Annotated in this window: 96 protein-coding genes, 1 tRNA gene and 2 pseudogenes (1 of these 99 running past the window's edge); 46 read left to right on the top strand and 53 right to left on the bottom strand. The window is 72.2% G+C overall.

Annotation, left to right across the window (positions count from 1 at the left end):
* Positions 1–370 precede the first annotated feature (370 nt).
* The 5 genes from DZA62_RS17125 to DZA62_RS17145 form a co-directional block, all read right to left on the bottom strand.
* Positions 371–2,341 carry a twin-arginine translocation signal domain-containing protein gene (locus DZA62_RS17125; protein ID WP_198663873.1) on the bottom strand — a complete coding sequence of 657 codons (1,971 nt, stop codon included), beginning with the start codon at positions 2,339–2,341 and terminating at the stop codon, positions 371–373.
* A gap of 84 nt (positions 2,342–2,425) precedes the next feature.
* The gene (locus DZA62_RS17130; RefSeq protein ID WP_116950143.1) at positions 2,426–3,289 is read right to left on the bottom strand and encodes a carbohydrate ABC transporter permease; all 864 of its coding nucleotides are present in this window, start codon (positions 3,287–3,289) and stop codon (positions 2,426–2,428) included.
* A complete protein-coding gene (locus DZA62_RS17135) occupies positions 3,279–4,208 on the bottom strand; it encodes a carbohydrate ABC transporter permease (protein ID WP_198663874.1) in 930 nt (309 codons plus the stop codon). The genes DZA62_RS17130 and DZA62_RS17135 overlap by 11 nt, the downstream gene beginning before the upstream one ends.
* 5 nt (positions 4,209–4,213) lie before the next feature.
* Positions 4,214–5,506 (bottom strand): ABC transporter substrate-binding protein, encoded by a 1,293-nt coding sequence (locus DZA62_RS17140; protein ID WP_157987728.1) that lies wholly within the window; start codon positions 5,504–5,506, stop codon positions 4,214–4,216.
* A gap of 76 nt (positions 5,507–5,582) precedes the next feature.
* Positions 5,583–6,617, bottom strand: coding sequence for a LacI family DNA-binding transcriptional regulator (locus DZA62_RS17145; protein ID WP_116950145.1), 1,035 nt, complete (start codon positions 6,615–6,617; stop codon positions 5,583–5,585).
* 124 nt (positions 6,618–6,741) lie between these two features.
* On the opposite strand from DZA62_RS17145, the gene DZA62_RS17150 reads away from it, so the two are divergent.
* Positions 6,742–8,352, top strand: a complete 1,611-nt coding sequence (locus DZA62_RS17150) for an FAD-dependent oxidoreductase (RefSeq protein ID WP_116950146.1) — start codon at positions 6,742–6,744, stop codon at positions 8,350–8,352.
* Positions 8,353–8,368: 16 nt separating this feature from the next.
* On the opposite strand, the gene DZA62_RS17155 is transcribed toward DZA62_RS17150, so the two are convergent.
* Positions 8,369–9,403, bottom strand: a complete 1,035-nt coding sequence (locus tag DZA62_RS17155) for a LacI family DNA-binding transcriptional regulator (RefSeq protein WP_116950147.1) — start codon at positions 9,401–9,403, stop codon at positions 8,369–8,371.
* A gap of 14 nt (positions 9,404–9,417) precedes the next feature.
* On the bottom strand, positions 9,418–11,886 hold the full coding sequence (locus DZA62_RS17160; protein WP_116950148.1) for a glycoside hydrolase family 2 protein: 2,469 nt from the start codon (positions 11,884–11,886) through the stop codon (positions 9,418–9,420).
* Positions 11,887–11,955: 69 nt separating this feature from the next.
* Between DZA62_RS17160 and DZA62_RS37615 the strand changes: the two are divergent.
* Positions 11,956–12,069, top strand: a pseudogene (locus DZA62_RS37615) (IS21-like element helper ATPase IstB); the annotation flags it as partial.
* On the opposite strand, the pseudogene DZA62_RS37620 reads toward DZA62_RS37615, so the two are convergent.
* Together DZA62_RS37620 and DZA62_RS17170 are read right to left on the bottom strand one after the other, a co-directional pair.
* Positions 12,059–12,212 (bottom strand): annotated as a pseudogene (locus DZA62_RS37620) (Gfo/Idh/MocA family oxidoreductase); the annotation flags it as partial. The pseudogenes DZA62_RS37615 and DZA62_RS37620 sit on opposite strands and share 11 nt — an antisense overlap.
* A gap of 605 nt (positions 12,213–12,817) precedes the next feature.
* Positions 12,818–13,243, bottom strand: coding sequence for a winged helix-turn-helix transcriptional regulator (locus tag DZA62_RS17170; RefSeq protein WP_116950331.1), 426 nt, complete (start codon positions 13,241–13,243; stop codon positions 12,818–12,820).
* A gap of 131 nt (positions 13,244–13,374) precedes the next feature.
* Here DZA62_RS17170 and DZA62_RS17175 point away from each other — a divergent pair, with 131 nt between their 5' ends.
* Positions 13,375–14,295 carry an aldo/keto reductase family oxidoreductase gene (locus tag DZA62_RS17175; RefSeq protein ID WP_116950149.1) on the top strand — a complete coding sequence of 307 codons (921 nt, stop codon included), beginning with the start codon at positions 13,375–13,377 and terminating at the stop codon, positions 14,293–14,295.
* A gap of 305 nt (positions 14,296–14,600) precedes the next feature.
* Here DZA62_RS17175 and DZA62_RS17185 read toward each other — a convergent pair.
* The 4 genes from DZA62_RS17185 to DZA62_RS17200 all read right to left on the bottom strand — a co-directional run bounded on the left by DZA62_RS17185 (position 14,601) and on the right by DZA62_RS17200 (position 16,141).
* Positions 14,601–14,672: transfer RNA gene (locus DZA62_RS17185), tRNA-Val, on the bottom strand.
* Positions 14,673–14,727: 55 nt separating this feature from the next.
* The gene (locus DZA62_RS17190; RefSeq protein ID WP_198663875.1) at positions 14,728–15,129 is read right to left on the bottom strand and encodes a hypothetical protein; all 402 of its coding nucleotides are present in this window, start codon (positions 15,127–15,129) and stop codon (positions 14,728–14,730) included.
* Positions 15,130–15,248: 119 nt separating this feature from the next.
* Positions 15,249–15,710, bottom strand: a complete 462-nt coding sequence (locus DZA62_RS17195) for a peroxiredoxin (protein ID WP_116950150.1) — start codon at positions 15,708–15,710, stop codon at positions 15,249–15,251.
* On the bottom strand, positions 15,707–16,141 hold the full coding sequence (locus tag DZA62_RS17200; RefSeq protein ID WP_198663876.1) for a DUF3052 domain-containing protein: 435 nt from the start codon (positions 16,139–16,141) through the stop codon (positions 15,707–15,709). Before DZA62_RS17200 ends, DZA62_RS17195 begins: the two co-directional genes overlap by 4 nt.
* A gap of 273 nt (positions 16,142–16,414) precedes the next feature.
* Here DZA62_RS17200 and aceE point away from each other — a divergent pair, with 273 nt between their 5' ends.
* Positions 16,415–19,162: a pyruvate dehydrogenase (acetyl-transferring), homodimeric type gene (gene aceE, locus DZA62_RS17205; protein WP_116950152.1), complete on the top strand. Its 2,748-nt coding sequence runs from the start codon at positions 16,415–16,417 to the stop codon at positions 19,160–19,162.
* A 10-nt stretch (positions 19,163–19,172) separates the two neighbouring features.
* Here the strand turns inward: aceE and DZA62_RS17210 are convergent, their stop codons facing one another.
* The 3 genes from DZA62_RS17210 to DZA62_RS17225 form a co-directional block, all read right to left on the bottom strand.
* On the bottom strand, positions 19,173–22,448 hold the full coding sequence (locus DZA62_RS17210; protein ID WP_116950153.1) for a family 78 glycoside hydrolase catalytic domain: 3,276 nt from the start codon (positions 22,446–22,448) through the stop codon (positions 19,173–19,175).
* A 508-nt stretch (positions 22,449–22,956) separates the two neighbouring features.
* Positions 22,957–23,679 (bottom strand): pirin family protein, encoded by a 723-nt coding sequence (locus DZA62_RS17220; RefSeq protein ID WP_116950155.1) that lies wholly within the window; start codon positions 23,677–23,679, stop codon positions 22,957–22,959.
* Positions 23,680–24,162 (bottom strand): hypothetical protein, encoded by a 483-nt coding sequence (locus DZA62_RS17225; protein ID WP_157987729.1) that lies wholly within the window; start codon positions 24,160–24,162, stop codon positions 23,680–23,682.
* Between the two features lie 135 nt (positions 24,163–24,297).
* Between DZA62_RS17225 and DZA62_RS17230 the strand changes: the two genes are divergently transcribed.
* The 6 genes from DZA62_RS17230 to DZA62_RS17255 all read left to right on the top strand — a co-directional run bounded on the left by DZA62_RS17230 (position 24,298) and on the right by DZA62_RS17255 (position 30,886).
* Positions 24,298–25,497 carry a PucR family transcriptional regulator gene (locus tag DZA62_RS17230; RefSeq protein ID WP_116950157.1) on the top strand — a complete coding sequence of 400 codons (1,200 nt, stop codon included), beginning with the start codon at positions 24,298–24,300 and terminating at the stop codon, positions 25,495–25,497.
* Between the two features lie 121 nt (positions 25,498–25,618).
* Entirely contained in the window at positions 25,619–26,800 is a 1,182-nt protein-coding gene (locus tag DZA62_RS17235; protein WP_116950158.1) for an acyltransferase domain-containing protein, read from the top strand.
* A gap of 2 nt (positions 26,801–26,802) precedes the next feature.
* Positions 26,803–27,822, top strand: coding sequence for a beta-ketoacyl-ACP synthase III (locus tag DZA62_RS17240; RefSeq protein WP_116950159.1), 1,020 nt, complete (start codon positions 26,803–26,805; stop codon positions 27,820–27,822).
* A 102-nt stretch (positions 27,823–27,924) separates the two neighbouring features.
* Complete coding sequence (locus tag DZA62_RS17245) at positions 27,925–28,170, top strand: acyl carrier protein (protein WP_116950160.1); 246 nt, start codon at positions 27,925–27,927, stop codon at positions 28,168–28,170.
* 5 nt (positions 28,171–28,175) lie between these two features.
* On the top strand, positions 28,176–29,435 hold the full coding sequence (gene fabF / locus DZA62_RS17250) for a beta-ketoacyl-ACP synthase II (RefSeq protein WP_116950161.1): 1,260 nt from the start codon (positions 28,176–28,178) through the stop codon (positions 29,433–29,435).
* Positions 29,435–30,886, top strand: a complete 1,452-nt coding sequence (locus DZA62_RS17255; RefSeq protein ID WP_116950162.1) for an acyl-CoA carboxylase subunit beta — start codon at positions 29,435–29,437, stop codon at positions 30,884–30,886. The genes fabF and DZA62_RS17255 overlap by 1 nt, the downstream gene beginning before the upstream one ends.
* A gap of 726 nt (positions 30,887–31,612) precedes the next feature.
* Here the strand turns inward: DZA62_RS17255 and DZA62_RS17260 are convergent.
* Positions 31,613–32,107, bottom strand: coding sequence for a DUF3145 domain-containing protein (locus tag DZA62_RS17260; RefSeq protein WP_198663877.1), 495 nt, complete (start codon positions 32,105–32,107; stop codon positions 31,613–31,615).
* 226 nt (positions 32,108–32,333) lie between these two features.
* Positions 32,334–32,528: a hypothetical protein gene (locus DZA62_RS17265; RefSeq protein WP_157987730.1), complete on the bottom strand. Its 195-nt coding sequence runs from the start codon at positions 32,526–32,528 to the stop codon at positions 32,334–32,336.
* Positions 32,529–32,616: 88 nt separating this feature from the next.
* Here DZA62_RS17265 and DZA62_RS17270 point away from each other — a divergent pair, with 88 nt between their 5' ends.
* The 4 genes from DZA62_RS17270 to DZA62_RS17285 all read left to right on the top strand — a co-directional run bounded on the left by DZA62_RS17270 (position 32,617) and on the right by DZA62_RS17285 (position 34,525).
* Positions 32,617–32,886 carry a helix-turn-helix domain-containing protein gene (locus DZA62_RS17270; protein WP_116950165.1) on the top strand — a complete coding sequence of 90 codons (270 nt, stop codon included), beginning with the start codon at positions 32,617–32,619 and terminating at the stop codon, positions 32,884–32,886.
* Positions 32,887–32,968: 82 nt separating this feature from the next.
* Positions 32,969–33,193: a helix-turn-helix domain-containing protein gene (locus DZA62_RS17275; protein ID WP_116950166.1), complete on the top strand. Its 225-nt coding sequence runs from the start codon at positions 32,969–32,971 to the stop codon at positions 33,191–33,193.
* Positions 33,194–33,253: 60 nt separating this feature from the next.
* Positions 33,254–33,496, top strand: a complete 243-nt coding sequence (locus DZA62_RS17280; RefSeq protein ID WP_198663878.1) for a helix-turn-helix domain-containing protein — start codon at positions 33,254–33,256, stop codon at positions 33,494–33,496.
* A gap of 54 nt (positions 33,497–33,550) precedes the next feature.
* A complete protein-coding gene (locus DZA62_RS17285) occupies positions 33,551–34,525 on the top strand; it encodes an SDR family NAD(P)-dependent oxidoreductase (protein WP_116950167.1) in 975 nt (324 codons plus the stop codon).
* A 5-nt stretch (positions 34,526–34,530) separates the two neighbouring features.
* Here DZA62_RS17285 and DZA62_RS17290 read toward each other — a convergent pair whose 3' ends face one another.
* The 3 genes from DZA62_RS17290 to DZA62_RS17300 form a co-directional block, all read right to left on the bottom strand.
* Positions 34,531–35,199 (bottom strand): hypothetical protein, encoded by a 669-nt coding sequence (locus tag DZA62_RS17290; RefSeq protein WP_116950168.1) that lies wholly within the window; start codon positions 35,197–35,199, stop codon positions 34,531–34,533.
* Positions 35,200–35,215: 16 nt separating this feature from the next.
* Positions 35,216–35,866: a hypothetical protein gene (locus DZA62_RS17295; RefSeq protein WP_116950169.1), complete on the bottom strand. Its 651-nt coding sequence runs from the start codon at positions 35,864–35,866 to the stop codon at positions 35,216–35,218.
* Positions 35,867–36,304: 438 nt separating this feature from the next.
* Complete coding sequence (locus DZA62_RS17300; RefSeq protein WP_116950170.1) at positions 36,305–36,532, bottom strand: hypothetical protein; 228 nt, start codon at positions 36,530–36,532, stop codon at positions 36,305–36,307.
* 330 nt (positions 36,533–36,862) lie between these two features.
* Here DZA62_RS17300 and DZA62_RS17305 point away from each other — a divergent pair, with 330 nt between their 5' ends.
* From DZA62_RS17305 to DZA62_RS36405, 3 genes are all read left to right on the top strand, one after another.
* A complete protein-coding gene (locus DZA62_RS17305; protein WP_116950171.1) occupies positions 36,863–37,744 on the top strand; it encodes an IclR family transcriptional regulator in 882 nt (293 codons plus the stop codon).
* 89 nt (positions 37,745–37,833) lie between these two features.
* Entirely contained in the window at positions 37,834–38,754 is a 921-nt protein-coding gene (locus DZA62_RS17310) for an SMP-30/gluconolactonase/LRE family protein (RefSeq protein WP_116950172.1), read from the top strand.
* A 375-nt stretch (positions 38,755–39,129) separates the two neighbouring features.
* Positions 39,130–40,590, top strand: a complete 1,461-nt coding sequence (locus tag DZA62_RS36405) for a transcriptional regulator (RefSeq protein WP_116950173.1) — start codon at positions 39,130–39,132, stop codon at positions 40,588–40,590.
* 24 nt (positions 40,591–40,614) lie between these two features.
* On the opposite strand, the gene DZA62_RS17320 is transcribed toward DZA62_RS36405, so the two are convergent.
* Together DZA62_RS17320 and DZA62_RS17325 are read right to left on the bottom strand one after the other, a co-directional pair.
* Complete coding sequence (locus tag DZA62_RS17320; RefSeq protein ID WP_116950174.1) at positions 40,615–41,250, bottom strand: cupin domain-containing protein; 636 nt, start codon at positions 41,248–41,250, stop codon at positions 40,615–40,617.
* A gap of 26 nt (positions 41,251–41,276) precedes the next feature.
* Complete coding sequence (locus DZA62_RS17325; RefSeq protein WP_116950175.1) at positions 41,277–42,257, bottom strand: AraC family transcriptional regulator; 981 nt, start codon at positions 42,255–42,257, stop codon at positions 41,277–41,279.
* Positions 42,258–42,494: 237 nt separating this feature from the next.
* On the opposite strand from DZA62_RS17325, the gene DZA62_RS17330 reads away from it, so the two are divergent.
* Positions 42,495–43,919 carry a tryptophanase gene (locus DZA62_RS17330; RefSeq protein ID WP_198663879.1) on the top strand — a complete coding sequence of 475 codons (1,425 nt, stop codon included), beginning with the start codon at positions 42,495–42,497 and terminating at the stop codon, positions 43,917–43,919.
* Here the strand turns inward: DZA62_RS17330 and DZA62_RS17335 are convergent.
* Positions 43,831–44,124: a helix-turn-helix domain-containing protein gene (locus DZA62_RS17335; RefSeq protein ID WP_116950334.1), complete on the bottom strand. Its 294-nt coding sequence runs from the start codon at positions 44,122–44,124 to the stop codon at positions 43,831–43,833. The two genes, DZA62_RS17330 and DZA62_RS17335, sit on opposite strands and share 89 nt — an antisense overlap.
* A gap of 186 nt (positions 44,125–44,310) precedes the next feature.
* On the opposite strand from DZA62_RS17335, the gene tsrT reads away from it, so the two are divergent.
* The gene (gene tsrT, locus DZA62_RS17340) at positions 44,311–45,969 is read left to right on the top strand and encodes a tryptophan 2-C-methyltransferase (RefSeq protein WP_116950335.1); all 1,659 of its coding nucleotides are present in this window, start codon (positions 44,311–44,313) and stop codon (positions 45,967–45,969) included.
* A gap of 33 nt (positions 45,970–46,002) precedes the next feature.
* Here the strand turns inward: tsrT and DZA62_RS17345 are convergent, their stop codons facing one another.
* From DZA62_RS17345 to DZA62_RS17355, 3 genes are all read right to left on the bottom strand, one after another.
* Positions 46,003–46,206, bottom strand: coding sequence for a cold-shock protein (locus tag DZA62_RS17345; protein WP_053205609.1), 204 nt, complete (start codon positions 46,204–46,206; stop codon positions 46,003–46,005).
* 68 nt (positions 46,207–46,274) lie between these two features.
* Positions 46,275–47,228 carry a DNA polymerase domain-containing protein gene (locus tag DZA62_RS17350; protein WP_116950176.1) on the bottom strand — a complete coding sequence of 318 codons (954 nt, stop codon included), beginning with the start codon at positions 47,226–47,228 and terminating at the stop codon, positions 46,275–46,277.
* Positions 47,229–47,277: 49 nt separating this feature from the next.
* On the bottom strand, positions 47,278–48,192 hold the full coding sequence (locus DZA62_RS17355) for an aldose 1-epimerase family protein (RefSeq protein ID WP_116950177.1): 915 nt from the start codon (positions 48,190–48,192) through the stop codon (positions 47,278–47,280).
* A 98-nt stretch (positions 48,193–48,290) separates the two neighbouring features.
* Between DZA62_RS17355 and DZA62_RS17360 the strand changes: the two genes are divergently transcribed.
* The 8 genes from DZA62_RS17360 to DZA62_RS17395 all read left to right on the top strand — a co-directional run bounded on the left by DZA62_RS17360 (position 48,291) and on the right by DZA62_RS17395 (position 59,175).
* Positions 48,291–49,121, top strand: a complete 831-nt coding sequence (locus tag DZA62_RS17360) for an amidohydrolase family protein (RefSeq protein ID WP_116950178.1) — start codon at positions 48,291–48,293, stop codon at positions 49,119–49,121.
* Positions 49,118–49,810, top strand: coding sequence for a ThuA domain-containing protein (locus DZA62_RS17365; RefSeq protein ID WP_116950179.1), 693 nt, complete (start codon positions 49,118–49,120; stop codon positions 49,808–49,810). Before DZA62_RS17360 ends, DZA62_RS17365 begins: the two co-directional genes overlap by 4 nt.
* Entirely contained in the window at positions 49,807–50,916 is a 1,110-nt protein-coding gene (locus DZA62_RS17370; protein WP_198663881.1) for a Gfo/Idh/MocA family protein, read from the top strand. Before DZA62_RS17365 ends, DZA62_RS17370 begins: the two co-directional genes overlap by 4 nt.
* Before the next feature lie 9 nt (positions 50,917–50,925).
* Positions 50,926–52,971, top strand: a complete 2,046-nt coding sequence (locus DZA62_RS17375) for a M3 family metallopeptidase (protein WP_116950181.1) — start codon at positions 50,926–50,928, stop codon at positions 52,969–52,971.
* Between the two features lie 311 nt (positions 52,972–53,282).
* Entirely contained in the window at positions 53,283–53,858 is a 576-nt protein-coding gene (locus DZA62_RS17380; RefSeq protein ID WP_116950182.1) for a TetR/AcrR family transcriptional regulator, read from the top strand.
* 13 nt (positions 53,859–53,871) lie between these two features.
* A complete protein-coding gene (locus DZA62_RS17385) occupies positions 53,872–55,080 on the top strand; it encodes a Cmx/CmrA family chloramphenicol efflux MFS transporter (protein ID WP_198663882.1) in 1,209 nt (402 codons plus the stop codon).
* Positions 55,081–55,089: 9 nt separating this feature from the next.
* Positions 55,090–55,905: a serine hydrolase domain-containing protein gene (locus tag DZA62_RS17390; RefSeq protein ID WP_116950183.1), complete on the top strand. Its 816-nt coding sequence runs from the start codon at positions 55,090–55,092 to the stop codon at positions 55,903–55,905.
* A 27-nt stretch (positions 55,906–55,932) separates the two neighbouring features.
* The gene (locus tag DZA62_RS17395) at positions 55,933–59,175 is read left to right on the top strand and encodes a BTAD domain-containing putative transcriptional regulator (RefSeq protein WP_408619016.1); all 3,243 of its coding nucleotides are present in this window, start codon (positions 55,933–55,935) and stop codon (positions 59,173–59,175) included.
* Here DZA62_RS17395 and DZA62_RS17400 read toward each other — a convergent pair.
* Together DZA62_RS17400 and DZA62_RS17405 are read right to left on the bottom strand one after the other, a co-directional pair.
* A complete protein-coding gene (locus DZA62_RS17400) occupies positions 59,144–59,935 on the bottom strand; it encodes an ABC transporter permease (protein WP_116950184.1) in 792 nt (263 codons plus the stop codon). The genes DZA62_RS17395 and DZA62_RS17400 overlap by 32 nt on opposite strands.
* A complete protein-coding gene (locus DZA62_RS17405; protein ID WP_116950185.1) occupies positions 59,932–60,900 on the bottom strand; it encodes an ATP-binding cassette domain-containing protein in 969 nt (322 codons plus the stop codon). Before DZA62_RS17405 ends, DZA62_RS17400 begins: the two co-directional genes overlap by 4 nt.
* A 137-nt stretch (positions 60,901–61,037) precedes the next feature.
* Between DZA62_RS17405 and DZA62_RS17410 the strand changes: the two genes are divergently transcribed.
* Genes DZA62_RS17410 through DZA62_RS17420 form a run of 3 tightly spaced genes read left to right on the top strand, consistent with a single transcriptional unit; the run spans position 61,038 to position 64,095 of the window.
* A complete protein-coding gene (locus tag DZA62_RS17410) occupies positions 61,038–62,315 on the top strand; it encodes a hypothetical protein (RefSeq protein WP_116950186.1) in 1,278 nt (425 codons plus the stop codon).
* Positions 62,312–62,959, top strand: coding sequence for a hypothetical protein (locus DZA62_RS17415; RefSeq protein WP_116950187.1), 648 nt, complete (start codon positions 62,312–62,314; stop codon positions 62,957–62,959). The genes DZA62_RS17410 and DZA62_RS17415 overlap by 4 nt, the downstream gene beginning before the upstream one ends.
* Positions 62,956–64,095 (top strand): hypothetical protein, encoded by a 1,140-nt coding sequence (locus DZA62_RS17420; protein WP_157987732.1) that lies wholly within the window; start codon positions 62,956–62,958, stop codon positions 64,093–64,095. Before DZA62_RS17415 ends, DZA62_RS17420 begins: the two co-directional genes overlap by 4 nt.
* A gap of 468 nt (positions 64,096–64,563) precedes the next feature.
* On the opposite strand, the gene DZA62_RS17425 is transcribed toward DZA62_RS17420, so the two are convergent.
* A complete protein-coding gene (locus tag DZA62_RS17425; protein WP_116950189.1) occupies positions 64,564–65,307 on the bottom strand; it encodes a GntR family transcriptional regulator in 744 nt (247 codons plus the stop codon).
* 180 nt (positions 65,308–65,487) lie between these two features.
* Between DZA62_RS17425 and DZA62_RS17430 the strand changes: the two genes are divergently transcribed.
* Genes DZA62_RS17430 through DZA62_RS17450 form a run of 5 tightly spaced genes read left to right on the top strand, consistent with a single transcriptional unit; the run spans position 65,488 to position 70,951 of the window.
* Positions 65,488–66,909 (top strand): extracellular solute-binding protein, encoded by a 1,422-nt coding sequence (locus DZA62_RS17430; protein WP_116950190.1) that lies wholly within the window; start codon positions 65,488–65,490, stop codon positions 66,907–66,909.
* Positions 66,884–67,840, top strand: a complete 957-nt coding sequence (locus tag DZA62_RS17435) for a carbohydrate ABC transporter permease (RefSeq protein WP_116950191.1) — start codon at positions 66,884–66,886, stop codon at positions 67,838–67,840. The genes DZA62_RS17430 and DZA62_RS17435 overlap by 26 nt, the downstream gene beginning before the upstream one ends.
* Positions 67,837–68,658 (top strand): carbohydrate ABC transporter permease, encoded by an 822-nt coding sequence (locus DZA62_RS17440; RefSeq protein ID WP_116950192.1) that lies wholly within the window; start codon positions 67,837–67,839, stop codon positions 68,656–68,658. Before DZA62_RS17435 ends, DZA62_RS17440 begins: the two co-directional genes overlap by 4 nt.
* Positions 68,658–69,746, top strand: a complete 1,089-nt coding sequence (locus tag DZA62_RS17445; protein WP_116950193.1) for an ABC transporter ATP-binding protein — start codon at positions 68,658–68,660, stop codon at positions 69,744–69,746. The genes DZA62_RS17440 and DZA62_RS17445 overlap by 1 nt, the downstream gene beginning before the upstream one ends.
* Positions 69,743–70,951 (top strand): CehA/McbA family metallohydrolase, encoded by a 1,209-nt coding sequence (locus DZA62_RS17450; RefSeq protein ID WP_116950194.1) that lies wholly within the window; start codon positions 69,743–69,745, stop codon positions 70,949–70,951. Before DZA62_RS17445 ends, DZA62_RS17450 begins: the two co-directional genes overlap by 4 nt.
* Before the next feature lie 108 nt (positions 70,952–71,059).
* On the opposite strand, the gene DZA62_RS17455 is transcribed toward DZA62_RS17450, so the two are convergent.
* Positions 71,060–71,926, bottom strand: coding sequence for a hypothetical protein (locus tag DZA62_RS17455; RefSeq protein ID WP_116950195.1), 867 nt, complete (start codon positions 71,924–71,926; stop codon positions 71,060–71,062).
* A gap of 53 nt (positions 71,927–71,979) precedes the next feature.
* On the bottom strand, positions 71,980–72,543 hold the full coding sequence (locus DZA62_RS17460; RefSeq protein ID WP_198663883.1) for a TetR/AcrR family transcriptional regulator: 564 nt from the start codon (positions 72,541–72,543) through the stop codon (positions 71,980–71,982).
* 79 nt (positions 72,544–72,622) lie between these two features.
* On the opposite strand from DZA62_RS17460, the gene DZA62_RS17465 reads away from it, so the two are divergent.
* Entirely contained in the window at positions 72,623–74,422 is a 1,800-nt protein-coding gene (locus DZA62_RS17465) for an ABC transporter ATP-binding protein (protein WP_116950196.1), read from the top strand.
* A gap of 153 nt (positions 74,423–74,575) precedes the next feature.
* Positions 74,576–75,829, top strand: coding sequence for a S1 family peptidase (locus DZA62_RS17470; protein ID WP_116950197.1), 1,254 nt, complete (start codon positions 74,576–74,578; stop codon positions 75,827–75,829).
* A 4-nt stretch (positions 75,830–75,833) separates the two neighbouring features.
* Here DZA62_RS17470 and DZA62_RS17475 read toward each other — a convergent pair whose 3' ends face one another.
* Genes DZA62_RS17475 through DZA62_RS17485 form a run of 3 tightly spaced genes read right to left on the bottom strand, consistent with a single transcriptional unit; the run spans position 75,834 to position 80,610 of the window.
* The gene (locus DZA62_RS17475) at positions 75,834–78,545 is read right to left on the bottom strand and encodes a glycoside hydrolase family 38 N-terminal domain-containing protein (protein ID WP_116950198.1); all 2,712 of its coding nucleotides are present in this window, start codon (positions 78,543–78,545) and stop codon (positions 75,834–75,836) included.
* Positions 78,542–79,702 carry a Gfo/Idh/MocA family protein gene (locus DZA62_RS17480; protein WP_198663884.1) on the bottom strand — a complete coding sequence of 387 codons (1,161 nt, stop codon included), beginning with the start codon at positions 79,700–79,702 and terminating at the stop codon, positions 78,542–78,544. Before DZA62_RS17480 ends, DZA62_RS17475 begins: the two co-directional genes overlap by 4 nt.
* Positions 79,699–80,610, bottom strand: a complete 912-nt coding sequence (locus tag DZA62_RS17485) for a sugar phosphate isomerase/epimerase family protein (RefSeq protein ID WP_198663885.1) — start codon at positions 80,608–80,610, stop codon at positions 79,699–79,701. Before DZA62_RS17485 ends, DZA62_RS17480 begins: the two co-directional genes overlap by 4 nt.
* Positions 80,611–80,854: 244 nt before the next feature.
* Between DZA62_RS17485 and DZA62_RS17490 the strand changes: the two genes are divergently transcribed.
* Positions 80,855–81,835, top strand: a complete 981-nt coding sequence (locus DZA62_RS17490) for a sigma-70 family RNA polymerase sigma factor (RefSeq protein WP_116950200.1) — start codon at positions 80,855–80,857, stop codon at positions 81,833–81,835.
* 175 nt (positions 81,836–82,010) lie between these two features.
* Here the strand turns inward: DZA62_RS17490 and DZA62_RS17495 are convergent, their stop codons facing one another.
* Positions 82,011–83,351 carry a Gfo/Idh/MocA family protein gene (locus tag DZA62_RS17495; RefSeq protein ID WP_116950201.1) on the bottom strand — a complete coding sequence of 447 codons (1,341 nt, stop codon included), beginning with the start codon at positions 83,349–83,351 and terminating at the stop codon, positions 82,011–82,013.
* Between the two features lie 107 nt (positions 83,352–83,458).
* Between DZA62_RS17495 and DZA62_RS17500 the strand changes: the two genes are divergently transcribed.
* Together DZA62_RS17500 and DZA62_RS17505 are read left to right on the top strand one after the other, a co-directional pair.
* Positions 83,459–85,549 carry an alpha/beta hydrolase family protein gene (locus DZA62_RS17500; RefSeq protein WP_157987733.1) on the top strand — a complete coding sequence of 697 codons (2,091 nt, stop codon included), beginning with the start codon at positions 83,459–83,461 and terminating at the stop codon, positions 85,547–85,549.
* Positions 85,546–86,172: an SGNH/GDSL hydrolase family protein gene (locus DZA62_RS17505; protein WP_116950203.1), complete on the top strand. Its 627-nt coding sequence runs from the start codon at positions 85,546–85,548 to the stop codon at positions 86,170–86,172. The genes DZA62_RS17500 and DZA62_RS17505 overlap by 4 nt, the downstream gene beginning before the upstream one ends.
* Positions 86,173–86,249: 77 nt before the next feature.
* Here DZA62_RS17505 and DZA62_RS17510 read toward each other — a convergent pair whose 3' ends face one another.
* From DZA62_RS17510 to DZA62_RS17540, 7 genes are all read right to left on the bottom strand, one after another.
* Positions 86,250–88,013 carry an ABC transporter ATP-binding protein gene (locus tag DZA62_RS17510; protein WP_116950340.1) on the bottom strand — a complete coding sequence of 588 codons (1,764 nt, stop codon included), beginning with the start codon at positions 88,011–88,013 and terminating at the stop codon, positions 86,250–86,252.
* 74 nt (positions 88,014–88,087) lie between these two features.
* A complete protein-coding gene (locus DZA62_RS17515; RefSeq protein ID WP_116950204.1) occupies positions 88,088–89,245 on the bottom strand; it encodes an ABC transporter permease in 1,158 nt (385 codons plus the stop codon).
* A gap of 4 nt (positions 89,246–89,249) precedes the next feature.
* Positions 89,250–90,242, bottom strand: a complete 993-nt coding sequence (locus DZA62_RS17520; RefSeq protein ID WP_116950205.1) for an ABC transporter permease — start codon at positions 90,240–90,242, stop codon at positions 89,250–89,252.
* Between the two features lie 58 nt (positions 90,243–90,300).
* Positions 90,301–92,268 carry an ABC transporter substrate-binding protein gene (locus DZA62_RS17525; protein WP_116950206.1) on the bottom strand — a complete coding sequence of 656 codons (1,968 nt, stop codon included), beginning with the start codon at positions 92,266–92,268 and terminating at the stop codon, positions 90,301–90,303.
* Positions 92,269–92,450: 182 nt separating this feature from the next.
* On the bottom strand, positions 92,451–93,581 hold the full coding sequence (locus DZA62_RS17530; protein ID WP_116950207.1) for a Gfo/Idh/MocA family protein: 1,131 nt from the start codon (positions 93,579–93,581) through the stop codon (positions 92,451–92,453).
* On the bottom strand, positions 93,578–94,327 hold the full coding sequence (locus DZA62_RS17535; RefSeq protein ID WP_116950208.1) for a sugar phosphate isomerase/epimerase family protein: 750 nt from the start codon (positions 94,325–94,327) through the stop codon (positions 93,578–93,580). The genes DZA62_RS17530 and DZA62_RS17535 overlap by 4 nt, the downstream gene beginning before the upstream one ends.
* Complete coding sequence (locus tag DZA62_RS17540; protein ID WP_116950209.1) at positions 94,324–95,544, bottom strand: Gfo/Idh/MocA family protein; 1,221 nt, start codon at positions 95,542–95,544, stop codon at positions 94,324–94,326. Before DZA62_RS17540 ends, DZA62_RS17535 begins: the two co-directional genes overlap by 4 nt.
* A gap of 156 nt (positions 95,545–95,700) precedes the next feature.
* Between DZA62_RS17540 and DZA62_RS17545 the strand changes: the two genes are divergently transcribed.
* Positions 95,701–96,693, top strand: a complete 993-nt coding sequence (locus DZA62_RS17545; protein WP_116950210.1) for a LacI family DNA-binding transcriptional regulator — start codon at positions 95,701–95,703, stop codon at positions 96,691–96,693.
* A 101-nt stretch (positions 96,694–96,794) separates the two neighbouring features.
* Here the strand turns inward: DZA62_RS17545 and DZA62_RS17550 are convergent, their stop codons facing one another.
* Genes DZA62_RS17550 through DZA62_RS17565 form a run of 4 tightly spaced genes read right to left on the bottom strand, consistent with a single transcriptional unit; the run spans position 96,795 to position 101,820 of the window.
* Entirely contained in the window at positions 96,795–98,297 is a 1,503-nt protein-coding gene (locus DZA62_RS17550) for a mannitol dehydrogenase family protein (RefSeq protein ID WP_198663886.1), read from the bottom strand.
* Positions 98,273–99,781: a UxaA family hydrolase gene (locus DZA62_RS17555; protein WP_116950212.1), complete on the bottom strand. Its 1,509-nt coding sequence runs from the start codon at positions 99,779–99,781 to the stop codon at positions 98,273–98,275. The genes DZA62_RS17550 and DZA62_RS17555 overlap by 25 nt, the downstream gene beginning before the upstream one ends.
* Entirely contained in the window at positions 99,778–100,989 is a 1,212-nt protein-coding gene (locus DZA62_RS17560; protein WP_116950213.1) for an N-acetylglucosamine-6-phosphate deacetylase, read from the bottom strand. The genes DZA62_RS17555 and DZA62_RS17560 overlap by 4 nt, the downstream gene beginning before the upstream one ends.
* Before the next feature lie 36 nt (positions 100,990–101,025).
* Entirely contained in the window at positions 101,026–101,820 is a 795-nt protein-coding gene (locus DZA62_RS17565; RefSeq protein ID WP_116950214.1) for a glucosamine-6-phosphate deaminase, read from the bottom strand.
* A 123-nt stretch (positions 101,821–101,943) separates the two neighbouring features.
* Here DZA62_RS17565 and DZA62_RS17570 point away from each other — a divergent pair, with 123 nt between their 5' ends.
* On the top strand, positions 101,944–104,235 hold the full coding sequence (locus DZA62_RS17570) for an Ig-like domain-containing protein (RefSeq protein WP_116950215.1): 2,292 nt from the start codon (positions 101,944–101,946) through the stop codon (positions 104,233–104,235).
* Positions 104,236–104,342: 107 nt separating this feature from the next.
* Here the strand turns inward: DZA62_RS17570 and DZA62_RS17575 are convergent, their stop codons facing one another.
* Genes DZA62_RS17575 through DZA62_RS17600 form a run of 6 tightly spaced genes read right to left on the bottom strand, consistent with a single transcriptional unit; the run spans position 104,343 to position 111,494 of the window.
* Positions 104,343–105,839: a CoA-acylating methylmalonate-semialdehyde dehydrogenase gene (locus tag DZA62_RS17575; protein ID WP_116950216.1), complete on the bottom strand. Its 1,497-nt coding sequence runs from the start codon at positions 105,837–105,839 to the stop codon at positions 104,343–104,345.
* The gene (gene iolD, locus DZA62_RS17580; RefSeq protein WP_116950217.1) at positions 105,836–107,752 is read right to left on the bottom strand and encodes a 3D-(3,5/4)-trihydroxycyclohexane-1,2-dione acylhydrolase (decyclizing); all 1,917 of its coding nucleotides are present in this window, start codon (positions 107,750–107,752) and stop codon (positions 105,836–105,838) included. Before iolD ends, DZA62_RS17575 begins: the two co-directional genes overlap by 4 nt.
* Positions 107,749–108,657, bottom strand: coding sequence for a 5-deoxy-glucuronate isomerase (iolB, locus tag DZA62_RS17585; RefSeq protein WP_116950218.1), 909 nt, complete (start codon positions 108,655–108,657; stop codon positions 107,749–107,751). Before iolB ends, iolD begins: the two co-directional genes overlap by 4 nt.
* Complete coding sequence (locus tag DZA62_RS17590; RefSeq protein WP_116950219.1) at positions 108,654–109,544, bottom strand: Cgl0159 family (beta/alpha)8-fold protein; 891 nt, start codon at positions 109,542–109,544, stop codon at positions 108,654–108,656. The genes iolB and DZA62_RS17590 overlap by 4 nt, the downstream gene beginning before the upstream one ends.
* Positions 109,534–110,499, bottom strand: a complete 966-nt coding sequence (gene iolC, locus DZA62_RS17595) for a 5-dehydro-2-deoxygluconokinase (RefSeq protein ID WP_116950220.1) — start codon at positions 110,497–110,499, stop codon at positions 109,534–109,536. The genes DZA62_RS17590 and iolC overlap by 11 nt, the downstream gene beginning before the upstream one ends.
* A complete protein-coding gene (locus DZA62_RS17600) occupies positions 110,496–111,494 on the bottom strand; it encodes a Gfo/Idh/MocA family protein (RefSeq protein ID WP_116950221.1) in 999 nt (332 codons plus the stop codon). Before DZA62_RS17600 ends, iolC begins: the two co-directional genes overlap by 4 nt.
* A 125-nt stretch (positions 111,495–111,619) precedes the next feature.
* Between DZA62_RS17600 and DZA62_RS17605 the strand changes: the two genes are divergently transcribed.
* The 4 genes from DZA62_RS17605 to DZA62_RS17620 all read left to right on the top strand — a co-directional run.
* The gene (locus DZA62_RS17605; protein WP_116950222.1) at positions 111,620–112,660 is read left to right on the top strand and encodes a LacI family DNA-binding transcriptional regulator; all 1,041 of its coding nucleotides are present in this window, start codon (positions 111,620–111,622) and stop codon (positions 112,658–112,660) included.
* 254 nt (positions 112,661–112,914) lie between these two features.
* Complete coding sequence (locus DZA62_RS17610; protein ID WP_116950223.1) at positions 112,915–114,066, top strand: Gfo/Idh/MocA family protein; 1,152 nt, start codon at positions 112,915–112,917, stop codon at positions 114,064–114,066.
* A gap of 53 nt (positions 114,067–114,119) precedes the next feature.
* Entirely contained in the window at positions 114,120–115,214 is a 1,095-nt protein-coding gene (locus tag DZA62_RS17615; RefSeq protein ID WP_408619076.1) for a dihydrodipicolinate synthase family protein, read from the top strand.
* Positions 115,214–115,343, top strand: partial view of a sugar phosphate isomerase/epimerase family protein gene (locus DZA62_RS17620; RefSeq protein WP_116950225.1) — the 5' end (the start) only. The gene runs 689 nt beyond the window's last position; 130 of the gene's 819 nt are visible here — the first part of the coding sequence; its start codon is at positions 115,214–115,216; its stop codon lies off the right edge, out of view. Before DZA62_RS17615 ends, DZA62_RS17620 begins: the two co-directional genes overlap by 1 nt.

The following is a 115,343-nucleotide window of genomic DNA, read 5'->3' on the forward strand; positions in this document are numbered from 1 at the left end:
TGTGCTCCCCGACCGCGCCTTCGACGCCTTCATCCGCCGCGCCACCCGAGTACCGTCATCCTGACCTCACCCGAGCCCGGCGCAGCGACCGACGCCGCCGCGGCGACGCACGCTGTTCGTCGCGGTCGTCGTGGTGCCGCTCGCCGGGCCGGCCATCCTCGGGGTGTCGTGCTGCTGGCCACGCGCTCGTGACGCGACGTCATCCCATCGAGGGCGCAGACGCTGACGTACTTCTTCTTGCGGCCCTTGCCAGTGCTCTCGTTGGTCGTGGTCTTGGGCTGCTGCTTCACGGTGGACTGCTTCACGACTCCTACTGCTCCGGTCGCTCCGGGCCGACGGCGAGCAGCCGTTCGCCGCCGGCCGAGCGGCCTCAGCTCACCGGCACGACGCGTAGATCGACAGTGAGCGTCCCGGAGAAACTGATCGTGAGGATTCGGTGGGTGCGATTGCCCAAGTACGACCTGTCCATCGGCGCGTACTTCGCTTCGCGATCCGCTCCCCAGTCGATGATGAACCGCATGCCCCCACGGGTGAGGGTGAGCCCGCGGGTGACGGTGATCGTCTCCTGCCCGTAGGGCGCCGGCGTGCCGTTCGCGAAGACCACCTGGTCTCCGGTCCCGATGATGAGGGGGATGCGTTCCCGGGAGGCGCCCGGGGTGGTCAGCACACGCCTGATGCCGTCCGGACGGTGCGTCACGTCCGTCGTCACCGCACCGTCTGCTGTCACGTACCTGGTGGTGAACACTCCCTTGTGCCCCGTCAGCGCATCCGGGGCGATGACGGCTCCGCGAGGTGTTGATCCGAAATGATGGGTCGCGGTCACCGGCCCGCGTGACGAGGCGGTTCCGACGGTGTCGGCGACGGTCGTCCAGTCGTCCGGACCCGTGCTGTTGACCGTCAGCGCGAGCATGCCGGCGACAGGGTGCCAGAACGCGTTCGTCCCCATCCGCTGGAGGGAGTTCGGCCGCACACCGTAGACGGCGGCGGTGTAGTACCCGGGCCGCCGGACGAAGACGTACTGCTGGTCGAGCGTGCCCTTCCGCAGTTCGGTGAACGTGCTCTCCTGCCGATAGCGCAGAGCAGCGGTTCGAGCGTCTCGCTGCGCACTGGTCACTCCGAGAGGGGACTGCGGGACGTGCATGTACAGCCGCGGAGAGGAGTCCTGCTTTCGCCGCGGGGCGACCGGTGCGATCGACGCCGCCCACGCGTTTCGTGCGTCGGTCTTCTCCTCCGAGCTCACGAAGAACGCGCCGAGCGCCGGCACGTGAGGCAGCAGGGTCCGCGCGAGCGCGCTGCGGTCCAGATCGTCCTCAGGGGTCGTGACGAAGGTCGGAACGATGTTGCGGGCGCTGGTCGCGGAGAGGATGAATCCCTCGTTGCGTCCAGGTTCCATGACCACGACGTAGCCGAACCACGCGGCGAACCGCTCCGCGAGCTGGATGATGGCCGGGTCGGGCAGTCGCTGGTACAGCGCGCCGAGGTCGGGCAGCATCACCTCGAAGTTGTACCCGGCGTCGGGGGCGAGCGGCTCGTGGAAGAACCCGGCAGGCGCCTGACCGTCCTGGAGGATGATCTGCAGGCGATTCGGCACCGATGCGCTGACGGCCGGTTCACCGAGGATGTGCGCGGCTTCGACCACACCGGAGAGTCCCGCGACGACCTGGTTGACGAACTGCACCGGTCGGTTCCAGTGCGGACGCGAGGTGTCGACGAGCCACGCGGAGCTCTTGCGAATGGCATCGCGGATCTGCAGACGGCGGTCGTGGAGCTCGCCCGCGGCGCGGAGGTCCCGGAGCGTCGCGGAGAGCGCGACGGTCCCGAAGCCGGTCGGCGACAGGTGGTGCTCGGTGGGTGAGTACTCCGGGTAGGACCCGTCAGCATGCTGCAGCGAGAGGTAGTAGCCGAGGGCTGCGTCCAGACGCCCCAGCAACGCGGGGTCACGGTAGTACGGATTCCAGGGCCGGTCGTTGGCGTAGAACCACGACAGCGTGGCGACATGCTCCATGATCCGCGCGTTGTACGGCTGATTCGGAGTGCGCTGCCAGCCGTCCTCCATCCACCCGTAGTTCGGAGCGACGTCTCGCACGCTGTTGGCCAACGGTGCGACGATCATCAGGTACGCCGCGAGGACCTGCTCGTTGGGGGCGAACCGGCTGCGTACGGGCTGCCCCGCCGGGAGCGGTGCGACCAGTGGCAGCACCGTGCCGTCCGAGGTCGCCATCGCCGGCGACGCCTCGGCGTTCGCGATGGCCATCAGCGCTGCCGCGGCGCCCGTCCCCACCAGGAAGTTTCGTCGGCTGAGCGCTGGCAGCATCGGCGGACGTGCCTCGTCGTCATGCATCATTCGACTCCTTCGTCTCGTGATTGGACTGGTTCGTTTCAGCGGTGGCGCCCGGCCCGCGCCGCCACTGAGGGCGTGCTCAGATCACCCCTTGATTCCTGTCTGCGCCAGGCCTTGCACGAACTGCTTCTGCGCGATGAGGAACACCACGAGGATCGGAACGACGGTCAGTGATGCGGCGCCCAGCTGCGTGTTCCACATCTGCTCTCCGTAGAAGTCCTGGTATCGGGTGATCGCGAGCCCGAGCGTGAAGTTCTCGGGAGTGCGCAGGAAGATGAGCGCTTCGAAGTACATGTTGAAGCTGCGCAGGAACGCCATGATCCCGACCGCGGCGATCGCCGGCTTCGCGAGCGGCAGGGCGATGCGGAAGAAGACGCCGGCTCGGCTCACCCCGTCGAGCCTGGCCGCTTCCTCGTACTCCTTCGGAAAGGAGAGGAAGTGCTGCCGGTAGATGAAGACGGACACCACCGACGTCGGCCCGAAGATCGGCAGGATGATCAGCGGCCAGTGGGTGTCGTTGAGACCCATGGCGTTGACCGCCGTGAAGATCGGGATGATCGTCACCTCGGTCGGCACCATCATCGCCGCCAGCATGAGCGTGAACGCCGCGTTGCGCAGCGGGAAGCGGATGCGCGCGAACGCGTAGCCCGCCATCGCGGACAGCAGGATCGACGACACCGTGACGATGGCCGCGATGTACATCGAGTTGCCGTACTGCTGGAGGAACGGCTGCGCCGTGAACACCTGCGCGAAACCGTCGAGCGTCCACTCCCGCGGGAGCAGGGCGGGCGGCTGGACGAAGATCTCGTTCGCGGGCTTGAACGACGAGAAGAACATCCACAACGTGGGGTACAGGAACGGCAGGGACAGCACCACGAGCAGCGCGTAGAGCGTGATCGTGGTGACTCTCGAACGATTGCGATCCGCTCGCGCCGCGTCAGACCTCATCGTGCACCCACCGTCGGCGCGTGGTCCACTGCAGCATCGTCAGGGCCAGGATGATGGCGAAGAGCACCACCCCGATCGCACTGGCGTACCCGAACTGCTGACTGATGAAGGCCGTGCGGTACAGGAAGAACGGCAGGACATTCGTCGTGTCCCCCGGTCCTCCCCCGGTCAGCAGTTGTACGGGCGCGAACACCTCGAGCGAGCCGATGGTCGTCAAGATCCCGGTGAGCAGGATCGTCGGCGCGATCATCGGCACCGTGATCGACCGGAACGATCTCCACGGGCCGGCGCCGTCCAGATGTGCGGCCTCCCGGATCTCTTCGGGAACGCTCTGCAGCGCGGCGAGGAACAGCACCATGTTCATCCCGACTCCCTTGAACACCTGCACCACGACAAGCGAGATCAGCGCGGTGGAGGGGTCAGCGAGCCAGTTGGGCCCGTCGATGCCGAGGATGGCCAGTGCGCCGTTGATTCCTCCGTCAGGCGCGAGAAGGAAGCCCCATGTCACGGACCAGGCGACGACGGACACCACGACGGGCGAGAAGAAGATGGTACGAAACCCCGTGATGCCTTTCATCCGCCTGTTGAGAAGGACGGCGAGGCTGATGGCGATCACGAGGTTCAGTACGAGGACACCCGCGCTGAAGAGCAGGCTCGCGATGATCGACGCGGAGAACGTCGGATCGGCGACGAGGCGGTAGTAGTTGTCGAGTCCGATGAACTCCATCTCGCCGGTGAGCGGGCGCCACTCGTTGAAGCTGTACCAGATGACGAAGATGAAAGGAACGACACCGAGGACGATGACGCCGAGGACCTGGGGCGCGACGAAGGCCACGCCGAGCCAGCCGTTCCCGCCTGGACGGGGCCGCCGGCTCGACACGGCTCTTCTGCCCTCCGCCCTGAAGGTGCGTGCGGTCACTCGGGTCAGCCCTCGAGCGTCGGCGAGATCTGCTCGCAGATGCCGGTGACGGCGGTCTCCACGTCGCCGCCGGCCCACACGGGGTCGAGTCCGGCGCGAACCTTGTCGGTGAACTGCGAGAGCACCGGGTGCTGCGGCTTCACCTGAGCCTCGGGGACCACGTCGATGATGGCCGTCTGGATCTCCTCGGGCGTGAGCTTCGGCGCGGCCTGGGAGAGCGTCTCCACGTTGAGCAGCGACGCGCGGGGCGGCGGGAAGAACTGCGAGAGGAGCTCGGCGTTCGCGGGGTTCGTCAGGTAGGCGAGGAACCCGGCCGCCTGCTCCTGGTGTTCGCTGCGCTCCAGCACGCTCACGCCTGCCTGCCCGACGATGGGGTGGTAGCCGTCCGGTCCCGCCGGGAGGGGGAGGAACGACCACTCGAAGCTGTCGTCGAGGCTGCCGGACTGGCTGAGCTGGGCGACGCTGAACGCGACGTCACCGCTCGCGAATGCCGCCGGCGCAGCGTTCCCGGACACGGCCGGGATGGCGCCTCGCGCGATCTGGTCCTGGTACCAGGTGAGGTAGTCGACCATCTCCGGCGACGCGAACTCGCACGTCGCGCCGTCCTCGGACCACGGGGCCGCGCCCCAGGCGTTCCCGAGCATGGTGACCGCGCTCCAGTTGGTGGTGGTGAAGGTCGGCACGTTCAGGCCGGCCGCCCCCGTCGCGCCGTTCGTCGCCGCCGCGACATCGGTGATCGTCGCCCACGTGTACTCCGGCGTGCCGACGAGGGTCGTCACATCGGGCTGGCCGGCGGCCGCCAGCAGGTCCTGGTTGACGTAGAGGGCGAACGGCGAGTTGGAGAACGGATATGCGTAGACGCCGCCGTCGTCGTCCTGCCAGGGCTCGAGCGCGGCGGGGAGGATGTCGTCGAGGTCGTACCCGTCGACGCCCTCCAGAGTGTCGCGCACGTCGTGCAGGATTCCGGCGTCGACGAACTCGGGGCCGCTCGCTTCGGGGATCCAGGCGAGATCGGGCACGTCGCCGCCGGCGATCTGCGTCGTCAGGCCGGCGATGTAGTCCGGGTTGGTGACCGGCTCGAACGTGATCGATGCGACTTCGTCGCCGTGCTCCGCCGTGTAGGCGTCGCCGATCTCCTGCAACAGCGCCAGGTGGTCCTCATTCGATGACCAGAGCGCCATCTTCAGATCGACCGGGCCCGACGCGCTGGAGTCGCCGCCGCCCCCGCATGCGCTGAGGGACACGGCAAGAACTCCGGTGAGCGCGATGGCGGCCCCTCGGGATCGGGTAGCTCGCATGAAGTACTCCTTCGGACTCATGACGCGCCTCATAGCACGCACGCTGAGCGAAAAAGTACCAGAGCTACCGAGAAAATCAAGGAGTATTTTCGAGATGTTGCGGCGGAGCTGTCGAGTCGCGGACGATGAGCTCGGTGGCGAGGTCGGTATGGAATGCGGGGGGCGCCGCGCCGAGCAGGAGCTTGTGGGCGACCTCGACCGCGTACGAGCCCATGGCCGCCGACGGCTGCCGGATGGTCGTCAGCTGCGGCGCCGTCATCCGCGCGACGAGCTGGTCATCGAAGCCGATGACGCTGAGATCCCGCGGGACCGACAACCCGGCGCGCCGAGCCGCCTCCAGCACACCGGCGGCCTGAGCGTCGCTCGCAGCGAAGATCGCCGTGACCCGATCCGACCGGCTCAGGAGTTCCTGGGCGGCCCGCAGTCCCGACTCGTAGGTGAAGTCGCCCTCGTCGACGACGTCGGCGCCGGCCTGGATCCCGGCAGAGGCCAGCGCGGCGAGGTGGCCGTGCTTGCGGGCGATCGACGCCTGCGTGTCCGCCACGCCCCCGAGGAAGCCGATGCGCCTGTGCCCGAGCGCCAGCAGGTGCTGCGTGGCGGCCATCCCGCCTGCGAAGTTCGTCGCCCCGACCGAGTACGAGTCGCTGTCCGGCAGCTGGTAGGTGTCCACTTCCACGAGCGGGACGCCGTTCTTCGCGAGCTGCGCCCGCTCCTCCGTCCGCAGCCGGGACTTCAACGCGATGACCGCCGTAGGGCCGTTGCGCTTCGTGCGCTCGACCCACCCCGTGGCAGGCAGGCCGTCGGGGAGGTCGAGGAGGACGAGCTCGACGCCGGCTTCGTGCGCCGCCTGCATGGTGCCGCGCAGGATCTCCACGGTCAGCGGCGACGACATGCTGGAGCTTGCGAGCACGACCAGCACCGTGGCCAGGTCGCTGCGGGAGCGCTGCTTGGGTGACAGGTACTGCTTGTCACGCAGGACGGACTCCACCCGCACCCGGGTGTCGGCGGCGACGTCCGGCGCCCCGTTCACGACCTTCGACACGGTCGAGATCGAGACACCCGCCGCGCCCGCCACCTCGGCAAGCGACGGTCGACGCTCCTTCGCGCCCATAGGCACCCCTTCGGTTCACTTCGAGTCCATCGATCCTACGGCGACCGCGTCGCCTCTAGGGATTTTACTTGCATCCCATCGGGAAAAGCTCCTAGAATTCTCGGGAAACGAAAGGTGCTCTCCCGTGACGCAGCAGCAGGCCGACCTTCTCATCATCGGCGGCGGAGTCGGCGGCGTCTCCGCCGCCCTCGCCGCATTGCGCCGAGGCACATCGGTGATCATGACCGAGCAGACACCTTGGCTGGGGGGACAGCTCACAGCGCAACTGGTGCCCAGCGACGAGCACCGGCGCATCGAGACGACGGGCCGCAACCGCAGCTACGCGCAGTTCCGCCACCTCATCCGCGAGCACTACCGGACCTACTACCCGCTGACCGCCGCGGCACGAGCCGACGAGCATCTGAACCCGGGTGCGGCGTGGGTCAGCCCGCTGAGTGTCGAGCCCAAGGTCATCCTCGCGGTGCTCCACAGCCTGCTGCGCCCGTACGAAGCGTCCGGGCAGCTGACGCTGATGCTCGACACCACGCCCGTCGCGGTGCACACCGACGGCGACCTCGTCAGCGCCGTCGTGGTTCGCGACCGCGACGGGAATGGTGTCGAGCTCACCGCACCGTTCGTTCTTGACGCGACCGAGCTCGGCGACCTGCTGGAACTGGGCGGCGTCGAGTTCGTCACCGGGCGTGAGAGTCACGCCGAGACCGGTGAGCCCGGAGCCCCGGAGACGGGTGACCCCCTCGACATGCAGAGCGTCACGTGGTGTTTCGCGGTCGAGCATCGTGACGGCGAAGACCACACCATCGACCGTCCGGACGACTATGGCGCCTTCCGTGACTGGCGCCCTCCACAGCTCGCGGGCGAGAAGATGCTGGGGTTCCGCCGAGCCGCCCACGACGGATCGATCGCCCGCGAGTACACGCTGAACGTGAACGCGGACGACGACCCGTTCGCCATCGACGTGGATCATCGCAACATGGGCGCGGCTCCCGAGCTGTGGAACTATCGCCGCGTCGCCGCGCGGCGTCAGTTCGAGGGCGGCGCGTACGAGAGCGACATCGTGATCGTGAACTGGCCCATGAATGACTACGCCGGTGGGCCTCTTTTCGGCATCGAGGACGCAGCAGCGCACTGGGACCGCTCCAAGGCGCTCAGCAGGTCGCTGCTCTACTGGCTGCAGACGGAGGCCCCGAGGCCGGACGGCGGCGCCGGGTGGCCGGGCCTTCGACTCACGCCGCGAGTGACGGGAACCGCGGACGGATTCGCGATGATGCCGTACTTCCGGGAGTCGCGTCGCATTCGGGCGCAGCGCACGATTCTCGAGCAGGACTTCGACCGGGACCTTCGCGACGGCCGGGGGGCGGAACGCTATCCGGACACGGTGGGCGTTGGACACTACTACTGGATCGACCGCCATGCCACGACCGGCGGCAGCGCCGGCGGCGGCGGGCTGCCGGAGCCGTTCGAGATACCGCTCGGCGCACTCCTGCCGCAGCGTGTGCGGAACCTGCTACCGGCCGCCAAGAACATCGGCACCACCCACATTTCGAACGGCAGCTACCGGCTGCAGCCCGTGGAGTGGTCCATCGGTGAAGCGGTAGGCGCACTCGCCGCATACTGTCTCGACCGCAAGATCGAGCCGGCCGCGGTGAGCGCCGACTCGCGCGAACTCAGGGACTTCCAGAACGACCTCGAACGAGGTGGCGTGCAGCTGCGATGGGACCCCGCCCTTCGGTGGTAGCCCAGCCACCCGAAGATCAGGTCTCGACCGGCGCCGGCCCGGTCGAGGCTCTGACCCGCAGAGTCGGCGTCGCATCCTGAAAGGCAGCCGGCTCGACACCGTCGATGACGTCCAAGAGCCGGCGTGCGGCGTGGGCCCCGAGGGCAAGGACATCGTGACCGAGGGCAGTCAACGACGGCGTCACCAGTTGGCAGAGCAATGAATCGTCCCAGGCGACGATGGAGACGTCGCCTGGAACAGAGAGCCCGAGATCGTGCGCGGCGGTGAGCGCTGCCACAGCCATGACGTCGTTGTCGAACAAGAGCCCAGATGGTGGGCGCGAAACAGACAGCACGGTCCGCGCCGCGTCTGCTCCGGAGTCCAGCGAGAGGTCAGTTCGTACGATGTCGTGTTCGATGCCGACAGCCTGCGAGGCACTCTCGAAGGCGGCATCTCGGATGACCGTATAGGCGTACCGACCGGGAGCGGCGAAGCGGGTGATCCTGCGATGACCGAGAGACACAAGGTGCTCGACGGCCTGCTGCGTCGCCGCCGCATCGTCGGTCCACAGCGACGTCAATCCAGCTGCCTCGCTCGGGTCGCCGACGACCACGGCCGGTGCGCCTATCTCTTTCACCAGTTCGACGCGGGGGTCGTCGGCGATCACGTCGGTGAGCAGCACGCCGTCGACGCGTCGCGACATGTGCCATCTCCGGATCGCTTCGACTTCCGCGACTGCGGTGGGTGCCACTTCGAGCAGAAGCCCCATCGAGCGTGGGGCGAGGGTAGCTTCCACACCGGCGATGAACTGCATGTAGAACGGCTCGACTGCCAGGTCGCGTGGATCTCGCGCGAGCACCAGCCCGATCGTCCCCGACCCCGCACCTGCCAGAGACCGCGCGGCGCTCGCGGGTGACCAGCCGAGCCGGGCCGCCACGGCGAGCACCCGTGCGCGAGTGTCCAAGGACACCCCGGGCCGGCCGTTGAGGGCGTAGGAGACGCTCGCCGTCGACGTCTGCGCCTCACGGGCGACATCGGCGATGGTGACCCGAGGCCGCGAAGTGCTCGTCATCGATGCTGGCTCCCTTACTCCGAATCGACGATATCCCTCAGCGACGCGACCACGAATGGCGCCCGCGCTGATAGAGCGTCGAGGGGCTCCGCCGCGCGAACTCGGAAGACCGCCGTCTCACCGGGCAGCACGGTGGTGAAGCCTCTGTCGACGGTCGCGTCTGGGTGGATCCGGTCCGGCTGGACGAGCACATCGCGCGCGAGATCAGTCGAGGAGACGGCGATGTCCAGCCCGTCTGCGACCGGACTGATCGTGATCCCCAGCGAGGTTTCAGTTCGTCGAACGTCCGCCGGCGATGCGAAATGCCAGATCGCTCGCCGATCGTCCGCTGTCGCCACGATGAACTCCGCGCCAGAGTCCGAGGTCTTGGAGACCGCCGGCGGCACCATGATGCGGGTCACCGACCGCGGAGGCACCGAGAGAGGTATCGATTCTTCCGAGACGGACTCACCGTTCACGCGATGCCGCGCAAAGTGCACCGTCGTGCACCACGAGGCGTCGTCGTCGTTGATGGCGCAGAAGTCCAGTCGCCCGCCGCAGGGCTCAATGGTCACCACTCGGGGTGCGTACATGTCGCGCAAGGCGAAGTAGAGCGGCTTGCACCGCCCGCCGCTGTCAATCGCCGACCACGACGTGACCGGCCACAGATCGTTGAGTTGCCACACGATGGTGCCAGCGGTTCGAGGCCAGTTGGCACGCCAGTGCAGCACGCCGGTGCGAACTGCTTCAACCTGCATCCACTGAGTCGCCAGATGCCACCGGTCGAAGTCCCGTGTCACTGGGAGGTGTCGAGCGAGGTTACGCGCGAGCTTGGCATGCCCGTCGATGGCTTTCTGGTGATGGCGCACGTTCTCGGAGTCGACCCGCAGCTCAGGATCGGTGACCGCATCACGGAGCGTCCGCCATGCGGCAGCACCCTGCCAGCCGAATTCAGACACGAAGCGCGGCGAGCTGTCGCGGTAGACCGCGTAGTCGTCCTCGTTCCACGCATCCCACGAATGGAAGGTCTGGTGGTCGGTATCGTTCGGATCGTGCGCCCAACTTCCCGACCACGGGCTTCCCTCCGTGTAGGGCCGCGTCGGGTCGAGATCGCGGAGAACACTCGGAAGCCACTCCAGGTAGTACCGCTCGCCCCATGTGAGCTCACCTCCGGGTTGCCCCGCCCAGTCCTTGTCCAGGCGCATCCAGAGGTTTTCGTTGTTGCCGTTCCAGATGGCCAAACTGGGGTGTGCGCTCAGCCGCACGATGTTCTCGTGGGCCTCAGCGAGCACCTCCGATCTCAGCGGTTCCTCTTCGGGGTACGCGGCGCATGCAAAAAGAAAGTCCTGCCACACAAGCAAGCCGAGCTCGTCGCACGCCGCATAGAACTCGTCACTTTCGTACACTCCCCCGCCCCACACCCGGACGAGGTTGACCTGAGCGTCGGCAGCCTGAACCAGGCGCGCGCGGACGCGTTCAGCGGGAACAGTGCCGGGAAACACGCTTTCGGGAATCCAGTTGACGCCCTTGATGAACAGGGAGCGTCCGTTCACTGTGACGACGAAGGGGGTGCCGTTCTCATCGGGCTCGCGGTCGATGGTGACCGTTCGAAAGCCGACACGAGTGTGATGGGCATCCAGCTGCTCTTTCTCGGACCAGAGCGAGATGTCGACCGGGTATAGCCGCGGCTCTCCGAGACCTCGCGGAAACCAGCGTTCCACGTTCGCGACCGCGACGACCACGGTCGCCGACGATGCGCCGGGCTCGACCTCCGCATGTACGGCTTGGCCGGCAATCTCTACCTCGAGGTGGAGCGTACGCGTCCTCCCCGAGTCGGCCCGCTCGACGTCGATGTGAGCGGTGAGAATCCCGGTGTCCTCAAAAACATCGACCAACGGGCGGACTGCTGCGATCCGTGCCGTGTTCCAGGCCTCTACTCGAACGCCTCGCCACAAGCCGCAGGATGGGAGCGTCGGCCCCCAGTCCCACCCGAAACTGCTCGCCATCTTCCGGATGAACGCGAACGGCTGCTGGTACGCGCTGGGACGGGCGCCCAGTGTTCGCTCCCAATGTTCTGCCTCGGTGTACGCAGACGTGAAGCGGACATCGACCATGTTCGCCTCGGTCACGACCGACGTGACGTCGAAACGGTAGGAGCGATGCATGTTCCGGACATTCCCGACCGTTCGCCCGTTCACCGAAACAGACGCGACGGTGTCCACGCCGTCAACGACGAAGTCGATCCGCTCGGCGTTCGCGACCGGCCCGAACGTGCGGTTGAGCCGCCAGTCGGCCCGTGACACCCATGCGACCGCTTCTTCATTCCGGTCAGCGAGCGGATCTGGGATGATGCCCGCCACCTGCAGATCCGCATGGACCGCTCCAGGCACCTTCGCATCGATGGTCTGGCCGATGAGTTGGCGACCTTCGATCGGCACAGGTGTGGGGCCATCCGTGTCGATTGTCCAGGACCAGCGTCCTGTCAGATCGAGAGTCGTGAGCATGGTGGTTCCTCCGGCAGGGAGCGTTCGGTGACGAGCCACGAACTTAAGCGCTTAAGCTTACGGGATTCTACGCTCGTCAACGAGCTCGTCGATGCCGCAGACGAGAACCATCTCGCCCGCACCAACGCCCGCTACGGCCGCGTCGACCTCCTCTGCATCGAGATCGGCTACATCCCGATGGACGCACCGTCGCCGACACGTCGTCGAGCCGCCAGTTGGCCAGGTCGAAATGGTGGGTGGCCTCGTGCACCAGCGGTCCGCCGGACATGTCCCTTCTCGCGATGCCAGCGCCGGAAGTAGCCCGCTCCGTGCCTGGTATCGAGCAGCCCTCGAAGTGCTCCGACTCTCGCCTGCATGGTGACGCAGCCCGACCTCCGACGCGATGGAAGGTGTTCGCCCAAGTGGTCGGGACACGAGGAAGCAGTTGTGGAGCTGGCGGGCATCGAACCCGGGTCCTCTGAGTCCGCCCACGGAGGCAGAGAGTTGACGGACGTGCGGAGGGCAGAGCGGGAAGATTCCGCCCTGTCCTCGGTGCCTCAGGTCGGATGGACGCCGATGCTGCGTGCTGCGCCGACGCGGCAGTGGCCGCGCGGCGCGGTAGTCCAGCCCGGCCTCGACGGCCGCTGCCACCAGCGGCCCGAGATCGGTGGATCCGTTGTCGATCGCCCGGTTGGCGGGAACGCCCGCCGTCTCGCTCCGACCTCCTGGTGTCAGACACCAGTAGCCAGAGAACCGACCCATCGAACCCGGGACACACCAAGGCCTCCGGACATCCGAGGCGTTCATGACGCCACCGGCACCCACCGAGGACCGATTCGCGCCCAGGATCAGACCGTTGAGCACCGGCATCGGCGGCATCGGCGGCCTCGACATCGCCGCACTCGCCGTTCTCGGTGGCCGGCTGGCCTCGGATCCGAGGTGTGCCGCGGTGTTAGTCGTCGGCGTCGTAGTGGTCGCGGCGGGCCTGGACGGCGTCCATGTGGTCTTGTGCCCAGGTTCTGAGCTGGCGGGTGGTCTGGTGCAGGGAGAGACCGAGGTCGGTGAGCGCGTAGTCGACGGTGACTGGAACGGTCGGAGTGACGGTGCGGGTGATGAGACCATCGCGCTCCAGCGAGCGGAGCGTCTGGGTGAGCATCTTCGGGCTGACGCCTGCTATGAGGCGCGAAAGCTCGGAGTACCGCATGGATGCCGGCGAGCCCGCGTTGCCCGCGCCGTCACCGCCGAGCGCGCACAAGACGAGCACGACCCATTTGTCGGAGAGTCGGTCCAGAAGCTGGCGGCTCGGGCACACGGCCAGGAACGCGTTGTAGGCGCTCTTGGCCTGGTCCCGCCTCTCGGCTGCAGTCGTTGTCGCCACGACGGTCACCTTTCAGACGAGGGCGTAACGCACTTCAAAGTGCGCACTTCCCAGTAGAGAGTTGCTCTCCAAGAATGATGCAGGAGGGATCGGAACGCCACCCTCCTGACTGCGCGATGAGAGGCAACGCGATGACCCCAGCACCTACCGCTCTTCCCGGCGGCACCTGGAACCTCGGCGACCACACCGTCACCCGGTTCGGATACGGTGCCATGCAACTCGCCGGACCCTCGGTCATCGGACCACCCGCCGACCACGACGCCGCGATCGCCGTGCTGCGCAACGCCGTCGCACAGGGCATCACGCACATCGACACCAGCGAGGCCTACGGCCCGCGCATCACCAACGAGCTGATCCGCGAAGCACTGCACCCCTACCCGGCCTCGCTGCTCATCGCCACCAAGGTCGGAGCGACCCGCGACACCGAGGGCGGCTGGCCCACCGCCCGACGACCCGACGACCTGCGGCAGCAGGTGCACGAGAACCTCGAGTCCCTCGGCGTCAAGAGCCTCGACCTGGTGAACATGCGCATGGGGGACGCCACCGGGCCATCACCCGGGTCGATCACCGAAGCGTTCGAGACCCTCGCCGAACTTCAGGAGCAAGGCGTGATCCGCCATCTCGGTGTCAGCAACGTCACCGCCGAACAGGTCGCTGACGCACGAGAGGTCGCCCCGGTCGTGTGCGTGCAGAACATGTACAACCTCGCCCATCGCCACGACGACCTGCTGATCGACGACCTCGCCGCAGACGGCATCGCCTACGTCCCGTTCTCTCCGCTCGGCGGATTCGCTCCCCTTCAAGCAGCAGCCCTCTCGGCGGTGGCCACCCGACTGAACGCGACGCCGATGGCCGTCGCACTCGCGTGGCTGCTGCAACGCTCGGCGAACATCCTGCTCATCCCCGGCACGTCCAAAGTCACGCACCTGCGGGAGAACATCACCGGAGCCTCGCTCACCCTCTCCGCCCAGGATGTCGCAGAGCTCGACAGAATCAGCGGCGGGATGTCCAGGTCAAGTTCTGCCGTCTTGAGGCGGCGTTCAACCAGCTGATCAGCGGTCGCGTTCGCCAGCCGCGTCCGGACCCGGTCAGCGTCAGCTTCGGTCCTCGGACCAGGCGGTATGGTCTCGCGGTTGTAGATGCGCCGCTTGGTGATGAAGTCGATGCCGACGTCGACGGACACACGGGCGGCGCCCGATGGAGCTTCTCGATCTGCCCCTTCGGTCGTCGCCCGGTGCGCCCGGTTGCGGCCACGACCTCAGGGCACCACGGCACTCGCACCACGCGCAACACCATGGCCCCGCGTCAGATTGCTCTCGGAGCGATGAGCCCGCACAATCGACGCAGGTCAATCGGGTGGGCGCAGTAGGGTTCGAACCTACGACCCCTGGTTTGTAAGACCAGTGCTCTACCGCTGAGCTATGCGCCCCGTCGACCTGCGAAGGCTCAGGGTATCGGGAGACCGCGGGACGCCGAAATCGGCGTCAGGCGGCGCCTTCGGGTGGCACCTTCCGTTGTTCCTGGGTGTTCGGGCCCTGTGCGGCCAGCGCGTCGGCGATGGCCGACTGCGTGGGCCGGGCCGGCGCTCTGCCGAGCACGCGGTCGATGGCGCTGGCGACGTCGGCGGAGAGGTCGCGGCTGTCGGTGCGGCGATGCCGGCCGGGGCCGGGCATCCGGATGGCGAAACCGCGGTCCATGGTGGTCTCGACGGCGAGGAACTCGGCCGTGGCTGACGCCTCGCAGGAGCGGCACACGGTGTGGCCGAGCCGGCGCACGAGCGTGGTGGCGCCGCAGACGGTGCAGTGGTCGAGGTCGGTCGACCAGCCCTTGTTCTGCTGGCAGTCGGGGCAGACCAGCACCTGCTCGTCGGCCCGGACCCCGCGCACCCACAGGTTCGTCCCCCGGGCAGGGTCAGACTGTCGGGCGCCACAGCGATAGCACGGCACGGGCGAGCTCCCTTCCTGCTCTGTACTGGAACCGGCGGACGACGAGGGTGCCCGGACCGTCAGGCCGCGCCGAGCGAACTCAGCACGCGCCGGTAGTCGTCGACGTCCCTGGCATCAGGAAGCGCGTTGACGACGTCCCAGCGGACGGTCCCCCCTGCGTCCACTACGAAGGTACCTCGTACGGCGCAGCCGCGGTCGTGATCGAACACACCGTACGCCGTGGCAACCGCCCCATGTGGCCAGAAGTCGGACAACAGCGGGAAATCCAGCCCGGCCGACTCGGCGAAGACCCGCAACGAGAACATCGAGTCGCACGAGACGGCCAGGACGTGAGCGGCCGCACCGACCGCGGGGACGAGGGAGTCGCGGATCGCGGTCAGCTCGCCCGTGCACACGCCGGTGAACGCGAACGGAAAGAACGCCAGGACGACCGGCCGGCCGCGCAGAGAGGAGAGCCGGACTGCCGAACCGTGCTGGTCCGGCAGTTCGAAGTCCGGTGCCGGAGCACCGACCAGGCTCACTTGCGGGCCGACCCCTTGGGGGCGACCAGCTTGGTGCCGGACCAGTCCTCGGCCGCCGACACGGTGGACGTGGTGGACAGGCCGGCGGTCAGTGCGGCGTCGGCGATGTCGCTGGCCTCGACGGCGCCGTCGCGACCCACCTTCGGTGTCAACAGCCACACGACGCCGCCGGGCGCGAGGTCGGTGGTCGCGCCGATGAGGGCGTCGGTGAGGTCACCGTCGTCCTCGCGCCACCACTGCAGCACCACGTCGGCGACCTCGCCGGACTCGCCGTCGAGCAGCTCGGTGCCGGTGACTTCCTCGATGTCGATACGCAGATCGTCATCGCAGTCGTCGTCCCAGCCGAGCTCCAGGACCACCTGGTTGGGACGGAAGCCGAGCTTGGCCGCCGGCCCGTCGTGCTGGTCCGAGTGGCCCGCGATCTGGCCCACCGATCGTCCTCCTCGCAGTCGTCGCGGCCCGCCCCCTGCGTACCGCATTGCTGTAGTCCACCCAAGGACGCGCGCTAGCGCAAGTGAACCCGCCAGACCAAGCCTGACACGTTCCCCCGAACGCGCCTATGGTGCCCCTGCTCAGCGCGCTTGGAAAGACGTCCGCGCATCCGAATGTGACGTACGGCCGCCGAGCGAGCAGGATAGGAACACAGAACCCGAACTCGCCCCGACGCTCACATCGGCGTCCTACGAGACCACGAAGGGACAGTCGTGGCTGCCGACCGCTCGCCGATCATCATCAACGGCCTTCCGAGCCAGCTCCCCGACATCGACGCCGACGAGACCAGGGAGTGGCTGGAGTCGCTCGATGCCGCCATCGACCAGCGCGGACGCCATCGCGCCCGCTACCTGATGCTGGCGTTGCTGCAGCGCGCCCAGGAACGACAGGTCGGCGTCCCGAGCCTGCGCAACACCGACTACATCAACACCATCCCGCCCGAGGCCGAGCCCTGGTTCCCGGGCGACGAGTACGTCGAACGGCGCATCCGGGCCTACATCCGGTGGAACGCGGCGATGATGGTGCAACGCGCCCAGCGGCCGGGCGTGGGCGTCGGCGGGCACATCTCCACCTACGCATCGTCGGCGAGTCTCTACGAAGTCGGGTTCAACCACTTCTTCCGCGGCAAGGACCACGCCGGCGGCGGCGACCAGATCTACTTCCAGGGGCACGCCTCCCCCGGCATGTACGCCCGTGCCTTTCTCGAGGGCCGGCTGGCGGAGACCCAGCTCGACGGTTTCCGCCAGGAGCTGTCGCACGCGGGCCCGGGCGGCGGGCTGCCGTCGTACCCGCACCCGCGGCTGATGCCCGACTTCTGGGAGTTCCCCACGGTGTCCATGGGCCTGGGCCCGCTGAACGCCATCTACCAGGCCCGTTTCAACCGCTACCTGCAGGATCGCGGCATCAAGGACACCAGCCAGCAGCACGTGTGGGCGTTCCTCGGCGACGGCGAGATGGACGAGCCCGAGACCATCGGCGCCATCGGCGTGGCCGCCCGCGAAGAGCTCGACAACCTCACGTTCGTCGTCAACTGCAACCTGCAGCGGCTCGACGGCCCGGTACGCGGCAACGGCAAGATCATCCAGGAGATGGAGGCGCTGTTCCGAGGCGCCGGCTGGAACGTCATCAAGGTCATCTGGGGCCGCGAGTGGGACCCGCTGCTGGCCGCCGACACCGACGGCGCGCTGGTCAACCTCATGAACGTCACGCCCGACGGCGACTACCAGACGTACAAGGCCGAGTCCGGCGCGTACGTCCGCGAGCAGTTCTTCGGCCGCGACCCTCGCACCCGCAAGATGGTCGAGGACATGTCCGACGACGAGATCTGGGGACTCAAGCGCGGCGGGCACGACTACCGCAAGCTCTACGCGGCCTACAAGGCGGCCACCGAGCACACCGGCCAGCCGACCGTCATCCTGGCCAAGACCATCAAGGGCTGGACGCTGGGCTCGCACTTCGAGGCCCGCAACGCCACCCACCAGATGAAGAAGCTGACCGGCGACGACCTCAAGCTCTTCCGCGACCGCCTGTTCATGGAGATCCCGGACTCCGCGCTCGAGGACGTGTACCACCCTCCGTACTTCCACCCGGGCAAGGACTCCGACGAGCACGCCTACATGATGGAGCGGCGGCAGAAGCTGGGTGGCTTCCTGCCCGACCGCCGCACGAAGGCGCAGCCGCTGGTGCTGCCCGGCGACAAGGTCTACGAGGTGGCCCGGCGCGGGTCCGGCAAGCAGGCCGTCGCCACCACCATGGCACTGGTACGCCTGGTGAAGGACCTGCTCAAGGATCCCGAGATCGGCAAGCGGCTGGTGCCCGTCATCCCCGACGAGGCCCGCACGTTCGGCATGGACTCGCTGTTCCCGACGCTGAAGATCTACTCGCCGCACGGCCAGAACTACACGCCCGTCGACCGCGAGCTGTTCCTGTCCTACAAGGAGGCCACGGACGGGCAGATCCTGCACGAGGGCATCAACGAGGCCGGCTCCGTGGCGTCGTGGACGGCGGCGGCCACGTCGTACTCCACCCACGGCGAGCCGATGATCCCGCTCTACATCTTCTACTCGATGTTCGGCTTCCAGCGCACCGGCGACGGCTTCTGGGCCGCGGCCGACCAGCTGGCCCGCGGCTTCGTCCTCGGCGCCACCGCCGGGCGCACCACGCTCAACGGCGAGGGCCTGCAGCACGAGGACGGCCACTCGGTGCTGCTGGCGTCGACCAACCCGGCGGTCGTGCACTACGACCCCGCGTACGCGTTCGAGATCGGGCACATCATCAAGGACGGCCTGCGCCGCATGTACGGCGACGAGTCCGAGAACATCTTCTACTACCTGACGATCTACAACGAGCCGTACGTGCAGCCGGCGGAGCCCGAGAACCTCGACGTCGAGGGCCTGCTCAAGGGCATGTACCTCTACCACCCGATGCAGACCGCGCCGGGCGACGACGTCCCGCACGCGCAGATCCTCGCGTCGGGCGTCGGCATGAACTGGGCGCTCGAGGCGCAGCAGCGGCTGGCCGAGGAGTGGCAGGTCGCCGCCGACGTCTGGTCGGTGACGTCCTGGAACGAGCTGCGCCGCGAGGCCCTCGACGCCGACGAGTGGAACCTCATGAACCCCGGCGAGGAGGCCCGCGTCCCGTACGTCACCGCACGGCTGCGTGAGGCCCGCGGCCCGGTCGTCGGCGTCAGCGACTACCTGCGTGCCGTGCAGGACCAGATCGCGCCGTACGTGCCCACCGACTACACCTCGCTGGGCACCGACGGCTTCGGCCTGTCCGACACCCGGGCGGCGCTGCGGCGGCACTTCAAGGTCGACGCCCAGTCCATCGTCATCAGCGTGCTGACGCTGCTGGCGCGGCGCGGTGAGCTCCCGTGGGACACCGTCAAGCAGGCGCACGACCGCTACAAGCTCGCCGACGTCAACGCCACCACCGCCGAGGAGGCCGGCGGCGAGTCCTGACCAGTGCCGCCTAGAGCCGTGAGGTGAAGCGCCAGCGGCCGTGGCCGGCGGTGAAGACGGCCCAGCCGGGCTCGGTCCGCACCAGCCCGGCACCGGCCGCGGGCGCGACGCCGACGTCGCCGGGGTGTGCGGCGGGGACGTGCACCTGCGCCGTCGCGCCCACCGGCACCTCGACGTCCAGGTGGAACACCCGGCCGGTCGACGCCCAGGCGACGCCCGCCTCGCCACGCACGGTGCGCAGTGACGCCCGCGCCCAGCGCAGGCCGGCACGGCCGTCCGGGCGGACGACGAAGTCCTGGTAGCCGTTGTCGCCCGGCCGCAACCCGGCGACGTTCTCGTAGAACCACTGCGAGACGGTGCCGAGGAAGTAGTGGTCGCGCGAGCGCGAGTTCAGCTCCCACATCTCCCACATCGTGTCCGCGCCGTTGGCCAGCCAGTAGCCCCAGCTGGGATAGCTCGTCCGGGTCGCGATCGCGTGGGCCAGCCCGGCATGGCCGTACCGGCACAGCGTCGGCAGCAGGACGCTGGTGCCCAGACAGCCGGTGTTCAGGTGGTTGCCGCGCCGCTCGATGTCGGCGACCAGGCTGGCGACGACGGACGCCTCGGCGTCGGCCGGCACCAGGCCGAACGCCAGCGGGATCGCGTTGGACGTCTGCCGGTAGTCCGGATCGCGGGCGGTGCGGTAGTGGCCGGCCGCGGCGTCCAGGAATGTCGCGTTGAGGGCGTCGCGGCACTCGGCGGCGATCGCCCGGTACCGGTCGGCGTCGCCGTCGCGGCCCAGCAGGTCTGCGAGGTCCGCGGTCGAGTGCAGCGCGCGGTGCAGGTACGACGTCGCCGTGAGCCGCGGGTCCTCCGGCGGGGTGCCCTGGTAGCCGGGCGCGACCCAGTCGCCCAGCGCGGTCGGCGCGAGGCCGTCCACCCGCCGCGCGACCTCCCAGTCGACGTAGTCGGTGACGGCGTCCCAGTGCGTCTCCACCAGCCGGACGTCGCCGTACCACCGGTACAGCTCCCGCACCAGGTACGGGAAGACGGTGGTCCACTCCGGTGACGGCGCCAGCTCGCGGTAGCCCCACCCGCTGCTGGGCACGATGACCGGGATCTGGCCGCTCTCGGCGCGGCTGGCGGACAGGTCGGCGATCCACTTGGTGAAGAAGCGCGCCAGGTCGAACGCGAACGCCATGGTCGGCGCGCCGACGTGGGCGTCGCCGGTCCACCCGTTCTTCTCGAACATGGGAGTGTCGGTGGGGATGCCGTGCAGGTTGTTCAGCACGGTGCGCCGCATCGCGTCGTCGATCCGCCCGTACATCGGCTCCGAGCAGGCGAACGTGCCGGTGGTGGCGACGTCGTTGTGCAGCACCCGGCAGCGGAAGTCGTCCGCCGACGGCGCCGACGGCAGGCCCTCGACCTGGACGTAGCGGAAGCCCTTGTAGGTGAACCGCGGCTCCCAGGTCTCCCGCCCGGCACCGGCCGCGACGTACTCGTCGCGCTGGAACCGCCCGCCGGGGACGTGCCCCGTGACGGCGTCGACGCTGCCGTCGTCGCGGAGCTTCTCGCCGTGCAGCACGCTGACGGTGGTCCCGGCGGGCGCCGCGACGCGGAGCCGGACCCAGCCGGCGGTGGTGCGGCCGAAGTCGACGACGTACCGGCCGGACCCGATGTCGGTCACGGACACGGGCGGGACGGTCTCGGTGATCCGGATCGGCTCGTGCTCCTGCGCGGTCAGCCGCCCCGCCGGCCCGTCCAGCACCGACGCGGCGGCCCAGCCGGAGTCGTCGAAGCCCGGGTCGGCCCAGCCGGGCACGGCTCGCCGGGCGTCGTAGGTCTCGCCGGTGTACTGGGAGTTCACCAGCGTCGGGCCCTCGGCGATGCGCCAGTCCTGGTCCGAGCCGACGACGGTGCGCGAGCCGTCGGGGTGGTCGATCTCCAGCTGGAACAGCAGCCGCGGCTCGTCGTGCCACGGCGGTGCGTGCCAGTTCCAGACGTTCGGCGTGGTCATGGCGTAGAAGCCGCGGCCCAGCTCGACGGCGGCGGCGTTCGGCCCCTCGGCGAGCAGGCCGGTGACGTCGTGCGTCGCGTAGAGGACCGTGTCGTCGTAGTCGGTGAACCCGGGGTCGAGGACGGCGTCGCCGACGCGCTGCCCGTTGAGGCGCACCTCGTGGTAAGCCAGCCCGCACACGTAGAGCCGTGCGCGGGCGACCGGCGCGTCGAGGGTGAAGGCGCGGCGCAGCAGCGGCGCGGGGCGCTCCGGCCGGACCACGCTGACGCCGCTCCCCCACGGCCCGCTGCCGTACGGCGCCAGCACGGCGGCGGCCGGCCAGCCGGAGTCGTCGTGCCCGGGTTCGGTCCAGCCGGGCCGCTCGGTGTCGGAACTGCGCCACGCCGGGCCCGTGACCAGCTCGGCGACGTCGCCGCCGTCGAGTTCCACGCGCAGCCGGCCGAGCAGGCCGGCCGGGTTCAGCGTCGCCCCCGGCCGGTTCGTGGCGACGGCGGCCAGCACGACCCGTGCGCCGGCCGCCCGCACCCGCGCGGTGACGTCGGCGAGGTGCGCGGTCCGCCAGCCGTCGACGTTCTGCGGCTCGTGCAGGACCTGCTCGCCGCCGAGGAACAGGGTGAAGTCGTCGTCGGCGGTCATCACCAGCTGTGCGCGGCCGACCTGGCGGCCCGCGGGCAGGTCGAGCGCGGCACGGAACCAGCGCGGCCCGACCGGAGCGTCGGAGGTGGTCGACCCGGGCGACCAGATCCACGACGTGCCGCCGACGTCCGGCACGTCGTCGTCGGCGGGTGCGTTGCCGATCCAGCGAGCGGTCCACGGCGTCGACAGCAGCGCGGTCTCCCACCACGACGGCTCACTCCACGGCGACGGGCGGCCGGCCGCGTCCCAGACCCGGACCCGCCAGTGGTAGCGGGTCCGCGCCCGCAGCGCCGGCCCGCCGTACGCGACGCCGACCGACCGCGCCGACTCCACCCGGCCGCTGTCCCAGACGTCCGGGCCGTCGTCCAGACGCTCCGGAGCCGACGCGACGCGCACCTGGTAGGCGCTCTGCCGCGCGCCGTGCCCCGGCGCCGTCAGCGCCCACGACAGCCGTGGCGCGGTGACGTCGGTGCCCAGCAGCTGCTCGGCGTACTCGACGGTGGTCCGCTCGACCCGCAGCGGGCCGCTGTCGGGCAGCGGCTCCGCGGCGGCCGGGCCGGCGCCGTGCACCGCGCCGAACGCCGTCGCGCCGGCACCCGCCGCCGCACCCGTGATCAACGTCCGCCGGCTGAGCGGATGCCTCTGGTCGTCCATCGGTGCCTCCCGCGCCTAGAAGTCGATGTCGCCGATGCCGCCGATGCCGAACCCCCGGCCGGCGGGCCGAGCGTCAGCACGCCACCCGCGCCGATCCTGATGCCCGACGGGTTCGCGGCCGTGGTGTGCGCGGCCAAGTCCGGGTTCGCGTCGAATGACGCCTCGTCCTCGTCGTCTCCGTGCATGACGGAGACGAACTCGATCCCGGCGTTCCGGCGGGTGGCACCGGCGGTCGCGGACAGGATCGCGACCGGCCCGGCGCCGTCGGGCGGGGCGTGCGCCTCACCGGCCGACAGGTCGATCCCGGCGTCACGCAGGGCCGACGCCGAACGACGCTCGTGGAGGTCCCGCTGAGGGCCACAACCGGCCGCGGGGCGGACACGAGGGAACTGACTCCTGCGGACAACGCTGTCCTCCCGGTGAATCGTTTCACCGCCAGATGCCAGAACTTTAGGCTTGGGTTGACGAAAGGTCAACCCTTCTTTGCGAATGTCGGTGAAGCCCGCTGTCAACCCGCGGCGGCGTGCATCTCCCAGACCAGCAGCTCGGCGTCGCGGCGGGCGGTCACCGTCCGGCCGCCCTCGTCGGTGAACCGGACGGCGTCGCCCTCGTCCAGGAGCCCCGCGGTCTCGACGTCGGCGGCACCTCGCGCGACATAGACGTGCACGAACGGCGCCGACGGCAGCGTCACGACGTCGCCGCCCCGGAGCCTGCCGGCGTGCATCGCCGCGGCCGGCTGCCCGAGCCCGACGGGGACGTCGGCGGCGTGCCGTCGCAGCCCGCTGACCACGGGGACCAGCCCGCCACCGGCGAGGCCGGCCGTCACGTCGGCCTGGCCGTAGGACGGCTCGGCGCCGGACGCGCCCGGCGGCACCCACATCTGGACGAACCGCGCCCCGGCGCCCGTGGCCAGCTCGGAGTGGCGGACACCGCGACCGGCGCTCATCCGCTGCACGACGCCCGGCGCCAGCTCGCCGCCGTGCCCGGCGGTGTCCTCGTGTGCCAGCACGCCGGACAGCACCCAGGTGACGATCTCGACGTCGCGATGCGGGTGCACCGGATACCCGCCGTGCGGCTCCGCGACGTCGTCGTTGGCCACCACCAGCAGCCCGAACCCCACGTTGCCCGGGTCGTAGTGCGAGCCGAACGAGAACGAGTGCCGCGACACGACACCGTCACCGGGCGTGACGGACCGGCCGCCGGCCCGCCGCACGTCCACGGACGACGCCATCTAGAGACCGGTGCGCGCGCCCGCCGACTCGAGCCGGGCCAGCCACTCGCGCAGCCGGTCCGCCGTCGGCGCCGTCAGCAGCAGCCCGGCGACGCTGAACAGCGCACCGATGGCCACCGGCAGCCACACCCCGCGGGCGAACGAGTTGACCAGGCCGATCAGCGTCGGCAACTCCGCGAACACGAGGCTGAGGAACGCCGCGCTGCGCAGCTGGCCGGACGCCTTGACCTCGTCGGGCTCGGCCGTCGCCGGCCACGGCCGGACGATGCGGCGAGGGACGAGGAACGCGGCGGCCAGGAAGACCACGCTCACCAGGATCTGGCCGAACGCGTCGGCACCCGAGCCGGGCTCGTCGCCCACGGTGAACACGGCCACCGCCGCGATGGCCACGACACCGCCGAGCATGGCGAGACTCACCAACCGCAGCGCGCGGCCCAGAACGTCGGTGGGTGCGCCCTCGCCGGGCGATGTGGGTGTCGACATGGCCCGAAGCCTAGTGCCCGGCCGAATCGGCGCCCGGAGCCGGACCACCCGCAGACGCCGCCGATTGTCCAGTCACCACAACGACCACGGCCCTGGTCCACCGGTGACGGGCCCCAGCCGCGTACGCTGCCGAACATGCGGCCCACCTCCGACGCCGAGCTGCCCGGCACCTACGGCAACAGCCGGCACGAGCGCACCGTGCACCTCCTGGAGCGCGCGACCGGACGGCTCGCCACGGCGGCGATCGCCCGCATGGAGGACACCCTCAGCTGGTACCGCGCGATGCCCGCGGAGCAGCGGTCGTGGGTGGGCCTGGTGATCCAGGCCGGCATCGCCGCGTTCGTCGACTGGTACCGCAACGCCGACGAGTCCCGCCCGACGCCGACGGCCGACGTGTTCGGCACCGCGCCGCGCGACCTCATCCGCTCGATCAGCCTGCAGCAGACGGTCGAAGTGGTCCGCGTCGCGATCGAGGTGGTCGAGGACAACGTCGAGGACGTCGTCGGACCCGACGACGCACGCGACGTCCGCGAGGGCGTACTGCGGTACTCCCGCGAGGTCGCGTTCTCCGCCGCGCACGTCTACGCCCGCTACGCCGAGGCGCGCGGCTCGTGGGACGCCCGGCTGGAGGCGACCGTCGTCGACTCCCTCCTGCGCGGCGAGGTCGACGAGGACGTCCGGTCGCGCGCGTCGGCGCTGGGGTGGACCGCCGCCAGCGGCGTCGCCGTCATCATCGGCCGGCCGCGGCCCGAGGACGGCGCATCGGCCGACGAGATCCGGCGATCGGCCCGGCACGCCGGGTACGACGTGCTCACCGGCGGGCAGGGCGACCGCCTGGTCGCGGTGCTCGGCCGCGTCGAGGATCCCTTGCAGGCGGCCACGGCCATCGTCACCCACTTCGGTCCCGGGCCGGTGGTCGTCGGCCCGCTGGTCCCGGACCTCGTGTCCGCGGCGACGTCGGCCCGGCCCGCCGTGACCGGGCTGCTCGCGGCGGCCGCCTGGCCCGACGCGCCCCGTCCGGTCTCGGCCGGCGCGCTGCTGCCCGAGCGGGCCCTCGCCGGCGACCAGGAGGCGCTGCACGACCTCGTCGCCGAGCTCTACGTGCCGATTGCCGAGGCCGGTCCGGTCATCCTCGAGACGCTGGCCGCCTACCTCGAGACCGGCGCGTCCGTCGAGGCTGCGGCCCGGCTGCTGTTCGTCCATCCGAACACCGTCCGGTACCGGCTGCGGCGCGTCTCCGACGTCGTCGGGCTGACCCCGACCGACCCGCGCGACTCCTACACCCTGCGCCTCGCGCTGTCGCTCGGCCGCATGAACCCGCCGGCCATCGAGTGAGCGCTGCGCGCAGCCGGCCCCGAGGCTCCCAGGTCGTTGTGGGAAACCCCCAAAGTTACTGGGACGACCTTGTGACTGCGGCCGACCCCTTCTACGGACGGGTAGCCGCGAGGCTAAAAGGGTGCTTGTGATCGTCGCTCCCGGTCAGGGATCCCAGACGCCCGGCTTCCTCGCCCCGTGGCTCGAGGAGCCGTCGTTCGCGGCCCGTATCGACTGGCTGTCAGCCGTCGCCGGGCTCGACCTCGCCCACTACGGCACCGAGGCCGACGCCGACACCATCCGCGACACCGCGATCGCCCAGCCGCTGCTGGTGGCGTCCGGTCTCGTCGCGGCGCTCGCGCTCTTCCCGCACCCCGCCGACGGGTTCACGACGGTGGGCGCGGCGGCCGGTCACAGCGTCGGCGAGATCACCGCCGCCGCGGGCGCCCGCGTCATCACCGCCGAGCAGGCCATGGTGTTCGTCCGCGAGCGCGGCAAGGGCATGGCCGAGGCGGCCGCGAAAGAGTCCACCGGCATGACCGCCGTCCTCGGCGGCGACCCCGACGACGTCCTCGCGACGCTCCGGCGACACGGCCTCACCCCCGCCAACGTCAACGGCTCCGGCCAGGTCGTCGCCGCCGGCACCGTCGCCCAGCTCGAGGCGCTGGCCGGCGACCCGCCGCAGGGCGCCCGGCTGCGCGCGCTGTCCGTCGCCGGGGCGTTCCACACCACCCACATGGCCTCGGCCGTGAAGCGGCTGCGGCACTACTCGCAGTCGATCAGCACCCACGACCCGCGCACCCTGCTGCTGTCCAACCGCGACGGCCAGGTCGTGCACGACGGCCGTCAGGTGCTCGGCCGGCTGGTCGACCAGGTGTCCAGCCCGGTCCGCTGGGACCTGTGCATGCAGACGATGGCCGACCTCGGCGTCACCGGCCTGCTCGAGGTGCCCCCGGCCGGCACGCTGACCGGTCTGGCCAAGCGGGCGCTGCCCGGGGTCGAGACGTTCGCGCTGAAGACGCCGGACCAGCTCGACGACGCCCGCGCGTTCGTCGAGAAGCACGGCCAGCCCAGCCCGCTGACCACCACCCCGACGTGGCGCCTGGTCATCGCGCCGATCAAGGGGACGTTCGCGGCCGGCGGCGCCAAGTCCGGCGACCGCCTGGCCGCCGGTGACGCCGTCGGGACCGTCAGCTCGCTGCGCGACAGCGTCGAGGTCACGGCGGGGCACGGCGGCACCATCATCGAATGGCTGGTCGAGGACGGCGACCCTGTCGCTCCCGGTCAGCCGCTGGTCCGGCTGCACCCCGAGGCGGTGGCGTGAACATGAACGGAGTCACGATCCAGGTCGACCGGGAGCCGCGCGCGTCGCGGGTCCTCGGCATCGGCGGCTACCGGCCCAGCCGTTCGGTCACCAACGCCGAGATCGTCGATCGGATCGACTCGTCCGACGAGTGGATCCGCACCCGGTCCGGCATCGAGAGCCGCCGCTGGGCGAACGACGAGGAGACCGTCGTCGCCATGAGCCTGGCCGCCGCGCGGAAGGCGCTGGCCGACGCCGGCGTCCAGCCCGAGCAGGTCGACTGCGTCATCGTCTCGACCGTCACCCATCTGTTCCAGACGCCGTCGGCCGCGGCGGAGATCGCGCACAAGCTGGGCACCAACCGCGCCGCGGCATTCGACGTCTCCGCCGCCTGCGCCGGGTTCTGCTACGGCCTGTCGCTGGCGTCCGACATGGTCCGCGCCGGCACCGCCCGCCACGTCGTCGTCATCGGCGTCGAGCGGCTGTCCGACCTCACCGACAAGACCGACCGGTCGACGGCGTTCCTGTTCGCCGACGGCGCCGGTGCGGCCGTCGTCGGCCCCGCCGCCGACCTCGGCGAGGCGGGCATCGGCCCGGTCGTGTGGGGCTCCGACGGTGAGCACCTCGACCTCATCAGGCAGAAGGAAGACTGGCGCGACGCGCTGTTCGGCGAGGCCGGGCCGTCCATGCCGCACCTGGTCATGGAGGGCAACCCGGTGTTCCGCTGGGCGTCCTACGAGATGGCCAAAGTGGCCCAGGAGGCGCTCACCGCCGCCGGCGTCACCGTCGAGGACCTCGACGTGTTCGTGCCGCACCAGGCCAACATGCGCATCACCGACGCGATGTCGCGCCAGCTCAAGCTGCCCGAGCGGGTCGCCGTCGCCCGCGACATCGCCACCCAGGGCAACACGTCGGCCGCGTCGATCCCGCTGGCCATCGAGCGCATGCTCGAGACCGGCGAGGCCCAGAGCGGCGACCTCGCCCTCATCATCGGCTTCGGCGCCGGGCTGGTCTACGCCGGCCAGGTGATCCGGATCCCCTGACGTCCCGCCACCTGCCCATCCGACGTCGTGTGGGCACCTACGATCGTCACCGACCGTGGTCGGTCACGAGCATCACCCAACCCAACGAGGAGAACGACAGACATGGCCAGCACCGAGGAGATCCGCGAGGGTCTTGCCGAGATCGTCAATGAGATCACCGGCGTTCCCGCCGAGGACGTGCAGCTCGGCAAGTCCTTCACCGACGACCTCGACATCGACTCGCTGTCGATGGTCGAGGTGGTTGTGGCCGCCGAAGAGAAGTTCGGCGTGAAGATCCCCGACGAGGAGGTCAAGAACCTGGCCACCGTCGGCGACGCCGTCACGTTCATCGAGAAGGCAGGGTCGTAAGCATCATGTCGCGTTCCCAGGCACGGGTCGTCGTCACCGGGCTCGGCGCCACCACGCCCGTCGGGGGCGACGTAGCGTCGACCTGGGAGTCCCTGCTCGCCGGTCGATCCGGCGTACGCAAGCTGACCCAGGAGTGGGTCGCGGACCTGCCGGTGCAGATCGGTGCGCCGGCCGCCGTCGACCCCTCCGAGGTCCTCCCCCGCGTCGAGGCCCGGCGGCTGGACCGCTCGGCCCAGTTCGCCATCATCTGCGCCCGCCAGGCGTGGGCCGATGCCGGGTTCTCCGGCAAGGCGAGCGAGGCGGGGCTGGACCCTGACCGCGTCGGCGTCGTGTGTGCGTCCGGTATCGGCGGGCTCACCACGCTGCTGTCCAACTACGACCAGCTGCTCGCGTCCGGCCCGCGCCGGGTGTCGCCGCTGGCCATCCCCATGCTGATGCCGAACAGCCCGTCCGCGAACGTCAGCATCGAGCTGCAGGCGCAGGCCGGGGCGCACACGCCCGTCAGCGCGTGCTCGTCCGGCGCCGAGGCGCTCGCCTACGCGCTTGACATGATCCGCGCCGGCCGGGCCGACGTCGTCGTGGCCGGCGGGACGGAGGCGGTCATCTCGCCGCTGCCGATCGCCGCGTTCGCGAACATGATGGCGCTGTCCAAGCGCGACGACGACCCCACGGTCGTCAGCCGGCCCTTCGACAAGAACCGCGACGGGTTCGTGCTCGGCGAGGGCGGCGCGCTGATGGTGCTGGAGTCGGCCGAGCACGCCGAGGCCCGGGGCGCTCGGATCTATGCCGAGATCGCCGGCGCCGGCATGAGCGCCGACGCCCACCACATCGCCCAGCCGGAGCCGTCCGGCCGCGGCGTCGTGACGGCGATCCGCAAGGCGCTGGCCGACGGCGAGCTGTCGCCCGACGACATCGCGCACATCAACTGCCACGCCACGTCCACCCCGGCGGGCGACGTCGCCGAGTCGACGGCGCTGAACACCGTCTTCGGCGACCGGACGCCGTCCATCCCGGTCACGGCGCCGAAGTCGATGATCGGGCACCTGCTCGGTGGCGCCGGCGCGGTCGAGTCGCTGGCCACGGTGCTCACCCTGCACCACGGCCTGGTCCCGCCCACGGCGAACGTCGATGACGTCGACGACGACATCAACCTCGACATCGTCCGCACCACCCCGCGGAAGCTCGACGACGGTCCGCTGGCAGCGCTGAACGACTCGTTCGGGTTCGGCGGGCACAACGTCGTCCTGGCGTTCAGGAGGACCTGATGACGGCACTGGCGGATCGTCCGGCATCGCAGCGATCGGCGGCGGCGGGCACCGCCGGGAAGCCGCCGCGGGACCAGGACCCGCGGCACCCGAAGCACCGGCTCGAGGCCCTGTTCGACGAGGGCTCGCTCGAGCTGATCAGCACCGACGACCTCAGTGGCATGCTCGCCGCCGTCGGCACGGTGCACGGGACGCCGGTCGTCGCGTTCTGCTCCGATGCCACCGTCATGGGCGGTGCCATGGGCGCGGACGGCTGCCAGGTCGTCGTCGAGGCGTACGAGCGGGCGCTGGCCGACGGCGTCCCGATCATCGGTCTGTGGCACTCGGGCGGCGCCCGGCTCCCCGAGGGCGTGCTCTCGCTGCACGCCGTCGGGCAGATCTTCGCCGTCATGACCCGCGCGTCGGGCCGGATCCCGCAGCTCTCCGTCGTTCTCGGCCCGGCTGCCGGCGGCGGCGCGTACGGCCCGGCACTCACCGACATCGTGATCATGGGTCCCGAGGGCCGGGTCTTCGTGACCGGCCCCGAGGTGGTCCGCTCCGTCACCGGCGAGGACGTCGACATGCTGCGCCTCGGCGGCCCGGAGCCGCACGGCCGCCGCTCCGGCGTCGTCCACGTCGTCGCGAGCACCGAGCGCGAGGCGCTGGACCGGGCCCGGACACTGGGTGCGCTGCTCGGCACGCAGGGTTCGCTGGACGTCGCCGCGGTGGCCGATCGCGATCTCGGCGTGCACTTCCCGGAGTCGGCGAAGCGCGCCTACGACGTCCACCCGATCATCTCGGACCTCCTCGACGAGGGCACGGGCCTGGAACTGCACCCGCGCTGGGCGCCGAACATCACGACCACCCTGGGCCGGTTCGGCGGCCGCACCGTCGGCGTCGTCGCGAACAACCCGCTGCGCCTCGGCGGCTGCCTCGACTCCACGTCGGCCGAGAAGGCCGCCCGGTTCGTCCGCATGTGCGACGCCTTCGGCGTGCCCCTGCTGGTCGTCGTCGACGTCCCCGGCTACCTTCCCGGTGTCGGCCAGGAGTGGGACGGCGTCGTCCGGCGCGGCGCGAAGCTGCTGCACGCGTTCGCCGAGGCGACCGTGCCGAGGGTGACGCTGGTGACCCGCAAGGTCTACGGCGGCGCCTACATCGCGATGAACTCGCGGGCCCTCGGCGCCACCCGCGTCTTCGCGTGGCCGACCGCCGAGGTCGCCGTCATGGGCGCCGTCGCCGCCGTCCGCGTCCTGCACCGGCGCAAGCTGGCCGAGGTGGCCCCCGAGGTCCGCCCCCAGGTCGAGTCGGAGCTGGCCGAAGAGCACGCCCGCATCGCCGGCGGCCTCGACCGCGCCATCGAACTCGGCGTCGTCGACGAGGTCGTCACCCCCGAGCAGACCCGTTCGGCCCTCGCCCGCGCCATCGCCGACGCCCCCGACCGTCGCGGCGCGCACGGCAACATTCCGCTGTAGCGTTCGCAGGACCCGAGCTCCCGCCTCGCCAGGGCCGTCTGGCGGGCGGGAGCTCGCCTCGTTCCGCTGCCCCGGGCTGCGCCCCGGGCTGCCCCGCTGCTCTCACGGGCCCTCACGGGCTGTCCCGGGCTGTCTCCCCGCCACCCCCGAGCCGGCCGGGTCGTGATCGGCTGGGCCTCGGTCGGGCTCGTCGTCGTCCCCATCCAGTCGCTTCCCGGCGCCGAGGTCATCGGGTTCGGACCGCCGCGTTCAGCACCAGGCTCCGCCGTCTGCGCGCGACCGACGCGGACCGGCCCCGGCCACCGAGTGCCCCCGTCTCGCGAGCCGCCTCAGGCGGCCGTTGCGGCCTCGTCCGGACAAGGCCGCGCCGTTCTCCGGCCGGGCGAGCGCACGCGCCTGCTGCCCATCGCCCGCCCGACTCGACGTCCCCGCCGCGGCCGCGCCTTCCGCCCGTCGCCGAGGTCCCTGGCGGGTCGAGCAGCGAGGGTCGTCATGCGCGTGGGCGCGCCCGTCCGTGCCCGGACGACGGAGCGCCCCGGACCGTGATGGTCCGGGGCGCTTCTACGTGGTGAGGCCGCTGCATTTCCCGGTCACCGGGCCGGGGACAACCACCGATGCCGGAGCGGCCACGTCTTGAAGTGTGTTACTAGACCGTGACCATACCGAGGACTTGGCGTCTTGTGAAGGCCCTGTCGCGGATCAATTTCGACCCGCCCCTTCGGCTGCTCAGACGACCTGGTGGAGCCACCGGACCGGGGCCCCGTCGCCCGCATAGCGGAACGGCTCGAGCTCCTCGTCCCACGGCGCACCGAGCAGCCGGCGCAGCTCCTCCTCGAGGTCGACCTCCCCCATCGCCGCCTTCACGACGACGGCCTTGATGCGGTCCTCGGGGATCATGATGTCGCCGTGAACGCCGGTCACCGCGTGGAAGACACCGAGCTCCGGCGTGTACGAGTAGCGCGCACCCTCGCAGCCGGGGCTGGGCTCCTCGGTCACCTCGAAGCGCAGATGCATCCAGCCGCGCAACGCCGACGCGATCTTGGCCCCGGTGCCTGAGGCACCCTGCCAGGACAGCTCGGCACGGTACATCCCGGGTGCGGCCGGCTGCGCGCTCCAGTCCAGCTTTACGCGCACACCAAGGGCGCCAGCCACTGCCCACTCGATGTGCGGGCACAAGGCCGACGTAGCGGCGTGGACGTAGAGAACGCCACGAGTCGTCACCGGATCCTCCTGCGGTTCGAGGGACGCCTTCCCCTGCGACCTCGTTCCGTCCAGGTGAACCTGCGACGGCTCCATTGTGCACGACGAACCAGCCGCCCGCCACGCACCCCGCAACACTTGGCCCCGGCGTGTCCCGCGCAGGCGCTTGCTCCCGGCGGCCCGGCCCCGGCGGCCCAGCGACGATTCGCCGACTCCAGCGTGCGGCATCGCGCCCGCTGCCGCCGGCTCAGCTCCGGCGCCGCCTGCGTCTCGCCCGGACAAGCACCGCCGGCCGCAACGCGACGCCGCCACGCAGCGCCACCGCGAGCCGCGCCGTGGTGCCCGTCGGGTGGCCCTGGACGCCGGCGAGCAGCACTGATCGCGGCCCGGACAGCCCGCTGACCGCGGCCCGGCGAGCCAGCACCTGCGCACGCGTGATCATGAACTCACCCTGCCACCCGGCACCGACAGGCACGGATTGCCATCCATAGTCTGTCGACCCATAGTGCCCAGCCCCCGACCGTGGACGAGTGTCCACGACCGAGGAGTACGCCCGCGGCCTGCGTGAGGCGTTCGCCGCCCGGCTGCAGGCGTTGCGCGATGCCGCCGAGCCCGAGCTGAGCCAGGAGGCGCTCGCCATCGCCGCCGGACTCGACCGCTCGTACGTCGGCATGCTCGAGCGGGCCGAGCGCACGCCGTCGATCTTCGTCGTGCACCTGCTGGCGGACGCTCTGGGGCGACCGGCCAGCGATCTGCTGCCCGATCACCCGCCGCCCGTTCTGCCCTCTGTGCCGGATTGATGCCCTCACTCAGAGTGGGCGAACCAGGGCATGCTACTCATAGTCTGTAGATCTTGAAGTGGGTGACCCGCAGCGTAGACGGGTGCCCCAGCCTCCCGACGACGAGCGCCGCGCCCTCAGCGCGTTCGGCGCCCGCGTCCGGGAACTCCGCCGCGAACTGGGCCTCAGCCAGGAGGATCTCGCCGATCGCGCCAACCTCCACCGCACCTACGTCGGCTCGATCGAGCGGGGCGAACGCAACGTGGCGCTGCTGAACATCCACCGGCTGGCCCGCGCGCTGGGCGTCACCGCCCGCGATCTGCTCTGACGCCCTGGTGCTCCCCATAGTCTGTCGACGAAACGATCATCGTGCCCCGACGGTGTGGGGGTGCCCGCACACGACGACGTCAAGGCCCGCAAGGCCGACTTTCTCATGGCCTTCGGCGAGTCGGCGCGCGCCCGCCGCGCGACGCTCGGACTGACGCAGCGGCAGCTGGACGCCCGCATGGGCTATCGCGGCAAGTTCTCCGGCGGCGTCGAGCGTGGCGCTCGCAACCTGACGCTCGACAACCTCTACCTGCTGGCGGCGGCGCTGGACACCGATCCACGCGATCTGCTGGCGGGCTCCTGACCGGCACCCGGACTCCTTGACTTCGAGCGCACTCCAGCTCGTAGCGTCGATCGCATGACGATGCTTCAGCAACGCCCGCTCGGCACCGGGTTCGGCGCCCGGACCACCGCCGCGGAGGTCCTGGCCGGCGTCGGCCTCACAGGCCGGCTCGGGATCGTGACGGGTGGCTACTCCGGCATCGGCCTCGAGACCACCCGCGCCCTCGCCGCCGCCGGCGCACACGTCGTCGTCCCCGCGCGGCGGCCGGACCGGGCACGCGAGGCCCTGGCCGGCCTGGACGGCGTCGAGGTCGACGAGCTGGACCTGGGCGAGCTCGACAGCGTCCGCCGATTCGCCGGCCGGTTCCTCGCGTCCGGCCGCGGCGTCGACCTGGTGATCGACAGCGCCGGCATCATGGCCTGCCCGCAGACGCGCGTCGGCCCGGGCTGGGAGGCACAGTTCGCGACCAACCATCTCGGGCACTTCGCACTGGTCAACCGGCTCTGGCCCGCCCTGGCCGGCGGCGACGGCGCCCGCGTCGTGTCCGTCTCCTCGCGCGGTCACCACCGCTCCCCCATGCGCTGGGACGACCCGCAGTTCGAGACCGGCTACGACAAGTGGCTCGCCTACGGCCAGGCGAAGACCGCGAACGTGTTGTTCGCTGTGCGGCTGGACGCGCTCGGGAAGGACGCCGGCGTGCGGGCGTTCGCCCTGCACCCGGGCGGCATCCTGACGCCGTTGCAGCGGCACCTGCCGAAGGAGGAGATGGTCGGCTACGGCTGGATCGACGAGGACGGCACCCCGCTCAACCAGACCTTCAAGACGCCCGCGCAGGGCGCCGCGACACAGGTCTTCGCCGCGACGTCGCCGCAGCTGGATGGGCTCGGCGGCCTCTACCTGGAAGACTGCGACGTCGCGGGTCCGGCGAGCGGCGACGGCCCCGAGGCCACCGGCGTCAAGGACTACGCCGTCGACCCGGAGCAGGCGGCCCGCCTGTGGTCGCTCTCGGCCTCCCTCACCGGCGTCGACGCCTTCGCCACCACCCGCTGACGGCGTCAACGCCAGTCCAGGTGCCGCCACGGATCGACCGCACCGCGCCGGGCGTCGGCGAGCTCGGCCGCACGCAGGTCGGCGACGTGGACGCCGTCCCAGGGCCGGAACCCGAGGCGTTCCAGGACGGCGGTCCGCCGAGCGTGCAGCCGCTCGGCCACCCGCTCGCGGGCGGCGCGGCCGAGACCGGTGACGCTCGGCGGACCCGAGATGGCCGGCCGCGGCGTCGCCACCCGGAACGCGGCCAGCCGGGCCACCGGCTGGAACGTCGCGAGCGCCCCGGCCAGCAGCACCGGGCCGAGGCCGTGACCGCGCCACTCGGGCATGAGCTCGTACCGGCGCACGACGACCACCCGCGGCGGGCCGTCGCTCACCCAGTCCTCCAGGTCGGGGCCGAGAGCGCCGACGTCACCCGATGCCGCGGCGAGGAAGCCGGGCGCCCACTCACCCAGCACGACGGCGTCCAGCGCCACCCGGCCGCGCCGGAGGTCGGCGATGGTGACCGACAGCTCGGCGACATGGCGGGCATCGGGCGCGCAGAGGTCCAGGGCGGAGACATCGGCGGTGATCTCCCAGGGCTCGGGCTGCCGCTCGTCGTCGACCTGCCACCAGGCGCGACGGTGCGACACGGTCAGCTCGACGGACATCGGGTTGGCCGGGGGTGCGCTCAGCACGATCGTGGACCCGCCTTCACAGACCCGGGTCGTTGTACGGACCCCAGCGTTCGAGTGGCTCGAAGCTGGCGTCGGTGAGCGTGGGATCGCACAGGTCGACGACATACACCCCGCGCCACAGGTAGAAGCCGATCCGCTCCAGCAGGGCGCCCAGCCGCAGGCAGGTGAGCTCGGCCGACACGCGGTCGGTGCCGGCGTCGAGGAAGTCGGCCGGCGAGAGCCGGCACACGGCGAGCCGGGCCGTGGTGGAGAACCGGCCCAGCGCGGCGGCGATGAGGGGGGCGGCCAGGCCGAACCCCTGCCACGCGGCCGCGAGTTCGAATCGGCGCAGGATCACCATGCGCGGCATGCCCTCGCTGATCTGCTCCTCGAGCTCGGGGACCAGGGTGCCCTCGGCGAGGTCGATGACGGTCTCGGCGATGAACTCCAGCGCCCACTCCCCCAGTTCGACGCTGTCGAGGAGGTTGCGGTCGCCGTTGAGGTCGGCGACCGCGAGGGAGAAATCGCCGACATGACGCTTCTCCTGGCTGCACACGTCGAGATCCCACACGTCGGCGGAGACGTGCCAGTGTTCGGGAAGATCGTCCTCCTCGATCGTCTGCCACCACAACATCCGGTGGGTGACTCTCAGCTCGATCGACATCGGGTTCGCAGGCAGGTCGGCCATGTCCGGTCACCTCGCTCGCACGGCATGGTTGGCAGGCGGGTTGTCCGGCTGGCCGGGGTCGCAGCCGACTGGGCGATCAGGAGCGGTGTCGAACACCTCACCACCTCTGTCGAGATGGGCGGGCGGGCTCCGACTCTTGATCAACCATTGTCCTACAGCGCCGACTATGCGCAACCCAGGAATGTGACGTTCAGCCTGCCGAACAGGGTGAGGCCGAACTCCGCGGCGGATGCGTCGTCCGAACTCACCCGGAACTGCTACTCATAGTGTGTCTGCCGAAAGACTGCCACAGGCGGAGCCGAATGGATGCCCGACAAGCCGAATTTTGGCTAAGGATCTTTTTGCGGGCCGCCGGCTGCGGCCCACCGAGCCGTCCGGCCGTCATGACCTGTCCGTCGAGCGCGGCGCGCAACTCGTCCCTCTCGGCACGGAGCCCGGTCACCGTCGGCCGGGCAGCTCCACCGCGACACCCAGGAGCCCGGGCTTCACGCAACACGACGCGATCGGCACGCACCCCACGCGCCGCCCGCCGGCGCCCTCCGCGACGATCACCCGGTACGCCGCGTGGTCGAGGCCGAGCGCCGCCAGCTGCCAGCTGCCAGCTGCCAGCTGCCACGGGATGGTGCTCATCGCCTGCCCCGACGTCAGCGCGATCGCACCGCCCATCGGCGGCCTCGAGCACCGCCGCCGGACCCACGTCGAGCCATGAGTGCCCGCCGCGCGCCGGCGCACTACCGGGCGAGCCGAACGGTGACGCCGAGCCGGGTGTTTTGTTCACCGAAACTGGTGCTCCACTTGACAAATCGAGCTACGATCGACGGAGAGCACGTGTCCAGGGGGCCAGTTGGCAGTACCGCCTGCGACCAGGGGCGAGGCGATGGGCCAGCGAGTAGCCGGCGCGGGTGGTTCCGCGAAACTGGCCCCTGGCAGATGATCTTGATTCCGGTATCCTTCTGAAACTGCAGGTTCGAATCCAGAAACCATGGAGGCGGCGTCATGCCACGCAGCCGGCCCGCAGGCCGCAACCCCGACGACCTCGACCCCGACACGGTCGACGAGCGCATCGACATCCACGACGCGCCCGACCCGGCCACCGCGACCCCGGAACAAGCCCGCAAGTACAACAACCGATCCGTCGAACGGGTCGTCTCGATGCTCAACGTGCTCCAGGAGTCGCCGGAGCCGATGTCGCTCGTCGAGATCCACCGCTCCATCCGCATGGCCAAGGCCACCGCGTTCCGCTATCTGTGGACGCTGGAGAAACACCGCTACGTCGAGCGCGACGGCGACGGCCGCTACCGCCTCGGTCTCGGGTTCGTCGGCATGCAGTCGCGCGACCTCGAGGTCCTGCAAGACCGCGCCCGGCCGTGGCTCGAGCGGCTGCGCGACGAGACCAGCGAGACCACCAACCTGGGTGTCCTCGACGGCACCGCCGTCCGCTATGTCGAGGTGGCCGAGAGCCCGCGCACCGTGCGTATGGTGAGCGTGCGCGGCAGCCGCGACCCGCTCCACTGCACGGCGCTCGGCAAGGCCATCGTGGCCCAGCTGCCGCCCGCGCAGGTCACCGAGCTGCTCGAGCAGATCGACCTCAAGCCGCGCACCGGACACACCATCACCACCGCCGACCAGTTCTTCGCCGAGCTCGACGACGTCCGCCGGCAGGGCTATGCCGTCGACGACGGCGAGAACGAGGAGGACGGCCGCTGCGTCGCCGTCGCGATCCTCGGCACCCGGCTGCCCGCCGCACTGAGCGTCAGCGCTCCTGCCAGTCGCTTCACGATGGCCGACGTCCCGGCGGTCGCCGCCCGGCTGGGCGAGGTCGCCGCGCACCTGGCCGGTGAGCCCAGCGGCCACCGGACCCACCGGAGCGGAGGCTGACGGCTCCGCCCGTGCTGCCGGTGCTGGCGGCACGGGGCAGGTGACTCGCGGCCCGACGACCACCGCGACGAGAGGACGAGCCACGGACGATGGTGAGCACCATTCAGCCACGCCTGCTGGTCCACTGCCGTGCTGACGTCGGAGAGGGACCGGTCTACGATCCGGCGTCCGACACCCTCTACTGGGTCGACGCCCCGGCCGGTCACCTGTGGCGCTGGGACCACGCCAGCCGCGACGTCGCGTACCGCGAGATCGGTGAGACGTTGGGCAGCATGGCGCTCATCGACGGCGGCGGGTTCCTGCTCGCCGCCAGACGCGGCGTCCTGGTGCTACCCGGCTGGAACGGTCTCCCCTCCCTGTGGCGGCAGGTCGAACCGGACCACGCCACCCGGTTCAACGACGGCAGATGCGACCCCGACGGCCGGTTCGTCGCCGGGACCGCCGCCCACGACCCGCGTTTCACCGGCACCCTCTACCGCCTCGATCCCGACGGCGGCGTCGCGGCTCTGGTCGACGGCATCGGCATCTCGAACGGCCTCGACTGGAGCCCTGACGGCCACTGGTTCTACCACGTCGACACCATCGCGCAGACGGTCAACCGGTACCGGTGGGACGCGGCCGCGGGAGTGCCGTCCGAACCCGAGGTGCTCATCGAGGTCCCGTCCGGCGACGGGCTGCCCGCCGGCCTCACCGTCGACGCCGAGGGCTGTCTCTGGCTGGCCGTCCGGGGCGCCGGCGAGGTCCGCCGCCACACCCCTGACGGCCGGCTGCTCGGTGCCGTCGCCGTCCCCACCCCGAACGTGTCCGGCTGCGCCTTCGGCGGTCCGCACCGCAATGAGCTCTACATCACGACGGCGGCCCAGGCGGCGCCGCAGTACGGTCGCGAGGGCCGGCTCGCCGGCGACGTCTTCGTCGTCACCACGCCCGTCCGCGGCCAGCGCCGCGTCCCGTTCCCGCGGCACGGCATCCCGGCGGAGCTGCTCGAGCCCCGTCCTTACGAGCTGGACTGACGCCATCACGCGAGCCGGGCGGGCCGAGGTGGTGCACCGGCACGCCGTCGACGCGGTCCGCGACGGGTTCGTCGGGCTGCGGGCCGCGAGCACATCGCCGAGTCGCACTCCTCGTCGGCTCCTGTCGCACACTCTCAGTGGCATGACCGAGGTCAGCGGGACCGCACCGCCCGGACCACGGCAGGGACGAGTCCCTGACCTCGCACACGTCGCTGACCAGGTGAAATGTCGACGTCATCGAATGAACCGATGATCTTCGCAAAGTGGACAGCGTTCGTCGCTTAGTGCACCGGCGGGGTGGCGAGGATCGCCGTAATCTCCGAGCAGAAGCCCAGCAAACCCCCGGAGCAGGGCTTTCGAGAGGTGTGTGCAGCCATGAACGCGGAGTTTCACGGCGACCCGGATCTGCCGATCGGCCCGATGATCCGCACGGCCCGACAACGCCTGCGTATGAGTCAGTACACGCTGGCCCACCGTCTCGCGGCGGTCTCCGGCAAGCCCACGATAGGCCGCGACCGCGTCGCCCGGTGGGAGCGCGGCCGGCAGGTGCCACGACGCGAGTGGCGGCAGTGGCTCGCCGTGGTCCTCGAAGTCCCGGCCGACCGCCTCGACGCAGGCGCGGCGGCGGCCCGGCGGCGCAATCGGCTGGGACCCGCGGCGGCGGTCACACCACAGCCGCCGAACGGGACGGCCCGCCGGCCGCAGGGCACGCCGGCGCTGCTCCCGGTGTTCCGGTCGCGGGTCCAGGCCGGCATCCTCGCGGCCACCCTGCTGAACCCGGACCGCGCCTTCAGCCTGACGGAGCTGGCCGAGCACGCCGGCGGCTCGCTCGCGTCGGTGTCGAAGGAAGCGAAGCTGCTCGAGGACGCGGGCATCCTCGTGCGACGCAACGACGGCGCCATCCGGCTGATGCGGGCGGCCACCGACCGCGCCACCATCGGCCCGCTCACCGAGCTGATCCGCGGGACGTACGGCGTGCCGCAGATCGTCGGCGAGGAGTTCGGCCGGGTCGCCGGCGTCGCCCGGATCGCCTTGACCGGCACCTGGGCCGAACGGTTCACCGGCATCGTCGGGCCGGAGCCGGACGTCATCCAGGTGCGCCTCACCCCCGACGTGGATCACACGCCCGGCCGGCCGGAGCTGATCGCCGCGGCGCGCAGAGCCGAACGGCGCCTGCACCGGCGGGTCGCGTTCGCCCTGATCGGGCGGCCGGACGACGCCAGCCACCGAGCACCGCCCGGCCGCGGCCCACGCCTGGCCCTGCGGACGGCGCCACGGTCGCGACTGCCGGAACGGGTGCGAGTCCCGCGCCGGCCCGCTCGCCCGCCGGTCGTCCACATCGCGCCACCGGCCTCCACCGACGGCGTCCCCGCCACGACGGGTGGCTGGCCGTCCGGCGTCGGGGTGGTCGCCGAGCTCCTGGCCGGCAGCTGCCTGGAGCTGTTCAGCGGGCCGGCCGCCGATGCCCGGCCCTACTTCGACCTCGCCTCGCACCACCTGACGGCAGCGGAGGACGTCATGGCGGCTTCGGCGGGCTCGGCGTTCGTCCTGGTGTGCCAGGCGGCGCAGCTGGTGGGATGCGGACTGCTGGCGGCGCAGGGACTCCGCCCGGCGCCGGGCGCCGACGGCGACGTCGTCGGGCGGTGCGTCATCGCGCAGTTCGGCGACCGGTTCGGGCACCTGGAGCTGCTACGGCAGCGGCAGTTGAGCCTGGGCCGCCCGGTGAGCCGCGACAACCGGGTCACCGGCTCCGACGTCGGCGCGGCACTGCCCGCCGTCCGGTCACTGGTGGCCGAGGCCCGCACCCTGGCCACGCACCTGGACCTGTTCGGCTGACACCGAAGCGGCCCGCGGGCCGGCTCAGCCCAGCGCCGAGGAGTACGTGTTCGGCTGCGCCAGCAGCAGCCCGGTCAGCAGCGTGTCCTCCAGCTGCTGGACGAGCACTGAATGGGCGACCAGCCCGAACACCTGGTTCAGCCGCTGCGTCAGCGGCCGGATGATGCCGACGTTGAGGTCGCGGCCGGACCCGCTGAGCAGGTCCATCTCGGGCTCGAACCGCAGCCGTTCGCGCATCGGCCGGGCCAGCAGCCCGGCGAGGTGCTCCTGGTAGTCGGCCGCGCCGACCTTGAAGCACAGCAGCCCGCAGTCGGCGGACCACCAGGTGCGGACGTCGTCGCCGGGCGACAGGACGACCGCCGAGCCCGGCCGCGCCCCGATCTCGCGGTCGCCCAGCCACACCGTGTACGAGCCGGAGAGCACCACCTGGAGCAGGTAGAAGTCCAGCTCACCGGGCGTGGTGCGGGCCTCGGCCCCGAACGACAGATAGGCCGCGCCGATGCGGTCGAGGCGGCGGCCGTTGATGTAGGCGTCGAGGCCGTCGTCGGGCCGCACCAGGTCGATCGGGTGCCGGTGGACGAAGTGGTAGATGACCTCGCGGGTGTGCTCGACGTCGGCCGATCGCAGGAGCGGGAACCGGTCCAAGGGCGTGCTGCTCATGTCCGCAGGGTCATGGCGCCGCCCGTTCACCGTGCGAGCGTCTCCGACGGCAGCTCACCGAAGAGCGCCTGATAGGAACGGGCGAAGCGGCCCGGATGGCCCAGGCCCCACTTCGCGACGATGCTGTTGACCGTGGTCATGTCGCGTTGCGCCGCGAGCAGCTCCTGGTGGGCGCGTTGCATGCGCACGTTCGTGAGGTAGGCCCGCGGCGTGGTGCCGAGATGCTGGCGGAACGCGACCTGCAGTGCGCGGACGCCGACCCGCGCCTCCTTGGCCAGGCTCGCGACGGAGTGCCGCCATTCGGGGTGGCTCTCGATCAGCTCGCGGACGATGGTGACGGCGCGGTGCGGGACGGGCGAGCGCGACGTGGTGTCGATCAGCCCCGAGTAGTTGCTGGGCTGGGCCATCAGCAGACCGGTCATCAGCCAGTCCTCGTACTCCGTCGCCATCAGGGGCCGGTTGATCATGCTGTGGTCCTCGCGGTCCAGCTCGGCGATCAGCAGCCGGAACACCTGCAGCCAGCTGCGGCCGGCGCCGCTGCGGACGTCCATGCCCAGTTCGAACCTGATCGGCTCGGCCAGCGGCGCGTCGATCATGGTGCGCAGGTGCGCCTCCAGCGCGGGCCGCTCGACCCGCAGGATGAGCTGGGCGCAGTCGGCCGACCAGCGCTGCGTCAGCGGTACGGTCGGCGAGACGACCGAGGCGGTGTCGGCGGTGGACAACAGCTCGTCGCCGCCGCACTGGATCAGGCCACGCCCGGACAGCGGCACCTGGACGACGAAGAACGAGTCCAGCTCGCCGGGCTGGATGAGCACGTCGCCGCCGTAGGTGATGTAGTTGGCGGCGATGCGGTCGACCCTGCGGGTGTTCATCTGCGCGTTCAGCTCGGTGGACCGGCCGAGCAGGTCGAGGCGGTGCGGCGTGAAGACTCGGCCGACTACCTCGCGCGCGTGGTCCAGCTCATGGGACTCGAACAACGGGTATCGGTCGAGCGGCACTGTCGTCATGCTGGTTCTCCCCGCGGGCACTCCCCCCGCCACGGCACCGCACCGTTGACACACACATCAGACAAGATCAATTCGCAGGTTAGTACTCACCCCACGACCCGTCACCCCTGCGGAGTGTCACAATCGCGGTGCAAGTGTCACAGTATCGGTCACCGATCCGAACTGGCCCCTTCCAGGCACACTCCGAGTCGCCCAGACTCGGAAGTAGCGAGTCAGAACGGTGGAGGGAGTGCGCCCGTGCCCGCGTTCATGGAGCCGTTCCGCATCAAGGCCGTCGAGCCGATCCCGTTTCCCAGCCTGCGGGAACGCCGCCACGCGCTCCACGAGGCCGGTTACAACCTGTTCCGGGTACCGGCCCGTGTCATCACCATCGACCTGCTGACCGACTCGGGGACGAGCGCGATGTCAGCGGCTCAATGGGCGGCGCTCATGGTGGGTGACGAGTCGTATGCCGGCGCCCGCTCGTACGAACGGTTCGAGGCGGTGGTACACGAGCTGACCGGCTATCCCGAGGTCATCCCGGCGCACCAGGGCCGGTCGGCCGAGCGGATCCTGCTCGGTCAGGTGCTGCGCCCGGGCGACCTCTCCGTCGCGAACACCCACTTCGACACGACGCGGGCCAGCGTCGAGGCGGCCGGTGCGGAGGCCGTCGATCTCCCGGACGCGCACGACGGGCCGGTCCCGTTCGGCGGCGACCTCTCCGTGCCCGCGCTGCGGGAGCTGCTCTCCGGCCCGGACGGCTCCCGGGTGCGGTGCGTGGTGCAGACGGTGACGAACAACGCCAGGGGCGGACAGCCGGTGTCGCTCGGCAACGTCGCCGCGGTCCGCGAGCTGTGCGACCGGCACGGCGTGACGCTGCTGCTGGACGCGTCACGGTTCGCGGAGAACGCCTACCTCATCACCGAGCGCGATCCCGTCCACGCCGGCCGGGCTCCCCGCGATGTCGCCCGAGAGGTGTTCGCGCTGGCCGACGGCTGCTGGGCCAGTCTGAAGAAGGACGGCGTGGCGAACATCGGCGGGCTGATCGCGCTGCGCGACGCCGAGCTGGCCCGCCGCTGCCGCGAACAGTTGATCGCCGTCGAGGGGTTCTCGACCTACGGCGGGCTGGCCGGCCGCGACCTCGACGCGTTGGCCCAGGGGCTCCAGGAGGTGACCGACCCGGACTACCTGCGCTACCGCGCGCAGACGGCGCGGTGGTTCGGCGAGCGGCTGACCGAGGCCGGGCTGCCGGTGCTGCAGCCCACCGGCTGCCACGCCGTGTACGTCGACGCCGCGGTCCTGCTGCCCCACGTACCGCCGCACCGGCTCCCGGCGACGGCGCTGGCCAACGAGCTGTACCTGGCCGGGGCCGTGCGCGTCTCCGAACTGGGGACGCTGGTGTTCGGCCGGGCCGCCCCGGGCGGCGGCGACGACCTGCCGGCGCCGCGCGAGCTGGTCCGGTTCGCGCTGCCCCGGCGGGTCTACACCAAGAGCCACCTCGAGTACGTCGCCGAGACGGCGGCTACCGTGGTGGCGAAGGCGGCGGAGGTGCCTGGCTACCGGATCGTCGAGCAGACCGGGCAGCTGCGGCACTTCACGGCAGTACTCGCGCCCGGCGAGCCTGCCGCGCCGCCCGCGCGGCCTGCTCCAGATCCGACGAGCCCACGTCCAGGACCTGACTGATCCACTGCCGCCAGTACGGGCCGGGGATGCGTTTGCCCCGCTCCCAGCGGGCGACCTCGTCGCGAGTGAGCGAGCCGTTGCCGGAGATGCGGGCGAGCTCGTCGGCGATGCCGTACTGGCTGTAGCCGAGCCGGCTGCGGGCCTGGCGGATCACCGAGCCGACGGGTTCGGCGGGGGGTGTCACGCCTGCGGCGCGGACGATCATCTTCACACACCGAGCGTGATCAATTCTGAGCGATCGCACCAGGACAGAACACGAAGAATCCTGTCCAGTTTGCGAAAAAGCCCAGGTCAGAGCGGCGTCTCAGGAACGGTTCAAAATCGGCCCCCTCCCCTAGGCCGGACCGAGCTGTCAAGCTGGATGATCGACTCCATCCCCGGGGAGGCGTACGTGAACCGCCCGCTCGTGGCGCTGGTGAACCCGAACCTGGTGCACCCGCCCATCACTCCATATGCGCTCGACATCCTCACCACGTCGCTGGAGGCCGCCGGCTTCGAGGTGGACGTGGTCGACCTGACGCTGGTCCGCGACCGCTGGCGGCACACCGTCGCGACCTACTTCGGCGAGCGCCGGCCGGTGCTGGTCGGCATGACGTTCCGGAACACGGACACGATCTACCCGCAGGAACAGCGGGTGTTCCTCGACTCGCACCGCGACATCGTGCGCGAGGTCCAGCGGTCGACGACGGCGCCGATCGTGGGGGGCGGGGTGGGGTTCTCGTCGATGCCGTTCGCGCTGGTCGACTGGTTCGGCATCGACTACGGCGTCAAGGGGCCGGGTGAGGTGACGCTGGTCGAGCTGGCCACGATGCTGGCCAACGGCGACTCACCGGCGAAGGTGCCGGGCCTGATCATCAACCTCGGCCGGGGCGACGTCCGGCAGATCCCGCACCGCACGCCGCTGCTGGCGGAGGGCCGCGTCGACCTGGTGAACCGGGCCACGCCGTACACCCGCCGCTCCGGCGTGCCCAACAAGGTCGACAACCTCGCCTACTACCACCGTGGCGGGCTGGGCAACATCCTGACGAAGAACGGCTGCACGTTCGCCTGCGCGCACTGCGTCGAGCCGGACGCCAAGGGCAACCGGTTCGCCCGCCGCTCCGAGACCGCCGTCGTCGACGAGATGGAGTTGCTGACGGCGCAGGGCGTGCACGACCTGCACACCACGGACAGCGAGTTCAACCTCAACATCGCGCACAGCAAGGCGGTGCTGCGCGAGATCGTCCGGCGCAAGCGGACCGACCGCTCCTCGCCGTTGCACGACCTGCGGCTGTGGGTCTACGTGCAGCCGGCCCCGTTCGACGAGGAGTACGCGGCGCTGCTGGCCGAGGCCGGCTGCGCGGGCATCAACGTCGCGCCGGACCACGTCCGCGACGACGTCCTGGACGGCTGGAAGGTGACCGGCCGCGGCACCCGGTTCTACCGTTACGCCGACGTGCGGCGGCTGTGCGAGCTGGCGACGCAGTACGGCATGCTGACGATGGTCGAGGCGCTGCTCGGCATGCCCGGTGAGACGGCCGAGACCATGCACGACTGCGTCGACGGCCTGCTCGCGCTGGACGCGACGGTGGTCGGCTTCACGCTCGGCCTGCGCGCGTTCCCGTACTCCCCGCTGGGCCGCGACCTCGCCGCCCGCAGCGGCGGCACCCGCGCCGTCCCCGGCCTGCAGTCCAACACGGCGACGGCGCCGATCCTGCTGTCGACACTGGACCAGTGCCACAGCCGGGTGGAGTACGAGAGGCAGTTCATGTTCGACCCGATGGGCGGGTTCCGCCCGGTCTACTACTTCTCCCCCGCACTGCCCGAGGGGGCGCGGAGCACGCACCCGGGCGACCGCTGGCTGACCAGCCTCGAGCTGCTGTGGGAGTGGGTGCCGCTGCACGACCGCCCACGGGTCATGCTGCCGACCGCGCCGGGACTGACGCCGGAGGACAACAACTACGCGGACAACCCGTTCCTGCTACGGCTCACCGAACTGGGCTACAAGGGCGCCTTCTGGTCCCACTGGCCGCTGCGCGCCGAGATCATGGGCGGCACCGTCCCGGCCTGAGGTCCAGACCGGGGCGGCACCGCCGCAGGAAGTTCAGATGGTGCGGACGTTCTCCGCCTGCGGGCCCTTCTGGCCCTGGGTGATGTCGAACTCGACCCGGGCGTTGTCCTCGAGCGTGCGGAAGCCGCTGGAAGCGATCGCGCTGTAGTGCACGAAGACGTCCGCGCCGCCACCGTCCTGCTCGATGAAGCCGAAGCCCTTCTCACCGTTGAACCACTTAACAGTGCCCTGCGCCATGCTGTGTTGCTCCTCTTCGTGGGTTGGTCTGCAACCGCCGCAGACCCTAGCATGCGGGCTGACCGGCTCTATTGCTGCCGCTCCCGGGCGCGTCGCTTGCCCTCGTGCATCGCGGCCACCCGCGCGACGGGAATGGTGTGCCCTTCGTCGACGAGATCGGCGGGCAACCGCTGCGGCCGCGGCATGGCCGCGGCCCAGGGATCGCCGTCGCCGAGCAGGTCCGGCGCGGTGCGCACGGTGAAGTCGAGCGGGGTGACGTCGTCGAGGGCATCCCAGGCGACCGGGAACGACACCGGCAGGCCGGGCCGCAACCGCGGGCTGTATGCGGCGACGACGGTCGCGCCGCCCGCGCGGGTGGAGTCGAGGAACACCTTCCCGCCGCGGTCGTCCTTGATGTAGGCGGTGGTGGCCAGCGCGGGGTCGAGCCGCTCGGCGCGGGCGGCCAGCGCCCGGGTGGCGGCGGCGACGTCCTCGTGCGAGTGCGGTTCCAGCGGCACGAAGATGTGCACGCCCTTCGAACCGCTGGTCTTCACCGCGCCGGCCAGGCCGTCGTTCTCCAGCGCCCGGCGGACGAGGTGGGCGGCGGCCGCGGCGACGGCGAACGGCTCGCCCTCGGGCGGGTCGATGTCCATGATGAGGTGCGTCGGGACGTCCCACCGCTCGGCCAGCACCAGCGTCGGGTGGTACTCGACGGCCCGCTGGTTGGCGAACCACAGCAGCGTGCGGCGGTCGTTGCACAGCGCGTACGACACCTCGCGCTTGGACGCCTGCGCCCAGAGCTGGACGGTCGGGATCCAGGACGGCGCGTACTTGGGCACGTTCTTCTGCATGAAGCCGGGCTGGCCGGGCCGGACCCGGACCACCGACAGCGGCCTGCCGGCGAGGCCGGGCAGCAGCCGCTCGTGCACGGCGTCGAGGTAGTCGACGAGGTCGCGCTTGGTGGCGTCGCCGTCGTCGGACAGCGGCTGGTCGAGGTTGGTCAGCGCGACGCCGTCGCGTTCCTCGTCGGCCGCAGCGCTCACTGTTGCCTCCCTGACGCCATGTGCCGGGCCGCAGTTTGACGCCCCCACCCTACGGGCTCGCGGGCGACCCGGTCAGCAACCGCAGCCCCCATGTCAGCGTCCACGTCTCGTCGGGCAGCAGCCAGCGCAGCGCCTCACCGGTGCGCAGCGCGTTGGGCGGCGCGGTCATCGGCTCGACGGCGACCGCGTCGGCCGGGCCGTCGGCACCCGGGAAGTAGTCGGTGACCCACAGCTGGACGTAGCCGAACGCGGGCTCCTGCCACAGTTCGACGGTGCGGCCGTCGGGCGCCCGCAGGGACGTCGTGACGACGCCGCCGCTGACCGCAAGGTCGGTGAAACAGGCGTGCGCGGTGCCCTCGCCGGCCCGGACGCCGCCCCGCAGGTCGTGACCGGTGCCGGTGACGTCGAACGTGCCGGTGGGGATGTTCCGCTCGTCCAGGTGGAACGCGCGGCCGGCCGGCACGGTGAGCGTGAGGTCGCGGGCCGGGACGTCGCCGATGCGCAGGTACGGGTGCACGCCGAGCGCGACCGGCGCGGGGCCGGTGCCGGCGTTGCGGACGCGGTGCCGGACGGTGACGCCGTCGGGCGTGAGCTCGTACTCCACCGACGTGTCCAGCGCGAACGGGTAGCCCGCCTGCGGCGAGACCGGGGCGGCCAGCGTGACGGAGGCGGATCCGCCGCCGGCGTGGGCGTAGCGGGTGGTCTGCAGCAGGCCGTGGACGGCGTGCCCCGCGGCCTCGGTGATGTTCAGCTGCTGCTCGACCCCGCCGTACGTCCAGCGGCCGCCGTCGACCCGGTTGGGCCAGGGCACGAGGACGGCGCCGGCGGCCAGCGGCGGCGGGCCGAACGCGGTGTGCGGCTCGATCAGCTCGGTGCCGGCGACGGTCAGTGAGCGCAGCGCGGCGGCGTACTCGGACACGACCGCGCGGGTGTCGCCGAGCTGGATCGCATGGGTGCTTGCCACGGGCTCTCCTCGCGCGGGTGACGGTGCTGGCCGCGGTCACTGTAGCCGGGGCGCCCGGTAGCCTGCCCGCGACGCCATCGCCGCGACGGAGGAGCCGCATGCCGCTGATCGACGCGCACCAGCACTTCTGGGACCCGGCCGCGGTCGCCTATCCGTGGATGGACCCGGCCGACACCGTCGTCCACCGGCGCTACGGCCCGGAGCACCTGACGCCGCACCTGCGGCGGCACGGCATCGACGGGACGGTGCTGGTGCAGTCGGCGGACGGCGACGAGGACACCGACGCGATGTTCGCCGTGGCCGCGGACTTCCCGGCGGTCCTCGGCGTCGTCGGGTACGTGCCGCTGGAGGACCCGGCGCGGGCCGCCGACCGGCTGGCGGAACTGACGGCGCGGCCCGGCTTCGTGGGCATCCGCAACCTCATCCACGACCGGCCCGACCCGGACTGGCTGCTGCGGCCGGCCGTCGTCGACGGGCTGCGGCTGCTGGAGCGGGCGGACGTGCCGTTCGACCTGGTCGCGGCACTCCCCCGGCATCTGGAGGTGCTGCTGGAGCTGAGCGAGCGGCTGCCGGAGCTGCGCGTCGTCGTCGACCACCTGGGCGCGCCGCCGTTCGACGGCGACGCCGCGCCGTGGCGCGAGCTGCTGGGCGCGGTCGCCGCGAACCCGCGCGTGCACGCGAAGGTGTCCGGCCTGTACCCCGCGCCGGGCACCGATCTGCGGCCGTGGGTCGACACCGCGCTCGACGCCTTCGGGCCGGAGCGGCTGATGCTGGGCAGCGACTGGCCGATCGCCGAGCGGGCCGGCGGGTTCGACCCGGTGTGGTCCGCGCTGGTCGAGGTGGTCGACGGGTACGGGCCGGAGGTCGCGGAGCAGCTGCGGTCGGCGACGGCGCAACGGTTCTACCGGCTCACCGGGGGTGCACGATGAGGAACGCGCTGGTCGTCCGTGGCGGCTGGTCCGGCCACGCGCCGGTCGAGTCGACCGGCCTGTTCCTCCCGTTCCTGCGCGACGCCGGGTTCGAGGTGCGGGTCTCGGAGTCGCTGGACGTCTACGCCGACGCCGACGCGATGGCCGGCACCGATCTGGTCGTGCAGTGCTGGACCATGGGCGAGATCGGCGCCGACGAGCTGGCCGGACTGACGGCGGCGGTGCGGGCCGGCACCGGGTTCGCCGGCTGGCACGGCGGCATCGTCGACGCGTTCCGGTCCGGTTCGGACTACCTGCACCTGGTCGGCGGCCAGTTCGCGACCCACCCGAGCCGGCCGGCGGACGAGTGCGTGGCCGGCGCCCAGGAGAACAACTACCTGCGGCATCGCATCGAGATCGTGCCGGAGCGGGCCGATCACCCGATCGTCGACGGCCTCGCGGACTTCGAGCTGGAGACCGAGCAGTACTGGGTGCTCACCGACGGCTACAGCGACGTGCTCGCGACCACCACCCACCCGGCCCGGCCGGACCAGCCTTGGCACCGGCCGGTGACCTGCCCGGCGGTCTGGACCCGCGAGTGGGGCGCCGGCCGGGTGTTCGTCGCGACGCCCGGCCACCAGCCGGACGTCCTGGCCGACCCGAACGTGCGGACCATCGTCGAGAGGGGCCTGTTGTGGGCGGCGCGGTGAGCGGGGTCGGGATCGTCGGAACCGGGGCGATCTCCGGGCAGTACCTCGAGACGCTGGGCAAGCTGGGCACGGTGCGGGTGGCCGCGGTGGCCGACCTGGACGACGACCGCGCGCGGGCCGCGGTGGCCGGCCTCGACGGCGTCGCGGCGCTCTCCGTCGACGCGCTGCTCGAGGACCCCGCCGTCGACGTCGTCCTCAACCTGACGCCGCCGGCCGGACACGCACCCATCGCGCTGGCCGCCGTCGACGCCGGGAAGTCGGTCTACACCGAGAAGCCGCTGGCCGCGACGGTCGCCGACGGGCGGCGCGTGCTCGCGGCCGGCGAGGCCACCGGGGTGCGGGTCGGCGGCGCGCCGGACACCGTCCTGGGTACCGGCGTGCAGACGGCGCGGCACGCGATCGACGCGGGGCTGATCGGCACTCCGACGGCGGCGACCGCGACGTTCCTCTGCCCCGGCCACGAGCGCTGGCACCCCAACCCGGACTTCTACTACACCGCCGGCGGCGGGCCGTTGCTGGACATGGGCCCGTACTACGTGACGGCGCTGGTCACGCTGCTCGGCCCGGTGACGTCGGTGCTGGGCGCCGGGAGCACGGCGCGGCCGTCGCGGACGATCGGCAGCGGACCGCGGGCCGGCGAGGTCATCCCGGTCGAGGTGCTGACACACGTCACGGGCGTGCTCACCCACGCGTCCGGCGCGCTGTCGACCGTCACCATGAGCTTCGACGCCGTCGCCACGCGGGCCGAGCCGATCGAGGTGCACGGGCCGGAGGGGTCGCTCGTCGTACCCGACCCGAACCGCTTCGACGGCGACGTGCGGCTGCGGCGCCTGGGCGGCGACGGCTGGGAACCGCTGCCGGTGTCGGCCGGCTACCGCGTCGGCGGCCGCGGGCTGGGCGTCGCGGAGCTGATGACGGCGCCGTCGGCGGGCGAGGCGCGGGCGTCCGGAACGCTGGCGCTGCACGTGCTCGACGTCATGGAGTCGGTGCTGCGCTCGGCGGCCGCGGGCGGCGGCAGCGTCGCCGTCGAGGCGCAGGCGGGGCGGCCGTCGGCGGTCCCGCTGGCCGACGAGCCGGGCCGCGATCCGTCGTCCCTGCTCGGGTAGCGTGCGGTCATGCAGAATCTCGGCGCGGAAGCGCAGAATCCGTTCGACACGATCAGCGAGCTGCCTTACCGGCTGCCGCCGTTCGAGCGCATCGAGAACGCCCACTACCGTCCGGCGTTCGAGCGCGGCATGTCCGAGCAGCTGTCCGAGGTCGAGGCCATCGCCACCGACCCCGAAGCGCCGACGTTCGAGAACACCGTCGTGGCCCTCGAACGGTCCGGGCAGCTGCTGCAGCGGGTCGCCGCCGTGTTCTTCAACCAGGCGTCCTCGGACAGCAACGAGGACATCCAGGCGATCCAGGGTGAGGTGTCGCCGAAGCTGGCGGCGCACTCCGACGCCATCCACCTGGACGGCCGGCTGTTCGCCCGCATCGAGGCGCTGCTGCCGTCGGCCGACGACCTCGACCCCGAGTCGCGGCGGCTGCTGGAGCGCTACCACCTCGACTTCGTCCGTGCCGGCGCCGGGCTGAGCGGCGAGCAGCAGACCCGGCTGCGGGAGATCAACGAGGAGCTGTCGGGCCTGGAGACGGCGTTCCAGAACCGCCTCCTCGCCGACACCAACGCCTCGGCCGTCGTCGTCGACGACGCCGCCCAGCTCGCCGGGCTGTCCGCCGACGCCGTCACCGCAGCCGCCGAAACGGCCCGTGAGCGCGGCCTGGACGGCAAGTACGTCATCACGCTCGGGCTGCCCAGCGGCCAGCCCGTGCTGACATCGCTGACCGACCGCGGGCTGCGCGAGCGCATCCACCGCGCGTCGGTGAGCCGCGGCGCCAACGGCAACGAGCACGACACCCTGCCCACGGCCGCGCGCATCGCGACGCTGCGAGCCGAGCGGGCGGCGCTGTTCGGCCACCCCGACCACGCCACTTACGTGCTCGAGGACCGCACCGCGAAGACGCCGGCCGCCGTCCACGACATGCTCGGCAAGCTGACCCCGGCCGCCGTCGCCAACGCGCACGCCGAGGCGGCCAAGCTGCAGGCGGCCATCGGCGACGAGTTCGAGCTGCGGGCCTGGGACTGGGCGCACTACTCCGACCGCGTCCGTCAGCAGACCTACGACATCGACGCCGCGCAGCTGCGGCCGTACTTCGAGCTGGACCGCGTGCTGCGCGACGGCGTGTTCTACGCGGCCGGGAAGCTCTACGGCCTGTCGTTCACCGAGCGCCCCGACCTCGTCGCCTACCACCCCGACGCCCGCGTCTTCGAGGTGTTCGACGAGGACGGCAGCGGGCTGGGCCTGTTCGTCGGCGACTTCTTCACCCGCGACTCCAAGCGCGGCGGCGCCTGGATGAACTCCTTCGTCGACCAGTCCACGCTGATGGGCACCCGGCCGGTGGTCGTCAACAACCTCAACATCGTCAAGCCGCCGGCCGGCGAGCCCGCGCTGCTGACGTTCGACGAGGTCAACACCATGTTCCACGAGTTCGGGCACGCCCTGCACGGCTTGTTCTCCAACGTCACCTACCCGACGTTCTCCGGCACCAGCGTGCTGCGCGACTTCGTCGAGTTCCCGTCACAGGTCAACGAGATGTGGGCGGTGTGGCCCGAGGTGCTGGCCAACTACGCCGTCCACCACGAGACCGGCGAGCCGCTGTCGCAGGCGCTCGTGCAGAAGCTGCTCGACTCGCAGATCTGGGGCGAGGGCTTCGCGACCACGGAGTACCTGGCGGCGACGCTGCTGGACCTCGCGTGGCACGAGCTCCCCGTGGGGACCGTCGTCGACGACCCGCTGGCGTTCGAGGCGGCCGCGCTCGACCAGGCCGGCGTCGCGCTGGAGTCCGTGCCGCCGCGCTACCGGACGTCGTACTTCGCGCACATCTTCGCCGGCGGCTACAGCGCGGGCTACTACTCCTACATCTGGAGCGAGGTCCTCGACGCCGACACCGTCGAGTGGTTCAAGGAGAACGGCGGCCTGGTCCGCGCCAACGGCGACCACTTCCGTCAGGAGCTGCTGTCGCGGGGCGGCAGCATCGACTCGATGCAGGCGTTCCGCAACTTCCGCGGCCGCGACCCGCAGATCGAGCCGCTCCTCGTCCGCCGCGGCCTCACCCAGTAGCCACACGACGCATCGCCACCCCCGTCCCACTCGGAATGATCACGTTGAGTAGGGGTGTTCCTGCTCCACCCGGCATGCATGCCTGGTGAAGCAGGAACACGCCTAGCTCGAGCGTCGCCCGGACCGCGGAAAGCGGTTGCCACCCTGGCCGCGCCGGAGAGCGCTTACCGCTCGCCCTCCGATAGGCGTCCTCACGCTTCACCAGGCATGCATGGGTGGTGGAGCGTGATGACCCCCACTCAACGTGATCATTTCCAGGGCTGTGGGCGGGTTCTGGACAGGTCAGTTCAGAACCGGCTACGGTGGCGGGCATGGCCCGGCCCAAGGAGTTCGATCCCGAGCACGCCGTCGACGCGGCGATGGACGTGTTCTGGGTGGGCGGCTACGCGGCCACCTCCACCAACGACCTGTGCGAGGGCACTGGCCTGGCCCGCAGCAGCCTCTACAACACCTACAAGAGCAAGCGCGACCTCTACGAGCAGGCGCTGCGCCGCTACGGCGAGCGCACCCGCACCGAGCAGGCCGAACTGCTCGAGCGCCACGGGCCCGTGCGCGAGGTCATCCGCGACTTCCTGCTCCGGGCCGTCGACGCGCAGCTGGCCGATCCGGCGCGGCGGGGCTGCCTCGCGCTGAACGCCGCCGTCGAGCTGGGCGACGCCGACCCCGCCGTCGCGGAGCTGACCCGCGACGACTTCGACACGATCGTCGCGACCATGCAGGCGCTGATCGAGCGCGGCCAGGCCACCGGTGAGCTCGGCCCTGGCGACGCCCGGGCGAAGGCCCGGCTGGTGCACGCGGCGCTCACCGGCATCCACGTCGTCGGCAGGGTCGCCGAGGACCGCACCCGCCTCACTCACATCGTCGACGCGATGGTCGACAGTCTCTGAACCGGGAGCCCTCGTGCGCGTACCGCCGGCCGTCTACGTCCTCGGCTCGAGCGTCTTCGTCCTCGGCACCACCGAGTTCATGATCGCGGGGCTGCTGCCCGAGATCGCGAGCGACCTCGACGTCACCATCCCGCAGGCCGGGCTGCTGATCTCGGCGTTCGCCATCGGCATGACGATCGGCGCACCGGTCATGGCGGTCGCGACGCTGCGGCTGCCGCGCAAGGCGACGCTGCTGGCGGCGTCGGCGGTGTTCCTGGCCGGGCACGTGCTGGGCGCGCTGGCGCCGTCGTACGAGGTGCTGATGGTCGCGCGGGTGGTGTCGGCGGTCGCGACGGGCGCGTTCTGGGCGGTCGCGGCGGTCGTCGCGGTGCGGCTGTCCCCCGCGGACGCGACGGCGCGCGCCCTGGCCGTGCTGGTCGGCGGGCTGACGCTGGCCAACGTGCTGGGCGTGCCCGCGGGGACGTGGGTCGGCCAGCAACTGGGCTGGCGGGCGGCGTTCTGGGCGGTGGCGGCCCTGAGCGTGCTGACGGCGGCCGCGGTGGCCGCGTTGGTCCCGCGCGCGGCGGGGACGAGCGCCGCGCGGCCGCGGGTGCGCGACGAGGTGCGGGTGTTCCGCGGCCGGCGCATCTGGCTGGCACTGGCGACGACGGCGGCGTTCCAGGCCGCGATGTTCGCCGCGTTCTCCTACTTCGCGCCGCTCCTGACCGACGTCGCCGGTCTCGACGAGGCCGACGTGCCGCTGGTGCTCGCACTGTTCGGGCTGGGCAGCTTCCTCGGCATCACCATCGGCGGGCGCATCGCCGACCGCGGGCTGTTCCTCAACATCGTCGGAAGCCTGGTCGCGCTGGCGGTGACGATGACGGTGCTCGCGCTGGTGTCCGGCAGCACCGCCGGTGCGATCGCCGCCGTGTTCGCCGTCGGGGTGGCCGGATTCTCCATCGCACCGGGGCTGAACGCGCGGGTCTTCGTCGTCGCCGGTGACGCGCCCACGCTCGCGTCGTCGGTGAACACGTCCGCGTTCAACGTCGGCAACACGCTCGGCCCGTGGATCGGCGGCGCCGCCATCTCGGCCGGCTGGGGCTACGTCGCGCCGGTCTGGCTGGCGGCGGGGCTGGCGCTGGTCGCGCTCGGCATCGCCGTCGCGGCCTGGGACCAGGAGCGCCGGCACGAGCGCGCGCTGATCCCCGCGGGCGGCCCCGCGCTGGCCACCTGCGACGCGTAGGGTCGGCGCATGGACAGCGTGCGGATCGTGGAGCAGTGGCCGGTCGACAACGCGGCGACGGCCGTGGTGCGGGCCGACGGCACGGTCGTGGGCGCGCACGGCGACCAGCACCGGCCGTTCCGGCTGGCGTCGGTGACGAAGCCGCTCACCGCCTACGCCGCGCTGATCGCCGTCGAGGAGGGCGCGGTCCACCTCGACGACCCCGCCGGACCCGAGGGCTCCACCGTCGCGCACCTGCTGGCGCACACGTCCGGGCTGGCCTTCGACGAGCACAAGGCCGCGTGGGCGCCGGGCCGGCGCCGCCTCTACTCCAACGCCGGGTTCGAGCAGCTGGCCGACCACGTCGCCAAGCGCTCCGGCATTCCGTTCGCCGACTACGTCCGCGACGGCCTGCTCGGCCCGCTCGGCATGACGGAGACCCTCTACGAGGGGTCGCCGGCGTCGGGTGCCCGGTCGACGGTCGCCGACCTGGCGAGGTTCGCCGCCGAGCTCATGGCGCCGGCGCTGCTCGACCCGTCGACGGTCCGCCAGGCCACGGAGGTGGCGTTCCCCGGCCTGGCCGGCGTGCTGCCCGGGTTCGGCATGCAGACCCCGAACGACTGGGGCCTCGGCCTCGAGATCCGCGACGGCAAGTCGCCGCACTGGACCGGCGCCACGAACTCGCCGCGCACGTTCGGCCACTTCGGCCAGGCCGGCACCTTCCTGTGGGTCGACCCCGACCTCGGCGCCGCGTGCATCGCGCTGGCCGATCGCGACTTCGGCACCTGGGCGGTGCAGGCCTGGCCGCCGTACAGCGACGCGGTCGTCGCCGAGCTGCGCGCGTAGCCTGCGACGAAGCGCCGCTGCGGCAGAATGCGTCCGGTGCGCATCGGGATCCTGGGACCGCTGGAGGTCCGCGCCGACGACGACTCGCTGGTCTACGTCGCCGGCGCCCGGCTGCGCGCGCTGCTGATCATCCTGGCGCTCGCGCCGGGCCGGCTGGTCCCGATCGGCCAGCTGATCGACGGCATCTGGGGCGACGACCCGCCGGCCGGCGCCGCGAACGCGCTGCAGGCGCTGGTGTCGCGGCTGCGCCGAGCGCTGCCGGGGCTGGCGATCGAGTCGCACCCGGCCGGCTACCGGCTGGCGCTGGAGCCCGGCGTCGTCGACGCGGCCCGGTTCGAGCGCGAGATCACGGCGGCCCGCACCGCGGCGGACGACGCGGCGACGGAGCACGGCCTGCGGGCGGCGCTGGCACTGTGGCGCGGCCCGGCGCTGCTGGACGTCGCGGGATCGGAGCACTTCGAGGCCGCACGAACGCGGCTGGACGAGCTGCGGCTGACGGCGACGGAGGACCGCGCCGACGCGGCGCTGCGACTGGGCCGAGGGGCCGAACTGACCACCGAGCTGACGACGCTGGTCGCCGAGTACCCGCTGCGTGAACGGCTGGTGGGCCAGCTGCTGCGGGCGCTGGTCGCGGCCGGCCGCCCGGCGGCCGCGCTGGCGGCGTACGAGCGGACCCGTGAGGCGCTGGCCGACGAACTGGGCACCGACCCGTCCGCCGAGCTGGCCGCCCTGCACACCGCCATCCTGCGCGGCGAGCTCGAGCCGGCCCCGGCGGCGGCACCGGCGCCAGCGTCCGTCACGGCTCCGGCGGAGCGGCCCCCGCCCCCGCGGACCAACCTGCGCGCCGGGCTGACCAGCTTCGTCGGCCGCGACACCGACGTCACCCAGGTGCGCGGCCTGGTCGGCGAGTACCGGCTGACGACGCTGACCGGGCCGGGCGGGTCGGGCAAGACCCGGCTGGCGAACGAGGCGTCACGCGGTCTGGTCGACGCGATACCCGACGGCGTGTGGCTGGTCGAGCTGGCGGCGGTCGCGTCCGGCGCGGACCTGCCCGCCGCGGTGCTCGGCGCCCTCGACCTGCGCGACCAGATGTTCCTCGCCTCAGCCGACGACGCGACCGGCCGGCTGGTCACGGTGCTGCGGACGCGCGCGGCGCTGCTCGTCCTGGACAACTGCGAGCACGTCATCGACGCCGCCGCCGCGCTGGCCGAACGGCTGCTCGGCGAGTGCCCCGGACTGCGGATCCTCGCCACCAGCCGCGAGCAGCTGGGCATCACCGGCGAGGCGGTCTGGCCGGTGGAGCCGCTGGCGCTGCCGCCCGAGTCGGACGGCGACACCGGCGACCTGCTGCGCTTCGACGCCGTCCGGCTGCTGGCCGACCGCGCCCGCGCCGCGCGCCCGGGCTTCACCGTCTCGGCCGCCGACGCCCCCGCCGTCGCCCGCATCTGCCGCGCCCTCGACGGCATGCCGCTGGCCATCGAGCTCGCCGCGGCCCGGCTGCGCACGATGACGGCCGAGCAGCTGGCCGCCCGCCTCGACGACCGGTTCCGCCTGCTCACCGGCGGCAGCCGCACCGCACTCCCCCGCCACCAGACGCTGCGTGCCGTCGTCGACTGGAGCTGGGGGCTGCTCCCCGAGCCGGAACGCGTCGTGCTGCGCCGGCTCGCGGTCTTCGCCCACGGCGCCACGGCCGAGGCGGCGGCGCGGGTGTGCGGCGACGGCGCCGACGTGCTGGACCAGCTGGTCTCGCTGAGCGACAAGTCGTTGCTGATGGTCGACGACGCCGGCGACGTGCCGCGGTACCGCATGCTGGAGACGATCAAGGCGTACGGCCTGGAACGGCTCGACGACGCCGGCGAGCGCGACACCGTCCGCCGGGCACACCTCGGCTACGTCACCGGCCTGGTCGAGCGGGCCGAGCCGCACCTGCGCCAGGCCGAGCAACTGCAGTGGCTGCGCCGGCTCGGCGCGATCCACGACGACCTCAACGTCGCCCTGCGCGGCGCCGTCGCCGCCGGTGACGCCCAGGCGGCGGTCGCACTGGCCAGCAAGGCCATGTGGTACTGGTGGCTGTCCGGTCACCGGGCCGAGGGCGCCGAGCTGACCACCGAGGCGCTCGCCGTGCCGGGCGAAGTCGACCGCACCGTCCGGGCCACCGCCTACGCCGGCCTCGCCATCATCGCCACGGCCGGCCTCGGCGACGAGCAGGAGGTCAAGGACTGGGTCGAGGAGGCCGAACGGCTCTCCGGCGGCCACCGGAGCAACCCGCTGCTGCGGATGGTCGGCGGGCTGCGCGACTTCATCAGCTACGGCGACGCCATGTTCACCGACTCGATGGCGACGCTGCTCGATGACGACGACGCCTGGATCCGCGCCCTGGGCCGGCTCAACCACGTCCGGCTGCTGCCGTTCGCCGAACGGCGCGTGCCGTCGGAGCTGGCGCTGGCCGAGTTCCGCGGCACCGGCGAGCGCTGGGGCATCTCGTTCGCGCTGACCACACTGGCCGACCTGCTGGCCCGGCAGGGCGACCTGGCGACGGCGCTGCGCCACTACGAGGAAGCGATCGTCGCCGCAGCCGAGGTCGGCTCCGCCGAGGACGTCGTCTTCATGCGCGGCAAGGAGGCGCAGCTGCGCTGGCTGCTCGGCGACGCCGAGGGCAGCGCCGCCGCGCTGGACCGGGCCGACCGGGAGGCGGCCGGTCTGGCCTGGCCGGACTCCGTCGCCGGTCTCGCGCTGTATGCGAGCGACCTGGCCCGCTGGGCCGGCGACCTTGACGACGCGCACGCGTCGCTGGACCGCGCGGAAGCGCTGATGGCGACGATCTCCGTCCACCCGCTGTTCTGGGCGATGGTCCACGACTCGCGGGGCCACCTCGCCGCCCTCAGCGGCGATCTGACGGCGGCGGCCGCGGAACGGGCCGCGGCGGCGAAGCTGGCGCTGGACATCGGCGACGAGGAGGTGCTCGGCCGGGTGCTCGTCGGCCTCGCCGACCAGGCGATCCGGCGCGGCCGGGCCGACGACGCCGCCTGGTTGCTGGCCGTCGTGACGGTGCTGGCCGGCGGCCTGGACCGCTCGCGGGCCGAACCCGCGCTGGTCGAGGCGGCCGTACGCGCCGCGCTCGGCGACGAGACGGCCGCCGAGCGTTCGGCCGTGGCCGAACGCGAAGTCGCCGGCATCGACGCCGAGGCGGCCATCTCGCGAGTGCGCGAGATGGCCGCGTCGATCCTGGGCCGGCCGGTCAGCGGACCGGAGGCCGACGGAACAGCTTGAGCGCCCAGACGTAGCCGGCGAGGCCGATCACGGCGGTCCAGGCCAGCGCGATGACGGCGTTGTCGCCGATCGCGGTGCCCAGCAGCAGGCCGCGCACGGTCTCGATCACCGGGGTGAACGGCTGGTACTCGGCGAACCAGCGCAGTCCGGCCGGCATCGAGTCGGTCGGGACGAAACCGCTGCCCAGGAACGGCAGCAGCACGAGCAGCGTGGGCAGGTTGCTGGCGGTCTCGACGCTCTTCGCCTTCAGCCCCATCGCCACGGCCAGCCAGGTCAGCGCGATGGAGAACAGGCAGATCAGGCCGATCGCGGCGATCCACTCGGCCACGTTGCCGTTCGTCCGGAACCCGATCAGGAAGGCCACCGCGATGACGATGGCCAGGCCCACGACCGTCTGCAGGAAGCTGCCGATGACGTGCCCGGTGAGCACCGCGCCACGCGAGATCGCCATGGTGCGGAACCGGGCGATGATGCCCTCGTGCATGTCCATGGCGACCGAGATCGCCGTCCCCTGGACCGAGGCCGACACCGTCATCAGGATGATGCCGGGCACCAGGTACGCGATGTAGTCGGCCCGGTCGCCGGCCGGTCCGCCGAGCCCGGCGCCGAGCGTCTCGCCGAACACGTAGGCGAACATCAGCAGGAAGATCACCGGGATGCCGATCAGCTGCACGGTCATGGCCGGGTAGCGGGCCCACCGGCGCATGTTGCGGCGCAGCATGGTGCGCGAGTCGCGGGCGGCATAGGCGAGGGTGCTCATCGGACGGACTCCTTCTCGGCGTCGGCGGTCTCGGCGGGGCGACCCGTGAGCGCGAGGAACACGTCATCGAGGTCGGGGGTGTGGACGGTCAGCGACGCGACCTCGATGGAGGCGACGTCGAGGTGGTCGAGGACGGCGCGCAGCGAGTGGACGTCGCCGTCGCTGGGGATCTGCAGGGCGAGCGCGGCGTCGTCGCGCGTGGAGCCGGCGAACGTGCGCGCCGCCTGGTCGAGCTCGGCCGGGTCGGTGAACTGCAGCCGCAGGTGCCCGCCCGGGATGAGCCGCTTGAGCTCGTCGGACGTGCCCTCGGCGACGATGCGGCCGTGGTCGAGCAGCGCGATCCGGTCGGCCAGCTCGTCGGCCTCCTCGAGGTACTGCGTGGTGAGGAAGATGGTGACGCCGCCGGCGATCAGCTCGCGGATGGCCTCCCACATCGTGCGCCGGGTGCGCGGGTCCAGCCCGGTCGTCGGCTCGTCCAGGAAGATCACCCGCGGATCGCCGACCAGCGTCATCGCCAGGTCGAGCTTGCGGCGCATTCCCCCGGAGTACGTCGACGGGGCCTTCGTCGCGGCGTCCACCAGGTCGAACCGCTCCAGGAGGTCGGCGGTCCGGCGCCGGCCCTCGCGCCGGTCCAGATGATGCAGGTCGGCCATCAGGAGCAGGTTCTCCTCGCCGGTGAGGAGGTTGTCGACGGCGGAGAACTGGCCGGTGACGCCGATCGAGCCGCGGACGCCGTCGGCGTCGGTGGCGAGGTCGTGGCCGGCGACGCTGATGCTGCCGCCGTCGGCCCGGATCAGCGTCGAGAGGATCTGGACAGCGGTGGTCTTGCCGGCCCCGTTCGGGCCGAGCAGGGAGAAGATCGTGGCCTCGGGGACGGTGATGTCGATGCCGTCCAGGACGAGCTGCTCGCCGTACGACTTGCGCAGGCCGGTCGCGGCGATGGCCGTCGGTCGGTCGACTGTCATGGCTCCTCGTTTCGTGGTGTCGCGATGCTGAGGCGACCACACTCCGCCCGGCCCCTGATGCGGCCGTGAGACCGCGCTGACACGGCGCTGACACGGCCGCTGACAGCTGCGTGTACCGAGGTCAGTAGGCTGTCCCGGTGCCCATCGCCCCGGCCCTGGCCCTGACCGCGCTGCTGCTGGGGGCGTCGCCGGCCACCGCCGAGCCGGCCGCTGACACCGTCGACGCGCTGATCGAGCAACTACGCGACGACCCGATCCTGGTGGATCCGTCGATGGGCATGGGCGATTCCGCCCTCGCGCACGACGTGCTCACCGAGGCGGCCGCGGACGTCGGCCTGCCGGTCTACGTCGTACTGGCCGACAACCCCTCCGACCTCGCGGGCACCGACAGGGTGGCGGAACAGGCGGCCGCGCTGTTCCGCGATCAGCTCGGCGACGGGCTTTACCACGTCGAGTTCCGCGAAGGCATCTCCTACACCCAGTCGTGGGGCGGCGGCGAGCTGGACGACGCCTACCTGGCGCCGGTCACCCGCGCCCTGGAACGGGCGGAGTCGAACGGCCCTGGCGAGTACCCGCGGGCGTCCGCGCTGTTCGAGGCGGTGCTGACGGTGCGCTGGGCGGTCGCGCCGAGCGAGGAGATACCCGAGGCCGTCGTGGACGAGTACGCGGAGCAGCCGTGGGCGTTCGTGGCCGAGTCCGACTACGAGCGTGCCGACGCGACCGCCGGCCGCTGGGTCGCGCTGCTCGCGACGATCGTCGGCGTGCTCGTCGCCGGCACGATCGTCACGCTGGTCGTCGCCCGGGCGAAGCCGGCCGGACGGGGCGCCGCGGGACGGCGGCCGGCGTCCACGCGCGCGACGTCGTCGGACCCCGCCCGTAGGGTGGGCCCCACCCGGGCCGGGAGGGGTGCGGCTACCACCTCGGCCATTCCCGGCAACATCGGCGCGACGGCCGAGAAGGCGCTCGACGAGGCGCGGCGGCGGCTGGCTCGGCTGCCGGCCGACAAACTGACCTCACCGGCAGGGTCGGCAGCGGCCGACGCCGTCGAAGCGGGCGACCGGGTCCTGACGACCCGCGACTCCCTGGACGCCGTCGGCGCGACGGTGCTGGCCGCGATCGCCGTCCGCGAGATCGAACGGGCCGGGTCGCCGGACCGGCGGCCGTACCGCCCGTGCTTCGTCAACCCCTTGCACGGCGAGGCCCGCGACACCGTCCGCATCGACGGCTCGTCCATCGACGCGCCGGTGTGCCGCGCGTGCGCCCGCACGCAGGGCCGGTTCCTCGCCGTCAAGCGGCGGCTGCGCGGCTCGGTGCCCTACGCCGAGACGTCCACCGTCTGGGCCCGGACCGGATTCGGCGCGCTGGTCGGCGACCTCGCCGCGCAGGTCCTCGACGATCGGAGCGCGCGCCGATGAGCCGGCGGATCGTGGGACTGCTGATCACGCTGGTCCTCGCGGCGGGCGGCGGCGCCCTCGCATGGTGGCTGGCCACGTCCGGCATCACGCCGGACCTGCCGGTGACGGAGCGGGCCCGGGCCGCCGCGGCCGGACTCGGCGACGACGGGCACGTCTACGTCGACCCGAGCGCCACCGGAACGTTCACCGACGCCGACCTCGCCCGGCTCGACGCCGCGGCCGCCGCGTCGGACCCGCAGGCCTTCCTCGTCGTGTGGCCGGCCAGCCGCGAGGCCGGCTACGGCTCGCCGTCCGACGTACTGCACCAGATCGGCGACCTGACCGGCCGGCCCGGGCTGTACGTCCAGGTCGTCCCCGGCGCGGACCTGTTCGACACCGACGTCGGCATCGCGGGCGAGTACCTGTCCATCTACAGTGCCGTCGGCGACGAGGCGGAGACCGAGACACCCGCGTTGCTGCGGCTGATCGACGAGAACGACGGGCGGGAGTACGAGGTGGGCGAGGACACCAGCAGCAACTACTGGGGCGGCACCGGCGGGATGATCGCCGCCGGTCTGACCATCGGCGGCCTCGGCGGCGTCGGCGCCGGTCTGCTCGGGCTGGCCGGGTGGGCACTGGTGCGGCGGCGGAGGGCGGCGGCATGAGCGACGACGTGGTCTACCAGCCCGACCCGGCGGCCATCGCGGCCGACCTCGCCGACGACGGCGTGCACGTCGACTCCTCCCTCGCCGACGAGTTCACCGCGGAGCAGCTCTCCGAATTGGCCACGCTGGTCGGTGACGCCGAACAGCCGGTGTTCGTGCTGGCCGTACCGCTCGACTACACCTCCGAGGTGTCCGCCAACCAGCTGGTGGCGCAGGTGTACAGGGAGTCCCCCGCGGACGGCGTCTACTTCGTCTCGCACCGGTCCAGCGACGACTGGCGGGTGCAGTCGACCAGCTACAACATGGCGACGAGCAACGAGGACGCGCTGGCCACGTACGTCGCCGGCGACCGGTTCCCGAGCAACCTCGCGCTCCAGGTGGCAGAGACCGTGCGGGTCTTCAGCAGCGGCACCGTCGAGCAGCAGTACGCGGAGCTGCACCCCGACCAGGAGTCCGTCACCAGCACCGGCGACGGCGGCTCGGGGCAGGTGCTGGGGATGGATCCGCCGGTCGCGATCGGGGCCGGCGTCGCGCTGGCCGCCGTCGTCGCCGTCGTCGTCCTGCTGCGACGCCGCCCGCGCGGCGACGTCGCACTGAAGCGGCGGGCGCTGCGCCGCATCTCGTCGGCGCAGACCCGCGAGTGGCGGCGCCGGGCCGAGACCGAGACCGCCGCGCTGGGCGACCGGATCCGGGCGCTGGAGATCGAGCACGGCGACGACGGCGCGACGTGGTCGGCGGCACTCGACCACTACCAGGCGGCGACGGCGATCCTGGACCGCTCCGACGCGGCGGCCGACTCGATCGGCGTTCTCGTGCTGGCCCGCCGCGGCGACGACGCGCTGAGCCACGCCGCCGGCGGCGGGTCGTGGACACCCACGGCGGCCTGCTTCTTCAACCCGCTGCACGGGCCGGCGACGACGAAGGCGACGTGGAAGACGGCGGCGGGCAAGCGCGACGTGCCCTGTTGCGGGGCGTGCCGGCGCGACCTCGGCAAGCGCCGCGAGCCGGAGATCCTCGACCTGCCGACCGGCGACACCGTCGTGCACTACATGGACGCCGGCGTCGAGCCCTGGGCGTCGACCGGATTCGGCGCGCTCGCCCCGGACCTGCTGGACCGGCTCCAGGACCGCCGCTGACGTCTCGTCCCATCCACCTGAGTTGACGCTTCTGTCTCAAGCTGCTGATGGTTGGCAGGTCAGCGGTGCGTGTTGGTCTGGCGTCGGGTACTGGTCTGCTGTGACGCGAAACGGCCGATATCGGCGCGTGCGCGTGACGGGCGACCAGGACGTCACGTCAGACCAGGATGCGGGCCGGCGCCGGCGCTGCCGGACGCCCCTGTTGACGCCTCTCTGTCGAGTTGTTGCTTGCCGTGGTAGGTCACGGGTGGGAGTCGTCGTGACCGCCGGATACTCCCTGAACCGACGCTTGTGACCGCTGAATGGGCTCCGTCCGATGGTTTCGGGAGTATGCGTCGGTTTCGGGAGTATCAGCGAACGACGGCCGACAAGAGCCGGCGCCGGTCAAGCCGATCCTCGCCGGCACGAAGCGCCCCCTGGCCGGCTCGAGGCGCTCGGTCGCGGCAGCCCGGACTGGCCAGGTCAGGGTCAGGTCGTGGTGAGCGTCAGCTCGAAGGTGTACATCGACGCGCGGTAGAGGTGCGAGCCGTACTCGACGGCGCGGCCGGTCTCGTCGTAGGCGATGCGGGTCATGGTGAGCAGCGGCGCGCCGGGATGCTCGGCGAGCAGCCGCGCCTCGGCCGCCCGCGCGGCCCGTCCGCCGATGGTCTGGGTGGCGATCTTCAGGTTGACGCCGGCCGCGCGGATCACCGAATACAGGCCGGTGCGCTCCAGCGACTCCCGGTCCAGCCGGACGATGCCGGCCGGCACGTAGTTGCTCATGATCGACAGCGGCTCGTCGCCGGTGAAGCGCAGCCGCCGGATGGCGTAGACCTGGCCGCCGTCGTCGAGCCCGAGCGCCTCGGCCACCACCTCGCTCGGCTCCTGCAGCTCGAACGAGAGGATCTGCGTCCGCGGCTGTTTGCCGGCCGCGGTGAGGTCGTCGTACAGACTGGACAGCTCGACGGGGCGGCGCACCTTGGGCTGCACGACCTGGGTGCCGACGCCGCGCTTGCGCACCAGCAGGCCACGGTCGACGAGGTACTCGATGGCGCGGCGCATGGTCGGGCGGGACAGGCCGAGCTGGTCGGCGAGCTGGATCTCGTTGTCCAGGCGAGTGCCGGGCGGATAGGCGCCGGACTCGATCAAGTGCTCCAGATGCTGCGCCACCTGGAAGTACAGCGGCACCGGGCTGGTGCGATCGACCACGAGCTCCGGGATCCCCTCGGCCACGCTGAACCCCCTCACCTGCTGATGCGTACGTCAGTATGTTAGGACATTTGCGTCGCTGGTCGTGTGACCGGACGTCTGAGGTCGCAGTGAGGTCACAGCTCACAGAAGGTCTAGACCTCGTCAGAAAGTCATGACAATCTGACAGCCGGACATCGAGGTTGGGCTGCTCTGGAGGGATCGATGAGGATCAAGACCGGGCTCGGCGGCACGGCCGGCCTGCTCGCTGTGGCGCTCGTCCTGGCGGCGTGCGGCAACGACGACGACGGCGGCACCGCGGGCGGCGACCCCTCGCAGAACGCCGACGCCACCGAGGTCACGCTGACCATCACGGACAACGCGATCGCCGGCGGCAAGAACTCCGAGGGCGCGGCGTGGATCACCGACTACGTGATCCCCGAGTTCACCGCCATGCAGGAGGCCAAGGGCGTCGACGTCACGATCGAGTTCGAGGAGAACGGCGTCGACGACGAGGACTACAAGACCAAGATCGCTCTCGATCTGCAGTCCGGGTCCGGCGGCGACATCATCAGCATCGACGGCATCTGGACCGGTGAGTTCGCCGAGGCCGGCTACATCGCGCCGCTCAGCGACATCGCCGGCGACGCCGTCGACGACTGGGACGGCTGGGAGCAGATCCCCGACGCCGTCCAGCAGGCGATGTCGTTCGACGAGCAGGTCTACGGCATCCCGGTCGGCACCGACGGCCGGGTCATCTACTTCAACAAGGACCTGTTCGCGCAGGCCGGGCTGCCGGCCGACTGGCAGCCGACCAGCTGGGACGAGATCCTCGAGGCCGCGCGAGCACTCAAGCAGCTCGACGGCGTCACGCCGCTGCAGATCAACGCCGGCGTCCCGATGGGCGAGGCGACGACGATGCAGGGCTTCCTGCCGCTGCTGGCCGGCACCGGCGAGCAGATCTGGGCCGACGACGCCTGGACCGGCGCCAGCGAGGGTCTGACCCAGGTGCTCGACTTCTACGGCCAGGTCTACGGCGACGAGGCGCTCGGCGACCCGCTGCTGCAGCAGGAGGCGCAGGGCCGCGACACCTCGTTCCAGCTGTTCGCCAGCGGCCAGCTCGGCATCCTGATCGAGGGCGACTACCTGTGGCGCGGGGTGATCAACCCCGACGGCGGCATCGCCCCGATGGCGAACCGCGACGAGGTCGTCGGCTGGGCCAAGATCCCGGCGCGCGAGCCCGGCGCCGGCATCGACGGGCAGGACTTCGTCAGCATGTCCGGCGGCACCGGCCGGGTCGTCAACCCGAACACCGAGTTCCCGCAACAGGCGTGGGAGCTGATGATGTTCATGAACTCGCCCGAGGCCTTCGAGGCGCTGATCGCCGGCGGCGGTGCGCGCATCACCCCGCGCGACGACGTCAACGCCCAGGCGCTGGCCGGCGATCCGCTGATGAGCTTCATCGCCGAGGAGGTTCTGCCGATCACCGCCTACCGTCCGGCGCTCGCCGTCTACCCGCAGGTCTCGGTGGCGCTGCAGGAGGCCACCGGCGAGGTCGCGGCCGGAACGCCGGCCGACGACGCCGCGCAGACCTATCTGGGCGAACTGGAGGGCATCGTCGGTGACGACGGCTCCATCGCCGACTGAGGTCGAACCCGACCCGGCGGGCGCCCCCACGGGCGCCCGCCGGTCCCGGCCCGCCGACGACGGCGACGCCGCCGGGCTGGGGCGCTGGCGGGCGACCGGGTTCGTCGCGCCGGCTCTGCTGGTCATCGCGGTGTTCCTGGTCTTCCCGGCGATCTGGACGCTCTACCTGGGCCTGACCAACTGGCGGCTGACCGGCCTGGCCGCCGCCGAGCCGGAGTTCGTCGGCGCCGAGAACTACACCGACGCGCTCAGCGACCCGGCGTTTCGCAACTCGCTGGTGCTGACGCTGGCGTTCGTGTTCTTCTCCGCGATCATCGGGCAGTCGATGCTCGGGTTCGCGCTGGCGTGGACGGCGCGCCGGCTGCGGCCGGCGGTCCGGTCGGTGCTGGAGACGGTGGTCCTGCTGGCCTGGATCATCCCGGCGTCGGTGGTGGCGTTCCTGTGGCTGGCGCTGCTGGACCGGCGCGAGGGCACGCTGAACGCGCTGCTCGGGACCGACGGGACGGCGTGGCTGCTCGAGTACCCGATGCAGTCGATCATCGTGTTCAACATCTGGAACGGCACCGCGTTCTCGATGCTGCTGTTCAGCTCGGCGCTGGCCTCGGTGCCGCCGTCGCAGTTCGAGACCGCCAAGATGGCCGGCGCCGGCACGTTCGCCACCCTGCGCGACGTCGTGCTGCCGAACATCCGCGGCCACATCCTCACCAACACGCTGCTCATCACGTTGTGGACGTTCAACGTGTTCGCGCCGTACCTGATCACCGCCGGCGGGCCGCAGGGGCGCACCGAGATCCTCGGCGTCTACATCTACCGGGTGGCGCTGCGTGACGGCGCGCTCGGCCAGGGCGCGGCGCTGTCGCTGATCATGATCATCATCAACCTGGTCGTGGCGTCGGTGTACCTGCGACTGCTGAGGGAGCGCCGGTCATGACCGTCCGCGCTGCGCTGGGTGTGGTCGGCCGGTACGTCTTCGCCGGCTTCGTGTTCGTGTTCTTCGCGCTGCCGCTGCTGTGGCTGCTGTCGGCGCCGTTCGACGCCGCGCCGTCGGTGCAGGTGTCGCTGCCGGACTTCACGCTGGAGAACTTCCGCACGCTGTGGGACAACCCGTACGCGATGCGGTCGCTGGGCAACTCGGTGATCATCGCCGCCGGCACCATGGCGATCACGCTGGTGCTGGCCGCGCTGGCGTCGTACGCGCTGTCGCGGGTCCGCATCCCCGGCCGCGACACCCTGCTCTACCTGCTGCTCCTGCTGTCGTCGATCGTGACCGGGACGGCGGCCATGGTGCCGACGTTCCTGCTGATGACGGAGCTGGGGCTGATCGACCGCCAGCTCGGTGTCGTGCTGGTGCTGACCGGCGGGCTGCTGCCGACGGCGATCTTCATCCTCAAGGACTTCATGGACTCGACGCCGCGCTCCTACGAGGAGTCGGCGCGGGTGTTCGGGGCGTCGTCGCTGCAGATCCTGCGGCACGTCGTCGTCCCGATCGCCCGGCCCGGGCTGGCCACGATCGCCGTCTGGGCGGTGGTGCAGGTGTGGGGCAACTTCCTGGTGCCGTTCATCCTGCTCCGCTCCCCCGACCAGCAGCCGGCCGCCGTCGTCATGTTCACCTTCTACACCGAGGGCGGGCAACCCAATCTCGCCCTCATCTCCACGTTCTCCCTGCTCTTCTCGATACCGGTCGTGCTCATGTACCTGTTCGTGAACCGCCGGTACGGCTTCCGCTTCCACGGAGGGATCAAGCGCTGATGGCGGCGATCACCACCCACCAGCTGGTCAAGGAGTACCCGGGCGGCGTCCGCGCCGTCGACGGACTCGACCTCACCATCGAGGACGGCGAGTTCTTCGCCCTGCTCGGCCCGTCCGGCTGCGGCAAGACGACGCTGCTGCGCACGATCGCCGGCCTCGAGACCGCCACGGAGGGGCGGCTGTCGATCGGCGCGCGCGACGTGACGTCGCTGCCGCCCGGGGAGCGCCGTGTCGCGATGGTCTTCCAGGACTACGCCCTGTTCCCGCACATGACCGTCGCGGACAACATCGCGTACCCGCTGAAGATCCAGAAGGTCGATCGCTCGTCGCGGCTGGCGACCGCCGAGGAGGTGGCCGGCGGGCTGTCGCTGGGCGGGCTGACCGCGCGGCGTCCCGGGCAGCTGTCCGGCGGGCAGCAGCAGCGCGTGGCCCTCGCGCGCGCCGTCGCCAGCAGACCCGACGTGTTCCTGTTCGACGAGCCGCTGTCCAACCTCGACGCGCGGCTGCGGCTGGAGGCACGGACGTTCCTCAAGCGGCTGCAGGGCGACCTCGGCGTCACCACGGTGTTCGTCACGCACGACCAGGCGGAGGCGCTGGCGCTGGCGGACCGGATCGCGATCATGCGATCGGGTCGGATCCAGCAGGTCGGCTCCCCGCGGGAGGTGTTCCGCCGCCCGGCCAACACGTTCGTCGCCGGGTTCGTCGGGTCGACGCCGATGAACCTGCACCCCGGCGTGGTGTCCGGTTCGGCGGTGCGCGTGGCGGGCGCGGAGCTGCCGCTGCCGCCCGGTGTCTCGGTGGGTGACGGCGCGTCGGTGATCTGGGGCGCCCGGCCTGAGTACCTGCGCTGGTCGTCGTCGCCGGTGGGCGACGCCATCGGCGGCACCGTCACCGTCGTCGAGAACCTCGGCGCGTCGGTGCTCGTCACGCTCGAGGCCGGCGACGGCGTGCTGGTGCAGGTCGTCGTCGACGAGGACGAGGAGCCGGCGCCGGGCGCGAGCGGCTGGGTCGCCGTCCGGCCGGACCGCACCCTGCTGTTCGACGCGGAGTCCGAGGAGCTGCTGGACACGGTGGCGGCCGCTGCATGACGGTGCTGCTCTCGCGCCGCCTCACTCCCGACGACCGCGCGGCGTCGCCGTACCTGCCGGTGCCGTTCGAGGTGCCGGCGGGGACGTCGTCGGTGCACGTGTCGTTGTCCTACACGGGTGAGGGCGCGGTGCTCGACCTGGGCTGTGCCGGCGCGGCCGGCTGGCGCGGCTGGTCCGGCGGGGCGCGGCGGCGCTTCACGGTGACGCCGTCCGCCGCGACCCCGGGGTATCTCGCCGGCGAACTGGAGCCGGGCGAGTGGACGGTCGTGCTCGGGCTGTACCGGGTGCCGTCCGCCGGGGTGCCGGTCTCGGTGACCGTCGTGCTGGACGACGCGTCGGCGCCGCTGGACCCGGAGCCCGAAGGGCCGCCCGTGCCCGCCCGCCCGCCGCGCCGCTCACTGCCGGCCGACGACGGGCTGACCTGGCTGGCCTGCGACTTCCACGCCCACACGCTGCACTCCGACGGGTCGCTGCCGGTGGCCGGGCTGGCGGCGCTGGCGGTGGAGGCGGGCCTCGACGTGCTCGCCGTCACCGACCACAACACCGTGTCGCACCACGCCGCGCTGCCGTCGGTGGGGTCGCGGTACGGAGTCACCCTGCTGCCCGGGCAGGAGGTGACGACCGACCGCGGCCACGCGAACGCGTTCGGCCCCATCCCCTGGGTCGACTTCCGCGAGCCGCCGTCGACCTGGGTCTCGTCGGTCGCGGCCGCCGGCGGGTTGCTCTCGATCAACCACCCGCTCGCCGGCGACTGCTCGTGGCACCATCCGCTCGACGTGCGGCCGCCGCTCGCGGAGATCTTCCACCACTCGTGGATGGCGCGCGAGTGGACCGGGCCGCTGGCCTGGTGGACCGCCTGGGGGCTCTCGACGGTCCCGATCGGCGGGTCCGACTTCCACTCCCCGGCCGACGGCCGGCCGCTGGCACAGCCGCTGACCTGGGTCGCGGCGTCCTCGCCTGCCGTTCCCGACGTGCTGGACGCGCTGCGTGCCGGCCGGACCGCGCTGTCGTGGGGCGCGGACGAGCCGGTGCTCCTGCGGGTCGACGACGAACTCGTCGCGGTCGGTGCGGACGGCCTCCTCCTCGCCGACGTCTGGGGGCGGCGGCAGGTGGTGCGGGGCGAGCTGGCCCGCTTCCCCGCCGCCGACGGGCCGCATCGCCTGGAGACCGCCCGCTCCGCCGCCGTCGTCGCCGTGACGCCCTGAGCCCCCGCCCCGCCCCGCCCCCGCCCCGCCCCGCCCCGCCCCGTTGATCTTGGAGTTCTTCGCCCCACGAGCCCGAGATGTCCGATAGATGGCCGAACAACTCCAAGATCAACTTTGGAGAGGGGCCACGGCCTCGCGGTACGCCTCGGTCCAGCGGTCCCGCCCGGCCGCGGTGTGGAGGGTCGCGAGTCCGTTCTGCTCCAGTTCGACCGCCCAGGTCAGCAGGTGGCGGAGCAGCGGCCGGGCCTCAGGCGCGACGGTGTCGATGGAGGCCTCGAACACGCCCGGCCCGTCGGTCACCGTCGGCGCCGGCGACGGTGTGCTTGCGGCCGGCGGCGACTCGGCGATCGCGCGGTCCGGCTCGATCAGCTGCGGGACCAGTACCCGCCGCCCGCCGACGTCGTAGGCCGTGACGGTGACGAGGTCGAGGTCGAGCCGGTCGTTGCTGACGTCCTGAAGGTAGCCGACCAACTCGATCAGCTCCGGCGGCGCCTCGTCGATGACGACCACGCACCGCAGCCGCCCTTCGTCGAGCGCGGCCGCCAGCGCCGTCCGGAAGGCCGCGCTGTCGAACGCGGGGTTGTCCGCGATCCCCTCCGCGGCGTGCGTGATCGACTCCATCCGCCGCTTCGCCAGGTGCGGCGCCAGCAGCGCCTCGAACCCCGTCGCATCGAGGCGACGCAGGTGGGCGGCGTACCCGAGCACCTGCGTCAGGACGGCCTTCCGGTCCGTGTTCGACGCCAGCTTGATCTCGACGACCACCGGCACCCCGGTCGCCGTCTCGACCGCGACGAGGTCGGCGTACCCGGAGCCGCACCGGACCTCGCGGCCGAGGATCGCCAGTTGCGGCGCACCGGCCAGCGGCAGCATGCCGGGACTGCCCTCGATGAGGTCGTGCAGGTGCTGCTCGAGGGTGAACCCCACCGGCTCGAGCGCCCTCCACCGGCCGTCGCTCTCGGACCAGATGCCCGGCATGTCATCACCGTAGCGAGACGACCCGGCCCGTTCCATGACGGAACGCCGGCCGGTCAGCTCCGGGCCGTCAGGCCGTGGCGGAAGATGCGGACCACCGTCTCGGTGGCCTTGTGGCGGGGCAGGGTGCCCGCGGCCACCGACTCGGCCGTGACGTAGATGAGGGAGTACATGACACCCATGACGAAGGTGGGGGCGATGTCGGCGTCGAGGTCGCCGGAGGCCTGAGCGGCACGGATGAGGTCGGACATGCCGTCGTCATCGTCGGCGCGCCAGTGGGGGTTGCCCTCGAACCGGGCGGGGTCGCTGAACAGGAAGAGGATGCGGTCGGCGAGGTCGACGATGGCGCCCATGATGTTCTCGAGCGTCTCGATCGGGGTGCTCGAGGCCGCGACCGCCGTGCTCCAGGCCTCCTCCAGACTCTCTTGCGAGTCGAGCAGGAGGGCGTCGACGAGGGCCTGGCGCTCCGGGAAGTAGCGGTGCAGGGTGCTGCGGCTGACCTCGGCGCGGTCGGCGATGTCGCCGAGGGACGCGGAGAAGTCGCGGGCCCACAGCGCGGCGGCGGCCTCGAGAATGGCCCGCCGGGTCCGCTGCCGCACACCGGAATCGGTCGTCGTCACGTCCCCTTACTTTACACAGCTCCACCATAATAGAACATCTCCACTTGAGAATAGGACATGAGTGTGTCATTCTGCGACTATGAGCGTTCCCTACAGCCCGCCTGCCGAGGAACGACCCACCCCCGACCTGCCGACCGGGGCGAAGATCCGGCTGCTCTGGTCCTACGCGCGGCCGCACCGGCGCATCCTGATCGTCGGCCTCCTGCTGGGGCTGCTGGGCACCGCCGCCGAGCTGGTCACGCCCCTGGTCACCAAGTCCGTCCTCGACGGCCTGGAGGTGGACGCGTCGCTGCGCGGGCCGGTCACGCTGCTGGCCGTGCTGCTGGTGGCCGGCGCCGTCATCGGGCTGGTGCAGGCGATCCTGCTGGGCACGCTGGCCGAACGGATCATCCTGGCCGCCCGCACCGGCATGGTCCGGCACCTGCTGCGCACCAGGGTGACGGAACTGGGCACCCGCAGCGCCGGCGAGATGGTCACCCGGGTCACGTCCGACACGATGCTGATCCGCGAGGCGACGACGTCCAGCATCGTCAACGCGGTCAACGGGCTGGTCGGGCTGGTCGGCGCGCTCGTCCTCATGGCGTACCTCGACGTCGTGCTGCTCGGGACGACGCTCGGGGTCATCGTGCTGGTCGGCGTCCTGGCCGGCCTGCTGATGCCCAAGCTGGCGAAGGCGCAGCAGGATGCGCAGGAGGAGATCGGTGCGCTCGGCGGACGGCTCGAGGGCGTCCTCCGCGCGCTGCGCACCGTCAAGGCCGCGCGAGCCGAGGCCCGCGAGACCAGCAGGATCGCCGGGCACGCGGAGCGGTCGGCCGAGAAGAGCATCCGCGCGGTCCGGCTCGAGGCGTGGGCCTGGACCATCACCGGCGGCGGCATCAATCTCGCGATCATGCTGATCCTGGGCGTCGGCGCCTACCGCGTCGCGGCCGGCGACATGACCGTGACGACGCTGGTCGCGTTCCTGCTCTACGCGTTCCAGCTGATGATGCCGGTGATGCTGCTGACGATGAGCCTGACGGCGGTGCAGTCCGGACTCGCCGCGGCGGCGCGCATCGGCGAGATCGACGCGATGGCGACGGAGGCCGACGCGGCGACGGCGGTCCCGGCGACGGCGACGACCGCGGCGGACGCCGCGCTGGAGCTGCGCGACGTCGAGTACCGCTACTCCCCCGAGTCCACACCGGCGCTCGACGGTGTCAGCCTGACCATCCCGCGCCACGGGCACACGGCGATCATCGGGCCGTCCGGCGCCGGCAAGACCACGATCTTCTCGCTGCTGCTGAAGTTCCTGCAGCCGCAGCGCGGTGAGATCGTTCTCGACGGCCGCCCGTTCGCGGACTGGCGGCTGGCCGACCTGCGCAGCCGCATCGCCTACGTCGAGCAGGACACCCCGCTGGTCCCCGGCACGCTGCGCGAGAACCTCGCCTACGCCGCACCGGACGCCACCGAGGACGAGCTGTGGGCCGCGCTCGCGACTGTCCGGCTGGACCACCGGGCCCGCGATCTGGAGCACGGCCTCGACACCGTGCTGTCGCCGACGACGATGTCCGGCGGCGAGCGGCAGCGAGTCGCGCTGGCCCGGGCATTGGTGACCGACGCAGAGCTGCTGCTGCTCGATGAGGCGACGGCGCAGCTGGACGGGCTCAGCGAGGCCGCCGTCGCCGAGGGCATCCGCCGCCAGGCCGCCACGGGCGCGGTCGTGACGATCGCGCACCGGCTCTCGACGGTCGTCGACGCCGACCAGATCGTGCTGCTGGAGGCCGGCCGGGTCCGTTCCGTCGGCACGCACCAGGAGCTGCTCCGGTCCGACGAGCTCTACCGCGAGCTGGTCGCGGCGCTGCGCATCGCCACCGCGCCGGAGCCGGCGACGACCACCTGACCGTCGCCCGCTCGACGCCTCGCGGCCGGGACCGACCCCGGACGCGAAGCATGATCAGGTTCTGCCTATGCTCGGATTCCACGCTATTTCCGACATCTTCACCATCTGTCACGGGTCGTGGCACTCGTGGCGTCCGAGTAGAGAGCACCTTTCGTGAATCGACGACGTACGTTCGCCGTCGCCGTCGCCGCAGCGGCCCTGACCGGTCTGCTCGGCACGGCTCCCTCCACCGCCGCACCCACCACCGCGGCCGCACCGTCCGCCGACCCCGACCGGGCCGCCGCCGTCGACGCCTTCCAGCAGGCATTTCCGGGCGTCAGCGACGCCGAGGCGCTGCGCCGCATCGACGCCGAGGACGAGCGGGTCGCGCTGCTCGAGCAGCTGGCCGCGGACTCACCCGACACCTACGGCGGCGCCTGGTACGACGGCGCCACCGACACCCAGCACCTGCTGTCGACGACGACGGCAGCCGCGGCCGAGTTCACCGACGCGGCCGCCGGCCGCGGCATCGAGGTCGCCACCCACGACGCCGACTTCAGCCTGGCCACGCTGCTGGCCGAGCGCGACCGCGTCAACGACGGCACCCACCCCGACGTCCCGGCGGGCGCCAACGCCGGCGTCGACCTGAAGGGCAACCGGGTGGTGGTCGAACTGCCCCTGCGCACCCTGTCCAGCGTGCGCGCGGGCGACGTCACCCTGCCGGCCACCATGCGGGCGACGGCGCAGAAGCTGCGCACGACCGGCGCTGAGGCCTGCAACAGCCTGTACCGCTGCGGCCGCCCGCTGCGCGCCGGGGTGGAGTTGTGGCGCGGGCCGGAGAAGAACTATTTCTGCTCGGTCGGGTTCACCGCCGACTCCACCACCAACAGCCGCAAGTGGATGCTCACCGCCGGCCACTGCGGCGCCATCGACAGCCAGTGGGGCCACGGCACCCAGTCGATCGGCCCGATGCGGGCCCGCTACAACAGCGGCGACGTCGACGCGGCGGCTGTGCGCATCGACAACACGTACTGGCTGGAGAACGCCACGTGGGGCTGGCTGTACCACGAGAACGCCAGCAACCAGCGGCTCCCGGTGACCGGGCGCATCACGTCGGAGACGAGCATGCAGCCCGGCCAGACGGTGTGCATCGCGGCCCGCTCCAGCGTCTCGGGCATCCGCTGCGGCGTGCTGGGCGACGTCAACGATCCGGAGGGCCGCAACATGGCCCGCGTCGACGGCATCGACACCTGCCCTGGCGACAGCGGCGGCGCCTGGTACCGGTACACGACCACCGGGCGCACCGCCTACGGTATCCACTACGGCGGCAAGATCCAGCCGTCGACCTGCCATGCCGAGGACGTGTCGCTGTTCAGCACGCTGCCCGACATCACCGACCACATCGGCGTCATCGTGCACACGCGCTGAGCGGTCAGGAGACCCGGATCGTCGCGATCTCCCACGGTCCGAGCTCGACGTCGACGCGGTCACCGTCCACGGGGAGCGGCTCCAGCGCCCGGCCGAGCAGGTCGGTGCGCCAGGCCGTGACGAACGCCCCGGTGACGGTGGCCGTCGTCGGCGCGGCGGACATGGCGACCAGGCGCACCTCGGTCTCGTCGCCACGAGCCCGGATCGACGACGCGACGACGCCCGGCCCGCTCACGCCCAGTCCCGACGACGGCGACGGCAGGTCGCCACCCGCGGCGGCCAGCCCCTGCGTCACCAGAGCGTCGTGCCGGAACTCCTCCGCGAGCCGGGGCGCCGACGCCGGGCCCCAGCCGCCGGCCCGCGGCACGACCGCGAGTCGCGCCCGCACCGGCACGCCGGCGTATTGGGCGCCGGGCACCGGGAACTGCGACCCGGCCGGCTCGTCGCGCAGCGGGTGCAGGTTGACGCTCATCCAGCCGACGGCGCGCAGCAGCGTCAGCGCGAGCTCCGCGCCGTCGCCGGCCAGCTCGTACTCCGTGACGTGGTCGAGCAGCACGGTCGCCGGGCCGGCCGACACGAACGACGACGCCGGGAACGTCGGCAGCGGGTACTCGCCCCAGCCGCCCTCGGACGTGAGCCCGCGCACCGTCACCGCGAACTGACCGTCCGCCGCGGACTCGGCGACCGGCGCCGGCAGCGGCACGTGCAGCCGCACCCGGTGGTCGCGCGCCGGGTTGACGAAGGACACGTCCAGCCGGACGAACGGTTCGCCGGCCCGCACCTCGACCAGCGTCGTCACCTCGACCGGCACGGTCTCGGCGGACCGTACGTCCACGTCCGACGACAGCCCGACCGGCCAGTCGTACGTCCGCACCACCCGCAGCACTCCGCGCAGCGGGCCGCCCTCGTCGACCGTGACCGTGACCGACGCGGGCGCGTCGACCGGGACGTCGGCGGCCGGCGGGCCGTAGTTGTAGCTGTCGCCGCGGTCGCCGCCGGACACCAGCCGGCCGACGCCGGTCAGGACCGTGCCGTCGGCGCCGTGGACGCTCAGCGTGCCGTCGTCGGCGACGTCGGCACGCACGAGCGGCGACACCAGCGACCGCTCGGTCACCTCCACCGCCGCCGGCGGGTCCGCGGGCGCGCCGGACTGCGCCGTCCGCACCGCGACCTGCCCGGACGCGTCCAGCGGGACGGCGGCCAGCACCCGGCGGCGCTGCTGCGCGACCGTGCGGACCCGCCACTCCCCCGGCGCCTCGGCGGCGGCCGCGGCGAGTTCCGCGCGCAGCGCCGCGAGGTCGAACTCCGGCGCCGACGGCACCCGGGCCACCTCGAAGTCCAGCGTGCCCGGCGTGACCGCGTACGACTCGATCTGCTGGCCGAACAGCTCACGGCCGTGGATGCGCCGGATCACCTTCTCCAGGTCCTCGGCGGCCAGCTTCTCGTCGCCCAGCAGAGTCTCGGACCGGCTCAGCTCCTGCACCGCGAGCGGCGTGCCGTCCGGCAGCTGCGCGGTCACGGGCCGGTCGGCGGCCGGCGCGGCGACGTCCAGCTCGGCCAGCACGGTGCGCGGCCACGGGACGGTGTTGACGACGGCGTCGGCGTCGGCCGGCACCCGGGCCGCGATCGACCGCAGCGCCGCGGAGCGGACGGCCCGGCCGGCCTGCTCGGCCTCGGCCAGCCGGGCCGCGACCTGACCGGCGGTCTCGTCGACGCCGCAGCCGGTGACGGAGTCGTGCGCGGTGCACTCGACGATCTTCCGCCAGGCCAGCAGGAACGCCTCCCGGTAGTCGGCCGACGGCTGGAACTGCGCGGCCAGCGCCTCGGCCTGGCCGACGACGCGCTCGGCCCGGGCCATCGCCTGCTTGAGCCCGACCCGGACGGAGATGACACCGGGCAGGATGTTGCCGCGCGCGTGGCTGCGCAGCTCGCCCACCACGACCGGCAGGTGCGGGTCGTCGGATCGGAACCGGGTGACGTACTCCGCGAGGCCGGCGATGGTGAGGCCGGCGCCGCCCGGGCCGCGGACCAGGTCCATGAGGTCCGGCCGCGGCGCGGAGTGGTCGGTGCCGAGCATGCCGAGCACAGGGTCGTCGCCGTACCAGGACCGCGTCTCGTCGCGGTACGCCGCGACCGCCTCGCCCAGCCGGGCCGGGAGCGCGAACAGGTCCAGCGCGTTGCCGTAACCGTCGAACAGGTACTCCACCCGCACGGCGCTGCCGTCGGGCGCCTCCCATCGGAAGGCGTGCCGGTTCAGCGCGCCGGGCACACCGCGCCACAGGCTCGCGTGCTCGATGCCGGCGCGGGCCAGGATCTGCGGCATCTGCGCCGTGTGCCCGAACATGTCCGGCAGGTAGCCCACCGGCATCGCGCCGCCGAGCGCCTCGGCGCCCTGCCAGCCGAGCTCCAGGTTGCGCACGATCGTCTCGCCGGAGCACAGGAACTCGTCGAGCAGGATGTACCAGGGCCCCACGCCCAGCCGGCCCTGCCGGACCAGCTCGGCGACCCGGTGCCGGTTCTCCGGGCGCAGCTCCAGGTAGTCGTCGACGGCGGCGAACTGGCCGTCGAGGGTGAACCGGAAGTCCGGATCGGCCTCGGCCCGCGCGAGCACGTCGTCGAGCACGTCGGCCAGCTTCAGCCGGAACACCTGGAACGGCTCGTACCACTCGCGGTCCCAGTGCGTGTGCGGCACCAGGACGATCTCGGGTTCCGTCATGCCTTCGCCGCCTCCCCGCCGACCGGCTCGTCGCCGGCCAGCAACCGGATGATCCGCTGGCTGGTCAGGATGTCGGCGCGGCCCTCGGCGATGCCGGCCCGCGGCCGCTCGCCCGCCGTCACCATGCGGTGGAAGTCTGCCAGTTCGTTCTCGAACGACTCGCCGGTGGACGTGAACACCGAGCGCACCTCGCCGCCCGCCGCCGTGTCGGCCGGCGGCGCCTCGACGATCTCGAGGCGCGTCGGGTTGTTCAGCACGTACGGCGTCCCGAACGTGACGCGCAGCGAGCCGCGGCCGTGGTGCACCGTCAGCGTCTCGGTGTAGGCCGGGTAGTCAGGCAGGTAGTGCCAGCTCATGCGGGCCCGGACGGCGCCGGGCAGCTCGCCGGTGACCTCGACGGACCCCGGGCCGTGCCCCGGCTGCGCGCCGGCCGGCCACTGGCGCGCGCCGTCGACGGCCTCGAGCCCGCCGAACACCGCCCGCAACAACGACGTGTCGTGCACCATGCTGCCGAGCACCACGTTCGCGTACAGGTGCCGCAGCCGGTCGGACGTGCCGGCGCCGATCGCGGCGTCCAGCAGCCGTGCGGACTCCGCGGCCATGCGGCCGACGGCGCCGGGATCGACGTCGCCGAGCGGCGCCGGGCGCAGGTGGGCGAAGGCCAGCTGCGACTCGCCGGTGGGGTGCAGCACCTCGACCTCGACGGCGCGGACGTCGTCGATGCCGGCCAGCCGCTCGCTCAGCTGCCAGACCGCCTCGTCGTGCTCCTTCATGTACGCCAGCAGCAGCGCGGGCCGGTCGAGCTCCCGCTCGGCGGCGGCGAGCGCGTCGGCCTCGGCGACGGTGTACGTCAGCGGCTTCTCGCAGAAGACGGCGACGCCGGCGCGCAGCGCCCGCAACGCGACGTCGCCGTGCGAGCCGGAGGTCAGCAGGACCACGCCGTCGGCGCCGCTCTCCTCGACCATCCGGGCGGCGTCGGCATAGCGACGATCCTCCGGGACGCCGTACTGCTCGCCGATGGCGGCGCGCAGCGAGGGGGCCAGGTCGCAGACCGCGACCAGGTCGAACAGGTCCCAGCGGCGGGAGATCAGCGGCAGATGGACGGACTGTGCGACGGCGCCGAGGCCGGCGACGGCCAGCCGGACGCGATCGCTCACGGCAGCCACCGGCGCAGCGCCTCGCGGTTGGCGCGCTGGTCGTCGATGACGCGCTCCGGCGGGTCGGACGGCGACGGCACGACGTCCTGCTCGACGACCAGCCAGCCGCCGAAGTCGCTCTCGGACACAGCGTCCATGAAACCGTCGAGGTCGAGGTCGCCGCCACCCAGCTCGACGAACGCGCGCCGCTCCCACACGTCGCGCATGCCGCCCTTCTCCCGCAGGACCTGGTCGAGCACCGCCGTGCGGGCGTCCTTGAGGTGCAGGTGGTTGATCCGCGCGCGCCAGCGCCGCCAGCCCTCGACCGGGTCGCCGCCGCCGATGAGCAGGTGGCCGGTGTCGAAGGTCAGGCCGACGTCGGTGCGGGCCAGGAACTCGTCGATCTCGGCGGGCGTTTCGACGTACGTGCAGGCGTGGTGGTGGAACGTGGGCTCCAGGCCGGCGGCGCGCACACGGGCGGCGGCGGTCTCGACGTTGCGTGCGAGCCTGGTCCAGCCGGCGTCGTCGAGCGCGAGTCCCGGCGCGGCGCCGCCCGGGTTGGCGCGGCGCAGGTCACTGCCCATGTCGGCCAGAGTCGGCAGCGGCGGGCGCGACGGGTCCAGCTCGGCGGCGGCCACGAAGATCTCCAGCGCGTCGTCGAGCGACGGCAGCGCCGTGCGGAACGCGTCGTCGTCCGTGAACGGCAGGTCGACCCAGCCGCCGACCAGCACGAGTTCGTGCTCGCGCAGCCGGCCGCGCAGCTCCTCGCCACGGCCCAGCCAGCCGACCGGACCGAGGTCGACGCCCTCGTATCCCAGGTCATGCAGCGGTCCGAGGACCTCCTTCGGGTCGGGCAGCGGCTGGTCCGCCGTCAGCTCGAAGACGCCGAAGCTCACCGGCGCGCCGGCAATGCCCTTCATCGCCACCATTCCCCTATCGTCGGCGCTGACTTTGTCCTGACAACAGTACGTACAGTCAGCCTGCCATGTCCCGCGGGGTCCGTGATTCGGGCGCCACGGGCAACCCGACATGCTCGACGCCGCGTCATTATCATGAGATTTCTCTCCTGCCCAGAGGGTGCCGGAATCTTTGTGCGGGCTCGTGCGTTGTGAACGTATGTTCGTTGATCGTGCGGGTACGGTCCGGACGCCGACTCGACACCGAGGGGGACCCATGGCAGCTGCACCGAAGGCCACCAGCGCGACGTCGCGGCGCAGGCAGGCGCGTTCCGAGGGCGAGCCCGACCTGGTCGGCCGCTACCTCGCGCAGCTGGGCTCGACGCCGCTGCTCACGGCAGCCGAAGAGGTCGACCTGGCCAAGCGCATCGAGATCGGTGTGTACGTCGAGCAGCTGCTGACCGGTGCCCTGCCCACCAAGCGCAAGCTGACGCCGTCCTACAAGGCCGAGCTCGAGGCGCTGGTCCGCGACGGCCACGCCGCCCGCGACCACATGATCCGCGCCAACCTGCGGCTGGTCGTGTCGGTGGCGCGCAAGCTGTCCGGCCGCGGACTGCCGTTCCTCGACGTCATCCAAGAGGGCAACCTCGGCCTCATCCGCGCGGTCGAGAAGTTCGACTACGCCAAGGGCTTCAAGTTCTCCACCTACGCCACGTGGTGGATCCGCCAGGCCATCCAGCGCGGCCTGGCCGAGCAGACCCGCACCGTGCGGCTGCCGGTGCACGTGTCCGAGACGGTGGCCAAGCTGCACCGCATCGACCGCGACCTCCAGCGGCTGCTCGGCCGCGACCCCACCGTCGAGGAGGTCGCCGAGGAGGCCGGGCTGCCGGTCGAGAAGGTCGTCGAGCTGCGCCGCGTCTCCCGCGACCCGCTCAGCCTCGACACCCCCATCGGCGACGACGGCGAGTCCAGCATCGGCGAGCTGATCGAGGACGACGACGCCGTCCAGGCCTCCGACCTCGTCGAGCGGCGAGCGCTCAGCGAGCAGCTGCGCAACGTCCTCGACTCCCTGCCGACGCGCGAGGCGAAGATCATCGGCATGCGCTACGGCCTGGTCGACGGCCACGAGCACACTCTGCAGGACGTCGCCGACGAGGTCGGCGTGTCCCGCGAGCGGGTGCGCCAGCTGGAGAAGCACGCGCTCATGCTGCTGCGCGACCCGCGCCGCAACGAGTCGCTCATGGCCTGGGCCAGCTGAGCGCCCACTGAGCACGCCCCCCGGGCACCCTGATGCCCGGGGCGTGAGCATGCGCACGTCCTGGGAATGGCGCGGCCCGGAGTCCAGCGCGGCCCGGCGCGGCTGGGCGAGTGTCGGTGCCCGCCCCTAGGGTGGGCACCCACCCCACCGGGCGGGATGCGGACTCAGCTGACCGTCACTCGGGCGGCGTGAGCAGCGCGTCCACGTCGACGACCTCACCACCGCCGATGGAGCGCCAGATGGCCTCCCCGGTGGCGACCGCCCGGGCACCGTCGGCGGAGTCGGCAAGCAGGCCGAGGTCCAGCGACTCGCGGCCCGGGCCGACGAACAGGTCGTGCCGCAGCAGCGGGTCGGCGCCCTCGTGGCCGCCTGCGACGGCGGCCACCTCGATGGTGCGCGCCTCGCCGAACAGCGGACGGTAGCTGATCTCGTCCGACCCGGGCAGCGCCCCGCCGCCGGGCAGCCGGCTGTGTAGCGTCTCGATCTGCCCGTGTGTGCCGTTGATCGCGACCCGGTAGCCCTCCCAGGGCGAGGAGAAGTCGATCGTGTAGGACAGCGCGATGCCACCGCGATAGGCGACCAGCGCGCTGTAGGTGTCCTCGACGTCGATCTCGTCGTCGTAGAGGTACATGTCCTGGCCGGCCGGGTACTGGTGACCGTAGGAGAGGCCGAACAGACCCACGCGGTCGGCCTCGGCGCCGTCGGGGAAGGTGTTGCTGCCCAGCTGTGCGCGGTAGTACGGGTCCTGCTCGCGCTGCTCGACGCCGGTCAGCGGCCGCCCCTGCTCGTCGCGCGGGCGGTGCGGGCTGTCCGGGCCGTAGTAGTACCGGCCGCCGAGTGCGAAGACCCGCTCCGGCACGTCGTCGAGCCACCACGACACCAGGTCCAGGTGGTGCGTGCTCTTGTGCACCGTCAGCCCGCCGGACAGGTCGCGGCGACGGTTCCAGCGCAGGAAGAAGCTCGCGCCGTGCCGGATGTCGACGTGGTAGTCGAGGCTGACGTGCGTGGGCCGGCCGATGGCGCCGTCGAGGATGAGCCGCTTGATGGTGCGGTGGCGCAGCGTGTATCGCAGGTTGTGGGTGACCCGCACGGTCGCCTTCGACGCCTGCTCCGCTGCCAGGACGGCGGCGGCGTCGGCGGCCGTCGTGACCATCGGCTTCTCGACGATGACGTCGACGTCGCGACGCAGGGCGGCCAGCACGTAGGCGGCGTGCGTGTGGTCGGGCGAGGCCACCACCACGACATCCGGGCGGACCTCGTCGACCATGCGGTCGAAGTCCTCCGGCGCGTACCACGCCAGCGGCGCGTGGCCCGGAGGCAGCAGCGACTCGTTGAACGCCGTCACCCGCGCCTCGTCCGGATCGACCACCGCGACGACGTCGGCGTGCTCGGAGTAGTCCTCGGCGTTCTCGCCGTAGCCGAGCGCGGTGTCCGCGCCGCCCAGCGAGCCGAGGATGGGCCGCACGAAGCTGGCGACCCCGCGGTTGGACAGTCCGGCGATGGCATAGCGGGTCATGCCCCGACCCTTGCAAGAACCGCCTGCAAGTGTCAAGGCAATCTTGCAGTATGGGCAACGAAATCCCAGTTCACAGAGCGACAACCGATTGCGATAGTGTGCTGGCCGTGACTCCAACACCGCTCGGCTTCGCCCCGAATCTGGACGGCTACGTCGACGCCGCGCTCGACCTGCAGCGCCACGTCGAGCGTCGCACCCGGCGCCGGCTGGCCGAGTGGGCCGGCCACGCCGGGGGCGTCGCGTCGGCCACCGACGTGCGGCGCGAGGGCGAGCGGATCCGCGCGGCGGTGCTGCGCGGGCTCGGCGGTCTGCCGCCGCGGGACGCGACCGCGCCGCCGGTGCGGTGGTGCGGCCCGGCCGACGGTGTGCCGGGCGACGCGGGGTACCGAATCGAGCGCCTGGTCATCGAGACCGCGCCCGGCGTGCACGCGACCGCCAGCCTCTACCGTCCCACCGGCGAGACGACGTTGTCGGCGCCCGCCCGTAGGGTGGGCGTCCTCCCAACCGGGCGGGCCGGCTCTCCGGACACCGGGCGCGACGACCGGCCGGCCGCCGGCCACGTCGGGAGCCCGGCCGTCGTGTACGACGACCGCCCGGCCGTCGTGTTCGTGTGCGGGCACGCCGACGAGGCCAAGGCGTACCCGCCGTACCAGGCGGTGTGCGCGCGGCTGGCCCGGGCCGGCCTGGTGGTGCTCGCGCTGGACCCGTTCGGCCAGAGCGAGCGGCTCGGCTACCTCGGCGGCGACGGGCGGCCGGTCGTGGCGGGCGGCACCGCCGAACACACCTACGCCGGCCTGCAGGCGTGGTGGCTGGGACAGTCGCCGGCCCGCTGGTTCGTCCACGAGGTGCGCCGCGCCGTCGACCTGCTCGAGACCCTCCCCGGCGTCGACGCCACCAGGATCGGGCTGACCGGCAACAGCGGCGGCGGCTGGCTGACGACGCTGGCGACGGCGGTGGAGCCCAGGCTGGCCGCGGCGGCGCCGGCCACGTTCGTGACGTCGCGGGACCGCTACCTCGACGGCGGGCAGCACCAGGACGCCGAGCAGATCCTGCTGGGCGGCACCGCGCACGGCGTCGACCACGCCGACCTGCTGGCCGCCACCGCGCCGCGGCCCGTGACGGTGCTGGCGGCCGAGTACGACTTCTTCCCGATCGAGGGCACGGTCGAGTCGGTGCACCGGGCCCGGCGCAGCTACGAACTGCTCGGCGCGCCCGACGCACTCACACTCGTGACCGCCCCGACGACGCACGAGTACGCACCGGCGCTGGCGGCCGCCGCGACCCGGTTCTTCTGCACCGCGTTCGGGCTCCCGGCGCCCGAGGACGGCGACGAGCCGGCCACGCTGCCGCCGTCCGCTCTCGCCTGCACGGCCACCGGCCAACTGGGCCGCGACTCGGCCTTCCTGCACGACCTCATCGCGGCCGAGTACCGAGCGCCCCGGGAACGGATCGGCGACGACGACCTCACCGGCTGGCTGCGCGAGCGCGTGACGTCCGCCCGGGACGTGCCCGCGGCGCCGGGTGTCCGCTGGCTGCCCGGGCCGGCCGGCACCTGGCACGGCTTCTGGCGCGCCGAGACCGACCTGTGGGGCGCGGGCGTGCTGATCCCGGCCGCGACCGGCGTCCGGCCGGGGCTGCGGGTGGTGCTGCTGCACGACGGCACCGCCGAACTCACGACGAGCCACCCGGTGCTGGCGCGCGCCGCCCGCGACGACCGCGTCGGCGGGCCGCTGCTGGTGCTCGACGTGCGCGGGCAGGGCGCGCTGCTCCCCCGCGACCGGTCCGGCCGCACCCCGATCAGCCACGACAGCACGATGTACAAGCTGCTCAGCGACCTGCTCTGGCTGGACGACAGCCTGGCGGCGGCCCGCGCGTTCGACGTCACGCGGGCCATCGACGTCGTCCTGGGCGACGCGCGGGTGCGGGCCGAGCACCCGGGCCTCGATCACGGCCGGCCGGTACACGTCCATGCCGCCGGGCTCGGCGCGCACCATGCGATGCTGGCCGCGGCCGCCGATCCGCGGATCGTCGACGTCACGGTGTCCGGCCCGGTCGTCGACCTCGACGAGATGCTGACCACCCGGCTGCACGACGACGGCCACGGCGCCTGGCACGGCGTCCTGCCGGGGCTGGCCGCGCTGGCGCCCGGTCGGCGGCTGCACGACCTGCTGGGCATCCGACTCAGGGAGGTTCCATGACCACCGACCACCCAGCCCGCACGGCGCTGTCCGGCGGCACGCCGGTCGACTGGCTGTTCACCGGCGACAGCATCGTCGCCGCGGCCAGGTGGACCGGCGTGCACCGCGGCTACGTCGACCTGTTCGCCGAGCGGGTGCGCTACGGCCTCAGCCGCCGCGACGACACCGTCGTCAACACGGCGGTCAGCGGCTGGCGGGTGCCGGCGCTGCGCGACGCGCTGGAGCGGTCGGTGCTGCGGCACGCCGCGCACGTCGTGGTCATCGGGCTGGGCAGCAACGACGCGAACGAAGGGCCGGCCGGGCTGGCGGCGTTCCGGCGCGAGTACGCCGGCGTCGTCCGCCGCATCGCCGGCGCCGGCGCGGCCGTCGTGCTGCAGACGCCGCCCGTCGTGGCGCCCGAGAGGTCGCAGGCCGCCGCCCTCGACGCCTACGCCGAGGCGGTCCGCGAGGTGGCCACCGAGACCGGCAGCCACCTCGTCGACCACCACGCCGTCTGGCGGGCCGGCGGCGACCACGCGCTCGCCCTGCTGGTCGACGGCCTGCACCCGGGCCCCGAGGGGCACCAGAAGCTGGCCCGCGACCTGCTCCTCGCCCTCGGCGACCCCCACCCCACCTGGAGTTGATCTTGGAGTTGTTCGCCGAACGCGGGCGAAATGCCCGATTGATGGCCGAACAACTCCAAGATCAACTTGGTGGAAGGTCAGGCGGCGGAGTCCTCCGGCTCGTAGTCGACGCGTGAGCGGGTGCCGCGCTGGCGCGGATCGGCCACCGGCACCGCTGACAGCAGCGCCCGCGTGTACCCGTGCCGCGGGTCGGCGAACACCTGCTCCGCCGGCCCGTGCTCGACCATGACGCCGAAGTACATCACCGCGACCTGGTCGCAGATCCGCTCCACCACCGACAGGTCGTGCGAGATGAACAGGTAGGTCAGGCCGAGGTCGCCCTGCAGCTCGGCGAGCAGCTCGAGGATCTGGGTGCGCACCGACACGTCCAGCGCCGACACCGCCTCGTCCGCGACCACCAGCCGCGGCTCGGTGATCAGCGCCCGGGCGATGCCGATGCGCTGCCGCTCGCCGCCGGAGAACGCATGCGGGTACCGGCCGGCCATCGAGCGCTTCAGCCCGACCCGTTCCAGCATCTCCTCGACCCGGCCGTCCAGCTCCGACCCGGACGCCAGCCCGGCCACGCGCAGCGGCTCGCCGACGACCTGGCGGACCGTCATGCGCGGGTTGAGCGAGCCGTACGGGTCCTGGAAGACCATGCGGATCTGCCGGCGGAACGGCAGCAGCTCCTTCTCGCTCAGCCGGGCGAGATCGGTCTCGCGACCGTCCGCGCCCGTGTACAGCAGCCGGCCCGCCGTCGGCCGGTAGGCGCGCAGCACGCACCGGCCCAGGGTCGTCTTGCCGCAACCGGACTCGCCGACCAGGCCGACGGTGCTGCCCTCCGGGATGTCCAGCGTCACCTTGTCGACGGCGTTGACGCGCTCGGTGCGGCGGCGGCGGCCGAACATCGTGCCGGCCGCGGCCTCGAACGTCATCTCCAGGTCCTCGATCCGCAGCAGAGGCCGCGCCGGCTGCTCGGCCGCGGCCGCCTGCGCCGGTTCGTCGACGGCGAGGGTGGTGCGCTGCGGCAGCGCGGCCAGCAGCTCGCGGGTGTACTCGTGCCGCGGGTCGTGGAAGATCTGGTCGACCGGGCCGTGCTCGACGACCTTGCCGTGCCGCATGACGACGACGTCGTCGGCGATCTCGGCCACCACGCCGAGGTCGTGGGTGATGAACATCAGCGTCATCCCCAGCGACTCCTTGAGCTCGGCCAGCAGGTCGAGGATCTGCGCCTGGGTGGTGACGTCGAGCGCGGTCGTCGGCTCGTCGGCGATCAGCAGCGACGGGCGGCAGACCAGCGCCATCGCGATCATCGCCCGCTGCCGCATGCCGCCGGAGAGCTGGAAGGTGTACGCGCCGAAGCGCTCCTCCGGCCGTGGGATGCCGACCCGGCGCAGGTCGTCGATCACCCGCTCACGGGCCGCGGCCGGCGCCAGCCGCTCGTGCAGCTCGAGCAGCTCGCCGATCTGGTCGCCGATGGTGTGCACCGGGCTCAGCGACGACATCGGCTCCTGGAACACCAGGCCGATCTCGCGGCCGCGGATCGACCGGATGCCGGGTCCCGTGGCGTCCAGCGCGGCGAGGTCGACGACCGGGCGGTCGGCCGCCGGGCGGTCGGCCGCCGGGCGGTCGGCCGCCGGGCGGTACAGCACCCGGCCGGCGTCCACCCGTCCCGGGTGGTCGACCACCTGGATGATCGACCGGGCGGTGGCGGACTTGCCCGAGCCGGACTCGCCGACGATGCACGTCGTGGAGCCGCGGCGGATCCGCAGCGAGACGTCGTCGACGGCCTTGACCGCGCCCTCGTCGGTGTGGAACGTCGTGCACAGGTTCTGCAGCTCCAGGATCGAGCCCGGGTCCATCGGCCGGTCGTCGTCGACGGTGGCCGCGGCGATCTCGCGAGCGGCGTCCCGCTCCAGGTTGCGACGGCGCCAGCTCACGTCGTCCTCCTTCCGTACGGGTCGGCCGAGTCACGCAACCCGTCGCCGACGAAGTTGAACGCCACCACCGCCACGACCACCGCGAGGCCGGGCAGCAGCAGCCACGGCGCCGTCGCCACCACCTGCACGCTCTGCGCGTCCTGCAGCAGCACGCCCCACGAGACCGCCGGTGCCCGCAGCCCGAGGCCGAGGAACGACAGCGACGTCTCGGCGAGGATCATCGCCGGCACCGCGAGGCTGACCGTCGCGATGATGTGCGAGAGGAACGACGGCAGCATGTGCCGCGAGATGATCCGCCGCGTTCGTACGCCGTCGAGCTTCGCGGCCAGCACATAGTCCTCGGTGCGGGTCTGCAGCAACCGGCCGCGGATCACCCGCGCCAGGCTGGTCCAGCCGAGCAGCGACAGGATGATGGTGATCATGAAGTAGGTGCGCGTCGGGCCCCACTGCGGCGGGATCGCGGCCGCGAGTCCGAGCCACAGCGGCAGCGTCGGGATCGACATGATCAGCTCGATGATGCGCTGGATCACCGAGTCGATCCACCCGCCGAAGTAGCCGGAGATGCCGCCCAGCACCAGCCCGAGCACCAGCGAGATCGCCACCCCGGCCAGGCCGAGCGAGAGCGAGATCTGCGCACCGTAGATGATCTTCGACAGCAGATCGCCGCCGGTGCGGTCGGCGCCGAGCAGGTAGAACCGCTCCCCCGCCTCGGTCGGCCCGAACAGGTGGATGTTCGTGTCGATCACACCGAGCAGCGAGTACTCGTCGCCGCGGACGAAGAAGCCGAGGTTGATCACCCGGCTGGTGTCCTCCTCGAACACCCGGGCCAGCGTCTCCGGGTCGGTGGAGCCGGTGGTCGGATGGACGTAGAAGCCCTCGGAGAACGAGAAGCTGGGCAGCTGTGGCGGCTGGTAGGCGTGGTCGGCGCTGGTGGTGTCCTTCGAGAACGGCGCGAAGAACCCGGCGAAGACGGCCACGACGTACATCGCGATCATCACCCACAGGCCGGCCATGGCCAGCCGGTGCCGGCGGAACCGCCACCAGATGAGCTGGCGCTGCGAGGCGACGGTGACGTCGGCGGCGCTGCGGCCGGTCTCGGTGGCCAGCTCGTCCGGCGTGTCGACGGGGGTCTGGGTGGGTGTCTCGGTGCTCATCGCCTCACGCCTTCCCGAATCGCACGCGCGGATCGACGGCGGCCAGCAGCAGGTCCGAGATCAGCGTGCCGATGACGGTGAGCACCGCGATGATGAGGATGATGCCGCCGGCGAGGTACATGTCCTGCGACTTCAGCGCCTCCAGCAGCAGCGGGCCGATGGTGCCCAGCGCCAGCACCTGCGCGACGATGATCTCGCCGTCGAACAGCGACGGCAGGTGCCAGCCGGCGGTGGAGATGAACGGGTTCATCGCGATCCGCACCGGGTACTTCGTCACGAGCTTCCCCTCGGACAGTCCCTTCGCCCGCGCCGTGATGACGTACGGCTTGTTCAGCTCGTCGAGCATGTTCGCCCGGGTCACCCGGATGATCCCGGCGGTGCCGGCCAGGCCGATCACCACCACCGGGATCCACAGGTGGCCGAGCAGGTCGACGAACTTCCCGATGCCCCAGGGCGCGTTGACGTACTCCGGTGAGAACATCCCGCCCACGCTCTGGTCGAACAGCGCGAACCCCAGGTAGGCCAGCACCAGCGCCGCGAGGAACTGCGGCACCGCCAGCGCCACGAACCCGATGCCGGAGATCGTGTAGTCGCCCCAGGTGTGCTGCTTGATCGCCGAGTAGATGCCGGCCGGCAGGGCGATCGCCCAGGTGAACATCAGCGTCGCGATGCCCAGCGCCAGGGTGAGCGGCAGCCGGTCCGCGATCAGCGTCGACACCGGCTGCTGGAACTGGAACGACAACCCGAAGTCGCCGTGCAGCACGATGTTGCCGATCCACTTGGCGTACTGCACCCAGAACGGTTCGCCGATGCCGTAGCGCTCCCGCAACGCATCCATCTGCGCCTGGTCGACACTCTGCCCGGCGGCCTCGAGCCGGGCCACCTGAGTGCTCAGGAAGTCACCAGGGGGCAACTGGATGATGAAGAACGCGATCATCGAGATCGCGATCAGGGTCGGGATCACGTGCAGGACCCGCATCGCTATGAAGCGCCACATCAGGGCGAGTCGTCCTTCCTCTCCTGGGGCGGGACCGCCGCCCGGCCGGCCGGTCGCATCACTCGGCGAAGTAGAGCTGCTCCGGCTTGGAGATGCCCTCACGGCCGTAGTAGAAGGACAGCTTCGGCTCGTCGTCGCGGACGTTGCGCAGCGCGGTCTTCGCGATGACCGGCTGGAACGGCAGGCCGATCAGCCCGATCGCGTAGACGTTCTCGTCGTGCTGCTGCATGATCGCGCGGCCGGCCTCGATGCGCGCATCGTCGGAGTCGGCGGTGCGCATCGCGTCCCAGGTGTCCATCAACTGCTGGAACTCCGGGGTCGGCTGCGCTCCCTCGGCGCCCGACGTCGAGTACCACTTGCCGTAGGCCGGCGCCGTGTGGCTGTTGTCGGCGGTCGGGACGAACCAGACCGGCTCCAGGTCGAAGTCGTCGGACGGGTGCGCGACGCCGTCGAAGTCGAAGTCGTTGGCCATGCGGATCTCGGTGTACAGGGTCTGGTCGGCCGGCCGGGTGACCACCTTGATGCCGATCTCGGCCCAGTTCTTCCGCACCATCTCGAACACGTCGGTCGGCGCCAGCCCGGCGTCGAAGTCGAGGTAGGTGATGACGAACTCCAGCGCGGCGCCGTCGGCGCGCAGCCGCGTGCCGTCACCGTTGCGCTCGATGAGCCCGATCTCGTCGAGCAGCCGGTTGGCCTCCTCGACGTCGTACTCGATGAACCGCTCGCCGCTGCCCTCGACGTAGTAGTCGGAGGTCTCGGTGGCGATCGGGTGCCGGATGATGCCGAGCCCGCCGAGCAGGGTGTCGTTCATCTCCTCGCGGTTGACCGCGTGCGACAGCGCCGCCCGGAACCGGACGTCGGCGAACAGCTCACGCAGCACCGGGTCCTTGTGCGAGAGGTTGGGGCAGATCGCCATCAGGCCGGCCGATGGCTGCCAGCGCAGCACCTCGTACCCCTTCTGCTCGGCGTTCTGCAGGTACACCTGGGTGGAGTTGTAGCCGAGGTAGAAGCCCTGGAAGTCGAGGTCGCCGTTGGCCGCGCGCAGGTCGAGCGCGTCCTGGTCGAGCACCTGGATCTGCATGGTGTCGATGTAGGGCAGCTGCCGGCCGTCGGGGTCGGTCTTGTAGTAGTACGGGTTGCGCTCCAGCGCCGCGGTGCCGCTCTGCGCATTGGCCGGGCTGGTGACCTTGAACGCGCCCATGACCGGCCGCTCGACGTTGGTCCACCAGTTGTCGCGGTCGAAGAAGTACTGGTCCCAGGTGTCGAACCCGGCCGACTGCGTGGCCGCCGCCACGGTGGCGGGGTCGGCGAGGTCGGCGTGGAACTGCTCCAGGTAGTGCTTGGGCTTGATGAACTGGAAGCTCACGCCCGGGTGACACAGGAACTTCTCGAACAGCGCGAACGGCTGGGTGAAGTTGATGACCACGGTCAGCTCGTCCGGCGTCTCGATGGTCGGCCGGGTCTGCCCGGCGTCGGAGAACCAGAACGCCGGCGAGGGGAACAGCACGTCGTGGTTGAGCACGTGGTCGACGGTGAACTTGAGGTCGGCCGACGTGAACGGCGCACCGTCGGACCATTTGAGGCCCTCGCGCAGCACGAACGTGTAGGTGCGGTTGTCCGGCGTCTTCTCGAAGCTCTCGGCGAGGCTGGGCTGCGACCCGTCGGCGGCCTTGTTCCACTCGATCAGGCCGGAGCCGGCGAAGGCCTGCAGGGCGCCGTCGTGCGTCGGCGTGGTCTGCGCGCGGCGCAGGTTGCCGCCGAACCGGCCGACGCCGTCCCACGGCTCCACCACCATCGGGCTCGACGGCAGCCGCTCCGCCAGCGCGGGCAGCTCGCCGGCGTCGACCCGCTCCGTCAGCATCGGCGACTCCAGCACGTCCGGGTCGCCGCCCGCCGAGCCGAACGGGTTGGGCGACTCGTCGCCGCCCGAGCACGCCGCGGTGCCGAAGACCGCGAAGGCGGCCGCGAACCCGCCGCCGGCCTTCAACAGCATTCTGCGCGAGACCACGATCTGTTCTGCCGACATCGGCAACTCCTCACATGTCCGGTGCTCATTCAGCAAGTCCGTCCGCCCGCTTGGGCGTTGACGCCGTTCGCGGCGCCGCGGTGAGTCAAGGCGTTCACGCAGATCAGCAACACCGATCCCGGAAGCGTTGGGGAGAACCTACCGACCGCAAGCGGTTGCCGCAATAGCAACAGGTTGCTGTTTCATTGCAAAGGCAGGCCTCCCGGCGCCGCGCCGCCCTCTCCCGGTGCCCAGGCCGGATCGAGCGGCTCCTGGGAAGCGAAGCCGGACGCGACGTCGACGAACCGGCGCTGCGTCCCGGACTCCGAGACGGCCGCCGCGACGTCCAGCACATGCGCCGCGACCTCGGCGTTCGCCCGGTGCGGCCGGTCCGCTGCCATGGCCTCGGCCAGCTCCGCGACGCCCAGTCCACGGCCCAGCCGGGCCCCCTCGGTGGGCACCTCACGCCAGTCGTCGGTGCCGGCCGGGCAGAGCCGCAGCGGGCCGTCGAAGCGGTTGGGGTCGGGCAGCCGCAGCGTGGCCTCGGTGCCGCCGATCTCCAGGAAACCGTGCCGCTTGCGCGGCGAGTCGAAGCTGAAGACGGTCGTCGCCACCGCGCCCGAGGCGAGTTCCAGCACGGCGCTCGTGTGCGTCGGCACCTCGACCGCGAACCTGGTCCCGGCGCGCGGGCCGCTGACCACGACGCGCTGTGCCGGGCCCTCGCGCTCCATGGCCGCCACCCGCCGCACCGGCCCGAGCAGCACCGTCAGCGCCGTCAGGTAGTACGGCCCCATGTCCAGCAGCGCACCGGCGCCGGCCGCGAACAGGAACTCCGGCGCCGGGTGCCAGCGGTCCGGCCCGGGATCCTGGAAGCAGGCGATCGCCGACACCGGCCGGCCGATCGCGCCCGACCGGATCAGCCGCAGCGCCGTCTGCACACCGGCCCCGAGGAACGTGTCGGGGGCACTGCCGATCCGCCGCCCCGCCACCCGCGCCGTCTCGACCAGCAGGTCGGCCTCGGCACGCGAGCGCGCCAGCGGCTTCTCGCCGTAGACGTGGTGCCCGGCACGGAGGGCGGCGACGCCCACCTCGGCATGCGCGGCGGGCACCGTGAGGTTGACGACGATGTCGACGTCCGGGCGGCCGATGACGTCCTCCGGACCGCCCGCGTGCGGCACGCCGGCCGCGTCCGCCGCCGCCCTGGCCCGGCCCGCGTCGAGATCGCCGCAGGCCACCACCTCGAATCCGGGGATACGGGGCAGGTTCTCCAGGTACGTCCGGCTGATCGTGCCGCAGCCGACCACGCCGATCCCGACCCGCTCCGGCGCGCTCACGCCGCCACCTCGGCCACCGCGGCGTCCAGCCGGCCGAGCGCCGCCCGGTTGCGGGCCAGCAGATCCAGCACCGGCCCGGCACAGCGGTCGACCTCCAGGATGCGTGCGGCTCCCGGCGGGACGGCGGCCAGGACGGCGGCGACCGGCAGCGTGCCGTGGCCGAGCTCGACCTGGTCGCCGGCGACGTCGCCCGGGCCGTCCTTGACGTGCACCGAGCGGACCCGGTCGCCGAGCCGGCCGAGCAGCGCCGCGACGTCCGCGCCGCCGACGTGCGCCCAGTAGAGGTCCACCTGGAAACCCACCTCCGGCGGCGTGGCCGCGGCCAGCACGTCGAGGCCGTGGCGGCCGTCCGGCAGCCGGGCCAGCTCCCAGTAGTGGTTGTGGTAGGCCAGACCGAGACCGGCCCGGGCGGCCTGCTGCTGCCAGGCGGCCAGCCGGGCGCCGACGCGGCGGATGCCGTCGGCGTCGGCCCAGTCCTCCGGCTCCGACCGCGGGATCACCAGCGTGTGCGCGCCGAGCGCGGCCACCCGATCCAGGGTGGCGGGGTCCGGCTCGCGGGCGTGGACGCTCGGGATCGCGAGGCCGTGCCGGTCGGCATCGGCGCGCAGGCCCGGCACGTCGCCGAGGTCGTACGGCTCGACCGCGTCGATGCCGGCCGCGGCCAGCGCGGCGAACGCCCCGGCCCGGTCCCCGGCCTCGCGCAGCGAGTACAGCTGGGCGCCGGCCGGCGCCGTCGCGGCGCTCACGCCGGCTGCCCGGCGTCGAAGTAGGCGCGCACTCCGGCGTCCAGCGGCGGCACGTCGAGCGCGCCGCCGCCCGAGCGCAGCGACGTCGTGGCCGTCGCGGCCGCGGCGACGGCGGCTCGCGCGTCCACCGGCGAGGTCTGGGTGACGCCGCCCTGGCGGACGAAGCGGAGGAACTCGCGCAACAGCGCCGGGTCGGCGCCGTGGTGTCCGCCGGGCGCGTCGGGGATCGGGAACGTCTCGTCGCCGTCGGGCGCGAACTCGGTGCGCCGGTTCCACAGCCGCACGACCCCGCCAGGGCCGAGGCCGAAGTTCTCCAGCCGGCCCTCGGTGCCGATGACCGTGTAGTTGCGCCAGTAGTCCGGTGTGTAGTGGCACTCGGAGTAGGTGGCGTACACGCCGTTGTCCAGTGCCATCGTCATCATCGACAGGTCCTCGACGTCGATCACCGGGTTCAGCCCGGTCTGCGCCAGCGGCGGCCAGTTGCGCTCGCGGTCCAGCCACTCGGTGACGACCTGCCCGGTCCGGTCGGTCCGGTCGGCGACCTGCCCGTACACCGTCAGCCCACCCATCGCGCTGACCCGGTTCGCGTGCCCGCCGGCCAGCCAGTGGATGACGTCGATGTCGTGCGCGCCCTTCTGCAGCAGCAGCGAGTTCACCTTCGACCGCTCGGCGTGCCAGTCCTTGAAGAACCGGTCCCCGCCGTCGCCGACGAAGTAACGGCACCACACCGCCTTGACCTCGCCGATCCGGCCGGCCGCGACCAGCTCGCGCAGCAGCTTGACGACCGGCATGTGCCGCATGTTGTGGCCGACGTAGAGGCGGCTGCCCGTGCGCCGCGCGGTGGAGAGGATCTGGTCGGCCTGCTCGACGGTGATCGCCAGCGGCTTGTCGACGAACACCGCGACCCCGGCCTCGAGCAGCGCGCACGCGTGCTCGGCGTGGAGGTGGTCCGGCGAGGTCACGAAGGCCGCGTCGACGCCGGCATCGATCAGCTCGGCGACCGTCACGGTGGCGACGACCCCTGGGCCGAACCGCTCGGCCGCGCGGTCGCGGGCCCGCGGCAACGGGTCACAGGCGGCGACGACCCGCGCCGCGGGGTCCAGCTCGGCGGCGGTCTTCGCGATGATCCCGCGATTGCCGTTTCCGACGACGCCGAGCCGCAACGGGGCGTCCGGGCCAAGGTCGGGACGGTTCGAAGTGGTTGACGGAGCAGCCATGCCCAGGGACGCTACGTTACGCAAACGGTTGCCGCAAGGAACCATTTCCGATCATAGCGACATGCTGTGTGAACGTGTCACAACTGTGCCCATCTGCGCTACGCTCGGCGTGTTTGCAGCACGATGCACCCGCGAACCACCCAGGAGGGAACACCGATGAGCGTCACGCTCGCCGACATCGCGCGGGCCACCGGCCTGTCCGCCTCCACGGTCTCGCGCGCGCTGTCCGACCCCGACAAGGTCAACCCGCGCACGCGCGACCGCGTGCGCAAGATCGCCCAGGACATGGGCTACGTGCCGAACCAGGTGGCGCGCTCGCTCACGTCGGGCCGCAACGACCTCATCGGGCTGATCGTGCCCGACATCGCCAACCCGTTCTTCCCGCCCATCATCAAGGCGGTGCAGGCGCGGGCCAGCGCCAAGGGCAAGACCGTGCTGATCGCCGACGTCGACGAGCACCCGTCCGACGAGATCCAGCGCGCCAGGGTCATGCGCAAACGCGTCGACGGCCTGGTCGTCGTCTCGCCGCGCACTCCCGACGACCGCCTCGACCAACTCGCCGAGCTGCGCCCCATCGTGTTCGTCAACCGCGAGGTCAAGGGCGCGGCCAGCGTCATCATCGAGGACTCCGAGGGCATGCGCGAGGCGGTCGAGCACCTCACCGCGCTCGGCCACCGCCGCGTCGGCTACCTCAACGGCCCCCGCCGCTCGTGGTCGAACACCCAGCGGCAGAACGCCGTGCGCGAGGCGTGCGCCGCCCACGGCGTCGACCTCGTCGAGTTCGGCCCGTTCGAGCCGCAGATCCAGGCGGGCGTGCGGGCCGCCGACCTCGTCCACGCCTCCGACGTCACCGCCGTCATCGCCTACGACGACATGATCGCGCTGGGCCTGATGGCGCGGCTCAACGAACGCGGCGTGCGGGTCGGCCCGGACATCAGCGTCATCGGCATCGACGACAGCCCGATGTCCGGCATGGCCTACCCGACGCTCACCTCGATCCACGTGCCCGGCTCCGAGGCCGGCGCCCGCGCCGTCGACATCGTTCTCGACCTCGCCGACACCGCCGGCGACGCCGAGCCGGCCGTCGTCCAGCTCGAGACCCGGCTGATCGTGCGCAGCTCCACCAGCCCGGTCCGCCCCGACCGCTGACGCCCCAAACCACGTTGATCTTGGAGTTGTTCGGCTTTCCTGGGCGAAATGCCCGATAGATGGCCGAACTTCTCCAAGATCAACGTGGCGTGGGGTGGGGGTCAGGTGAGGGCGGCGGCCGTCGCGGCGGCGCCGTGGCGGGCCAGGTCGTCCAGGTACCCGGCGACGTCGGCGACCCAGTCCTCGTCGGCGGCCAACTCGGCCGGGACCGCGGCCGCGGCGCGCAGCAGCCGCGCGGCGTCCGCACCGCCCACCGCCCGCAGCGTGTCCCGGGCCGGGTCGTTCACCGTGAGCGGGCGGCCGTCGTCGGACCGGCCGGACCGGACGAAGCGCAGCCAGGCGGCCACCACCAGCGTCGCGGCGGCGGACGGACGACCGGCCGCGCGGGTGGCGAGGATCGTCGGCACGACCCGGACCGGCAGCTTCTGCGAGCCGTCGGCCGCGACCTGGTCGCAGCGGTGTCCCAGCGCGGGGTTGGCGAATCTGGCCAGGACGGACGCCGCATAGGCCCGCAGGTCCCAGCCGGGCGGCGCGTCGACGGTCGCGAGCACGTCGCGGTGCAGCGCCTCGACCGCGACGCGGACGGCCGGGTCGGCGACCGCCGCCGCGATGGTCTCGTGGCCGGCCAACGCGCCGAGGTAGGCGATCATCGAATGCGCGGCGTTGAGCACCCGCAGCTTGGCCGTCTCGTGCGGGGCGACGTCGGCGACGAGCTCGGCGCCGGCCCGCTCCCACGCGGGGCGCTCGCCGGCGAAGTCGTCCTCGATGACCCACTGGGTGAACGGCTCGGCCGCCACGACGGCGTCGTCGGCGGCGCCGACCAGGCGGCGGGCGTCGGCCCGGTCGGCCGGCGTGGTGGCGGGGACGATGCGGTCGACCATCGCGGACGGGAACCGGGCCGAGGCCGCGATCCACGCCGCCAGCTCGGTGCCGGACGGACCCGGCAGCCGCGCGACGAACTCCCCCACCAGCGCGCCCAGCCGGTGCCCGTTGCCGACGAGGTTGTCGCACGACAGCACCGTCACCGGGCCCGCATCGGCCATCAGCCGCCCGCGCAGTCCGGCGACCAGCAGGCCCAGCCCGGTGCGCGGCCGCTCCCCCGCCGCGACCGCCGCGACGTCGGCCCGCACGGTGTCGTCGTCGAGCAGCGCGCCGGTGACCGGGTCGCCGAGGTAGCCCTTCTCGGTGATGGTCAGCGTGACGACGCGGACGCGCGGGTCCGCGAACCGGCCGGCCACCTCGCCGAAGGACGACGGAGCGTGCCACGCCTCGCTGACCGCGCCGACCACACGCGCCGCCACCCGGTCGCCGGAGCGCTCCAGCACGGTGTACAGGCCGTCCTGCCGGCGCAGCGCGTCGACGACGTCCGTCGAGCGGGGCGCCACCTCGACGATGCCCCAGCCCGGGTCGCCCGCCGCGGCCATCGCGAGGTCGGTGTAGACGGCCTGGTGCGCCCGGTGGAACGCGCCGACGCCGAGGTGGACGATCCCGGGCCCCGGGAGCGTGCCGCCCAGCGCCGGACGCGCCTCCGCCGGCACCGTCGCCAGCGCCGCGCGCGACAGCGACCGGTCCGCCACGGTCACATCACCGCGCCGAGCTGCCACGGGGCGAACTCCTCGTCGCCGAAGCCGAGCTCCTCGCTGGCGGTCTGCCGGCCGGACGCGGTGGCGACGACGGCGTCGAAGATGCGCCGGCCCATCTCGTCCAGGCTCAGCTCGCCGTCGGCGACCACGCCGCAGTTGAGGTCCATGTCCTCGGTCATCCGCTGGTAGACGGCCGTGTTGGTGGCCAGCTTGAGGCTGGGCACCGGCTTGCAGCCGTACACCGAGCCCCGGCCGGTGGTGAAGCAGACGACGTTCGCGCCGCCGGCGACCATGCCGGTGACGGAGACCGGGTCGTAGCCGGGCGTGTCCATGAACACCAGGCCACGGGTGCCGACGCGTTCGGCGAACCGGCGCACCGCCCGCAGCGGCGTCGAGCCGGACTTCGCCACCGCGCCGAGCGACTTCTCCAGGATCGTGGTGATGCCGCCTTCCTTGTTGCCGGGCGACGGGTTGTTGTCGAGACTGCCGCCGTGCTTGGCGGTGTACTCGCGCCACCAGGCGATCCGGTCCAGCAGCGCGTCGGCCACCTCGCGGGACTCGGCACGGGCGGCGAGCAGGTGCTCGGCCCCGTAGATCTCCGGTGTCTCGCACAGCACCGCGGTGCCGCCGCGCGCGATCAGCAGGTCGGCGGCGACACCGAGCGCCGGGTTCGCGGTGATGCCGGAGTAGCCGTCGGAGCCCCCGCACTTCAGGCCCAGCACCAGCTCGGACACCGGCACCGGCTGACGCCGGACGTCGAGCTGGTCGAGCACCTCGGTGACGGCGGCGACGCCGGCCCGGACGGCGGCCGCGGTGCCACCGGCCTCCTGGATGGTCATGCCGACGACCGGCGTGTGCTCCGGCAGCTCCAGCTCGGCGATCTGGTTGACCTCGCAGCCCAGTCCCAGCACGATCAGCGCGCCGAAGTTCGGGTGGTCGGCATACCCGGACAGGGTGCGCTTGAGCAGGTCCAACCCCTCGCCGTCCGACGCCAGCCCGCAGCCGCTGCCGTGCGTGATCGCGACGATGCCGTCGACGCTCGGGTGCGCCGCCAGACGGCCGGACATGCGCACCTGGTCGGCGATCAGCTTGGCCACGGTGGCCGAGCAGTTCACCGACGTGATGATGCCGACGTAGTTGCGGGTGGCGACCCGGCCGTCGGCGCGGACGATGCCCTCGAACGTCTCGGCAGGCACCGGCTCGGGCACCACTCCGCCGCCGATCGCGACGTCCCGGTCGACGGTGTCGTGGTAGCCGAGGTTGTGCAGGTGCACATGATCGCCGGGCTCGATGGGCGCGGTCGCGTGCCCGATGACCTGGCCGTACTTGAGCACCGGGTCCCCGGCGCCGACGGCGGCCAGCGCCACCTTGTGGCCGGCGGGCACGGGCTGCCGGCTGACGAGTCCGGTGCCGGGCACCGGCGCGCCGGCCGCCAGCGGGTCGAGCGTCACCGCCACGGAGTCGTCGGCGCGCAGCCGCACCAGCCGGGTGGGTTCGGATGTCACAGGGGTCCTCCAGAAGGTGGTGCCGGCAGCCAGCGGCCGCGCAGCACGGTGGCCCAGGGCCGGAAGCCGGGATCGAAGATCGCCAGGTCCGCGTCCATGCCGGCGACGACCGCGCCGCGGCGGCCGGACACACCGGCGACGGAGGCCGGGCGACTGGTCGCCGCGGCGACGACCTCCGCGAGCGGCCAGCCGAGATCGTCGTGCAGGTGCGCCAGCATCCGCGGCAGCGTGCTGGTGCTGCCGCCGAACGCGTCGGCGCCGGCAACCATGCCGACGCCGTCGCCGACGACGCACTCGACGGTGGCCAGCCGGTAGCGGTACCCGGCCGGCATGCCGGTGCCGGCGGTGCCGTCGGAGACCACCACGAGCCGGTCGCCGACACAGCGCCGGGCGATCTCCAGCAGCTCGGGCGGGAGGTGCCGGCCGTCGGCGATCACCTCCGCGGTCAGGTCCGCCGCGGCCAGCGCGCCCTCGAGCAGGCCGGGGATCCGCCAGGGACCCTCACGGCGCGTGGTCGACTGCCCGCTCCACAGGTGGGTGACGTGCGACAGCCCGGCGTCGGCCGCCGCGGCCAGCTGACCCGCGGTCGCGTCGCTGTGCCCGGCCGCCACGACGACGCCCGCGCCGGCCAGCCGGCGGGTGGCCTCGACGGCGCCCGGCAGCTCCGGCGCGAGCGTGATCATCCGCAGCGTGTCCGCGTGCTCCAGCAGCACGTCCACATCGCGTGGGCTCGGCGGGAGCAGGACGGCCGGGTCGTGCGCGCCGCACTGGGCGGCCGCGAGGAACGGGCCCTCCAGGTGGACGCCGAGCACCCGGGCGGCGTCGGCGGGCGGTCCGTCGACGAGGCCGGACAGCTCGGCGACGCGTGCCGCCAGCACGTCGACCGGCGCGGACACCAGGCTCAGCTGCACGCTGGTGACGCCGGCCGCGGCGAGGTGCCGCAACACCGTCGTCACCGTGGCGCGGTCGGCGTCGTCGAAGCCGTAGCCGGCCGCGCCGTGCACGTGCAGGTCGATCAGCCCGGGCGTGACGATGCGGCCGCCGACGTCGACGATCCGGGCGCCGCGCACCACGTCACCGGAGGCCGCGGGAACGACGGCGGCGATCCGGTCGTCGTCGATCACGACGGTTCGGTCCGGTTCGACCCGGCCGCGGCTGACCACCGTCGCGTGCGTCAGTGCCAGCCGCTCCGGCCGGGTTGTCGGCATCGCCGCGCCACCTTTCAGCAACCGTTTGGATCGCGTTCAGCCCGCCGCCGAGCCCGCCGTGACGTCGAGCTGGCCGGCCGACCCCGGGTCGAGGAACAGTGTGGCGTGTCCGGCCTGCCGCAGGATGGTGGCCGGGCAGGCCGGGCTGATCTCGTCGTTGAGAGCGGCCGCGACCGCCGCCGCCTTGCGCTCGTCAGGCGTGCAGACCAGCACGTGGGCGGCCGACAGCAGCGCCGGCACCGTGAGCGAGATCGCGGTGGCCGGGACGGTGGCGTCGTCCGGGAAGTGCCCCTCCCCGACCTGCTGCGCCCGCGACTCCGGCGTCAGCGTGATGACGCGGGCCAGGCGCTGGTCGGCGAAGTCGGCCTCGTACGGCTCGTTGAACGCGATGTGGCCGTTCTCGCCGATGCCCATGCAGACGATGTCGAGCGGCTCGGCCCGCAGCAGCTCCTCGTACCGGCGGCACTCGGCCTCGGCGTCGGGCGCGTCACCGTCGATGTAGTGCACCTTCGCCGGCTGGAACGGCTCCTCGATGCGCTCGCGGATCCAGCGCCGGAAGCTGGCCGGGTGAGTGGCGTCGATGCCGACGTACTCGTCGAGGTGGAAGGCGGTCACGCGGTCCCACGGGACGTCCTGCGAGCGCAGCGCCTGCACGAACGCGAACTGCGAGTTGCCGGTGGCGAAGACCGCGCGGGCGCGGCCGGTCCGGGCGACGGCGTCGCGGATGACGGCGGCCGCGCGTACCGCTGCCGCCTGGCCCATCTCGGCGGTGCCGGGGTACACCTCGACCGCGAGCTCGCCGGCCTGGAACTGGGTGATCGGTTCGGACACAGAAACCCTCCTGTGGGCATCGCTGGACGACGTCGCTGCAACCCTACTGCAAGTATTGACACAAATGCACAACCGCTTGCAGTATCGTCCGCACCCACCCCGCTCCCAGGTCTTGGAGGATCGATGAGCTCCATCCCGGATGCCCGCCCCGACCGCACGGAGAACCACACGCTCACCCGCCGCGCCTTCACCGCGGCCGGAACACTCGCCGGCGTCGGCGCCTTCGTAGGCGCGAGCATCGGCGCCGGCTCCCCCGCTCTCGCCGCCGTCCGCCGCGGCACCGCCGACGCCCTCGTCCCCGCGTTCCCCGGCGCGCTGGGCTGCGGCATGTACACCACCGGCGGCCGCGGCGGCGACGTCTACGAGGTGACCAACCTGAACGACTCCGGCCCGGGGTCGCTGCGCGAGGGCGTGAAGGTCAGCAACCGCACCGTCGTCTTCCGCGTCTCCGGCACGATCTACCTGAACTCGCGGCTGGACATCAGCGGCTCCAACCTCACCGTCGCCGGCCAGACCGCGCCCGGCGACGGCATCTGCATCGCCGGCTACCCCACGCGCATCGCCGGCCAGAACGTCGTCGTGCGGTACCTGCGCTGCCGCATGGGCGACATCGCCGGGATCACCGAGGACGCGATGTGGTTCCGCCGCACCGCCGACGTCGTGCTCGACCACTGCTCGCTGACGTGGAGCACCGACGAGGCGCTGTCGCCGTACGAGAACACCCGGGTCTCGGTGCAGTGGTGCATCGTCGGCGAGAGCCTGACGATGTCTGTGAACCCGGAGGGGCGGCACGGCTACGGCGGCATCTGGGGTGGCGAGAACGTGTCGTTCCACCACAACCTGATCATCCACAACTCCAGCCGCAACCCGCGGTTCGCGCCGGTCAACGCGACCGGGCCGGACTACGCGCTGACCGTCGACTACCAGAGCAACGTCGTCTACAACTGGGGCTTCAACTCCGCCTACGGCGGTGAGGACTCCGCCGGCATCAACATGATCGGCAACTACTACCGGCCCGGACCCGACACCCTGGCCGAGGTCCGCGACCGCATCGTCGAGCCGACGGTCAGCACGCTCGGCGGGCCGGGCGCCTGGTACGTCGCGGACAACTACGTCGACGGCTCGCCCGAGGTCACCGCCGACAACACGCTCGGCATCGACGGCGACGTGCCGATCACACTGCGCACCGAGCCAGTCCCGTTCCCGCAGCCGCTGCCGGCCGAGGCCGCCACCGTCGCGTTCGAGCGGGTGCTGAACGAGGCCGGGGCGATCCTGCCGCGCCGCGACTCCGTCGACGCGCGGCTGGTCGAGGACGTGCGCCGGCGCACCGGGCGGCTGATCAACTCGCAGACGGAGGTGGGCGGCTGGCCGTCGCTGGCCTCGGCCCCGGCGCCGGTGGACAGCGACCACGACGGCCTCCCGGACGACTGGGAGCTGGCCAACGGGCTGGACCCGGCCGACCCGGCCGACCGCAACACCGTCGGCGCCGACGGCTACACCAACCTGGAGCGCTACCTGAACTCGATCGGCGGCCCGGCGTCGGCGAGCCCGTCCGTCACGCTGCTGCAGCCGGCCACGAACGCGCTGGTGGCGGCAGCGCGGGCGGACGCGCGAGTGGTGCTGAACGCGAGCGCCACCGGCCACGGCGCCCCGATCGACCGGGTCGAGTTCTACGCCGGCGACGAGCTGATCGGCACCGCCACCCGCGCGCCGTACCGGGTCGAGTGGACCGGCGTCGCGGACGGCAGCTACTACGTCACCGCCCGCGCCGTCGACACCGACGGCAACGCCACCTCGACCACGTCCACCCCGGTGCACGTCAACCGGATCACCCGCACCGCGCCCTGGGTCGGCGCCGACGTCGGCTCGGTGCCGGTGCGCGGCGCGACGTCGGTGTCGGGCGACGCGGTGACGGTGAAGGGCTCCGGCGCGATCGGCGGCACGGCGGACAGCTTCCGGTTCGCCTTCCAGCGCCGCGACGGCGACTTCGAGATCGTCGCCCGGGTCGACGCCATCAGCAAGGTGTACCCGGAGGTCGCCGCCGCGGTGATGATCCGTGGCGACCTCGCGCCGTCGGCCCCGTTCGCGACGATGGAGCTGACCTACCTGGGCAGCGGCAAGGTGTCCCGGTTCTCCGCCCGCCCGGCCCGCGGCGCCGAGTCGGCCGTGACGCAGTACCCGGAGGTCCCCGAGGAGGTGCCGATCGAGACGCCCTACTGGGTCCGGCTGACCCGCAGCGGCTCGACCGTCGCCGGCGCCGTCTCGCCCGACGGCGTGACGTGGCACGAGGTCGGCTCGCAGGAGGTCGCGCTGCCGCCGTCGGCGTTCGTCGGCCTGGCCGTCGACGGGCACCAGGAGCACACCGTCAACGCCCGCTACACCACGGCCACGTTCAGCGCGATCGCCGTGCGCTGACCGGCGCCCACCTCACTCACCCAGGCGAGTTCCCGCTTCCCCAGGCATGCATGCATGGGAAGCGGGAACACCCCTCCTTAACGTGATCATTCCGGGGCGGGGCGGCGTCAGGTGGTCGTCGGGAAGTGGTAGCTGGCGGCGATGGGGTGGTCGACGCGCGGCCAGCGCGCCGTCACCACCTTGGCGCGGGTGTAGAACGCGATGCCCTCCGGGCCGTGGACGTGCGACTGGCCGAACAGCGAGTCCTTCCAGCCGCCGAAGGAGTAGTAGGCCATCGGGACCGGGATCGGCACGTTGATGCCGATCATGCCGACGTGCACGCCGCGCTGGAACCGCCGCGCCGCCTCGCCGGAGCCGGTGAAGATGGCCGTGCCGTTGCCGTACGGGTTCTGGTTGATCAGCGCGATGGCCTGGTCGACGTCGTCGGCGCGGACCACCGACAGCACGGGCCCGAAGATCTCGTCGCGGTAGACGTCCATCTCGGTCGTGACGTGGTCGAGCACCGTCGGGCCGACGAAGAAGCCGTCCTCGTGCCCGGGCACCACCAGCCCGCGGCCGTCGACGGCGAGGGTGGCGCCCTGCCGCTCGCCGGCGTCGATGTAGCCGGTGATCCGGTCGCGGGCGGCGGCGGTCACGACCGGCCCCATCTCGCTGGCCTCGTCGCGCCCGGGGCCGACCCGGACCGCGGCCGCCTTCGCCGCGACGGTCTCGACCAGCTGGTCCGCGCCGGTCCCGACGGCGACCGCCGCCGAGACGGCCATGCACCGTTCGCCCGCCGAGCCCATCGCCGCCGCGACCAGGTGGTCGGAGGCGAAGTCGAGGTCGGCGTCGGGCAGCACGACGGCGTGGTTCTTCGCGCCGCCGAGCGCCTGGACCCGCTTGCCGTTCGCGCTGGCCCGCTGGTGGATGTACTTGGCGATCGGGGTGGAGCCGACGAACGACACCGCGGCGACGTCGGGGTGGTCCAGCAGCGCGTCGACGGCGGCCTTGTCGCCGTTGACGACCGTGAAGACGCCGTCCGGCAGCCCGGCCTCGGCCCACAGCGACGCCACCAGCTGCGACGCCGACGGGTCCCGCTCGCTCGGCTTGAGCACGAACGTGTTGCCGCAGGCGATGGCGACCGGGTGCATCCACATCGGCACCATGACCGGGAAGTTGAACGGGGTGATACCGGCGACGACGCCGAGCGGCTCGCGGAAGCCGTACACGTCGACCCCGGTCGAGACCTGGTCGGAGAAGTCGCCCTTGAGCAGGTGCGGGATGCCGCAGGCGAATTCGACCACCTCGAGGCCGCGCTGCACCTCGCCGAGAGCGTCGGAGACGACCTTGCCGTGCTCGTCGGCGATGATCTCGGCCAGCTGCCGGGCGTGCCGGGACACCAGCTCGCGGAACGCGAACAGCACCTTGGTGCGCTTGGTGAGCGACGTCTGCGACCAGCTCTCGAACGCCTTCGCGGCGGCGGAGACGGCAAGGTCGATGTCCGACGGCTCGGCCAGCAGCACCTCGGCCTGCTGCTGCCCGGTGGCCGGGTTCCACACCGGCGCGGTGCGGGTCGACCCGGCCCGCGTCGCGGCGCCGCCGATCCAGTGCTCGATGGTCCTCATGCGTCGTTCTCCTCCGTGTCCGGCCCGACGAGAGGCCGTTGTGCCTTCTTCTGCCGCTCGTACTCCGCGCGCGCCGCGCGGGTGGTGTCCAGCGCCGCCGTCTCGCTGACGGGGACGTCCCACCACGAGTCGCTGTCCGGCGCGCCGGCCAGCGGGTCGGTCTCGACGTGGATCAGGATCGGGCCGCCGTCGGCCGGCGCCGCCTTCGCGTCGCGCAGCGCCGCACGCAGCTCGTCCACCGTCGCCACCCGGACGACGGTGACGCCCAGGCTGGCCGCGTTGGCGGCGAGGTCGACCGGCAGCACGCCGCCGTCCAGCCGCCCGCTCTCGCCGGACCGGTAGCGGTAGGCGGTGCCGAACCGCTGCGACCCGAGCGACTCCGACAACGAGCCGATCGAGGCGAACCCGTGGTTCTGCACCAGCACCACGATCACCTTGATCCGCTCCTGGACGGCGGTTACCAGCTCCTGCGCCATCATCAGGTAGGAACCGTCGCCGACCAGCACGAACACGTCGCGGTCCGGTTCTTCGGCAAGCACGGCCATGCGGACGCCGACACCCGCGGCGATCTCGTAGCCCATGGTCGAGTAGCCGTACTCGACGTGGTAGCCCTTCGGGTCGCGGGTGCGCCACAGCTTGTGCAGCTCGCCGGGCATCGAGCCGGCCGCGTTGAGCACGACGTCGCGCGGCGCGCTCACCTCGTTGACGGCGCCGATCACCTCGGTCTGCGCGGGCAGCGGCCGGTGCTCGGCGGCGTAGGCGGCGGTGACGACGGCGTCCCACTCGGCGTTCGCCGCGGCCGCGGCCTCGCGGTACGCCGAGGGCGCCGACCAGCCGGCCAGCGCGGAGGCCAGCGCCTCGAGGGCGGCGCGGGCGTCGGCGACCACCGGCAGGCCGGCGTGCTTGGCGCCGTCGAACGCGGCGACGTTGACGTTGACGAACCGCACGCCGGGGTCCTGGAACGCCGTCCGCGAGGCCGTCGTGAAGTCGCTGTAGCGCGTGCCGATGCCGATGACGACGTCGGCCTCGCGGGCGAACCGGTTGGCGCCGGGCGTCCCCGTCGCTCCGACGGCGCCGAGCGCGAGCGGGTGGTCGAACGGCAGGCTGCCCTTGCCGGCCTGGGTCTCGGCGACGGGAATGCCGGTGGCCTCGGCGAACGCGCGCAACGCGTCGGTCGCTTCGCTGTAGATGACGCCGCCGCCGGCGACGATCAGCGGCCGCCGCGCGCCGCGGATGACGGCGGCGGCGCGGGCCAGGGCGGCCGGTTCCGGGACGGCCCGCGGCACGTGCCAGATCCGCTTCGCGAACAGCTCGGCCGGCCAGTCGAACGCCTCGGCCTGCACGTCCTGCGGCATCGCCAGCGTGACGGCGCCCGTCTCGGCCGGGTCGGTGAGCACCCGCATCGCGCCGAGCAGCGCGCCCGGCAGCTGTTCGGGCCGCCAGACCCGGTCGAAGAACCGCGACACCGGCCGGAACGTGTCGTTGACGGTGACGTCCGGCGCGTACGGCAGCTCCAGCTGCTGCAGGACGGGGTCGGCGACCCGGGTGGCGAACACGTCGCCGGGCAGCAGCAGCACCGGCAGCCGGTTGATCGTCGCCAGCGCGGCGCCGGTGACCATGTTCGTCGCGCCCGGCCCGATGGACGACGTGCAGGCCAGCGTCGACAGCCGGTTGCGCATGCGCGCGTAGCCGACCGCCGCGTGCACCATGCCCTGCTCGTTGCGGGCCTGGTGGTACGGAAGGACGGCGGGATCGGCCACCTCGGCCTCCAGCAGCGCCTGGCCGATGCCCGCCACGTTGCCGTGCCCGAAGATGCCGAAGCAGCCCTCGATCAGCCGGTGCTCGACGCCGTCGCGCTCGGTGAACTGCGCGGCCAGGAACCGGACCGTGGCCTGCGCGACCGTCAGCCTCATCGCTGCTCCTCCATGGCGGTCGGGGTGGTGCGTCCCATCGGGAGACGGGGGTCGGGGGCCTGCGTGGCCCACTGGTCGCGGACCCAGGCGTGCGCGGGGTCGTCGCTGATCAGCCACTCGCGGGTGGCGCCCGGGCCGGCCATGACGTTCAGGTAGTACAGGTGGTAGCCGGGCGCGGCCGCCGAGGGGCCGTGCCAGCCGTGCGGCACCAGCACGACGTCGCCGGTGCGCACCTCGGCGAGCACGTCGATCGGCCGGTCGTCGGTGCCGTAGACCCGGTGGTAGCCGAAGCCGGGACCGGACGGGCCGGCGCCGACCTCGAAGTAGTAGATCTCCTCCAGCTCGGACTCGGCGCCCGGCTCGTCCACGTCGTGCTTGTGCGGCGGGTACGACGACCAGTTGCCGGCGGGCGTGACCACCTCGACGGCGATCAGGCGGTCCGCGTCGAAGGTGTCGGCCGACCCGAAGTTGTGCACCTGACGGGTGGCGTTGCCGGCGCCGCGGATCTCGACGGCGACGTCGTCGACGGCGAGGTAGCGGGCGGCCAGCCGGTTGGTGCAGGGCGCGGCCGGCAGCGCGAACCGGGCGCCGTCGGCGTCGTGGCCGGCGGCCGTGACGGTGACCGAGGCGTCGCGCGGCACGTAGACGGTGTCGGACGGCCCGCTGAACACGTCGGGCCGGCCGGTCAGCTCGAACCGCTCGCCGTCGACGACCACCGTGCCGCCGCCGCTGAGCGGCAGCACGAACAGCTCCTCGGCGCCGGACTCGAACGTGTGCGACTCCCCCGGTCCCAGCTCGAGCACCCGCAGCGACGTCCACCGCCAGCCCTCGACGGCCGATGGCGTCAGCTCGACGGCGTACGGGCCGCGGCCTGCGGACCCGGCCGGGTGGTACCACCGGCTCATAGCAGGCTCACCGCCGTGTCGACCGCCCCCGCGACGTCGCCGTCCGGCGGGTACAGCAGCGTCCGCCCGACCACCAGGCCGAGCGCCGTCGGCAACCGCAGCACCTTCTCCCACTGCCGGAACGCCGCGTCCGGGTCGTCCGGCACCTCACCGCCGAGCAGCACCGCCGGCAGCGTCGACGCCGCCAGCACCCGCTCCATGCCGGCCGGGTCGTCGTCGACGACGGGCAGCTTCAGCCAGGTGTAGGCGGACGTGTTGCCCAGGCCCGCGGCCACCGTCACCGACCGGATCACCGCCTCGGTCGACAGGTCGTTGCGCAACCGCCCGTCGGCGTCGCGGTAGGAGATGAACGGCTCGACCAGCGCGATCCTGTCGCGCTCGGCGAGTTCGTCGACGGCGTGCGCGCAGGCCTGCAGCGTCGGCGCCGTCGCCGGGTCGTCGGGGTCGATGCGCAGCAGCATCTTGCCCATCTCGAACCCCATGGCGTCGATGCCGCCGGCGTCGTAGCCGGTGAACCGGTCGTCGACCTCGAAGACCGTGCCGGCCAGGCCACCGCGGTTCATCGAGCCGACCACGACCTTGTCGTCCAGCGCGCCGAGCAGCAGCAGGTCCTCGAGCAGGTCCGCGGTGCCGAGCACGCCGTTGACGCCGGGACGGCTCAGCGCGACCACCAGGCGGTCGAGCAGGTCGCCGCGGTCGGCCATCGCCAGCGCGTCGCGGCCGGCCCGCAGCGCACCGCGGGCCGGGTGGTCCGCCGCGATGACCATGAGCTTGCCGGTCGGCCCGAGCAGCGTGCCCGGCCGCTTGCGGGCGGCGGCGGCCGCGGCGATCGCCTCGGGCCGGTGGATGCGCGTCTCGACGATCGAGCGCAGCTGGTCAGCGGACATCATGACCCTCCATCGGCCCCTCCAGGAACGTCGCCACCTCGGCCGTCGTCGGCATGGCGTCCGAGCAGGCCAGCCGCGTCGCGACGATCGCGCCGGCGGCGTTGGCGAAGCGGACCGCCTCGCTCAGCGGGCGACCGGCCAGCAGCTGGTGGCACAGCGCGCCGCCGAACGCGTCGCCGGCGCCCAGCCCGTTGAGCACGTCGACCGGGATCGGCGCGACCTCGTGCTCGCCGGTGTCGTCGACGGCGAGCACGCCCTTCGGGCCCTGCTTGACGACGGCGACGGCGACGCCGTGCTCCTCGCGCAGGGCCTTCGAGGCGGCGTGCGGGTCGCGGGTGCCGACCGCCGTCTCGCACTCGTCGAGGTTGCCGACGGCGTGCGTGACGTGCCGCAGAGCCTGCTGGACGATCGGGCGGGCGGCCTCTCGCGACGCCCAGAACATCGGCCGGTAGTCGAGGTCGAGGACGGTGATGCCGTTCCTCCCGCGTGCCTCGAGCGCGGCGAGGGTGGCGGTGCGGCTCGGTTCCTGGCACAACCCGGTCACCGTCGCCCAGAAGATGCCGGCGCCGCGCACCGCGTCGAGGTCCAGCTCGTCGGTGCGGATCTGCAGGTCGGGCGCGGTGGGCGTGCGGCCGTAGAAGTAGATCGGGAAGTCGTCCGGCGGGAAGATCTCGCAGAGCGTGACGGGGGTGGCGAGGTCCGGCACCGGCGTCACGAACCGGTCGTCGACGCCGTAGCCCGTCAGCGCCCGGTGCACGAACCGGCCGAGCGGGTCGTCGCCGGTGCGGGTGATGACGGCGGAGCGGCGGCCGTGCCGGGCGGCGGCGACGGCCACGTTGGTGGCCGAGCCGCCGAGGTACTTCGTGAACGTGGTGACGTCCTCGAGCCCGACGCCGGCCTGGTTCGGATAGATGTCGACGCCGACCCGGCCGATGGTCAGTACGTCCAGCGTCACGCGCGGACCTCCTCGACGGCGACGACGCGCCCTTCTTGCCGCGACAGCGTGGCCGCCTCGGCCACGTAGAAGCTCTCCAGCGCGTCGGCGACGGTGCACGGGCTCTCGCGCTCGCCGCGCGCGACGTCGACGAACGCGGCGATCTCGGCCTCGTAGGCGGGCCGGAACCGGGACCAGAACTCGCGGAACGGCGTGCCCTCCGGGAACGTCACGCCGGGCTCGGCGGAGGTCAGCGCCGCGTGCTCGTCCAGCCCGACGACGTACGTGCCCGCCGTGCCCGCGACCTCCATGCGCACGTCGTAGCCGGCGCCGTTGTAACGCGAGCCCTGCAGCGTCGCCAGCGTGCCGTCGTCCAGCGTCAGGACGGCCGCCGACTCGTCGACGTCGCCGCTGGCGGCGAAGACCTCGGCGCCGCGGTTCGCGCCGGTCGCGTACACCGTCGCCACCTCGCGGCCGGTGACCCAGCGCAGGATGTCGAAGTCGTGGATGTGACAGTCGCGGTAGATGCCGCCGGAGGTCGGGACGTACGACGGGTGCGGCGGCTCGGCGTCGGCGGTGATCAGGTGCAGCCGGCGGACCTCGCCGAGGCGGCCCGCGCGGACCGCGGCGCGGGCGGCGGCGTAACCGGCGTCGAACCGGCGCTGGAAGCCGATCTGGGTGGCGACGCCCGCGGCCTCGACCGCGGCGAGGACGGCGCGCGTCCCCGCGACGTCGGAGGCGACCGGTTTCTCGCAGAACACCGGCAGCCCTGCCGCGGCGGCGGCGATCATCAACTCGGCGTGCGCCGACGTGGCGGCCGCGATGACGACGGCGTCGACGTCGCGGAACGCATCGCCCGGTGTGGCGACCGCCTCGACGCCCAGCTCGTCGGCGACCTTGCCGGCCCGGACCGGATCGGCGTCGGCCACCCGGACCGCCGACACCGCCGGATGGTCGCGCACCACCTGCGCATGCGCCGCCCCGATGCGGCCGACCCCGACGAATCCCACGCGCATGCCCGCTCCTTCCACTTTGTCTAGACAAACTAACATGCTGACGTAGCCGTCCTCGTGGCGTCTCAGGTCCGGACCGGGCTCCGAGGTCTATCGTGGAAGCGCATTCCTTCGATGACGGGAGAGTCATGGCCGAGCAACCGCGCGGTTCGGTCACGTTGATGGACGTCGCGGCCCGAGCCGGCGTCTCGCTGGCCACGGCGTCGCGCGCGCTCAACGGCAGCACCCGCAAGGTCGGCGACGACCTCCGCGAGCGGGTCCTCGCCGCCGCCCGCAGCCTCAACTACGCCGCCAACGCACAGGCCCAGGCCATGGCGCGCGGCCGCACCAACGTCGTCGGCCTGGTGGTGCACGACATCGCCGACCCGTACTTCTCCTCCATCGCCGCCGGCGTCATGGAGGCCGCCGAAGGGCATCATGTCCTCGTCACACTCGGCAGCACGCTGCGCCGACCCGAGCGTGAGGTCGACTACCTGGTCGCGCTCCGCGGGCAGCGCAGCCGCGCCGTCATCCTCGCCGGCAGCCGCATGGACGACAGCCCCGTCGCCGAAGCGCTGCGCCGCGAGATCGACATCTTCGAGAACGACGGCGGCAACGTCGTCGCGATCTCGCAGAAGCAGCTGCCGGTCGACACCGTCGTCATCGAGAACCGGCTCGGCGCCCGCGACCTCGCCACCGAGCTCGTCGGGCTCGGATACCGGCGCTTCGGCGTGCTGGCCGGCCCCGACGCCATGCTCACCGCGCGCGATCGCGTCCACGGGTTCCGCGAGGGCCTCGGCCGCTCCGGCATCGACCTCGACCCCGCGTTCGTCGCCCACGGCGCCTTCACCCGCGACGGCGGCTACCAGGCCATGAACACGCTGCTCGACCGCATCGGCGAGCTCGACTGCGTCTTCGCCGTCAACGACGTCATGGCGGTCGGCGCCATGGTGGCGGCCCGCGAGCACGGCCTCGAGGTACCGCGCGACCTCGGCCTCGCCGGCTTCGACGACATCAGCACCCTGCGCGACGTCAACCCGGCCCTGACGACCGTCCGGCTGCCACTGGAGAAGGTCGGCGCGTCGGCGTTCGAGCTCGTACTCAGCGCTGCCGAGCGAACCAAGCCGCGCACCCGGCGGATCAAGGGCGAGGTCGTCCTCCGGCAGAGCACCCGCACCATCTCGGGCTGACGGCCGGGGCCCGGCCGGCCCTCAGCTCCGCACGTCGCCGCGTCGTCCTCCGTCCGGGCGGCCCGGGCCGCTCCGCGACGACCCGGTCACATCGCCGATTCGCCGGGTAAGCGCCTTCCCTATTTGGCCAGGTGGAACGACTAATTCGCCCCGAACCGCCCGCCACCTGGTGACATCCCCGTCACACGAGAGCTTGCGCGCCCGCGCCGGGACACCGTACGGTGTGTGGGCAAGCGCTTTCCACAGGAGGTGGCATGGCAGTCAAGTCGCTCGGTGTCGTGATGAACGGCGTCACCGGCCGGATGGGTTACCGGCAGCATCTGGTCCGGTCGATCCTCGCGATCAACGAGCAGGGCGGGGTCGAACTGTCCGACGGTTCCCGCGTCACGCTCGACCCGGTCCTGGTGGGCCGCAACGAGGAGAAGCTGCGCGACCTCGCGACCCGGCACGGCCTGGAACGGTGGACCACCGACCTCGACGCCGCACTCGGCGACGCGGCGAACGTCATCTACTTCGACGCCCAGCTCACGTCGGTGCGAGAGGAGTCGATCGTCAAGGCGATCGACGCCGGCAAGCACGTCTACACCGAGAAGCCGGTGTCCGAGTCCGTCGAGGGCGCGCTGACGCTGGCCAAGCAGGCCAAGACCGCGGGCGTCAAGAACGGTGTCGTGCACGACAAGCTGTTCCTGCCCGGGCTGCTGAAGCTGCGCCGGCTGATCGACAGCGGCTTCTTCGGCCGCATCCTGTCGGTGCGCGGCGAGTTCGGCTACTGGGTGTTCGAGGGCGACTGGCAGGAGGCGCAGCGCCCGAGCTGGAACTACCGCAGCGAGGACGGCGGCGGCATCGTCGTCGACATGTTCTGCCACTGGGACTACGTGCTGACGAACCTGTTCGGCCGGGTCGAGGCGGTCACGGCGCGCGCCGTCACGCACATCCCCGAGCGGTGGGACGAGCGGGGCCGGCGCTACGACGTCACCGCCGACGACGCCGCGTACGCGATCTTCGAGCTGGCCGGCGGCGTGGTCGCGCAGTTCAACTCGTCGTGGGCGGTCCGCGTGCACCGCGACGAGCTGCTGGAGCTGCAGGTCGACGGCACGCTCGGCAGCGCCGTCGCCGGGCTGCACCACTGCACCATCCAGCCGCGCACCGCGACGCCGCGGCCGACGTGGAACCCCGACCTCGCCGACGAGCAGCGCTACCGCGACCAGTGGCAGGACGTGCCGGACAACACGCCGCCGCAGAACGGCTTCAAGGCGCAGTGGGAGCAGTTCGTGCGGCACGTCACCGAGGACGCCCCGCACCCGTACGACTTCCTGGCCGGCGCCCGCGGCGTGCGGCTCGCGCAGGCCGGGCTGCAGTCGTCCGACGACGGCTGCCGCGTCGAGCTGCCGGAGCTGACGCTGTGAGTGGCGCGGAACTGCGGCTGCCGGGGGCGGACGGCGCGCTGCGCACGTACACGATGAACTCGCCGCGCGCATGGGAGCGGCCCACGGCGCCGCTCACGTCGCGGGTCGCGTTCGCCGCCGCCCACGTCGTCGCCGACCCGCTGGGCGAGAACCGGCCGGGCGCGCCCGCCGTCGTCGACTGGGATCACACGCTGGCGTTCCGGCGCCACCTGTGGTCGTACGGGCTGGGCGTCGCCGAGGCGATGGACACCGCGCAGCGCGGCATGGGGCTGGACTGGGCGGCGACGCAGGAGCTGATCCGGCGCAGCGCCGCCGAGGCGCGGTCCGCCGGCGGGCGGATCGCGGCCGGCGCGGGCACCGACCAGCTGACCGGCGCGGTCTCCGGTCTCGACGAGGTCGCGGCCGCGTACGAGGAGCAGCTCGCAGTCGTCGAGGACGCCGGCGCGCAGGTCATCCTCATGGCCAGCCGCCAGCTGGCCGCCGTCGCGGCCGGCCCGGACGACTACCGGAAGGTCTACGACCGGCTGCTCGCGCAGGCGTCGGCGCCGGTCATCCTGCACTGGCTGGGCCCGATGTTCGACCCCGCGCTGGCCGGCTACTGGGGCGCCGGCGACGTGGGCGTCGCCGCCGATCACGTGGTGTCGCTGATCGCGGACAACGCGGCGAAGGTCGACGGCATCAAGGTGTCGCTGCTGGACGCGTCGTTCGAGGAGGCGCTGCGCCCCCGGCTCCCCGACGGGGTCCGGCTGTACACCGGCGACGACTACAACTATCCGGAGCTGATCCGCGGCTCGTCCGACGCGCTGCTCGGGATCTTCGCGGCCATCGCGCCAGCGGCCTCGGCGGCCCTGCAGGCGCTGGACCGCGGCGACCTGTCCGCGTACGACGACGCATTCGCGCCGACCGTGCCGCTGGCCCGCCAGGTGTTCGGCGAGCCCACCTATTACTACAAGGCCGGTATCGCGTTCCTCGCCTGGCTGTCCGGCCTGCAGCCGGGGTTCGTCATGGTCGGCGGGCTGCAGAGCGCGCGGTCGCTCCCCCACCTGGTGCGGACGTTCGAGCTGGCCGACACCGCCGGGCTGTTCCCGGACCCGCCGCTGGCGGCCGCGCGGTTCTCGTCCCTGCTGTCGGCCTACGGAGTGGTGTGATGGACCGGCTGTCGCTGAACCAGCGGACCACGGAGCGGTGGTCGGTCGCCGAGGCCGTCGACGGGTGCGTCCGGGCCGGCATCGGGTCGATCGGCCTGTGGCGTGAGCCGGTGCACGACTGCGGGGTCG

It is taken from the genome of Jiangella endophytica (genome assembly GCF_003427025.1).
Lineage (GTDB): Bacteria > Actinomycetota > Actinomycetes > Jiangellales > Jiangellaceae > Jiangella > Jiangella endophytica.

Coding starts and splice junctions, on each gene's coding strand:
- DZA62_RS17125 (WP_198663873.1), bottom strand. CDS start 2,341: ATGCATGACGACGAGGCACGTCCGCCGATGCTGCCAGCGCTCAGCCGA.
- DZA62_RS17130 (WP_116950143.1), bottom strand. CDS start 3,289: ATGAGGTCTGACGCGGCGCGAGCGGATCGCAATCGTTCGAGAGTCACC.
- DZA62_RS17140 (WP_157987728.1), bottom strand. CDS start 5,506: ATGCGAGCTACCCGATCCCGAGGGGCCGCCATCGCGCTCACCGGAGTT.
- DZA62_RS17145 (WP_116950145.1), bottom strand. CDS start 6,617: ATGGGCGCGAAGGAGCGTCGACCGTCGCTTGCCGAGGTGGCGGGCGCG.
- DZA62_RS17155 (WP_116950147.1), bottom strand. CDS start 9,403: ATGACGAGCACTTCGCGGCCTCGGGTCACCATCGCCGATGTCGCCCGT.
- DZA62_RS17160 (WP_116950148.1), bottom strand. CDS start 11,886: ATGCTCACGACTCTCGATCTGACAGGACGCTGGTCCTGGACAATCGAC.
- DZA62_RS17175 (WP_116950149.1), top strand. CDS start 13,375: ATGACCCCAGCACCTACCGCTCTTCCCGGCGGCACCTGGAACCTCGGC.
- DZA62_RS17210 (WP_116950153.1), bottom strand. CDS start 22,448: ATGGACGACCAGAGGCATCCGCTCAGCCGGCGGACGTTGATCACGGGT.
- DZA62_RS17220 (WP_116950155.1), bottom strand. CDS start 23,679: ATGGCGTCGTCCGTGGACGTGCGGCGGGCCGGCGGCCGGTCCGTCACG.
- DZA62_RS17225 (WP_157987729.1), bottom strand. CDS start 24,162: ATGTCGACACCCACATCGCCCGGCGAGGGCGCACCCACCGACGTTCTG.
- DZA62_RS17230 (WP_116950157.1), top strand. CDS start 24,298: ATGCGGCCCACCTCCGACGCCGAGCTGCCCGGCACCTACGGCAACAGC.
- DZA62_RS17240 (WP_116950159.1), top strand. CDS start 26,803: ATGAACGGAGTCACGATCCAGGTCGACCGGGAGCCGCGCGCGTCGCGG.
- DZA62_RS17245 (WP_116950160.1), top strand. CDS start 27,925: ATGGCCAGCACCGAGGAGATCCGCGAGGGTCTTGCCGAGATCGTCAAT.
- fabF (WP_116950161.1), top strand. CDS start 28,176: ATGTCGCGTTCCCAGGCACGGGTCGTCGTCACCGGGCTCGGCGCCACC.
- DZA62_RS17255 (WP_116950162.1), top strand. CDS start 29,435: ATGACGGCACTGGCGGATCGTCCGGCATCGCAGCGATCGGCGGCGGCG.
- DZA62_RS17265 (WP_157987730.1), bottom strand. CDS start 32,528: ATGATCACGCGTGCGCAGGTGCTGGCTCGCCGGGCCGCGGTCAGCGGG.
- DZA62_RS17285 (WP_116950167.1), top strand. CDS start 33,551: ATGACGATGCTTCAGCAACGCCCGCTCGGCACCGGGTTCGGCGCCCGG.
- DZA62_RS17295 (WP_116950169.1), bottom strand. CDS start 35,866: ATGGCCGACCTGCCTGCGAACCCGATGTCGATCGAGCTGAGAGTCACC.
- DZA62_RS17300 (WP_116950170.1), bottom strand. CDS start 36,532: ATGGGCGGTGCGATCGCGCTGACGTCGGGGCAGGCGATGAGCACCATC.
- DZA62_RS17305 (WP_116950171.1), top strand. CDS start 36,863: ATGCCACGCAGCCGGCCCGCAGGCCGCAACCCCGACGACCTCGACCCC.
- DZA62_RS17310 (WP_116950172.1), top strand. CDS start 37,834: ATGGTGAGCACCATTCAGCCACGCCTGCTGGTCCACTGCCGTGCTGAC.
- DZA62_RS36405 (WP_116950173.1), top strand. CDS start 39,130: ATGAACGCGGAGTTTCACGGCGACCCGGATCTGCCGATCGGCCCGATG.
- DZA62_RS17320 (WP_116950174.1), bottom strand. CDS start 41,250: ATGAGCAGCACGCCCTTGGACCGGTTCCCGCTCCTGCGATCGGCCGAC.
- DZA62_RS17325 (WP_116950175.1), bottom strand. CDS start 42,257: ATGACGACAGTGCCGCTCGACCGATACCCGTTGTTCGAGTCCCATGAG.
- DZA62_RS17335 (WP_116950334.1), bottom strand. CDS start 44,124: ATGATCGTCCGCGCCGCAGGCGTGACACCCCCCGCCGAACCCGTCGGC.
- DZA62_RS17345 (WP_053205609.1), bottom strand. CDS start 46,206: ATGGCGCAGGGCACTGTTAAGTGGTTCAACGGTGAGAAGGGCTTCGGC.
- DZA62_RS17360 (WP_116950178.1), top strand. CDS start 48,291: ATGCCGCTGATCGACGCGCACCAGCACTTCTGGGACCCGGCCGCGGTC.
- DZA62_RS17365 (WP_116950179.1), top strand. CDS start 49,118: ATGAGGAACGCGCTGGTCGTCCGTGGCGGCTGGTCCGGCCACGCGCCG.
- DZA62_RS17375 (WP_116950181.1), top strand. CDS start 50,926: ATGCAGAATCTCGGCGCGGAAGCGCAGAATCCGTTCGACACGATCAGC.
- DZA62_RS17380 (WP_116950182.1), top strand. CDS start 53,283: ATGGCCCGGCCCAAGGAGTTCGATCCCGAGCACGCCGTCGACGCGGCG.
- DZA62_RS17390 (WP_116950183.1), top strand. CDS start 55,090: ATGGACAGCGTGCGGATCGTGGAGCAGTGGCCGGTCGACAACGCGGCG.
- DZA62_RS17395 (WP_408619016.1), top strand. CDS start 55,933: ATGCGTCCGGTGCGCATCGGGATCCTGGGACCGCTGGAGGTCCGCGCC.
- DZA62_RS17400 (WP_116950184.1), bottom strand. CDS start 59,935: ATGAGCACCCTCGCCTATGCCGCCCGCGACTCGCGCACCATGCTGCGC.
- DZA62_RS17405 (WP_116950185.1), bottom strand. CDS start 60,900: ATGACAGTCGACCGACCGACGGCCATCGCCGCGACCGGCCTGCGCAAG.
- DZA62_RS17415 (WP_116950187.1), top strand. CDS start 62,312: ATGAGCCGGCGGATCGTGGGACTGCTGATCACGCTGGTCCTCGCGGCG.
- DZA62_RS17420 (WP_157987732.1), top strand. CDS start 62,956: ATGAGCGACGACGTGGTCTACCAGCCCGACCCGGCGGCCATCGCGGCC.
- DZA62_RS17430 (WP_116950190.1), top strand. CDS start 65,488: ATGAGGATCAAGACCGGGCTCGGCGGCACGGCCGGCCTGCTCGCTGTG.
- DZA62_RS17440 (WP_116950192.1), top strand. CDS start 67,837: ATGACCGTCCGCGCTGCGCTGGGTGTGGTCGGCCGGTACGTCTTCGCC.
- DZA62_RS17445 (WP_116950193.1), top strand. CDS start 68,658: ATGGCGGCGATCACCACCCACCAGCTGGTCAAGGAGTACCCGGGCGGC.
- DZA62_RS17450 (WP_116950194.1), top strand. CDS start 69,743: ATGACGGTGCTGCTCTCGCGCCGCCTCACTCCCGACGACCGCGCGGCG.
- DZA62_RS17455 (WP_116950195.1), bottom strand. CDS start 71,926: ATGCCGGGCATCTGGTCCGAGAGCGACGGCCGGTGGAGGGCGCTCGAG.
- DZA62_RS17465 (WP_116950196.1), top strand. CDS start 72,623: ATGAGCGTTCCCTACAGCCCGCCTGCCGAGGAACGACCCACCCCCGAC.
- DZA62_RS17475 (WP_116950198.1), bottom strand. CDS start 78,545: ATGACGGAACCCGAGATCGTCCTGGTGCCGCACACGCACTGGGACCGC.
- DZA62_RS17485 (WP_198663885.1), bottom strand. CDS start 80,610: ATGGTGGCGATGAAGGGCATTGCCGGCGCGCCGGTGAGCTTCGGCGTC.
- DZA62_RS17490 (WP_116950200.1), top strand. CDS start 80,855: ATGGCAGCTGCACCGAAGGCCACCAGCGCGACGTCGCGGCGCAGGCAG.
- DZA62_RS17495 (WP_116950201.1), bottom strand. CDS start 83,351: ATGACCCGCTATGCCATCGCCGGACTGTCCAACCGCGGGGTCGCCAGC.
- DZA62_RS17505 (WP_116950203.1), top strand. CDS start 85,546: ATGACCACCGACCACCCAGCCCGCACGGCGCTGTCCGGCGGCACGCCG.
- DZA62_RS17510 (WP_116950340.1), bottom strand. CDS start 88,013: ATGGACCCGGGCTCGATCCTGGAGCTGCAGAACCTGTGCACGACGTTC.
- DZA62_RS17515 (WP_116950204.1), bottom strand. CDS start 89,245: ATGAGCACCGAGACACCCACCCAGACCCCCGTCGACACGCCGGACGAG.
- DZA62_RS17520 (WP_116950205.1), bottom strand. CDS start 90,242: ATGTGGCGCTTCATAGCGATGCGGGTCCTGCACGTGATCCCGACCCTG.
- DZA62_RS17525 (WP_116950206.1), bottom strand. CDS start 92,268: ATGTCGGCAGAACAGATCGTGGTCTCGCGCAGAATGCTGTTGAAGGCC.
- DZA62_RS17540 (WP_116950209.1), bottom strand. CDS start 95,544: ATGGCTGCTCCGTCAACCACTTCGAACCGTCCCGACCTTGGCCCGGAC.
- DZA62_RS17545 (WP_116950210.1), top strand. CDS start 95,701: ATGAGCGTCACGCTCGCCGACATCGCGCGGGCCACCGGCCTGTCCGCC.
- DZA62_RS17560 (WP_116950213.1), bottom strand. CDS start 100,989: ATGCCGACAACCCGGCCGGAGCGGCTGGCACTGACGCACGCGACGGTG.
- DZA62_RS17570 (WP_116950215.1), top strand. CDS start 101,944: ATGAGCTCCATCCCGGATGCCCGCCCCGACCGCACGGAGAACCACACG.
- DZA62_RS17575 (WP_116950216.1), bottom strand. CDS start 105,839: ATGAGGACCATCGAGCACTGGATCGGCGGCGCCGCGACGCGGGCCGGG.
- iolD (WP_116950217.1), bottom strand. CDS start 107,752: ATGAGGCTGACGGTCGCGCAGGCCACGGTCCGGTTCCTGGCCGCGCAG.
- iolB (WP_116950218.1), bottom strand. CDS start 108,657: ATGAGCCGGTGGTACCACCCGGCCGGGTCCGCAGGCCGCGGCCCGTAC.
- DZA62_RS17590 (WP_116950219.1), bottom strand. CDS start 109,544: ATGTCCGCTGACCAGCTGCGCTCGATCGTCGAGACGCGCATCCACCGG.
- DZA62_RS17600 (WP_116950221.1), bottom strand. CDS start 111,494: ATGCGCGTGGGATTCGTCGGGGTCGGCCGCATCGGGGCGGCGCATGCG.
- DZA62_RS17605 (WP_116950222.1), top strand. CDS start 111,620: ATGGCCGAGCAACCGCGCGGTTCGGTCACGTTGATGGACGTCGCGGCC.
- DZA62_RS17610 (WP_116950223.1), top strand. CDS start 112,915: ATGGCAGTCAAGTCGCTCGGTGTCGTGATGAACGGCGTCACCGGCCGG.
- DZA62_RS17615 (WP_408619076.1), top strand. CDS start 114,120: ATGAACTCGCCGCGCGCATGGGAGCGGCCCACGGCGCCGCTCACGTCG.